Origin of the sequence: Pantoea sp. B65 (genome assembly GCF_047308185.1) — a bacterium.
Classification (GTDB): Bacteria; Pseudomonadota; Gammaproteobacteria; order Enterobacterales; family Enterobacteriaceae; genus Erwinia.
Genome location: NZ_JAHXPU010000011.1, coordinates 115344 through 226225, shown reverse-complemented (window position 1 = coordinate 226225; position 110882 = coordinate 115344). Strand labels below are relative to the sequence as shown.

Annotated in this window: 123 protein-coding genes, 1 tRNA gene and 1 other RNA gene (2 of these 125 cut by a window edge); 89 read left to right on the top strand and 36 right to left on the bottom strand. The window is 53.8% G+C overall.

What is annotated here, in order from left to right:
* A protein-coding gene (miaE, locus tag JWF83_RS01960; RefSeq protein WP_413648255.1) for a tRNA isopentenyl-2-thiomethyl-A-37 hydroxylase MiaE crosses the window boundary here: on the top strand, nucleotides 1-691 show its 3' portion. Its footprint begins 89 nt before the window's first position; the window shows 691 of its 780 coding nt (coding positions 90-780); the start codon falls outside the window, past its left edge; the stop codon is at nucleotides 689-691.
* Nucleotides 692-710: 19 nt separating this feature from the next.
* On the opposite strand, the gene yjgA is transcribed toward miaE, so the two are convergent.
* The gene (gene yjgA / locus JWF83_RS01955) at nucleotides 711-1253 is read right to left on the bottom strand and encodes a ribosome biogenesis factor YjgA (protein ID WP_413648254.1); all 543 of its coding nucleotides are present in this window, start codon (nucleotides 1251-1253) and stop codon (nucleotides 711-713) included.
* Nucleotides 1254-1364: 111 nt separating this feature from the next.
* Between yjgA and pmbA the strand changes: the two genes are divergently transcribed.
* The 11 genes from pmbA to JWF83_RS01900 all read left to right on the top strand — a co-directional run bounded on the left by pmbA (nucleotide 1365) and on the right by JWF83_RS01900 (nucleotide 11048).
* The gene (gene pmbA, locus JWF83_RS01950) at nucleotides 1365-2705 is read left to right on the top strand and encodes a metalloprotease PmbA (protein WP_413648252.1); all 1341 of its coding nucleotides are present in this window, start codon (nucleotides 1365-1367) and stop codon (nucleotides 2703-2705) included.
* A gap of 92 nt (nucleotides 2706-2797) precedes the next feature.
* Nucleotides 2798-3184 carry a cytochrome b562 gene (cybC, locus tag JWF83_RS01945; protein WP_413648250.1) on the top strand — a complete coding sequence of 129 codons (387 nt, stop codon included), beginning with the start codon at nucleotides 2798-2800 and terminating at the stop codon, nucleotides 3182-3184.
* 319 nt (nucleotides 3185-3503) lie between these two features.
* A complete protein-coding gene (locus tag JWF83_RS01940; RefSeq protein ID WP_413648248.1) occupies nucleotides 3504-3842 on the top strand; it encodes a glycine dehydrogenase in 339 nt (112 codons plus the stop codon).
* A 67-nt stretch (nucleotides 3843-3909) separates the two neighbouring features.
* Nucleotides 3910-4272 carry an SFCGS family glycine-rich protein gene (locus tag JWF83_RS01935; RefSeq protein ID WP_413648246.1) on the top strand — a complete coding sequence of 121 codons (363 nt, stop codon included), beginning with the start codon at nucleotides 3910-3912 and terminating at the stop codon, nucleotides 4270-4272.
* A 2-nt stretch (nucleotides 4273-4274) separates the two neighbouring features.
* Nucleotides 4275-4571: a DUF4312 family protein gene (locus tag JWF83_RS01930; protein ID WP_413648244.1), complete on the top strand. Its 297-nt coding sequence runs from the start codon at nucleotides 4275-4277 to the stop codon at nucleotides 4569-4571.
* 33 nt (nucleotides 4572-4604) lie between these two features.
* Nucleotides 4605-5381 carry a DUF4311 domain-containing protein gene (locus JWF83_RS01925; protein WP_413648242.1) on the top strand — a complete coding sequence of 259 codons (777 nt, stop codon included), beginning with the start codon at nucleotides 4605-4607 and terminating at the stop codon, nucleotides 5379-5381.
* 14 nt (nucleotides 5382-5395) lie between these two features.
* Entirely contained in the window at nucleotides 5396-6043 is a 648-nt protein-coding gene (locus JWF83_RS01920) for a DUF4310 family protein (protein WP_413648241.1), read from the top strand.
* Between the two features lie 49 nt (nucleotides 6044-6092).
* Nucleotides 6093-7226, top strand: a complete 1134-nt coding sequence (locus JWF83_RS01915; RefSeq protein WP_413648240.1) for an amidohydrolase/deacetylase family metallohydrolase — start codon at nucleotides 6093-6095, stop codon at nucleotides 7224-7226.
* On the top strand, nucleotides 7210-8331 hold the full coding sequence (locus JWF83_RS01910) for a DgaE family pyridoxal phosphate-dependent ammonia lyase (RefSeq protein WP_413648238.1): 1122 nt from the start codon (nucleotides 7210-7212) through the stop codon (nucleotides 8329-8331). The genes JWF83_RS01915 and JWF83_RS01910 overlap by 17 nt, the downstream gene beginning before the upstream one ends.
* Nucleotides 8328-9068, top strand: coding sequence for a 2-dehydro-3-deoxy-phosphogluconate aldolase (gene dagF, locus JWF83_RS01905; protein ID WP_413648236.1), 741 nt, complete (start codon nucleotides 8328-8330; stop codon nucleotides 9066-9068). The genes JWF83_RS01910 and dagF overlap by 4 nt, the downstream gene beginning before the upstream one ends.
* A 69-nt stretch (nucleotides 9069-9137) precedes the next feature.
* Nucleotides 9138-11048 (top strand): BglG family transcription antiterminator, encoded by a 1911-nt coding sequence (locus tag JWF83_RS01900; RefSeq protein WP_413648235.1) that lies wholly within the window; start codon nucleotides 9138-9140, stop codon nucleotides 11046-11048.
* A 107-nt stretch (nucleotides 11049-11155) separates the two neighbouring features.
* Here JWF83_RS01900 and rnpB read toward each other — a convergent pair.
* Both rnpB and rsmI read right to left on the bottom strand, forming a co-directional pair.
* Nucleotides 11156-11534: RNase P RNA component class A (gene rnpB, locus JWF83_RS01895), an RNA gene on the bottom strand.
* Between the two features lie 32 nt (nucleotides 11535-11566).
* Entirely contained in the window at nucleotides 11567-12433 is an 867-nt protein-coding gene (rsmI, locus tag JWF83_RS01890) for a 16S rRNA (cytidine(1402)-2'-O)-methyltransferase (protein WP_413648234.1), read from the bottom strand.
* A 62-nt stretch (nucleotides 12434-12495) separates the two neighbouring features.
* Here rsmI and JWF83_RS01885 point away from each other — a divergent pair, with 62 nt between their 5' ends.
* From JWF83_RS01885 to dolP, 4 genes are read left to right on the top strand one after another with little or no spacing between them, the layout of a single operon-like run.
* Nucleotides 12496-14514, top strand: coding sequence for a penicillin-binding protein activator (locus tag JWF83_RS01885; protein ID WP_413648232.1), 2019 nt, complete (start codon nucleotides 12496-12498; stop codon nucleotides 14512-14514).
* A complete protein-coding gene (locus JWF83_RS01880; protein ID WP_413648231.1) occupies nucleotides 14472-14867 on the top strand; it encodes a YraN family protein in 396 nt (131 codons plus the stop codon). The genes JWF83_RS01885 and JWF83_RS01880 overlap by 43 nt, the downstream gene beginning before the upstream one ends.
* Before the next feature lie 14 nt (nucleotides 14868-14881).
* Nucleotides 14882-15472 (top strand): DnaA initiator-associating protein DiaA, encoded by a 591-nt coding sequence (gene diaA / locus JWF83_RS01875; RefSeq protein WP_413648229.1) that lies wholly within the window; start codon nucleotides 14882-14884, stop codon nucleotides 15470-15472.
* Nucleotides 15473-15482: 10 nt separating this feature from the next.
* A complete protein-coding gene (gene dolP / locus JWF83_RS01870; RefSeq protein ID WP_413648228.1) occupies nucleotides 15483-16055 on the top strand; it encodes a division/outer membrane stress-associated lipid-binding lipoprotein in 573 nt (190 codons plus the stop codon).
* Between the two features lie 50 nt (nucleotides 16056-16105).
* Here dolP and JWF83_RS01865 read toward each other — a convergent pair whose 3' ends face one another.
* Nucleotides 16106-16810, bottom strand: a complete 705-nt coding sequence (locus JWF83_RS01865) for a pirin family protein (protein ID WP_413648226.1) — start codon at nucleotides 16808-16810, stop codon at nucleotides 16106-16108.
* Nucleotides 16811-16946: 136 nt separating this feature from the next.
* Between JWF83_RS01865 and JWF83_RS01860 the strand changes: the two genes are divergently transcribed.
* The 12 genes from JWF83_RS01860 (at nucleotide 16947) to JWF83_RS01805 (ending at nucleotide 31852) form a co-directional block, all read left to right on the top strand.
* Nucleotides 16947-17843: a LysR family transcriptional regulator gene (locus JWF83_RS01860; protein WP_413648225.1), complete on the top strand. Its 897-nt coding sequence runs from the start codon at nucleotides 16947-16949 to the stop codon at nucleotides 17841-17843.
* Nucleotides 17844-18249: 406 nt separating this feature from the next.
* Complete coding sequence (locus JWF83_RS01855) at nucleotides 18250-20610, top strand: autotransporter domain-containing protein (protein ID WP_413648224.1); 2361 nt, start codon at nucleotides 18250-18252, stop codon at nucleotides 20608-20610.
* Complete coding sequence (locus JWF83_RS01850; RefSeq protein WP_413648223.1) at nucleotides 20610-21476, top strand: alpha/beta hydrolase; 867 nt, start codon at nucleotides 20610-20612, stop codon at nucleotides 21474-21476. The genes JWF83_RS01855 and JWF83_RS01850 overlap by 1 nt, the downstream gene beginning before the upstream one ends.
* A gap of 259 nt (nucleotides 21477-21735) precedes the next feature.
* Nucleotides 21736-22806, top strand: coding sequence for an ABC transporter ATP-binding protein (locus JWF83_RS01845; RefSeq protein ID WP_413648222.1), 1071 nt, complete (start codon nucleotides 21736-21738; stop codon nucleotides 22804-22806).
* Between the two features lie 25 nt (nucleotides 22807-22831).
* On the top strand, nucleotides 22832-23821 hold the full coding sequence (locus tag JWF83_RS01840; RefSeq protein ID WP_413648220.1) for an ABC transporter substrate-binding protein: 990 nt from the start codon (nucleotides 22832-22834) through the stop codon (nucleotides 23819-23821).
* A 5-nt stretch (nucleotides 23822-23826) separates the two neighbouring features.
* Nucleotides 23827-25566 (top strand): ABC transporter permease, encoded by a 1740-nt coding sequence (locus tag JWF83_RS01835; RefSeq protein ID WP_413648219.1) that lies wholly within the window; start codon nucleotides 23827-23829, stop codon nucleotides 25564-25566.
* Nucleotides 25554-26624 (top strand): MBL fold metallo-hydrolase, encoded by a 1071-nt coding sequence (locus JWF83_RS01830; protein ID WP_413648218.1) that lies wholly within the window; start codon nucleotides 25554-25556, stop codon nucleotides 26622-26624. Before JWF83_RS01835 ends, JWF83_RS01830 begins: the two co-directional genes overlap by 13 nt.
* Before the next feature lie 139 nt (nucleotides 26625-26763).
* Nucleotides 26764-27870: an ABC transporter ATP-binding protein gene (locus tag JWF83_RS01825; RefSeq protein ID WP_413648216.1), complete on the top strand. Its 1107-nt coding sequence runs from the start codon at nucleotides 26764-26766 to the stop codon at nucleotides 27868-27870.
* Between the two features lie 32 nt (nucleotides 27871-27902).
* Nucleotides 27903-29174 carry an ABC transporter substrate-binding protein gene (locus tag JWF83_RS01820; RefSeq protein ID WP_413648214.1) on the top strand — a complete coding sequence of 424 codons (1272 nt, stop codon included), beginning with the start codon at nucleotides 27903-27905 and terminating at the stop codon, nucleotides 29172-29174.
* Nucleotides 29175-29188: 14 nt separating this feature from the next.
* Nucleotides 29189-30085 carry a carbohydrate ABC transporter permease gene (locus JWF83_RS01815; RefSeq protein ID WP_413648213.1) on the top strand — a complete coding sequence of 299 codons (897 nt, stop codon included), beginning with the start codon at nucleotides 29189-29191 and terminating at the stop codon, nucleotides 30083-30085.
* 68 nt (nucleotides 30086-30153) lie between these two features.
* Nucleotides 30154-30927: a carbohydrate ABC transporter permease gene (locus JWF83_RS01810; RefSeq protein WP_413648435.1), complete on the top strand. Its 774-nt coding sequence runs from the start codon at nucleotides 30154-30156 to the stop codon at nucleotides 30925-30927.
* A gap of 19 nt (nucleotides 30928-30946) precedes the next feature.
* Nucleotides 30947-31852, top strand: coding sequence for a metallophosphoesterase (locus JWF83_RS01805; RefSeq protein ID WP_413648212.1), 906 nt, complete (start codon nucleotides 30947-30949; stop codon nucleotides 31850-31852).
* 43 nt (nucleotides 31853-31895) lie between these two features.
* Here JWF83_RS01805 and JWF83_RS01800 read toward each other — a convergent pair whose 3' ends face one another.
* The 10 genes from JWF83_RS01800 to JWF83_RS01755 all read right to left on the bottom strand — a co-directional run bounded on the left by JWF83_RS01800 (nucleotide 31896) and on the right by JWF83_RS01755 (nucleotide 38875).
* Nucleotides 31896-32876 carry a glutathione S-transferase family protein gene (locus JWF83_RS01800; protein WP_413648210.1) on the bottom strand — a complete coding sequence of 327 codons (981 nt, stop codon included), beginning with the start codon at nucleotides 32874-32876 and terminating at the stop codon, nucleotides 31896-31898.
* A gap of 79 nt (nucleotides 32877-32955) precedes the next feature.
* Nucleotides 32956-33348, bottom strand: coding sequence for a DoxX family protein (locus JWF83_RS01795; RefSeq protein ID WP_413648209.1), 393 nt, complete (start codon nucleotides 33346-33348; stop codon nucleotides 32956-32958).
* Nucleotides 33349-33682: 334 nt separating this feature from the next.
* A complete protein-coding gene (locus JWF83_RS01790; protein WP_413648208.1) occupies nucleotides 33683-33973 on the bottom strand; it encodes a YqjK-like family protein in 291 nt (96 codons plus the stop codon).
* Nucleotides 33970-34365, bottom strand: a complete 396-nt coding sequence (locus JWF83_RS01785) for a phage holin family protein (protein ID WP_413648207.1) — start codon at nucleotides 34363-34365, stop codon at nucleotides 33970-33972. Before JWF83_RS01785 ends, JWF83_RS01790 begins: the two co-directional genes overlap by 4 nt.
* 1 nt (nucleotide 34366) lies before the next feature.
* Nucleotides 34367-34672: a DUF883 family protein gene (locus JWF83_RS01780; protein WP_413648206.1), complete on the bottom strand. Its 306-nt coding sequence runs from the start codon at nucleotides 34670-34672 to the stop codon at nucleotides 34367-34369.
* A 34-nt stretch (nucleotides 34673-34706) separates the two neighbouring features.
* Nucleotides 34707-35078 (bottom strand): DUF1090 domain-containing protein, encoded by a 372-nt coding sequence (locus JWF83_RS01775; RefSeq protein WP_413648204.1) that lies wholly within the window; start codon nucleotides 35076-35078, stop codon nucleotides 34707-34709.
* 192 nt (nucleotides 35079-35270) lie between these two features.
* Complete coding sequence (mzrA, locus tag JWF83_RS01770) at nucleotides 35271-35660, bottom strand: EnvZ/OmpR regulon moderator MzrA (protein WP_413648203.1); 390 nt, start codon at nucleotides 35658-35660, stop codon at nucleotides 35271-35273.
* Complete coding sequence (locus JWF83_RS01765) at nucleotides 35660-36337, bottom strand: DedA family protein (protein ID WP_413648201.1); 678 nt, start codon at nucleotides 36335-36337, stop codon at nucleotides 35660-35662. The genes mzrA and JWF83_RS01765 overlap by 1 nt, the downstream gene beginning before the upstream one ends.
* Before the next feature lie 333 nt (nucleotides 36338-36670).
* Nucleotides 36671-37444, bottom strand: coding sequence for a transcriptional regulator ExuR (exuR, locus tag JWF83_RS01760; protein WP_413648199.1), 774 nt, complete (start codon nucleotides 37442-37444; stop codon nucleotides 36671-36673).
* Between the two features lie 120 nt (nucleotides 37445-37564).
* Nucleotides 37565-38875, bottom strand: coding sequence for an MFS transporter (locus JWF83_RS01755; RefSeq protein WP_413648197.1), 1311 nt, complete (start codon nucleotides 38873-38875; stop codon nucleotides 37565-37567).
* Nucleotides 38876-39312: 437 nt separating this feature from the next.
* Between JWF83_RS01755 and uxaC the strand changes: the two genes are divergently transcribed.
* From uxaC to JWF83_RS01740, 3 genes are read left to right on the top strand one after another with little or no spacing between them, the layout of a single operon-like run.
* On the top strand, nucleotides 39313-40722 hold the full coding sequence (gene uxaC / locus JWF83_RS01750; protein WP_413648195.1) for a glucuronate isomerase: 1410 nt from the start codon (nucleotides 39313-39315) through the stop codon (nucleotides 40720-40722).
* A gap of 13 nt (nucleotides 40723-40735) precedes the next feature.
* Entirely contained in the window at nucleotides 40736-42187 is a 1452-nt protein-coding gene (locus JWF83_RS01745) for a tagaturonate reductase (RefSeq protein ID WP_413648193.1), read from the top strand.
* 7 nt (nucleotides 42188-42194) lie between these two features.
* Complete coding sequence (locus tag JWF83_RS01740) at nucleotides 42195-43685, top strand: UxaA family hydrolase (protein WP_413648191.1); 1491 nt, start codon at nucleotides 42195-42197, stop codon at nucleotides 43683-43685.
* Between the two features lie 94 nt (nucleotides 43686-43779).
* On the opposite strand, the gene sstT is transcribed toward JWF83_RS01740, so the two are convergent.
* From sstT to JWF83_RS01725, 3 genes are all read right to left on the bottom strand, one after another.
* Nucleotides 43780-45012 carry a serine/threonine transporter SstT gene (gene sstT, locus JWF83_RS01735; protein ID WP_413648189.1) on the bottom strand — a complete coding sequence of 411 codons (1233 nt, stop codon included), beginning with the start codon at nucleotides 45010-45012 and terminating at the stop codon, nucleotides 43780-43782.
* Between the two features lie 246 nt (nucleotides 45013-45258).
* Nucleotides 45259-46230, bottom strand: a complete 972-nt coding sequence (locus JWF83_RS01730; RefSeq protein WP_413648187.1) for a TerC family protein — start codon at nucleotides 46228-46230, stop codon at nucleotides 45259-45261.
* Nucleotides 46231-46513: 283 nt separating this feature from the next.
* Nucleotides 46514-47509, bottom strand: a complete 996-nt coding sequence (locus JWF83_RS01725) for a Gfo/Idh/MocA family protein (protein ID WP_413648185.1) — start codon at nucleotides 47507-47509, stop codon at nucleotides 46514-46516.
* Between the two features lie 162 nt (nucleotides 47510-47671).
* Between JWF83_RS01725 and JWF83_RS01720 the strand changes: the two genes are divergently transcribed.
* Nucleotides 47672-49372 (top strand): chloride channel protein, encoded by a 1701-nt coding sequence (locus JWF83_RS01720; RefSeq protein ID WP_413648183.1) that lies wholly within the window; start codon nucleotides 47672-47674, stop codon nucleotides 49370-49372.
* Here the strand turns inward: JWF83_RS01720 and JWF83_RS01715 are convergent.
* Nucleotides 49369-49872, bottom strand: a complete 504-nt coding sequence (locus JWF83_RS01715) for a M48 family metallopeptidase (protein WP_413648181.1) — start codon at nucleotides 49870-49872, stop codon at nucleotides 49369-49371. The two genes, JWF83_RS01720 and JWF83_RS01715, sit on opposite strands and share 4 nt — an antisense overlap.
* Nucleotides 49873-50078: 206 nt before the next feature.
* Here JWF83_RS01715 and rlmG point away from each other — a divergent pair, with 206 nt between their 5' ends.
* On the top strand, nucleotides 50079-51206 hold the full coding sequence (gene rlmG, locus JWF83_RS01710; RefSeq protein ID WP_413648179.1) for a 23S rRNA (guanine(1835)-N(2))-methyltransferase RlmG: 1128 nt from the start codon (nucleotides 50079-50081) through the stop codon (nucleotides 51204-51206).
* 41 nt (nucleotides 51207-51247) lie between these two features.
* Here the strand turns inward: rlmG and JWF83_RS01705 are convergent, their stop codons facing one another.
* A complete protein-coding gene (locus tag JWF83_RS01705) occupies nucleotides 51248-53269 on the bottom strand; it encodes an FAD-dependent oxidoreductase (protein WP_413648177.1) in 2022 nt (673 codons plus the stop codon).
* Nucleotides 53270-53550: 281 nt separating this feature from the next.
* On the opposite strand from JWF83_RS01705, the gene idnD reads away from it, so the two are divergent.
* The 4 genes from idnD to idnR all read left to right on the top strand — a co-directional run bounded on the left by idnD (nucleotide 53551) and on the right by idnR (nucleotide 57824).
* Nucleotides 53551-54582, top strand: coding sequence for an L-idonate 5-dehydrogenase (gene idnD / locus JWF83_RS01700; RefSeq protein ID WP_413648175.1), 1032 nt, complete (start codon nucleotides 53551-53553; stop codon nucleotides 54580-54582).
* 13 nt (nucleotides 54583-54595) lie between these two features.
* A complete protein-coding gene (idnO, locus tag JWF83_RS01695) occupies nucleotides 54596-55360 on the top strand; it encodes a gluconate 5-dehydrogenase (RefSeq protein WP_413648173.1) in 765 nt (254 codons plus the stop codon).
* Between the two features lie 95 nt (nucleotides 55361-55455).
* Nucleotides 55456-56775, top strand: a complete 1320-nt coding sequence (locus tag JWF83_RS01690; protein ID WP_413648171.1) for a gluconate:H+ symporter — start codon at nucleotides 55456-55458, stop codon at nucleotides 56773-56775.
* A gap of 53 nt (nucleotides 56776-56828) precedes the next feature.
* Nucleotides 56829-57824 carry a DNA-binding transcriptional regulator IdnR gene (gene idnR, locus JWF83_RS01685; RefSeq protein ID WP_413648169.1) on the top strand — a complete coding sequence of 332 codons (996 nt, stop codon included), beginning with the start codon at nucleotides 56829-56831 and terminating at the stop codon, nucleotides 57822-57824.
* Here idnR and JWF83_RS01680 read toward each other — a convergent pair.
* The gene (locus tag JWF83_RS01680) at nucleotides 57817-58557 is read right to left on the bottom strand and encodes a polyphenol oxidase family protein (protein ID WP_413648167.1); all 741 of its coding nucleotides are present in this window, start codon (nucleotides 58555-58557) and stop codon (nucleotides 57817-57819) included. The genes idnR and JWF83_RS01680 overlap by 8 nt on opposite strands.
* 703 nt (nucleotides 58558-59260) lie before the next feature.
* Between JWF83_RS01680 and JWF83_RS01675 the strand changes: the two genes are divergently transcribed.
* From JWF83_RS01675 to JWF83_RS01665, 3 genes are all read left to right on the top strand, one after another.
* The gene (locus JWF83_RS01675) at nucleotides 59261-59890 is read left to right on the top strand and encodes a carbonic anhydrase (RefSeq protein ID WP_413648165.1); all 630 of its coding nucleotides are present in this window, start codon (nucleotides 59261-59263) and stop codon (nucleotides 59888-59890) included.
* On the top strand, nucleotides 59887-61362 hold the full coding sequence (locus tag JWF83_RS01670) for a SulP family inorganic anion transporter (protein WP_413648163.1): 1476 nt from the start codon (nucleotides 59887-59889) through the stop codon (nucleotides 61360-61362). The genes JWF83_RS01675 and JWF83_RS01670 overlap by 4 nt, the downstream gene beginning before the upstream one ends.
* A gap of 272 nt (nucleotides 61363-61634) precedes the next feature.
* Nucleotides 61635-63059, top strand: coding sequence for a diguanylate cyclase (locus JWF83_RS01665; RefSeq protein WP_413648161.1), 1425 nt, complete (start codon nucleotides 61635-61637; stop codon nucleotides 63057-63059).
* Nucleotides 63060-63233: 174 nt separating this feature from the next.
* Here the strand turns inward: JWF83_RS01665 and JWF83_RS01660 are convergent, their stop codons facing one another.
* Nucleotides 63234-64175 (bottom strand): zinc-dependent alcohol dehydrogenase family protein, encoded by a 942-nt coding sequence (locus JWF83_RS01660; RefSeq protein WP_413648159.1) that lies wholly within the window; start codon nucleotides 64173-64175, stop codon nucleotides 63234-63236.
* A gap of 160 nt (nucleotides 64176-64335) precedes the next feature.
* Between JWF83_RS01660 and JWF83_RS01655 the strand changes: the two genes are divergently transcribed.
* From JWF83_RS01655 to JWF83_RS01620, 8 genes are all read left to right on the top strand, one after another.
* Entirely contained in the window at nucleotides 64336-64482 is a 147-nt protein-coding gene (locus JWF83_RS01655) for a Hok/Gef family protein (protein ID WP_413648157.1), read from the top strand.
* Nucleotides 64483-64629: 147 nt separating this feature from the next.
* The gene (locus tag JWF83_RS01650; RefSeq protein WP_413648155.1) at nucleotides 64630-65637 is read left to right on the top strand and encodes a LacI family DNA-binding transcriptional regulator; all 1008 of its coding nucleotides are present in this window, start codon (nucleotides 64630-64632) and stop codon (nucleotides 65635-65637) included.
* A gap of 106 nt (nucleotides 65638-65743) precedes the next feature.
* The gene (locus JWF83_RS01645; protein ID WP_413648153.1) at nucleotides 65744-67870 is read left to right on the top strand and encodes an alpha-galactosidase; all 2127 of its coding nucleotides are present in this window, start codon (nucleotides 65744-65746) and stop codon (nucleotides 67868-67870) included.
* Between the two features lie 57 nt (nucleotides 67871-67927).
* Nucleotides 67928-69196, top strand: a complete 1269-nt coding sequence (locus tag JWF83_RS01640; RefSeq protein ID WP_413648152.1) for an MFS transporter — start codon at nucleotides 67928-67930, stop codon at nucleotides 69194-69196.
* Between the two features lie 396 nt (nucleotides 69197-69592).
* Nucleotides 69593-69823, top strand: a complete 231-nt coding sequence (locus JWF83_RS01635) for a Hok/Gef family protein (protein WP_413648150.1) — start codon at nucleotides 69593-69595, stop codon at nucleotides 69821-69823.
* A gap of 396 nt (nucleotides 69824-70219) precedes the next feature.
* Entirely contained in the window at nucleotides 70220-70435 is a 216-nt protein-coding gene (locus JWF83_RS01630) for a Hok/Gef family protein (protein WP_413648149.1), read from the top strand.
* Nucleotides 70436-70774: 339 nt separating this feature from the next.
* The gene (locus tag JWF83_RS01625; protein ID WP_413648148.1) at nucleotides 70775-71257 is read left to right on the top strand and encodes a DUF2778 domain-containing protein; all 483 of its coding nucleotides are present in this window, start codon (nucleotides 70775-70777) and stop codon (nucleotides 71255-71257) included.
* Complete coding sequence (locus tag JWF83_RS01620) at nucleotides 71254-71511, top strand: hypothetical protein (protein WP_413648146.1); 258 nt, start codon at nucleotides 71254-71256, stop codon at nucleotides 71509-71511. Before JWF83_RS01625 ends, JWF83_RS01620 begins: the two co-directional genes overlap by 4 nt.
* A 169-nt stretch (nucleotides 71512-71680) precedes the next feature.
* Here JWF83_RS01620 and JWF83_RS01615 read toward each other — a convergent pair whose 3' ends face one another.
* The 7 genes from JWF83_RS01615 to JWF83_RS01585 all read right to left on the bottom strand — a co-directional run bounded on the left by JWF83_RS01615 (nucleotide 71681) and on the right by JWF83_RS01585 (nucleotide 77263).
* Nucleotides 71681-71881: a hypothetical protein gene (locus tag JWF83_RS01615; RefSeq protein WP_413648145.1), complete on the bottom strand. Its 201-nt coding sequence runs from the start codon at nucleotides 71879-71881 to the stop codon at nucleotides 71681-71683.
* 85 nt (nucleotides 71882-71966) lie between these two features.
* Nucleotides 71967-73271: a type II toxin-antitoxin system HipA family toxin YjjJ gene (yjjJ, locus tag JWF83_RS01610; protein WP_413648144.1), complete on the bottom strand. Its 1305-nt coding sequence runs from the start codon at nucleotides 73269-73271 to the stop codon at nucleotides 71967-71969.
* A 337-nt stretch (nucleotides 73272-73608) separates the two neighbouring features.
* Nucleotides 73609-74058, bottom strand: coding sequence for a DUF3828 domain-containing protein (locus tag JWF83_RS01605; protein WP_413648142.1), 450 nt, complete (start codon nucleotides 74056-74058; stop codon nucleotides 73609-73611).
* Between the two features lie 9 nt (nucleotides 74059-74067).
* Nucleotides 74068-74433, bottom strand: coding sequence for a hypothetical protein (locus tag JWF83_RS01600; RefSeq protein WP_413648140.1), 366 nt, complete (start codon nucleotides 74431-74433; stop codon nucleotides 74068-74070).
* Between the two features lie 271 nt (nucleotides 74434-74704).
* Nucleotides 74705-75658: a hypothetical protein gene (locus JWF83_RS01595; protein WP_413648139.1), complete on the bottom strand. Its 954-nt coding sequence runs from the start codon at nucleotides 75656-75658 to the stop codon at nucleotides 74705-74707.
* A 19-nt stretch (nucleotides 75659-75677) separates the two neighbouring features.
* Complete coding sequence (locus JWF83_RS01590; RefSeq protein WP_413648138.1) at nucleotides 75678-76676, bottom strand: tyrosine-type recombinase/integrase; 999 nt, start codon at nucleotides 76674-76676, stop codon at nucleotides 75678-75680.
* Complete coding sequence (locus JWF83_RS01585; protein WP_413648136.1) at nucleotides 76676-77263, bottom strand: phage repressor protein CI; 588 nt, start codon at nucleotides 77261-77263, stop codon at nucleotides 76676-76678. The genes JWF83_RS01590 and JWF83_RS01585 overlap by 1 nt, the downstream gene beginning before the upstream one ends.
* A 135-nt stretch (nucleotides 77264-77398) precedes the next feature.
* Here JWF83_RS01585 and JWF83_RS01580 point away from each other — a divergent pair, with 135 nt between their 5' ends.
* The 13 genes from JWF83_RS01580 (at nucleotide 77399) to JWF83_RS01520 (ending at nucleotide 84378) form a co-directional block, all read left to right on the top strand.
* Nucleotides 77399-77662 (top strand): hypothetical protein, encoded by a 264-nt coding sequence (locus JWF83_RS01580; protein ID WP_001630878.1) that lies wholly within the window; start codon nucleotides 77399-77401, stop codon nucleotides 77660-77662.
* Nucleotides 77663-77692: 30 nt separating this feature from the next.
* Nucleotides 77693-78202, top strand: coding sequence for a phage regulatory CII family protein (locus tag JWF83_RS01575; RefSeq protein WP_020316738.1), 510 nt, complete (start codon nucleotides 77693-77695; stop codon nucleotides 78200-78202).
* A gap of 7 nt (nucleotides 78203-78209) precedes the next feature.
* Nucleotides 78210-78410: a phage filamentation protein Fil family protein gene (locus JWF83_RS01570; protein WP_040151250.1), complete on the top strand. Its 201-nt coding sequence runs from the start codon at nucleotides 78210-78212 to the stop codon at nucleotides 78408-78410.
* Entirely contained in the window at nucleotides 78374-78712 is a 339-nt protein-coding gene (locus tag JWF83_RS01565; protein ID WP_000963463.1) for a DUF5347 domain-containing protein, read from the top strand. The genes JWF83_RS01570 and JWF83_RS01565 overlap by 37 nt, the downstream gene beginning before the upstream one ends.
* A gap of 67 nt (nucleotides 78713-78779) precedes the next feature.
* On the top strand, nucleotides 78780-79007 hold the full coding sequence (locus JWF83_RS01560; RefSeq protein WP_023333493.1) for a DUF2732 domain-containing protein: 228 nt from the start codon (nucleotides 78780-78782) through the stop codon (nucleotides 79005-79007).
* The gene (locus JWF83_RS01555) at nucleotides 79007-79225 is read left to right on the top strand and encodes a hypothetical protein (protein ID WP_257247621.1); all 219 of its coding nucleotides are present in this window, start codon (nucleotides 79007-79009) and stop codon (nucleotides 79223-79225) included. The genes JWF83_RS01560 and JWF83_RS01555 overlap by 1 nt, the downstream gene beginning before the upstream one ends.
* Entirely contained in the window at nucleotides 79225-79452 is a 228-nt protein-coding gene (locus JWF83_RS01550) for a TraR/DksA family transcriptional regulator (RefSeq protein ID WP_413648134.1), read from the top strand. Before JWF83_RS01555 ends, JWF83_RS01550 begins: the two co-directional genes overlap by 1 nt.
* Nucleotides 79449-80033 (top strand): 3'-5' exonuclease, encoded by a 585-nt coding sequence (locus tag JWF83_RS01545; RefSeq protein ID WP_413648132.1) that lies wholly within the window; start codon nucleotides 79449-79451, stop codon nucleotides 80031-80033. The genes JWF83_RS01550 and JWF83_RS01545 overlap by 4 nt, the downstream gene beginning before the upstream one ends.
* Nucleotides 80030-80434, top strand: coding sequence for a hypothetical protein (locus JWF83_RS01540; protein WP_413648131.1), 405 nt, complete (start codon nucleotides 80030-80032; stop codon nucleotides 80432-80434). The genes JWF83_RS01545 and JWF83_RS01540 overlap by 4 nt, the downstream gene beginning before the upstream one ends.
* Nucleotides 80431-80712 (top strand): DUF5405 family protein, encoded by a 282-nt coding sequence (locus tag JWF83_RS01535; protein ID WP_413648130.1) that lies wholly within the window; start codon nucleotides 80431-80433, stop codon nucleotides 80710-80712. Before JWF83_RS01540 ends, JWF83_RS01535 begins: the two co-directional genes overlap by 4 nt.
* A complete protein-coding gene (locus tag JWF83_RS01530) occupies nucleotides 80705-82930 on the top strand; it encodes a replication endonuclease (RefSeq protein WP_413648129.1) in 2226 nt (741 codons plus the stop codon). Before JWF83_RS01535 ends, JWF83_RS01530 begins: the two co-directional genes overlap by 8 nt.
* Nucleotides 82931-83048: 118 nt before the next feature.
* Complete coding sequence (locus JWF83_RS01525; RefSeq protein ID WP_413648127.1) at nucleotides 83049-83489, top strand: DinI family protein; 441 nt, start codon at nucleotides 83049-83051, stop codon at nucleotides 83487-83489.
* Nucleotides 83490-83577: 88 nt separating this feature from the next.
* Nucleotides 83578-84378, top strand: a complete 801-nt coding sequence (locus JWF83_RS01520; protein ID WP_413648434.1) for a hypothetical protein — start codon at nucleotides 83578-83580, stop codon at nucleotides 84376-84378.
* Between the two features lie 377 nt (nucleotides 84379-84755).
* Here the strand turns inward: JWF83_RS01520 and JWF83_RS01515 are convergent, their stop codons facing one another.
* The gene (locus tag JWF83_RS01515; protein ID WP_413648126.1) at nucleotides 84756-85802 is read right to left on the bottom strand and encodes a phage portal protein; all 1047 of its coding nucleotides are present in this window, start codon (nucleotides 85800-85802) and stop codon (nucleotides 84756-84758) included.
* 1 nt (nucleotide 85803) lies between these two features.
* Nucleotides 85804-87573 carry a terminase ATPase subunit family protein gene (locus JWF83_RS01510; protein WP_413648125.1) on the bottom strand — a complete coding sequence of 590 codons (1770 nt, stop codon included), beginning with the start codon at nucleotides 87571-87573 and terminating at the stop codon, nucleotides 85804-85806.
* Between the two features lie 165 nt (nucleotides 87574-87738).
* On the opposite strand from JWF83_RS01510, the gene JWF83_RS01505 reads away from it, so the two are divergent.
* The 26 genes from JWF83_RS01505 to JWF83_RS01380 all read left to right on the top strand — a co-directional run bounded on the left by JWF83_RS01505 (nucleotide 87739) and on the right by JWF83_RS01380 (nucleotide 104571).
* Complete coding sequence (locus tag JWF83_RS01505; protein WP_413648124.1) at nucleotides 87739-88593, top strand: GPO family capsid scaffolding protein; 855 nt, start codon at nucleotides 87739-87741, stop codon at nucleotides 88591-88593.
* A gap of 75 nt (nucleotides 88594-88668) precedes the next feature.
* Nucleotides 88669-89736, top strand: a complete 1068-nt coding sequence (locus JWF83_RS01500; RefSeq protein ID WP_234278731.1) for a phage major capsid protein, P2 family — start codon at nucleotides 88669-88671, stop codon at nucleotides 89734-89736.
* A 3-nt stretch (nucleotides 89737-89739) separates the two neighbouring features.
* Entirely contained in the window at nucleotides 89740-90489 is a 750-nt protein-coding gene (locus JWF83_RS01495; RefSeq protein WP_413648122.1) for a terminase endonuclease subunit, read from the top strand.
* Nucleotides 90490-90582: 93 nt separating this feature from the next.
* Nucleotides 90583-91092, top strand: coding sequence for a head completion/stabilization protein (locus JWF83_RS01490; RefSeq protein WP_044068245.1), 510 nt, complete (start codon nucleotides 90583-90585; stop codon nucleotides 91090-91092).
* Nucleotides 91092-91295, top strand: a complete 204-nt coding sequence (locus JWF83_RS01485) for a tail protein X (RefSeq protein WP_042325371.1) — start codon at nucleotides 91092-91094, stop codon at nucleotides 91293-91295. The genes JWF83_RS01490 and JWF83_RS01485 overlap by 1 nt, the downstream gene beginning before the upstream one ends.
* Nucleotides 91286-91507 (top strand): HP1 family phage holin, encoded by a 222-nt coding sequence (locus tag JWF83_RS01480; RefSeq protein WP_001437784.1) that lies wholly within the window; start codon nucleotides 91286-91288, stop codon nucleotides 91505-91507. The genes JWF83_RS01485 and JWF83_RS01480 overlap by 10 nt, the downstream gene beginning before the upstream one ends.
* Nucleotides 91491-92003, top strand: coding sequence for a lysozyme (locus JWF83_RS01475; protein ID WP_413648121.1), 513 nt, complete (start codon nucleotides 91491-91493; stop codon nucleotides 92001-92003). Before JWF83_RS01480 ends, JWF83_RS01475 begins: the two co-directional genes overlap by 17 nt.
* Entirely contained in the window at nucleotides 92000-92431 is a 432-nt protein-coding gene (locus tag JWF83_RS01470; RefSeq protein ID WP_413648120.1) for a DNZ54_00345 family protein, read from the top strand. The genes JWF83_RS01475 and JWF83_RS01470 overlap by 4 nt, the downstream gene beginning before the upstream one ends.
* Entirely contained in the window at nucleotides 92431-92841 is a 411-nt protein-coding gene (lysB, locus tag JWF83_RS01465; protein WP_047721265.1) for an Rz-like lysis system protein LysB, read from the top strand. Before JWF83_RS01470 ends, lysB begins: the two co-directional genes overlap by 1 nt.
* Nucleotides 92741-92986 (top strand): Rz1-like lysis system protein LysC, encoded by a 246-nt coding sequence (gene lysC / locus JWF83_RS01460; RefSeq protein ID WP_229045982.1) that lies wholly within the window; start codon nucleotides 92741-92743, stop codon nucleotides 92984-92986. The genes lysB and lysC overlap by 101 nt, the downstream gene beginning before the upstream one ends.
* The gene (locus JWF83_RS01455; RefSeq protein WP_001437785.1) at nucleotides 92949-93416 is read left to right on the top strand and encodes a phage tail protein; all 468 of its coding nucleotides are present in this window, start codon (nucleotides 92949-92951) and stop codon (nucleotides 93414-93416) included. Before lysC ends, JWF83_RS01455 begins: the two co-directional genes overlap by 38 nt.
* Nucleotides 93409-93858 carry a phage virion morphogenesis protein gene (locus JWF83_RS01450; RefSeq protein ID WP_047721267.1) on the top strand — a complete coding sequence of 150 codons (450 nt, stop codon included), beginning with the start codon at nucleotides 93409-93411 and terminating at the stop codon, nucleotides 93856-93858. The genes JWF83_RS01455 and JWF83_RS01450 overlap by 8 nt, the downstream gene beginning before the upstream one ends.
* A gap of 68 nt (nucleotides 93859-93926) precedes the next feature.
* Nucleotides 93927-94562 carry a phage baseplate assembly protein V gene (locus JWF83_RS01445; protein ID WP_368528649.1) on the top strand — a complete coding sequence of 212 codons (636 nt, stop codon included), beginning with the start codon at nucleotides 93927-93929 and terminating at the stop codon, nucleotides 94560-94562.
* Complete coding sequence (locus tag JWF83_RS01440) at nucleotides 94559-94906, top strand: GPW/gp25 family protein (RefSeq protein ID WP_000127178.1); 348 nt, start codon at nucleotides 94559-94561, stop codon at nucleotides 94904-94906. The genes JWF83_RS01445 and JWF83_RS01440 overlap by 4 nt, the downstream gene beginning before the upstream one ends.
* 6 nt (nucleotides 94907-94912) lie before the next feature.
* Nucleotides 94913-95821: a baseplate assembly protein gene (locus JWF83_RS01435; protein WP_328094839.1), complete on the top strand. Its 909-nt coding sequence runs from the start codon at nucleotides 94913-94915 to the stop codon at nucleotides 95819-95821.
* A complete protein-coding gene (locus JWF83_RS01430) occupies nucleotides 95814-96422 on the top strand; it encodes a phage tail protein I (protein WP_072662402.1) in 609 nt (202 codons plus the stop codon). Before JWF83_RS01435 ends, JWF83_RS01430 begins: the two co-directional genes overlap by 8 nt.
* Nucleotides 96419-97390, top strand: coding sequence for a phage tail protein (locus JWF83_RS01425; RefSeq protein ID WP_413648117.1), 972 nt, complete (start codon nucleotides 96419-96421; stop codon nucleotides 97388-97390). The genes JWF83_RS01430 and JWF83_RS01425 overlap by 4 nt, the downstream gene beginning before the upstream one ends.
* A gap of 3 nt (nucleotides 97391-97393) precedes the next feature.
* Entirely contained in the window at nucleotides 97394-97795 is a 402-nt protein-coding gene (locus JWF83_RS01420) for a tail fiber assembly protein (protein ID WP_413648115.1), read from the top strand.
* Nucleotides 97796-97925: 130 nt separating this feature from the next.
* The gene (locus JWF83_RS01415; protein WP_413648114.1) at nucleotides 97926-99104 is read left to right on the top strand and encodes a phage tail sheath protein; all 1179 of its coding nucleotides are present in this window, start codon (nucleotides 97926-97928) and stop codon (nucleotides 99102-99104) included.
* Nucleotides 99105-99119: 15 nt separating this feature from the next.
* Nucleotides 99120-99638, top strand: coding sequence for a phage major tail tube protein (locus tag JWF83_RS01410; protein WP_001207674.1), 519 nt, complete (start codon nucleotides 99120-99122; stop codon nucleotides 99636-99638).
* Between the two features lie 62 nt (nucleotides 99639-99700).
* On the top strand, nucleotides 99701-100036 hold the full coding sequence (locus JWF83_RS01405) for a phage tail assembly protein (protein WP_041037492.1): 336 nt from the start codon (nucleotides 99701-99703) through the stop codon (nucleotides 100034-100036).
* Between the two features lie 14 nt (nucleotides 100037-100050).
* Nucleotides 100051-100188: a GpE family phage tail protein gene (locus tag JWF83_RS01400; RefSeq protein WP_308303393.1), complete on the top strand. Its 138-nt coding sequence runs from the start codon at nucleotides 100051-100053 to the stop codon at nucleotides 100186-100188.
* Nucleotides 100181-102622 carry a phage tail tape measure protein gene (locus JWF83_RS01395; protein ID WP_413648112.1) on the top strand — a complete coding sequence of 814 codons (2442 nt, stop codon included), beginning with the start codon at nucleotides 100181-100183 and terminating at the stop codon, nucleotides 102620-102622. The genes JWF83_RS01400 and JWF83_RS01395 overlap by 8 nt, the downstream gene beginning before the upstream one ends.
* 12 nt (nucleotides 102623-102634) lie before the next feature.
* The gene (locus tag JWF83_RS01390) at nucleotides 102635-103120 is read left to right on the top strand and encodes a phage tail protein (protein WP_413648110.1); all 486 of its coding nucleotides are present in this window, start codon (nucleotides 102635-102637) and stop codon (nucleotides 103118-103120) included.
* Nucleotides 103117-104286, top strand: coding sequence for a phage late control D family protein (locus tag JWF83_RS01385; protein WP_413648109.1), 1170 nt, complete (start codon nucleotides 103117-103119; stop codon nucleotides 104284-104286). Before JWF83_RS01390 ends, JWF83_RS01385 begins: the two co-directional genes overlap by 4 nt.
* 66 nt (nucleotides 104287-104352) lie before the next feature.
* A complete protein-coding gene (locus JWF83_RS01380) occupies nucleotides 104353-104571 on the top strand; it encodes a DNA-binding transcriptional regulator (protein WP_413648432.1) in 219 nt (72 codons plus the stop codon).
* An 81-nt stretch (nucleotides 104572-104652) separates the two neighbouring features.
* Here the strand turns inward: JWF83_RS01380 and JWF83_RS01375 are convergent, their stop codons facing one another.
* From JWF83_RS01375 to JWF83_RS01360, 4 genes are all read right to left on the bottom strand, one after another.
* Nucleotides 104653-105102: a hypothetical protein gene (locus JWF83_RS01375; RefSeq protein WP_413648108.1), complete on the bottom strand. Its 450-nt coding sequence runs from the start codon at nucleotides 105100-105102 to the stop codon at nucleotides 104653-104655.
* 5 nt (nucleotides 105103-105107) lie between these two features.
* Nucleotides 105108-105404: a hypothetical protein gene (locus tag JWF83_RS01370; RefSeq protein ID WP_413648107.1), complete on the bottom strand. Its 297-nt coding sequence runs from the start codon at nucleotides 105402-105404 to the stop codon at nucleotides 105108-105110.
* Nucleotides 105405-105603: 199 nt separating this feature from the next.
* Nucleotides 105604-105679, bottom strand: a tRNA-Ile gene (locus JWF83_RS01365).
* A 217-nt stretch (nucleotides 105680-105896) separates the two neighbouring features.
* Nucleotides 105897-106697 carry an SDR family NAD(P)-dependent oxidoreductase gene (locus JWF83_RS01360; protein ID WP_413648106.1) on the bottom strand — a complete coding sequence of 267 codons (801 nt, stop codon included), beginning with the start codon at nucleotides 106695-106697 and terminating at the stop codon, nucleotides 105897-105899.
* Between the two features lie 161 nt (nucleotides 106698-106858).
* On the opposite strand from JWF83_RS01360, the gene JWF83_RS01355 reads away from it, so the two are divergent.
* Together JWF83_RS01355 and mug are read left to right on the top strand one after the other, a co-directional pair.
* Complete coding sequence (locus JWF83_RS01355) at nucleotides 106859-107443, top strand: TetR/AcrR family transcriptional regulator (RefSeq protein WP_413648105.1); 585 nt, start codon at nucleotides 106859-106861, stop codon at nucleotides 107441-107443.
* 23 nt (nucleotides 107444-107466) lie between these two features.
* Nucleotides 107467-107994 carry a G/U mismatch-specific DNA glycosylase gene (mug, locus tag JWF83_RS01350; RefSeq protein ID WP_413648103.1) on the top strand — a complete coding sequence of 176 codons (528 nt, stop codon included), beginning with the start codon at nucleotides 107467-107469 and terminating at the stop codon, nucleotides 107992-107994.
* A 64-nt stretch (nucleotides 107995-108058) separates the two neighbouring features.
* Here the strand turns inward: mug and rpoD are convergent, their stop codons facing one another.
* Together rpoD and dnaG are read right to left on the bottom strand one after the other, a co-directional pair.
* Nucleotides 108059-109897 (bottom strand): RNA polymerase sigma factor RpoD, encoded by a 1839-nt coding sequence (gene rpoD, locus JWF83_RS01345; RefSeq protein WP_413648101.1) that lies wholly within the window; start codon nucleotides 109895-109897, stop codon nucleotides 108059-108061.
* A gap of 196 nt (nucleotides 109898-110093) precedes the next feature.
* On the bottom strand, nucleotides 110094-110882 hold the 3' end of the coding sequence (gene dnaG, locus JWF83_RS01340) for a DNA primase (RefSeq protein ID WP_413648099.1). The gene runs 957 nt beyond the window's last position; 789 of the gene's 1746 nt are visible here — the last part of the coding sequence; the start codon falls outside the window, past its right edge — the gene reads right to left on this strand; the stop codon is at nucleotides 110094-110096.

The window sequence follows — 110882 nt, the reverse complement described above, 5'->3', positions numbered from 1 at the left end:
AAATCTGGCGCTGCTGCTTACCGACCATCTGGTGTGCGAACTCAAAGCGGCGCAGACGGCTATCTGGCTGATCCGCAAATATGTGGCCGATAAACAGAGCGGCGAGGCGCTGCTGGCCTGGCTGAAGCCTTATGAAAACTTTGTCCACAGCGAAAACCACGACCTGCAATTTCTTGATGCCCATAAGAGCCTGTCGAAAAGCGTGATCGCCCGTGGCGATCTGCCTTACGCCGATGAGCTGGTGGAAAAAATGGTGCTGCTGATTAAAGAAGAGCTGCACCATTTCTACCAGGTGCTGGAAATTATGCAGGCGCGCAATATTCCCTATATCAAAATCACCGCCAGCCGCTATGCCAAAGGGCTGCTGCGCGAAGTGACCACTCATGAGCCGGATACGCTGGTGGATAAACTGATTTGCGGCGCCTATATCGAAGCGCGTTCCTGCGAGCGTTTTGCCAGTCTGGCGCCTTACCTTGATGCGGAGCTGGAGAAGTTTTACCTGTCGCTGCTGCGCTCGGAAGCGCGTCACTATCAGGATTATCTGGCGCTGGCCGCGCAAATTTCACCTCGCGGCATCGCTGCGCGCGTCAGAAAGATTGGCGAAACGGAGGCAAAATTAATTCAGCAACCGGACGCCGAACTGCGTTTTCACAGTGGTGTACCGGCAGCATTACTGCAGGGGCGACAGTGATGTCGCCCTTGTCGCTGACTCAGGCTTCGGCAAGTTCGCGCAGATACTGAAAAATCTGGCGGGAGGATTTTGGCGGTTTATTCGCGGCCTTCTCTTTTTGCGCATTGCGGATCATCGACCGCAGTTGCTGACGATCGGCATGCGGATAGAGATTCAGCACGTCCGGTACCGCTTCATCACCTTCTTCAACCAGACGGTCGCGCAGCATTTCCAGTTTATGGAACAGCGCAACCTGCTGGTTGTGGCGATTTTTCAGTTTATCCAGCGCCAGGCGAATCGGCTCTTCGTCGCGGGAACGCAGCATTTTGCCAATCAGCTGCAGCTGGCGGCGGCGGCCCTCTTTCTTAATTTTCTGCGCCAGATCAATGGCGGCACGCAGATCGTCATCCAGCGGGATTTTATCCAGCGAATTTTTACCGAGTTCAACCATCTCCGCGCCGAGGCGTTTTAACTCTTCCGCGTCGCGTTTAATTTCACTTTTACTGACCCAGATAATCTCATCATCTTCTTCTTCCTGATTATCGGGTTTATCATCGAGCCAGTCTTCGGGCTGCTTGGTCATGGTTAGGCTCCTAAAAAAGAGGCTAATGCTATCAGGTTATGTGCCTGGTGCGAAATTGTTGTCTGAGTCTGTTAGACTCAAATGATAACCCATTAATGATATGGCAGGCCGATGAAAGTAATCTCCCAGGTTGCAGAACAGCGTAAAACGCTTGAGCAGGCAGTCGCGCAAGCGCTTGAACTGGCGAAAGCCAGCACGGATGGAGCAGAAGTCGCCGTGAGCAAAACCACCGGTATCAGCGTCAGCACGCGTTACGGTGAGGTGGAAAATGTTGAATTTAACAGTGATGGCGCACTTGGCATCACCGTTTATCACCAAAACCGTAAGGGCAGCGCCTCCTCAACCGATCTCAGCCCCGATGCGATTAAGCGTACGGTGCAGGCAGCGATCGATATTGCGCGTTATACCTCGGCGGATCCGTATGCCGGCGTAGCCGATCGCGATCTGCTGGCGTTTACCGCGCCGGATCTCGATCTGTTCCATCCGTCCGATCTGGATGCCGAGCAGGCGATCGAGCTGGCCGCCCGTGCTGAGCAGGCGTCGCTGAAAGCCGATAAGCGCATCACCAACACCGAAGGCGGCAGTTTTAACAGCCATGTCGGCATCAAAGTATTCGGCAACAGTCACGGTATGCTGCAGGGCTACTGCTCCAGCCGTCATTCGCTTTCCAGCTGTGTGATCGCCGAACATAATGGCGATATGGAACGTGATTACGCTTACTCGATTGGCCGCGCCATGAGTGATTTGAAATCGCCGGAGTGGGTAGGGGAAGAGTGCGCCCGCCGCACTCTGTCGCGCCTGTCACCGCGGAAATTAGCGACGATGAAAGCGCCGGTGATTTTTGCCGCCGAAGTGGCGACCGGCCTGTTTGGCCACCTGGTGGGCGCAATCAGCGGCAGCAGCGTCTATCGTAAATCGACATTTTTACTCGATTCTTTAGGTAAACAGATCCTGCCGGAGTGGCTGACCATTGAAGAGCATCCGCATCTGCTAAAAGGGCTGGCATCCACGCCTTTTGACAGCGAAGGGGTACGTACACAGCAGCGCGACATCATTAAAGATGGCGTATTGCAAAACTGGCTGCTGACCAGCTATTCAGCGCGCAAACTGGGCCTGCAGAGTACCGGCCATGCCGGAGGCATCCATAACTGGCGCATCGCCGGTCAGGGAGCCAGCTTTGACGATCTGCTGAAACAGCTGGGCACCGGTCTGGTGGTGACTGAACTGATGGGGCAGGGCGTCAGCGGTATTACCGGCGACTATTCGCGCGGCGCCGCCGGTTTCTGGGTGGAAAATGGCGAAATTCAGTATCCGGTCAGTGAAATCACCATTGCCGGTAATCTGAAAGATATGTGGCGCAATATTGTCACCGTCGGCAGTGATATTGAGACCCGTAGCAATATTCAGTGTGGTTCAGTGCTGTTACCGGAAATGAAAATCGCCGGACAGTAAATAAAAACCTTAATCTTTGTATATTATTATCAGGTGGCCCCGTTCGGGCCGCCTTTTTTGTCTTCTCTTTTATAACAATAAGGAATGTCGTAATGCGTAAGCATGTGATTGCAATGTTGGCTGTATCCCTGTTGTGCGCCAGTAGTCCCGTGCTGGCGAAAGATCTGGCTGGTGATATGGATGTGCTGAAAGGCGCCTATCGCACAGTAATGAAGACCAGTGACGCTACTGAGTTAAAAAAAGCCTTAACGGATATGCGTGCTGCGGCAGTCGATTCAAAGAGCAAGACCCCGGACTCGCTGGATGGTAAAGCGCCAGACAGCCCGGAAGTGAAGGATTATCAGGCGGGCCTGGATACTCTGATTGGCCAGATTGATGCCAGTATGAAGCTGGCTCAGGCTGGTGATATCGCCGGAGCGAAAGCTGAAGCGAAAAAATTCGCCGACACCCGCGACGCCAATCACAAAAAATTCCGTTAATTATTCGGGGCGGCCTGGCCGCCCCGCTAACAGGTCATCACTATTTCTTATAGTTGCATTACTCCCCACTGTTATTTCCCCTTTTCGTCACCCGGTTGTGCAAATTCCTCCGGCCATAATGGCTATATCGTGATTTGTCTCTCATTTATTGCTGGTTAATTGCATGAAATAACGTTTTTTGTGCGTGAACAACTCAGCGCGGCTGCGATTTCCGTTTCGAAACGGAAAAAGTGCGTCTCCACACAACCGCCGCTGCGGGGTAATTTATTTTTAACGCGAAATATCGGGATGACGCCGTACTGGCAAAAGGGGTGTAAAGGTGAAAAACGCAGCGGTGGCGGTAAATTCTGCAGCGAGCACGGAAGCGATCCAGGCGCTGGCCGACAAGGTGATGGCGCAAATCGGCGCGCTGTTTAGCGCACAAACCATCCATCCCAATGCGGTACAGCAGCAGATGCTGGTGTCACATGTGCGCGCGATGGCGCTGCGCTCGCTGACCGGCGAAGCGCTGCCGGAAGTGGAGGAGGATCTGTTTGAAGATATCTCCCCACAGTCGATGCAACTGGCGCGGCAGGTGGTGGATCTGTTTGGCAATCTGCCGCAAGAAGAGGCGTGGTTGTTATCGGTGCACTTTGAGGTTGCCAAAGAAAATCACTAAACACCGGGGCGGTAATGATGCCGCCGGTGGCGAAAGAATTCTGAAACCACAGATTAAGGAACACAACATGTCACAAATCACCGTAGTTATTGGCGATCGTTTAGGTAAAGGTCAGAAAGTCGCTCTCGGCGTGGAAAAGGCCGGTGGTCGTGCCGTGGTGGTTCCCGGCGTCGCGGCAGATATGAAACTGGGGGATGTGATGCAGGCGGAAAACGCCAGTTTTGGCATCTCCTTCTGCGGCAGCGGTGGCGCCGGCGCGATTACCGCGCAGAACAAATATGGCTACAAAGCGAAGCACGGGATGCGCTCAATTGATGAAGGCGTAACCGCTATCAACGAAGGCTGCACGGTGTTGGGTTTTGGCTTTATGGACAAAGAAGAGTTGGGTGAACGTCTGGTGCAGGCCTGGAATAAAAAACACGGCGGCTGAGTATGAAGGAACAATTTACCACCACGGTAACGGTCAGCGGCAAAGGCGATAGCAAAGCAAAAGCGTTCGCCGACGCCCTGAGCCACGTGCAGAGCAGCGTATTGCGTTCCACCCATAAGATTCTACTGCGCATCGAGCCACAGGACGTGCGGGTTATTCGCGCGCAGGAGAGCGTCAGAAAAGAGACGTTCCTGTTCTTCTTTCTGGCGCGGGAACGACGGAACTACAGCGTGGAGCTGGAGATTACCGTCAACGTGACGGTGATAGATACCGATAAGGTTGAATTCACTGCTAACTAAAAACGTTGGGCAATAAAACCAAAGGAAAGACTAATGTTTTTAATTATTTTATTTAAATCGCTAATTATCGGCGGGCTGGTTGGTGTGGGGGTGGGCGCCGGTGCAGCGCGTATGTTCCACGCACCTGTTACGCAGGGGATGGGCGCATTTCGTACGCTGGGTGAACTGAATTCCTGTGAAGGTGATCCTGCCTCTCACTTCTCTTTCGGTCTGGGTTTTTTCTTTAACGCCTGGGCTTCTTCGGTTGCGGCGGGTTCTTTTACCCAGGACGTTGACCATCGCATTATCCCCAACTGGGGCGCCGCCGCGTTGATGGTCAAAAACCGTAACCTTGCGGAAACCCTGCACGATCCGAAACGAATGGCCATTGCCTGCGGCGTCATCGGCATGATCGTGGTCGCTTTTCTCAATACTACCGCCTCGGCGGTGCCTGCTGCGCTACAGGTTACCGCGGTAAAAGTGTTGGTACCGGCAGCTAACCTGCTGGTGAACACCGTGATGCCGGTGATCTTCTGGCTGGCGGCGATTGATGCCGGTAAGAAATCCGGCTTCTGGGCCACTATTTTCGGCGGCCTTGCGCAGCTGATTATGGGCAACGCGGTACCGGGCCTGGTGCTGGGTATTCTGATTGGTAAAGGCGTAGAGGAGAGCGGCTGGAACAAAGTCACTAAGGTGATGATGTTTGCCATCGTACTGCTGTTTGTTCTGAGCGGCTTCTTCCGTGGCTTCGATATGAAATTGTTGCAGTCGTTCCAGCTGGGTATCCCCGGCTGGCTCGACATGATCCACAACACCCTGAGCGGTAAGTAACGAGGAAGATGGCAATGAGTGATACGAAAAGCGGCTTCTGGTATGCCGACTGGTCCTTCCCGATTTTTGTCGGTCTGCTCTCCGCCGGGGTATTTGCCGGTACCCATATGTACTACCTGTACGGCATCGGTGCATTTAACGAAGTGGCCTTTGTCTCAATGCTGCGTGCCGGCATGGATACCGGTGTTTATGGCGCGGTTGCGGCCTTTGGCGCCAGCTTTCTGTTTGCACGCATTATTGAAGGTTCGCTGGTCGGGATCCTTGATATTGGCGGCGCCATTCAGACCGGTGTCGGACTGGGTGTCCCGGCGCTGCTGCTCGGCGCCGGGATTGTGTTTCCGGTGGCCAATTTTGCCGCCTCACTGGCAACCGGTCTGGTGATTGGCGTGATGATTGGCTATCTGATTATTCTGGCGCGTAAGTTCACCATCAACCAGAGCGACTCGACCTATGGTGCGGATGTGATGATGGGCGCCGGTAACTCCTCCGGTCGTTTCCTCGGACCATTGATTATCCTGTCGGCGATGGCGGCATCGATTCCGATTGGTCTTGGTGCGCTGGCGGGATCGCTACTGTTCTATCTGTGGGGGAAACCGATCACCGGCGGTGCCATTCTGGGCGCCATGATCCTGGGCGCCATATTCCCGATAGCCATCAGTTAAGACGTTGCCGGGGAGGCGTTCCCGCCCTCCCGGCTAAGGATTGGTATTTATGTTCGATCTGATTATTCGCCGGGCGCGGCTCAGCGATGAAAGCCTGATCGATATTGCGCTACGCGACGGCAAAATCGCTGCCGTCGGCGCGGTAGCAGGTGAGGCGAAACAACAACGCGATCTGGCCGGACGCTACTATCTCAGCGCCGGATGGATCGATTCACATGTGCACTGCTACCCGAAATCACCGATTTATCATGATGAAGCGGACGCGATTGGGGTCTCCAGCGGCGTCACCACGGTAGTTGATGCCGGTAGTACCGGCGCGGATGATATTGATGATTTTTACCAGCTGACGCGCGGCGCCACCACGCAGGTGTATGCATTGCTGAATATCGCCCGCACCGGCATCGTCACGCAGAACGAACTGGCGGATATGAACCAGATCGACAAGGTCGGAGTGCGCGCTGCGCTGCAGCGTTTGCCTGGCTTTATTGTCGGGATTAAAGCGCGCATCAGTAGCAGCGTGGTGGGGGAAAACGGCATCAAACCGCTGGTGCGGGCGAAAGAGATTCAGCAGGAGAATGGCGGCCTGCCGCTGATGGTGCATATTGGTAATAACCCGCCGAATCTCGATGAAATCGCCGACCTGCTGACCTCTGGCGACATTATCACCCACTGCTATAACGGTAAACCGAATCGCATTCTGACCCCGGCCGGACAGCTACGTGCAGCCATCAGCCGGGCGATCCAGCGTGGCGTGCGGCTGGATGTCGGTCACGGTAGCGCCAGCTTCAGTTTTGCCGTGGCGCGGGCGGCGATCGCCCGGGGCATTCTGCCGGACAGCATCAGCTCGGATATTTACTGCCGTAACCGCATCAGCGGCCCGGTGCATAACCTGGCGCATGTGATGTCGAAATTCTTTAGCGTCGGCATGACGCTGCCGCAGGTGATCGATTGTGTCACCGGTAAAGCGGCGCAGGGGCTGCGCCTGACAGGTAAAGGCCGTCTCGAACCCGGTTTCGATGCCGACCTGACCATTTTTACCGTCAAACAGGAAAACCGCCCGTTTGTCGACTCCGAAGGAGAAGGCGTTCAGGGCGAGAAACATCTGGTGCCATTAGCGGCAGTGGTCGCGGGCCAGTGGGTTGTGACCGATGAAGGGAAGGGCAATCATGACTTCGATTTATGAAAAATACGGTTTAAAGCAAGTGATTAACGCCTCCGGGCGCATGACCATTCTGGGAGTCTCTACCCCCAGCGCCACGGTGGTCGATACCGTCAACTATGGGCTGAATCACTACTTTGAAATCAAAGATCTGGTGAATAAAACCGGCGCTTATATCGCAAAACTGCTGAATGCCGAAGATGCGCTGGTGGTCTCCTGTGCGTCGGCCGGGCTGGCGCAGTCGGTGGCGGCGGTGATTGTGAAAGACGATGACTGGCTACTGGAAAACCTGCACGCCGCGCCGCTGAGCGTGCCGCACGATATCGTGTTGCCGAAAGGACATAACGTTAACTTTGGCGCACCGGTTGGCACCATGGTGATGATGGGCGGCGGCCGGCTGGTAGAAGCGGGCTACGCTAACGAATGCTCTGCTGAGCAGCTTTCCGCCGCGATTACGCCACAAACCGCAGCGATTCTGTATATCAAATCTCACCACTGCGTGCAGAAAAGTCATCTCAGCGTTGAGCAGGCGGCGGTGGTTGCGCGTAAACATGGCGTGCCGCTTATTGTCGATGCGGCGGCGGAAGAGGATCTGCAAGGTTATTACCAGTGTGGCGCCGATCTGGTGATCTACAGTGGAGCAAAAGCGATTGAGGGGCCGACCAGCGGTCTGGTGATCGGTAAGCAGCAATATGTCGGCTGGGTAAAGCGTCAGTCGGCGGGCATTGGCCGGGCAATGAAAGTGGGCAAAGAGGGGATTCTCGGCCTGACCCAGGCGATTGAAAACTACCTGACGCAGGAAAAAGTCACCGGCGAGCAGATGGTGGCGAAAATGACGCCATTTATCGACAGTCTTAACCGGTTGAACGGCATTCGTGCGCGCGTCGTCTGGGATAGCGCCGGACGCGATATCGCCCGCAGCGAAATTCACTGTGATGAAGCCGTGATCGGTCGCACTACCGGGGAGCTGGTACAGGCGCTGAAAACCGGTGACATCGCCATCTATTTTCGTGGTTATAAGGCCAATGAAGGCATCATTGAAGTCGATGTGCGCAGTGTCTCGCCAGAGCAGCTGAATACCATTTTTATCAGTATTAAGGCTTTGTTAGCAGGAGAGAAAATCGCATGACGCTGACGCCAAAATTTTACCGCGATCGCGTTTGTCTGAACGTGCTGGCGGGTTCAAAACAGAATGCGCAGGCGATCTGGCAGGCGGCGGAAGGCCACGTGCTGGTGGGCGTGTTGTCGAAAAATTATCATAGCGTCGACAGCGCCGTGGCGGATATGCGTGATTATGCGGCGCTGATCGATAATGCGCTCTCCGTCGGCCTCGGCGCGGGCGATCCCCATCAGTCGGCGATGGTTAGCGAGATCTCGCGTCAGGTTCAGCCGCAGCACGTTAACCAGGTATTTACCGGCGTGGCGACCAGCCGCGCGCTGCTGGGGCAGAGTCAGACGGTGGTGAATGGTCTGATTTCGCCCACCGGTACGCCAGGCATGGTAAAAATTTCCACCGGGCCACTGAGTTCGCAGGCGGCTGACGGCATTGTGCCGATCGAAACCGCTATCGCACTGCTGAAAGATATGGGCGGTAGCTCCGTGAAGTATTTCCCGATGGGCGGGCTGAAATCGGTCGGGGAGTTTACCGCGGTGGCAGCTGCCTGCGCGCAGTACGATTTCTGGCTGGAACCGACCGGCGGCATCGATCTGGAAAACTATCCGGCGATTCTGCAGATTGCGCTGAATGCCGGCGTCAGCAAAATTATTCCGCATATCTACAGTTCGATTATTGATGCCGACAGCGGCAATACGCGGCCGGCAGATGTCGCTACACTGTTGGCTATGACGAAAGAGTTACTGGCATAACCCGGCCGGGGCCGTTAATGGCCCCGGTATTCAGTGTTTGCACCTGCTTCCCTGTGATGGATAGGTAATGTGAGATTCCCCAATCAACGACTGGCCCAGCTGTTTGATGCGCTGCAAAACGAAACCCTGCCGCAGGATGAGCTGGCGCGACGTTTTGCCATCTCGACGCGCACCGTACGCACTGATATCACCGCGTTAAACCAGCTGCTGGCCGGGCACGGCGCCCATTTTGTGCTGACTCGCGGCGAAGGGTATCAGCTTAAAATTGATGATGCCGCGCGCTACAGCCGTTTGTTGCATGAGTCTCCGTCACATCTGCGCGTGCCACGCACTTCAACCGAACGGGTGCATTACCTGTTAACCCGCTTTCTCACGTCAGCTTTTTCCCTGAAGCTGGAAGATCTGGCGGAAGAGTGGTTCGTCAGCCGCGCCACGCTGCAAAGCGATATGGCTGAAGTGAGAGAGTGGCTGAACCGCTATAACCTGACGATTGAAACCCGGCCGCGCTATGGCATGAAATTGTTCGGCAGCGAAGTGTCGATTCGCGCCTGTCTGACCGATCTGTTGTATCAGATTTCGCGCCAGGCTAATGAAAGCCCGTTACTCAGTCTGGAAGCGCTTAACAGCGGTATGCTGGCGACCCTGCAGCCGCTGCTGCATCAGTGCTTCGCGCGTTTTCATGTGCGCATGAGCGATGACAGCGAGTACTATCTGCGCCTCTACTGTGCGGTGGCGGTGCGGCGTATCAGTGAAGGCTACCCGCTATCCGACTTTAGCGCTGAAGATGTCGATGACGATGTGCGCGACGCGGCGCGTCATATTATCAACCTGATGCGGCCGATTACCGGGAAAGCGATTTCCCCGGCGGAAGAGACCTGGTTACGGGTCAATATCGCCGCGCGCCGGGTACAGGAGATTGCGCCCAGCGCCATCAGTCCGGACGACGGCGATGCGCTGGTGGATTACATCCTTAGCTATATCAATAACCACTACAATTTTAATCTGCAAGCTGATGCCCAGCTGCATGCCGATCTGCTGACGCATATTAAGACCATGATCACCCGGGTGCGTTACCAGATTAATATCCCCAATCCACTACTGGCCAATATCAAACAGCACTATCCGCTGGCCTATGATGTCACCCTGGCGGCGGTATCCAGTTGGGGCAAATATACGCCTTATGTGATCAGCGAGAACGAAGTGGGTTTCCTGGTGCTGCATATCGGCGTCGGACTGGAGCGCCATTACAACGTTGGCTATCAGCGCCATCCCCAGGTAATGCTGGTGTGTGATACCGGCAACTCGACGGTACGCATGATTCAGGCGATGTTAATGCGTAAGTATCCGCAAATTGTGGTGAAAAACGTTATCTCGCTGCGCGAGTATGAAGCGCTGGCGGTAGTTGATGAGGATTTTATTATCTCCACTGCGCGCCTCAGTGAGAAAGATAAGCCGGTAGTGATCATGTCGCCGTTCCCGACCGACTATCAGCTGGAGCAGATTGGTAAACTGGTGCTGGTGGATCGCACCCGCCCTTATATGCTGGAAAAATTCTTTGATGCCAGCCACTTTCGCATTATCGACCAGCCGATGGAGCAATCGCAGCTGTTCCGGTTATTGTGCGATCAGCTACAGCAGGAAGGCTATGTCGACGACGCCTTTTACCCGTCGGTGGAAGAGCGCGAAGCGATTGTCAGTACCATGCTCGGGGAAGGGATAGCGTTACCGCACTCGTTAGGTCTGCTGGCAAGGAAAACCGTGGTCTATACCGTGCTGGCGCCGCAGGGAATTAAGTGGGGAGATGAAACCGCCCATGTGATTTTCCTGCTGGCCATCAGCAAAACGGAATATGAAGAGGCGATGGCAATCTACGATCTGTTTGTCACTTTTATGCGTGAAAGGGCAATGACCCGGCTGCGTGACAGCGCGGATTTCGCCAGTTTTAAGGCAATAGCGATGGATTGTTTAAGCCGGCTTTAGCCTGGGTACCTGACGTTGCCGCGCCGGTTATTTTGGCTAATGTGTTTTATGGGGCCGGCAAGAAATGATAAAACCCCCGGCAATACATATTGCCGGGGGTTTCTGATAGGTGAAACTGACCGATAAGCCGGGTTCTGTCGTGGACAGTCATTCATCTAGGCCAGCAATCGCTCACTGGCTCAAGCAGCCTACCCGGGTTCAGTACGGGCCGTACCAAGTGAACCCCTATTTGGCCTTGCTCCGGGTGGAGTTTACCGTGCCACGAACTGTTGCCAGCCGCGCGGTGCGCTCTTACCGCACCCTTTCACCCTTACCTGATCCCATAAATGGGCCATCGGCGGTTTGCTCTCTGTTGCACTGGTCGTAGGCTCTCGCCCCCCAGGCGTTACCTGGCACCCTGCCCTATGGAGCCCGGACTTTCCTCCCCTCTGTCTGTCTCCCCCCGAAAGAGGACGGCAACAAAGCGGCGACTGTCTGGTCAGCTTCGGCGCGGATAATAGGGTATTCCGCGCGCTTTGTCACCCCTCTTGCTGCTCCAGCGCATACTTATACAGCGCATTTTTCTTCAGGCCGTGGATCTCCGCAGTAATCGCCGCCGCCTTTTTCAGCGGTAATTCAGCCTGCAGTAGCGCCAGGGTGCGCAGCGCTTCAGCGGGTAGGGCATCGTCGGCCTGCTGCTTATAGCCTTCGATAATCAGCACCATCTCGCCTTTACGCCGGTTTTCATCCTCTTTCACCCATGCCAGCAGCTCGCCAATTGGCGCCCCCTGAATCGACTCCCAGGTTTTGGTGATTTCGCGCGCGAGCACAACATAGCGATCTGCGCCGAGAACTGTGGCAATATCCTGCATACTGTCGAGCAGACGGTGGGTAGATTCGTAGAAGATCAGCGTGCGCGGTTCCTGTTGCAAGGCCCGCAGCGTGTCGCAACGGCCTTTGCTTTTGGCCGGCAGAAATCCTTCGTAACAGAAACGATCGGACGGTAACCCCGCTGCGCTTAATGCTGTAATGGCCGCGCAGGCGCCAGGTAGTGGCACGACGCGGATCCCCGCTTCGCGACACCGCCGAACAAGGTGGTAGCCCGGGTCGTTAATCAATGGTGTGCCTGCATCGGAAACTAAGGCTATGCTTTGGCCTTCCTGCAGCTTCGCCAGCAACTGTTCTGTTTTCTGCTGTTCATTATGATCATGGAGTGCGAACAGGCGCGCATTGATGGCGAAATGTTGTAGCAACAGTCCGGTATGACGTGTATCTTCCGCAGCGATCAGATCGACGCTCGTAAGCACCGTCAGGGCACGCTGGGTGATATCCCCCAGATTACCAATCGGCGTAGGGACGATGTAGAGCGTGCTGGCAGAAATATCTGCCCGATCGAGTTGTTTCATTGTTTCATCCGAATTGCCGATTTAATATTGAGCATCTTGAAAAAAACATCACTGGATACAGTATGCTTCCTTCAAAAGTCGTTCGTAATAAAGCAGGACGCTTCGTGCCTGTCCTTCTGGCCGGGCTTATTTTAGCAGCATGTTCCGGTCAGGCACCGCAAACTCCCGGGGCAAATGTCCAGGAACCCGCAACAAAAACTTCCGACTATTATTTGCAGCAGATACAGCAAAGCTCAGATGATAACAAGGCTGACTGGCAATTACTTGCCATACGTGCGCTGTTGAATGAAGGGAAGTACCCGCAAGCCAGCCAGCAGCTCAGTCAACTGTCCGGCAAGCTGAGCAATAGCCAGCAGCAGGAACTGCAGTTGCTGAAGGCGCAGAGCGCGCTTGGCAGCCAGGATATCGCCGGTGGTCAGGCTATTCTCGATAAACTGGATCCGTCCGGTTTGTCGACCGATCAGCAGGCGCGTTACTGGCAGTTGCAGATTGCCGCTAACCAGAACCGCCCGTCGCTGACGCTGCTGCGCGCGCTGGTGGCGCAGGAACCGCTGTTGCAAGGTGATAGTCATCAGAAGAATATTGATGCCACCTGGCAGACGCTGGTGCAGATGACGCCGGATCAGATGAACAGTCTGGTGATTAACGCCAATGAAAATGTCCTGCAAGGCTGGCTGGATCTGCTGGGAGTGTATAACGCCAACCGCAACGATCCGGATATGCTGAAGGCCGGTATTAGCGACTGGCAGACGCGCTATCCGAACAATCCGGCGGCGAAAACCCTGCCGACGGCATTAAGCCAGGTGCAGAACTACCAGCAGGCTTCAACCGGTAAAATCGCGCTGTTGCTGCCGATGAGCGGTCAGGCGCAGATTTTTGCCAGTGCCATTCAGAAAGGCTTTAACGATGCGAAAAACGGTGTGTTAAGCGCGGCGCCACAGCCAGCTGCCGCGCCGGCTGCTGATGGCGCGTCGCCAGCGGGCAGCGCGCAACCGACGCCAACGGATGGCGCCGGCACGGCAGTCACCCCGTCAGCTGGCGCGGCGACCGATGCCAGCGCCACGCCGCCAGCGAACGCCACCCCACCCGTGGCTGCTGCTGCCAGCAATGCGGAAGTAAAAGTCTACGATACCAGTACTCAGCCGCTGGCTCAGGTATTGGCCCAGGCGCAACAGGATGGCGCTACTCTGGTGGTCGGTCCGCTGCTGAAAAACAATGTCGAGGAGCTGGCTGGCAGTCAGACGGCGCTCAATGTGCTGGCGCTGAATGAACCGGAGCAGATCCAGAACCGTCCGAACCTTTGTTATTTTGCCCTTTCTCCTGAAGATGAAGCGCGCGATGCGGCGCATCATATCTGGGATCAGGGCAAACGGGCGCCGCTGTTGCTGGTTCCGCGTGGTTCGCTGGGCGATCGCATCAGTGTCGCCTTTACCGCTGAATGGCAGAAACTGGGCGGCGGCACGGTACTGAAACAGCAGTTTGGCTCTACCAGTGAACTGAAGCAGGGGATTAACAGCGGCGCGGGTATCAGTCTGAGCGGAACGCCAGTCAGCGCACCGCAGCAGGCGCCGCAAAGCGTGGCCGTTGCCGGTCTGACTATCCCGGCGCCGACGGTGACGGCACCGCCAGTGGCCTCTGCCGGCAGTGTGGATGCGACTTATATCGTGTCAACGCAAAGCGAGCTGCAACTGATTAAGCCAATGATTGCGATGCGCGTCAGCAGTCGCGACAACGTGGCGCTGTATGCCAGCTCACGCAGCTCTCAGGCCGGAGCCGGTCCGGATTACCGTCTGGAGATGGAAGGGTTGCAGTTTAGCGATATTCCGCTGCTGACCGGGGCTAATCCGGCGCTGATGCAGCAGGCGGCGAAGTCATTTAATAATGACTATTCGCTGGTGCGTCTGTATGCCATGGGCATTGATGCCTGGACGCTGGCGAACCACTTTAGCGAAGTCCGCCAGCTACCGGGTTTCCAGCTTGAGGGCAACACCGGTAAGCTGAGCGCCACCCAGGATTGCGTGATCAACAGGAAGTTGTCATGGAGCCAGTATCGTCAGGGACAAATCGTTCCGGCCACCTGAGTCGCCAGCAACAGGGGGCGGACTATGAGTTAATCGCCCGCCGCTATCTGGAACAGGCCGGATTACAGTTCGCCGCCGCCAACGTCCGTTTTCGTGGCGGCGAGCTGGATCTCATTATGCGAGACCAGCAGCAATGGGTGTTTGTTGAGGTACGCTACCGGCGTGATGCCCGCTTCGGCGGCGCAGCCGCCAGCGTAACACGGCACAAACAGCGGAAGTTATTACGGGCGGCGGCAATTTGGCTGGCGATGCGCAACGCCAGTTTTGCTACACTCGACTGTCGTTTTGATGTCGTCGCTATCACCGGGGATCAGCTTGAGTGGTTGCCCGATGCGTTTAATGCAGAAGATTAAAATCGGGTGAAAACGTGCTGGAAAGAATTAAAGGTTGTTTTACAGAGAGTATTCAAACACAGATCGCAGCAGCCGAAGCGCTGCCTGATGCCATCTCGCGCGCCGCATTAACCATGGTTCAGTCTCTGCTTAATGGCAATAAAATTCTGAGCTGTGGTAACGGTACCTCCAGCGCCAATGCTCAGCATTTTGCCGCCAGTATGATCAACCGCTTTGAGACCGAGCGCCCGAGTTTACCGGCGATTGCTCTCAGTGCCGACAATGTGCTGCTGACCGCCATTGGTAACGATCGTCTGCATGACGAGATCTATGCCAAACAGGTGCGTGCGCTGGGCCATGCGGGGGATATATTGCTGGCGATTTCAACTCGTGGTAATAGCCGTGATATTGTAAAAGCCGTTGAGGCGGCGGTAACGCGTGATATGAATATCATTGCGCTTACCGGTTATGACGGCGGTGAGCTCGCCGGTTTGCTGGGACCACAGGATGTGGAGATTCGCATCCCCTCACACAGAAGCGCAAGGATACAGGAAATGCACATGTTAACCGTGAATTGCCTGTGCGATTTGATAGATAACACCTTATTTCCCCACCAGGATGTTTGAAGGAGCTTAAATGAAGGCATTATCTGCAGTGGCAGTTATTCTTACCGCCCTGATGCTACAGGGCTGCGCAGCAGTGGTTGTAGGTAGCGCAGCCGTGGCCACCAAATCGGCAACTGACCCGCGTACCGTCGGCACTCAGGTGGATGATGGCACCTTAGAGCTACGCGTCAACAATGCGCTGGCGAAAGATCAACAGATTAAAACGGAAGCACGCATTGTGCCAACCGCTTATCAGGGTAAAGTATTGTTAACCGGTCAGGCACCGAGCAGCGATATTGCCACTCGCGCCAAACAGATTACCGTCGGTGTTGATGGCGCCACCGAAGTGTATAACGAGATCCGTCAGGGCAGTAAAGTGAGCCTGGCCACGTCCTCATCTGACACCTGGATCACCACTAAAGTCCGTTCGCAGCTGCTGGGCAGCGATCTGGTGAAATCCTCTAACGTGAAGGTGACCACCGAGAATGGCGAAGTGTTCTTACTGGGCCTGGTGACGGCACAAGAAGCGAAAGCCGCCGCGGATATCGCCAGCCGGGTGAGTGGCGTCAGGCATGTCACCACCGCATTTACTATTCTGAAATAGCCTCTACAAGGGCGGCGTTGTCGCCGCCCGTCTTCCGGACTGTCCCCTAATCACACCGGTAAATCAATCACCAGCGCGCGCAGCGGCGACTCGGCGGTGAGCGTGACGCTCGCTTCTTCCTGCAAAAAGGCGCCATCACCACAGGTCAGCACCTGTTGCTGGCGTGAGTGGGTCTCCGCCTGCAATGCACCATGAATCGACTGCAGATAGGCGCGTGGTCCGTGCAGATTTACCGTCCAGCTTTCGCCCGCCGGCAGATCAATATGGTGGATCCACACCTGCTGACGCAATTGCAGACTATCCTGCGCGCCATCCGGCGAAGCCAGCAGGGTGGCAACCTGGCGTGGGTTAATGTTCACCCGCTGCATCAGGGCGTTCTCACGTTCCGGACAGGCATCAAGCCACAGTTGCATACGCGTCAACGGCGTCTCTTTACTGAGGTTATGCTCACTCCAGGTGACACCTGCCTGCGCGGAGAGCAGCAGGGCTTCACCGGCGCGGGCGCTGGTATGGTTGCCTTCACTGTCGCGATATTCCGCTTCACCCTGCAGGATCAGATTCAGAATATCGACCTTCGGATAGCTGCGTGGCTGAAAAGAAGCCCCGGGCGCCAGCACTTCCTGATTAAGCACGCGCAAAGAGGCGTAGCCGAGTAGTTGCGGGTCAAAATAGTGTCCAAAGGAGAAGGTATAGCGCGCTTGCAACCAGCCGTAATCGGCCTGGCCACACTCTTTCGCTGCACGTGATGTAATCATAATTGTTTTAACCTCCAGCGTCGTCCTGCCCCGGAGTGGCGGACGCTCTTCATGATTCCATGGTAAGTTTCTGGACGCCGGATTGTTAGCCAGTTAATCTGCTGGGTATATTCAAATTTCCTGACAGAGAATCCTGATGGCTAAAGATCGGGCCTTAACGTTAGAAGCTTTACGGGTAATGGACGCCATTGATCGACGCGGAAGCTTTGCCGCGGCGGCTGATGAATTGGGGCGGGTGCCGTCGGCGCTCAGTTACACCATGCAAAAGCTGGAAGAAGAGCTGGATGTGGTGCTGTTTGACCGCTCCGGCCATCGTACCAAGTTCACCAATGTTGGCCGTATGTTGCTGGAGCGTGGGCGGGTGCTGCTGGAAGCCGCCGACAAACTCACTACCGATGCCGAAGCGCTGGCGCGTGGCTGGGAAACCCATCTGACGATTGTCACTGAGGCGCTGGTGCCGACCGAACTGCTGTTTCCGCTGGTGGAGAAGCTGGCGGATAAAGCCAATACCCAGATCTCACTGATCACCGAAGTTCTGGCTGGCGCCTGGGAGCGGCTGGAACAGGGCCGGGCGGATATCGTGATTGCACCGGATATGCATTTCCGCGCGTCGTCGGAGATCAACACCCGCAAGTTATACAGTATGGTCAGCGTCTATGTTGCCAGCCCGGATCACCCGATTCATAACGAGCCTGAGCCACTGTCCGAAGTGACGCGCGTGAAGTATCGCGGTATTGCCGTGGCCGACACGGCACGAGAGCGACCGGTTCTCACTGTTCAGCTACTGGATAAACAACAGCGTTTAACCGTTAGTTCGATTGAGGATAAACGTAATGCGCTGCTGGCGGGTCTTGGTGTCGCCACCATGCCGTATCCGCTGGTAGAAAAAGATATCGCGGCTGGCCGTTTGCGGGTGGTCAGCCCGGAATACTCGCGTGAAATCGATATTATTATGGCCTGGCGGCGCGACAGCATGGGTGAAGCCAAAGCATGGTGCCTGCGCGAAATTCCCCGTCTGCTGGCGAAACGTTAACCCCGCCGGGCGGCGGTAGAGTGATGCCGCCCGCTGCCATCCGCAACAACGTGCCATCATCGCGTAAGGCCGCTTTTCACCAGCAGATTATCTGCTCTGGTTCAACGCGGCGAAAACTTTAGCCTGCCCCATCGGTCGATAAGTCATACAAAGCTGCTGCTTATTGCGCCATCTTAGTGCCCCTTCATTTTGTAAGATTCTGTATACAACATCTGGTTCTCTCTCGTCAGTGATTCATCAGTCGCGCTTGAGCTATTTCTCAGTTTTTCTTTAACCACAGATGTCTGTCTCAGAAAGTAGGGCAAACCATTGCTCACTTAGCGTACTGGTCGTTTGGTTTACGCCATTGCTGTCAGCGGAACGATATGACCACCACTATCAATTACTCTCATGTATGGAAGGCTTTATGACATCTGTGCCGTTTAAGGTGAAACCCTTAGTTTTAGCGATAAGTTCGCTGATTGCGCTGCTCCCTCAGGCTGAGGCAGTACCTTCGACGACGATCGTGATTTCTGAAAATACCACCAGCACCCTGGCGGTTACCACGCCAATGGACTCTGTTTCCGTTACCGATAGCGGTTCGATTGTGGCAACGTCTGGTAACGGCATCAGCAACTCCTCGACCATTGGCACGCTGAGTAATGCCGGCACCATCTCTGGTCGTGAAGGGATTTTCAGCACCGGGTCGATCGACAGCATTATCAACTCCGGTACCATTACTTCTACTGATGGTGTCATCTGGGCCAGTGGCGGCACCGTGGGTTCCATAACCAATAGCGGAAATATCACTGGTCCTTATGCGGTCGTTATTCAAAGCGGCGCCACGCTTAACTCTTTCGATAACACTGGCACCATCAGCGGCCACTACGGGTTCGGCAATTTCTACGGTGGCGGCTCGATCGGCAGTATCACTAACTCCGGGCTGATCACCGGCGACAGTTTTGCGATTTACAATAGTACCGGCAGCATTGGTTCTATCACCAACAGTGGGTCAATTGAGGGAAATATCTCTTCCGCCAACGGTCTGATCTTTAACGGCGGCAGCGGCTCTACCTTTGGTACGCTCACCGGTTATCAGGCCAGCGGCCAGGGAACTATTACCATTACCAGTGGTGACCTGGTGTTCGCTTCCGGCAATATGCTGTTAAACGACAATATCACCCTGGGCAGTGGCCAGGTATCGAACCAGGCTGCCGCATTGCAGGTCAACAACATTGTCGCGATCAACGGCAACTACAGTCAGGACCACGATGCCAGCCTGTTGATCGGCGTGGCGGATAACGCCATTACCACCGGTGCCATCAGCACTGATAGCGGCTACGGACGTCTGGTGGTGTCGGGCAGCGCCAATATAGCCAGCGGATCCAGCGTTTCACTGGTTAAGCTGGGTAGCTATGCTTTTGCTCAGGGTCAACGCTATGTAGTGGTGCAGGCCGCCAGCGATGGCACCGAATACCACGCCAGCAGCCTGAATTATAGTGCCAGCGGCTATACCGGTACACTGACGGGCGCTGCGGTGACCGACAGCGCCGACAGCAGTAAGACGGATCTGGTGTTAACACTGGTTGCGTTACCTGATAATTCAGGTGGTAATGGCGGATCGGGTGGTTCAGGCAGTTCCGAACCGAAAAGCTTCGCCACCACGTCCACCGCGAAATCAGCCTTTTCTGGCCTGTTTAACTATCCCGGCACCGATGCCTCGCTGCTGAATGTGTTTAACGCCAGTGCTGCGCTGGGGAACTCTGCGGAAGCCAACCGTGCCGGCGCCCAGCTGAGTCCGGCGGCGATGGCGTCAGCCTCCGCCAGAGCCTCTTCTGCGCCGACCAATGCGGTACTGAATGTGATCTCGCAGCGGGCTGATGTGATGCGTCAGTCACCTGCCAGCGGCAGTGGTATCGCCACCGGTGAAAATGACGGTGATATTGCGGTCTGGGGCCGTGGTTTCGGCGGTGTGGCCAGTCAGGATCAGCTTGATGACACGGCAGGTTATGACGCACGCTTTGGCGGTCTGCTAATCGGTGGAGATTCCGCCGTCGGCGAGCATCTGCGTCTGGGCGCACTGACCAGCTATGCTGGTACTGCCGTCGACAACACCGGTGATAACGCCGGCAGTTCGGTCAATATCAGATCCTGGGGGGTATTCGGTTACGGCAGCTACGACGCCCAGCCGTGGTTCTTCGATCTGTCGACAGGTGCGGTACATCATCAGTACGACACTAAGCGTCAGATCGACTTTACCGGTTTTAACGGCGATGCCAGCGGATCGTTCGCGGGGATGCAGTATATTGTCGCCGGTCAGACCGGTTATCCGTTCCAGCTGGGTTCCGGTAGCACCACGCTGACGCCGATTGCCGGGCTGACTTACAGCATTCTGCGCCAGAATGGCTATAGCGAATCAGGTGGTAACGGTGCCGGACTGTCGGTTTCTGATGCGACAAGCACCTCGCTGAAAAGCGATCTGGCGGTGAAGCTCGGGCATAGTTTCAACATTTCGGCTGGTGACCTGATTCCGTTTACCCAGCTGGGATGGCGTCATGAGTTCCATGACCATGCGCCGCAATCGGCGGCTAATTTCTCCGCGGACAGCACCGGCTCTACCTCTTTTATCAGCAGCGGATCGCGTCCGATTGCCAACACGGCGGTATTGTCAGTGGGGACCACGCTGGTGCATAACAATAATCTGAGCCTGTCGGTTATCTATACCGGGGAACTGGCCAACAGCTATGACAGCCATAGCGGTAACCTGCAATTGCGCTGGCAGTTCTGATGACACTGATGCGGACGGGCGGCGGCCCGTCTGCACAACTAAGATGCAAAACGGCGCTGGTGGTTATATTGCTGTTTCTGCTGACTGGTTGTGCGGGCGATCCGTTACTGCATGCTGACCAGATGGCGCGATCGGCGGGCTTACAGCGGGAAACCGTGCAGGCGACGCCTTTTGCGCTGGCGGCATGGGTGCGCATCACGCGTGCTGACCAGCCGTTGCATATTTATATCGAAGGGGATGGCCGGGCCTGGCGTAATCGCTACCAGCCATCCGACGACCCGACGCCACGTAAGGCCATCGGTTTATCTCTCGCGGTAGCTGATAGCGCGCCGAATGTGCTTTATCTGGCCAGACCCTGCCAGTTTGTCCCGATGACGCAAAATCCGCGCTGCCAGACCGACTACTGGACCGGAAAACGCTTTGCGCCGGAAGTGATTGCGGCGATGGACCAGGCGATGACCCACTATCTCAGTCGTACTCCCGGACAACCGATCATCCTTACCGGTTACTCAGGTGGCGCAGCAGTCGCCGCGCTGCTGGCGGCACGGCGCAGCGATGTCACGTTGTTGCGTACCGTTGCCGGTAATCTTGACCATCGGGCGATTAACCGCTTCCATAAGGTGTCGCCAATGCCTGACTCCCTGAATCCTGCGGATGAGGTCGCACGGATCGCCACGATCCCACAACGGCATTTCAGCGGCGCGGAAGATAATATCGTACCGCCATTTATTGGCCGCGATTTTGCCGCCGCAGTAGGTAAATGTGCCAGCTGGCAACTGATCCCGAATATCGGCCATGAAGGCGACTGGTCGCAGATATGGCCACAATTATTGCGACAGAAGATACAGTGCGGTGATAAAAAGTAGCCTGTAACCTGCTCCGTGCCCTCTCACATTTTTGGTATTTGCTGACTCCAGGGTAGCGGCAAACTGTTTAAAATAAATGGTTTGTTAAACATGCTGTTTTCAAATTAATTATTTCAGTGTTATTTATTTTCTCGCTATGGCGCTGTGCCCGCAGATTGAGATTTTGCTAACCCGTTAACGAGATGCGCGGCGTCACTTTACTGCAACAATTCCGCGGTATGTTCAGGCAATTAACAGTCTGGTGAGTCACTCTGGCGTTATGTCTGAAATCATCATCAAACAGCTATCCAAATCTTTTGCTTCGCAGGCGGTGTTGCAGGATGTCACTCTGCATATTCAGCACGGCGAGTTTGTTGCCGTGCTGGGCCCTTCCGGTTGTGGTAAAACCACGCTGCTACGTACGCTGGCCGGTTTTGAAACCATCGACAGCGGTTCCATCAGCGTCGGTGACCGTCTTTATTCCTCGGCAAACACTCACTTACCACCGGAAAAACGCCAGCTGGGGATTGTCTTCCAGAGCTATGCGTTATGGCCACATATGAGCGTGGCGGAAAACATCGCCTACAGCCTGAAAGTCAGCGGCGTCGCGACGAATGAACGCCGCCAGCGCACGCAAAGCGCACTGGAACTGGTGGGGCTGGAAGGTTTTGCTGAACGCAATCCTGCCGATCTCTCCGGCGGCCAGCGCCAGCGTGTGGCGCTGGCGCGCTGTCTGGTGGCACGCCCGCAAGTGGTGCTGCTGGATGAACCGTTAGCCAATCTTGATGTGCATCTGCGCGCCGCGATGGAGGAGGAGTTTGCCCGTTTCCACCACCATTCCGGCGCCACGCTGCTGTATATCACTCATGACCAGCAGGAAGCGATGGCGATTGCCGATCGTGTGGTGGTGATGGATGCCGGGCGCGTCATGCAGTTTGCCAGCCCCCGGACCCTCTATCGCGAGCCGGCCTGTGAAATGGTGGCGCGCTTTATCGATGATGGCCGGGTGATCGACGTAACGGATATCGAACCGGATCATAACGGCTATGCCTGGGTCACACTGCTTGGCGTGCGGCTGCGGCTGCGGGCCAGAGCTGAACAGCCGGTGGCGCCGCGCGGCAAGGTATGCCTGCACGCTGCCGATCTGCGGCTGGCGCATGAAGATGAAGCGGGGTTTGCGGTGCGCATTCAGCGCCTGATTTATCGCGGCGGCTACAGCCAGCTGGACGTAGAGCCAGAAGATGACAGCTGCCGTTTAACGCTTCACCTGACCGATGCGCAACAGTTGCGCTGCGGCGATCGGCTGATGCTGACCGCGGATGATGGTTGGGTGATCCCCACCGCCAGTTAATTTGACGATTAAGGATACCTGCTACATGTACACATTGCGCACCCACCTGAAAGCTCTGATAATTTTAACCGGATCGCTGCTTTCGGGGATGTCGATTGCCGCTGATGGCAAGCTGGTGGTCTATACCTCGCAGGCCCCGGAAATTGCCCAGCAGACCATTGATGCGTTTAAAGCGGCAAACCCCGGCATTGAAGTAGAGTGGACGCGTAACGGTACCACGCAGTTAATGAACGTGCTGCGTACCGAGAAGATGAGCGGGCAGGTGAAAGCAGACGTGCTGCTGGTGGCGGATGCCATCAACCTTGGCGCGCTGAAAAAAGAGGGCCAGCTGATGCCTTATGCCGCGGCGCCGGTAAGCAATATCAGCGCTGAGTTTTACGACAAGGATAAAACCTGGTTTGGCACTAAAATCATTGCCACCGTCATTGGTTATAACACCAAAAATGCGCAGCCGGTGGATAGCTGGATGGCACTGACCGATGTCAGCAATAAAGGTCAGGTGGTGGTGCCAAGTCCGCTCTATTCCGGCGCGGCGCTCTATCATCTGCATACTGCCATTAATACTCCGGATATTGGCTGGGCGTTCTATCAGAAGCTGGCGGCAAACGGCGTTACCCCGGAAGGCGGCAATGGTCCGGCGTTGAAAGCGGTAGCCAGCGGTATGGCAAAATATGGTGTGATCACCGATGCCGATATTATTCGTGCCAAAAAGCAGGGATCGCCGATTGACCTGGTGTATCCGAAAGAGGGCGCTTCTTTTGTTACTGAACCGGTAGCGATTCTCTCCGGTGCGCATAACGTCGCCGCAGCGAAAGCTTTTGTTGATTTCCTGCTGTCGGAAAAAGGCCAGCAGCTGGTAGCAGAGCAAGGCAATCGTCCGATCGATAAGCGCGTTGCCGCACCGGAGGGGTTTGCCGCGATTGACAGCATCAGATTGCTGACGCTGGACGCGGATAAAGCCGTGGCCGACGATAAGCAGGTGCGGGCGAAATTTAGCGATATCTTTGGTGGATAAAACCGATGAGCATCGCGCAGGAGTATACGCATCGTTCTCCGGCCCGCCAGTTCCGCTGGCTGCGTACCGAGACCAGCGTGCTATGGCTGCTGGCACTGCTAATCGGGCTGTTATCAATCGCGCCCTTAACCCGTCTGATTTGGGCGGCCATCGCTCCCGGCGGCATCCCGGATTTGACCCGCGTCTGGCAGTTACTGAGCAGCGCGAAAGTGATGCGTGCTGCGGGTAATACGCTGACTATCGCCATAGCGGCCACGGCGATTGCCGTGGTGCTGGGTATCCTGGCGGCCTGGTTAGTGGCTCTGACCAATATGCGCGCCAAACGGGCATGGGTATTTGCCTTTATTCTGCCATTGATGATCCCGCCGCAGGTGACGGCGCTGGCCTGGGTGCAGGCGCTTTCGCCCTCCAGCTGGATTATTACTCTGTTAAACAACATCGGTTTGCCGCTGACCAGCGCTGGTCAGCAGCCGCTTTATTCAGCATCGGGGATTATCCTGCTGCTCGGTCTGCATAATGCGCCGCTGGTGTTTCTTGCGGTACGTGCCGGTTTACGGCGCCTGCCTGCGGATCTGGTTGAAGCGGCGCGGATAACTGGCGCTTCGCCGTGGCGGGTGATGAAGACGGTGATCCTGCCGCTGGCACGCCCGGCGATTTTTGCCGGTGCGGCGCTGTCATTTGTGGCAGCGGCCGGAAATTTTGGTATTCAGGCGATGCTCGGCATTCCGGGACGGGTACCGACCCTGATCACCTTAATCTACCAGCAACTCAACAACAGCGGTGCCGATGCGCTGCCGGATCTGGCGCTGTTATCACTGCTGATTGCGCTGATTACCGTCGGCGGGCTGGTGCTGAGCCGGATGCTGGGAGGCCGTCGCGATGTGCGCGTTACCGGTACGCCACGTCAGCTACAGCAGCCGCTGGGCCGCTGGCGTTTCCCGGTGGAACTGCTGGTGTGGGGCACGATCATCCTGACGCTGGCACTGCCGCTTTCGGCGTTGATTACCACCTCGCTGACCAGCGGTTTCGGCCAGGCGCTGAACTGGCAGACCCTCACCTGGGTGAATTATCGCAATGCGCTGGTTGATTTTCCGGCCATTCGCCACGCTTTTTTCACCAGTCTGGGCTTAACCCTGCTGGCAGTGGTGATCCTGACGACAATGGCGCTGTTTATGGCCTTCTTTCTCAGCTGGCAGCGCACGCGGCTGGTGCGGATACTGGAGTTGTCCAGCGAGCTGGCTTACGCCTTGCCGGGAATCGTGATTGGTATTGCCGCGATACTGTTTTTTCTGAAACCTCTGCCGCTGCTTGATATGAGTCTGTATGGCACGGTATGGATTATTCTTGCCGCTTACCTATCTAACTTTCTGGCGCTGGTGCTGCGTCCGACGCTGGCCGGGTTTGCCCAGATTGAGCGTTCGCTGGATGAGGCGGCACAGCTGGCTGGAGCCGGTTTTTTGCGCCGTATGCGCGACATTTTGTTGCCGCTGGCGGCGCCTTCCGCCATCGCTGGTGCGATTCTGGTATTTCTTACCGCGCTGAATGAAATTCAGGTATCGATTTTACTGGTCACCGCCAACAGCCAGACGCTGGGACCAATGATTATCGCGCTGGACGAAGGCGGATCTTCGACCCTGGCGGCGGCGGTGGGCTGCCTGATGATTATGGTGGTGCTGCTATTTATGTTACTGGCGTCACGACTTGCCAGACGTTTGCCGGAAGGAGTATTACCATGGCAAATCTGACGGTGGTCAGCGGGGTGGGCGATAAGCTGCCCGCGGCATTTCTGGTAGAGCTGCATGGTTTTCGCCTGCTGTTTGATTTGGGGGAAGGGCCGCAGGCGGGTATCCGGCCAGATATCCGTAGACTGGGCAAAGTGGATGCCATCTGCTTATCTCACTCCCATCAGGATCATAGCGGCGCGCTGGATTACCGCCCCCGGCTGGGGAATCCACCGGTGTTTGCCACCGCGCAGACCTGGCAACAGCTGCCTGACGGTTGCGTCGACGCCAGCGACCGCTATCTGCTGCCGCTAAAAGGTCATGTTGCGATTGGGCCAGTCGCGCTGCTGTGCGGGCGCAGTGGTCATGCGCCGGGGTCGGTGTGGTTTCATTTGCCGGAGAACGGCGGCCTGACCTATATGGGCGACTGGAGTCGTGAATCACGTCTGTTACCTTTTGATCTGCCACCGCCGGCGGACCTGCTGATCACCGATGCTTCCTATGGTGACCGGGCCGAACCGCTGAGCGGGCAAATCAGCCGCATTGCTGACGCAGCGCGCAGTGGTGCGGTATTACCGGTTCCGGCCAATGGTCGCGGGCCGGAGATGGCGCTACAGCTGATGGATCAGGGGATAAAAGTATTACTCTGTCCGGAGGTGCGTAAAGAGGTGGCGCAGTTGCTGCACGAACCGACGGCGATCTGCTCGCGTTTGCAATTACGTTTGCTGGAGTTATTACATTATCAACCTGAGCAGCCAGACTATACGCAGGGGCAGGTGATTATTGCTACCGATGCGATTGCCGACGGCGGTCTGGCGGCACAACTCAGCCAGCGCCCGGGCTTTGGTTTTATCTTTAGCAGTCATATCGCCGCCGGTACCCGCGCCAGAAAGATGCTGGATGCGGAGCAGGCTATCTGGCTGCCGTGGAATGTCCATCCGGTGCTGGATGACCAGCTGATGCTGATCCGCGCCACGCGCGCGCGGCAGGTGGTGGCGGCGTTTGTGCCTGAAACGCAGACCCGGCAGCTATCGTTGCTGTCGTCTGCCCGGCTCAACTGGCAGAGCAGTATTGAATTTTAATCGCTTTAGTCAGCTTTACCCGTCAGGACTCGCGGTCACGACCGTCGCTAATCGTGCGGAAAACTTCGTAAAAAATTCATTTTACTGTAACTGAGAGTCTCTATTTTGTTCTGACTGACAAAGGCCAGGACAGAAAAACATGACTTACCTCGCATTAAAAGACATAAGAAAAACATGGGGTTATAAAGTGGCGCTGGATGGCGTCAGCTTTGATGTCGACGAAGGTGAGTTTGTGGCATTACTTGGTCCCTCCGGCTGCGGTAAATCGACACTGCTACGTACGATTGCCGGCCTCGAGTCGGCCGATCAGGGAACCATCCATATCCGGCAACAGGATGTGACTCTGTGTACGCCTGCGCAGCGCAAACTGTCGATGGTGTTTCAATCTTATGCGCTGTTTCCCCACCTTAACGTACGCGAGAATCTGCTGTTTGGTCTGCGCGCCCGCGGCGAGGATAAACAGCATTTTGCCCGTCGTCTCGCTGATGTCAGTCGGCTGATGGAGCTGGAGCCGTTACTGGATCGCTTACCTGCTCAGCTCTCCGGCGGACAGCAACAGCGCGTGGCGCTGGGACGAGCGGTGATCGCCCAGAACAGGCTGTGTCTGATGGATGAACCATTATCTAACCTCGATGCCAAACTGCGCCAGGGCATGCGCCGGGAAATCCGCGCCCTGCAGAAGAAGCTGGGACTGACGATGGTCTATGTCACTCACGATCAGACCGAAGCCATGAGTATGGCCGACCGCATTATCCTGCTGAACGATGGCCGCATAGAACAGCATGATACGCCGGACATGCTTTACAACAGCCCTGCCAGCATCTTCACCGCCCAGTTTATTGGCGCGCCACCGATGAATATTATCCCGCTGGTTCGCCACGGCAGTCGCCATCAGATTGGCAATACGCCGGTGATGGTGGTCGACAATCGCCACGAACCGGCACTCAGCCTTGGTATCCGCGCCGAAGAGATTTCACTTACCGCCCCTGCCAACGGTATTACCACCGCGCGCATCGTCAGCTACGAATATATGGGCGCCGATACCCTCGTCGCCTGCCACCTGACCGGTGATAACACCTTTCTGACGGTGAAGGTTCCCGGCATGCAGAAATTTACCGAAGGCGGCCTGACCGGTATTTACTGGCCCGTCACAGCCCAGTATCTGTTCGCAACCGATAGCGGAGAGCGGCGGATTAACGCCGAACAGGATTTCTTTCCGCCAGCACAGCAATACGCCATCCAATAATCAAATATAACTTATTCATCTTAAGGGAAAATATGTCGATTTCATTTCGCCTGACCGCCGCTGCTCTGTTGCTGACCGCTGCCCCGGCTTTTGCTGCTGATGCAGTCAAACTGCAAATGTATTACCCGATTGCCGTGGGGGGTAAAGTCAGTAAAACCGTTGAAAGCCTGGTGGCTGATTTTGAGCAGCAGCATCCGGATATCAGTATCCAGCCGGTGTATACCGGTGACTATGCCACTACCGTGACTAAGGCGCTGACCGCCTTTCGTGGTGGCAACGCGCCGCAGATCGCGGTGATTGGTGATATTGAAGCTTATTCGCTGATTGATGCCGGAGCGATTTTGCCGATCAGCGATCTGGCTGACGATCAGGCCGGTAAAGCGTGGATCGACGGATTTTATCCGGCATTTTTACGCAAAATTCAGGGCAAAGTCTGGGGTATCCCGTTCCAGCGCTCAACCGTGGTGATGTACTGGAACAAACAGGCATTTGAGAAAGCCGGACTGAACGGCGATACCCCGCCAGCCAGCTGGCAGCAGGTAGTGGACTTTGGTCAGAAGCTGGTGGTGCGCGATGGTAATCAGGTAAAACAGTGGGGGATTGAAATTCCTTCTACGCCAAATGGTTACTGGACATTCCAGGGGATTGCAGCCACCAATGGCGGCCGGCTGGATAACGGTAAAGGCACCGCGGTGAATTTTAATACGCCATCTAATATTGAAGCGCTGCAATGGATGACCGATCTCGGCCAGAAATATGGCGTATCGCCGAAGGGCGCGATTACCTGGAGTACTACGCCGCAGGACTTTATCGATGGTAAAACCGCAATGATGGTTACCACTACCGGCAACCTGACGACGGTACGTGAAAATGCCAAATTCCCGTTTGGCGTCGCCATGCTGCCGGAGAAAACCGGACGCGGCAGCCCAACCGGTGGCGGTAACCTGTATCTGTTTAAAAACACCACCGCGGAACAGCAAAAAGCGGCGGTGACCTTTATTCAGTGGCTGTCAGCGCCAGAGCAGGCGGCGCGCTGGAGTATTGCGACCGGTTATGTCGCCAGTTCCCCTGCCGCCTGGGAAACCGCAACGATGAAAGAGTATGTGCAAAAGGTACCGCAGTCGCTGGTGGCGCGTGAACAGCTGAAGTACTCACAACCTGAACTCTCGACCTACAATAGTGTGCAAATCCAGGAATTGCTGAACCATGCGGTAGAGGCTGCGGTTACCGCCGGCAAAACGCCGGAACAGGCGCTGGAAGGCGCACAGAAACAGGCCGATCGTCTGCTGAAAAGTTACCAGTAGCAGGAGCGACAGTCATGTCCCTGACCGCAACGCGCGGGAATCACTTCCGGCTGCAGCTGTATGGCTATCTGTTGCTGCTGCCGGCGGTAGCGATGCTGATGGCTTTTACCCACTACCCGGCGCTGGCCACGGTGTGGGAGAGCCTGTTCAGCGCGGCGCATAACGCCAAACCAGCCCAGTTTGTTGGGCTGGAAAACTATCGCGCATTGCTGGAGGATGACACCTTTATGCTGGCGCTGCGCAATAACCTGCTGTACGCGGCGGTCACCATTCCGCTGGCGGTCGGTCTTGCGCTGTTAATGGCGCTGGCGGTTAATCGCGGGATGAGAGGGACGGCGCTGGCGCGCGCCGCCTTTTTTATCCCTTCGCTGTTGCCGATGGTGGCGATTGCCAACCTGTGGCTGTTCTTCTATACCCCACAGATTGGTTTGCTCAACCAATTGCTGGCGCTGTTTTCACTGCCGGCAGTGAACTGGCTGGGAGATCCACAATTCGCTATCTACAGCCTGATGGCGGTATCGGTCTGGCGTGAAGCCGGATTCTTTATGATCTTTTACCTGGCGGCGCTACAGCAGATTGATCCGAAACTGGCGGAAGCCGCCGGGATTGAAGGCGCATCCCGTGGCTATTTCTTCCGCCGTATTCAGTGGCCGCTATTAATGCCGACCACGCTGTTTATTCTGATAAACGCCTCGATGAACGCTTTCCGCGTGGTCGACCAGGTGATTGCCATGACTAACGGTGGCCCGGATAACAGTACCAGCCTGCTGCTGTTCTATATTTACCGCACCGCATTCAGCTACTGGGATCTGCCGTATGCGGCAGCGATGACCGTGGTATTACTGGTGATCCTGGCAGTCATTGCGCTGATAAAATTCAACCTGCTGGATAAGCGAGCCCATTACCAATGAGCCAGTTGCTAACCACCGTTGCGCCGCAGCGCACGCTGTCGCTGCGGGATCTGTGCCTGAATAGTCTGATGGTGCTGGGGGCCGTAGTGTGGATGCTGCCGGTGCTGGTTGCCGCATGGGTGGCGATTCATCCGGTATCCGCGCAGGGGGGCTTTTCATGGTTTGCGCCGCTGACTTTGCAGAATTTTATTAACGCCTGGCAGGCCGCGCCTTTTGGGCGTTACTTTATTAATACCATACTGCTGGTGCTGCTGATTGTGGTGTTCCAGCTGGTACTGGCAACCATGGCGGCCTATGCGCTGGTACGTTTCCGTCTGAAAGGTGGCGGGATCATCTTCTCGCTGGTGTTGCTGCAACTGATGATCAGCCCCGACGTGTTAATTCTCAATAATTACCAGACCATTGGCGCGCTGGGGTTACGCGATACTTTACTGGGGATCGCACTGCCTTACTTCGCCTCGGCGTTTGCGATTTTCCTGCTGCGTCAGACGTTTAAAAGTATCCCACTGGTACTGGAAGAAGCGGCGATTGTGGAAGGCGCCAGTCGTTTCTATATCCTGCGTAAAATCTATATCCCACTGGCAAAACCGGTGTATGTGGCGTTTGCGCTGGTCTCTGTCAGCTTCCACTGGAATGATTTCCTCTGGCCGCTGGTGATCGCCGACTCGGTAAACGTCCGGCCGTTAACGGTTGGATTACAGCTATTTTCCGCCCCGGAGCAGGGAGTCCAGTGGGCGCTGATCGGGGCTGCCACACTGATGACTTCATTACCGCTGCTGGTGCTATTCCTCGTATTCCAGCGCCAGTTTGTGCAGTCTTTTATGCGCGCCGGTATTCGCTAGCCAGATGGACACCCCGAAGATGACACTGCTAACCGCTGAACATGTCCGCGCGCTGGGAAACGTCAGTGCGCTCTATCAGATCCCGCAGCTGGACGCGGTCTCCGCAGGCGTACTGCGCTTTGGCCTGATTGCCGATCCGCAGTATGCCGATGTCGACTCGCAGCCTGAATATAACCGCTATTACCGCCACAGCCTCGGCAAACTGTCACAGGCGATCGGGCTACTGAATCAGCAGCCACTGGCGTTTGTCGCCACGCTGGGGGATTTGGTAGACCGTGACTGGCACAGTTATGCCACGCTATTGCCCTGCTATGCGCAGTTGCGGCATCCGCATATGGCGATCACCGGCAACCATGATGCTGAGGTGATCTCACGCCAGCTTGGCGCGCGGCAGCCTGCACTGCCGTTGCCGAAGCACTATTACCAGTTCTCTCTGCCGGGTTACCGCTTTCTGGTGATCGACGGCAACGATCTGAGCCTTTATTGCAATGCCGCCAACGGCGACAGTCAGGCGCAGGCCCGGCAGTTACTGACGGCGCTGCAGGCGCAGCAGGTATTGCAGGCACAGAGCTGGAATGGCGCGCTGGGCGAGCAACAGCTGGTCTGGCTGGAGCAGAATCTGCAGCAGGCGCAGTTACAGGGAGAGACGGTGCTGGTTTTTGGCCACTATCCGCTGACGCCGGACAATAAGCACAACCTGTGGAACTGTGAACGAGTGGTGGCGTTGCTATGTCGCTATCAGGTACGCGCCTATTTTGCCGGGCATAATCATGCCGGTGGCTATAACCGTATCGGCAATACCGACTTTATCACCCTGAAAGGGATGCTGGATGGCAGTGAAGAGACACCGTTTGCCGTGGTGGAAATCCGTGGTAATCAGCTGACAATACAGGGTTACGGCTCTGAAATCAGCCGGGAGTTATAGTCTCCCTGGCGCACGGGCGGTGGTTTGCCGCCCGTAGCGGAAATTACAGATGATCGCGACCGTGTGGTTCATCCCAGTTAAACGCCGGGCCGACGGAAATCACGCCGTGCGGATTGATGGTTGTATGGCTGCGATAGTAGTGATGGCGGATATGCGCCAGATCGACAGTTTCGGCGATGCCCGGCATCTGGTAAATTTCACGCAGAAAGCCATTAAGATTCAGGTAGTCGCCAATCCGATGCTTGTCGCATTTGAAGTGCGTGACATATACCGGATCGAAACGTACCAGCGTGGTCCACAACCGTAGATCGGCTTCGGTCAGACGGTCACCGGTCAGATAACGATGCTGCCCCAGCATCTGTTCAAGGCGGTCCAGCGAGCTAAACAGCGTGGTGACTGCTTCATCATAGGCCTCCTGCGAGGTTGCGAAGCCGCTTTTATACACGCCATTATTTACGCTGTCATACACCCAGCGGTTAATTTCATCGATACTGCTGCGCAACTCTGCCGGATAGTAATCACCGGCGCGCGCGCCAGCGCCATCAAAAGCAGAATTAAACATGCGGATAATATCGGCAGACTCGTTGCTGACGATGGTGTTCTGCTGCCGATCCCACAGCACTGGCACTGTGACCCGCCCGCTGTACTCTTTGTCGGCATGCAGATAGAGCTGATACAGGTACTCATTCTGATACAGGCTATCACCGGTCGCCGCCGGGAAGTTATCATCAAAGGTCCAGCCATTTTCCAGCATCAGCGGATGCACAACGGAAACCGGGATCAGTTCTTCCAGGCCCTTCAGCTTGCGCATTAACAGGGTGCGATGGGCCCACGGGCAGGCGAGGGAAACATACAGATGGTAGCGGTCGCGTTCAGCGCGGAAGCCGCCATGACCTGTCGGGCCGGCTGCGCCATCGGCGGTGATCCAGTGACGAAAAGCGGACTCTGAGCGCTTAAAGCGTCCACCGGTGGATTTGGTGTCATACCAGTTGTCGTGCCAGACACCGTCAATTAGCTGTCCCATAAATCCTCCAGTAAAAACGAGGCGAGGATGTGGTCATCCTCGCCCTGGAATTCGTTATTTATTCAGTATAGACCCGGGTTTACCATTTCTTATTAAGAATACGGTCGATGCTGAATGCGCCCGGACCGCTGATACCCAGTGCCAGGAAACCGCCAGCGATGCTCAGGTTTTTCATAAACATCAACTGATTTACGCCTTCCGCAAAGTTGGTGTGGAAAATCAGCGCGGTCAGTACGGTGAAACCAGCAGTGAACAGCGCAGTGGTACGGGTCAGGAAACCAAACAGAATCGCCAGACCGCCGCCAAACTCAAGCAGGATGGTCAGTGGCAGAAAGAAGCCCGGCACACCCATCGCTTCCATATATTGCTGTGTTGCCGCATAACCGCCAATTTTACCCCAGCCGGCAGTAATGAACAGGATTGGCATCAGGATGCGTGCGATCAGCAGGCCAGTATCTTCTAATTTTTTCATTATCATCTCCAACGTGTTTTTATTATGGGCGGAACAAGTCAGCCACCTAAGTAACAAGGCTCACAAGCTGTTTGCGCTGGAGTCCTCTGGTTGGTGAAGATAATAGGCGTGAAACGGAAAGGTTGTAAGCGAGATATACTGTTGAAGTGATTCAATAATTCTGAACATTCGCCGGATGGTTAATATCGCAGCGATATCAGCGACGATCACTAACCCGAATCGCTGATTTCAGTCAGCTCATCGGGGTTCGTTTGCTTGCTGCAACTTCAATGACGTTGGCGATAAATTATCAGGGCAGGAATGAGGCGAGGTTGCAAACCACCGCCGGGATCGTTTAACGATTCCCGCGCGGCAGGTTATTACGAATTAAACGCCAGGTACTCCACAGGCCAAACCCGCGGCGCAGCCAGCGCATCAGAAAGCTCGGATTGCGCGCTGACCAGATAGCCATTGCGCTACTACCGAGCAGCAGATAACGTCGCAAACTGACCAGCGTCAGCCAGCCATGGTCATAGCGCGCGGTAGCCGCCAGCCAGTCACGACGGGCGGCGCTGAGATCGAGACGCTGCTGCTGTACAATACCCAGCAGCTGAGCCTTGCGCCGCTGGCGATCGCGATGGCTCATACCTCATCCTCAAGCAGTTTGCGGTCGGTCTCCAGCTCTTTACGCGTGGCGCTTAGCAGTGTCGATTTACGCGACCGGTTAAGCGTCCACAGGCCAAAGAACAGAGCAAGAGCAAAGAGTACGCCGGTGGTGATGGCAATGGCTATCAGGCGATACTGCGCATCCACTGCCCAGATAATCAATACCATCAGGCTCATCAGACCAAAAGCGGTAAACAGCATGGTCAGTCCAACCATCATCAGTAACTGAATCAGGTTGGCTTTCTCTTCCTCAAGCTCGACCACTGCCAGCCGCACCCGGGTTTCAGCCATACCGACCAGCGTGGTGAGTACACGCTGTCCAATGTCTATGACCCCTTTGCCCGGGCCGTGGCTATACTGTGAGTCAGCCATCTTAACGACGCGTCAGCAGTACGCCCAGTACCACACCCACTGCGGCACCAATACCCACGCCATGCCATGGGTTTTCGCGTACATACTCATCAGCACGGCCCGCGGCTTCACGCGTGGTTTGGGCAATACGCTCGCCTGATTCGCCCAGACGCTGACGTGACTCTTCCAGCGCAGCGCGTGCTTTACTGCGCAGTTTATCCAGCTCGCTTTTTGATTTGTCTGTTGAGGTGCTAAGCACTTCTTCCAGGGTATCCGCCAGGTTTTTTAATTCCGCGCGCAGATGTTCTGAGGTGGTATCTTTTGACATGAAACACTCCTTTAAAATTGTGTAATTGGTTCAGTTAGTAGGGTGTGGCTTGTAAGGTTTTTAACTCTTCCCGTGCTTCTGTCAGTTTTTTCTCACGTATGGCGATTTTCTCGCGGTCACCCTTAGCCCGTGCTTCACTCAGATCGCGTTCACGCTCTGCAACTTCTTTTTTATGCTGCTTAATCTTCTCCTGATGCGCGGCTTTCAGTTTTGTATCGCTACAGCCGGCGCGTGCTTCGGTCAGTGCGCGTTCCAGCCCGGTGATGCGACGCTGATTATCATGTTTACGCGCCATATCGATTTCATGCTGGATCGCCTGTTCTTTCTGCTGACAGAGTGTTTCTGCTGCCTGAGCGAAGCCGGAGAGAGAGAAAAGAGCTGAACAGAGAATGTAGCGAAGTTTCATCTAACTTTACCTTCCTTTGTTGTATGCCGATCACCAGGCTGATCGTCGACACCGGGGATCCTGAGTCTGCGGTGAGACAGAAGTGAGACGGATAACACTCTGTAAGGATAGTCAGAAATCGGCCAAAGCTCAAAGCAGGAGGGAATAAGCAGGAATGTTCCTGGCCGACAATCGGCGGTGCGGAAGAAAACCTCAGCCTACCGACTGAGGATTAAAGCTGATACGGCTGAACCAGCTCTTTGTTGAAGAGGAGTCTATCTCGGCGATCTCAAAACCATAAGGCAGCAGTTCCCTTAACGCTTTTTGCGCGGCGGTGCTCTGCTCCTGAGAATCAAATTTAATCACCAGCGCATCGTGCTCGGGGGTGATGCTTTTAATCTGGATACCCTGCGCGTTAAGGCGCTGCCAGACATAAAAGCCATCGGGTAGCGAAGTTCCCTGACGCGATGCGCGGATCTGCAAGGCAGTTTCATGGCGATAGAGCGCAGGCATTAGCGCCATCGCCAGCAGTGCCAGCGCGCCAAGCATCAACCATGGCAACAGGCGCCGACGTGCGGCCAGCGATTTAGATTGTTCGCGCATTAAGAGTTACCCTTCTCATTGCCCGCGCCGCGCTTCTTCCGCCATAGCACATACAGCGAGCCAAACAACCCAAACACCAGCAATACCAGCGGTAGCAGCATCAGGCAGAACATCATCTGATCTTCATAGCGGCGGAAAATGGGTGTTTTCCCCAGCGCAAAGCCGAGAACGGTCAGAATCACCACCCACAGTAGCGCGCTCATCCAGTTAAAGAACTGGAAACGGGTATTGCTGAGACCGGACAGGCCGGCAATGGTTGGCAACAGGGTGCGAACAAAGGCGATAAAGCGACCGATTAACAGCGCGGAAAGGCCATGACGATGAAACAGGCTATGCGCACGTTGATGGTACTGTGCGGGCAGGTGCGATAGCCATTTCTGCACTGTGGCGGTATTCCCCAGCCACTTTCCCTGTATATAACTGACCCAGCAGCCGAGACTGGCCGCCGTGGTCAGAATAAAAATGGTGAGCGGAAAATTCATGGTTCCTTTGGCAATCAGTACGCCAACCAGAATCAGTAAACTGTCGCCGGGCAGAAAGGCGGCAGGTAGCAAACCGTTTTCCAGAAACAAAATCATAAATAGTATGCCGTAAATGGCCCAGACCAGCGTGGGATCGGCAAGGGTTTCAAAATCTTGTTGCCACAACGCATGCAACAACGCTTTCATAATATCCATTAAATCTTCCTGAACATCATTGTTAAACACGCTCGTTTCATTACAAGCTAAGGCATGCTGGCGCTGATTTTGCTCGTTATGGTAGGCACAGCTCGCAGCCAGATAGGGGAAAAGCATCTATCGCGCTGATAAAAGCGGCACGAAATTTTCACCCCGTCGCAAAGGGTAAGAAAAGGTAGTTAACTGTAACAAAATTCACCTGTCTGAGACAGGAGAAACTTGCGACAGCATGGGTGTTTTACCGTTCAATGGCGTTAGCAGAAAGGAGTTTTACACAGGCTGACACTATTGCAGATTTGCTTAAAATGTCAGCCATATTGGCAACAGGCGGGTTTATTCCATTTTTTCCGGTTTTTCGAGGGTGATGACCGGGTTTTCGGCGAACATATACCGATCGACATTAAATTCAAAATCATCGCTGGTGGCGCGGAATAACATCTGCCGGGTATTTTCCAGATGTTGCCACATTGCCAGTTTACTGGCTGCCGGATCTTTACGCATCAGCGCTTTCAGGATGCGGTCATGATCGTCACACCAGCTTTCGATGGATTTATCATCAATATGCTCATGCAACTTCAGCCAGTAGGGGTTATACAAACGGTGTAACCACATCTTTTCCACGATAGCGGCTAATGCGCTGTTCTGCGTGGCTTGCGCGATCTGCACATGAAATTTCATATCCCATTCGGAATCGCGGAAGCGATCCTCATTGCGCGCCTGCTCCTGGATTTCCATCAGTTGCATAATATCCTGACGGGTCACCTGGGTGGCGGCGAATTCGGCGACATTACTTTCAATCAGCTGACGTGCCTGTAACAACTCAAACGGACCAAAATTGGCAAACTCGAGCTGGCTGTGGGGCATGGCGCTTTTTTTCTGCTGATGACTCATTACATGGATGCCGGAGCCTTTCCGCACTTCAACATAGCCTTCAACTTCCAGCATAATGATCGCTTCGCGCACCACGGTACGGCTGACGCCCATCTCTTCGGCGATAAAACGCTCCGCAGGCAATTTATCACCCACCGGGTAATCGCCTGCTTCAAGACGACGTTTAAGTTCAGCAGCGAGTTGCTGATAAAGACGGCGCGATTCGCTCAGTTCCATGATCGAGTCTCCGGATATAGACATAAGAAGGATTGAGTTGTTATACCAGTATCTTGCCAGATTTTACAGCAAAGGGCGGGCAAATCCGTTTGGCCCGTCGCTTTTTTTAGCTTTAAATCTTTATGCTTTTGGCACGGCGGCCATGGCAGGTAATGACTCTTTTTCCGCATTTAATTCAGATATTGGCTGATTCTTCAGCAATACCCAGATTGCCACTGCACCCAGCAGGTCAAATACCGCCAGCGCAGCAAATAACGGGCTGAAGCCAAGGGTATCCGCCAGCGCACCGACCACCAGAGCAAACATGGTACTGGCGGTCCAGGCTGCCATACCGGTCAGGCCGTTTGCGGTTGCCACTTCGTTGCGGCCAAACACATCTGAAGAGAGGGTGATCAGTGAACCGGACAGCGCCTGGTGAGCGAAACCGCCGACGCACAGCAGACCAATTGCCACATACGGACTGGTAAACAGGCCGATGGTACCGGGTGCGATCATCAATACCGCCCCCATAGTCACAACCAGCTTACGTGAGACAATCAGGTTGACGCCAAAGATGCGCTGGAACAGCGGCGGCAGGTAACCACCCACGATGCAGCCGAGATCGGCAAACAGCATTGGCATCCAGGCGAACATGGCAATTTCTTTCAGATTGAAGCCATACACTTTAAACATAAACAGCGGGATCCAGGCGTTAAACGTCCCCCAGGCCGGTTCAGCTAAAAAGCGTGGCAATGCGATACCCCAGAACTGGCGGTTGCGTACGATCTGCCAGGCCGACATTTTTTGGGCATTATCGGTCTGATGCTGCGCTTCCTGACCGGACAGAATATAGTCACGCTCTTCGTTGCTTAATTTTTTCTGATCTTTTGGATGTTTATAGAAAACTAACCAGCAGATTGCCCAGATCATACTCAGTACACCGGTAACGATAAACGCCATTTCCCAGCTATGAGCGACAATCGCCCATACCACTAATGGCGGAGCAAGCATCGCGCCAATCGAGGAGCCGACGTTAAAGTAACCGACGGCGATGGAACGCTCTTTCGCCGGGAACCATTCACTACTGGCTTTTAAGCCAGCCGGGATCATCGCGGCTTCTGCGGCACCGACGGCGCCACGGGCGAGCGCCAGTCCACCCCAGCTGCCGGCCAGTGCCGTAGCGGCGCAGAACAAAGCCCACATAATGGCAAACATCGCGTAACCAATTTTGGTTCCGAGGATGTCCAGTATATAACCGGCCACCGGTTGCATAATGGTATAACAGGCTGAGTAGGCCGCTACGATATAGGAGTACTGCTGGGTGGTGATATGCAGTTCAGTTCCCAGCGTTGGTGCCGCCACCGCAATGGCATTGCGTGTTAAATAACCTAATATCGTCCCGATGGTAACCAGTCCGATCATGTACCAACGTAACCCTTTAATTTTACGCATTTAATACCCCTTTCCACTCTCTGTTCTTCATGCGCTTATGGCATGTTTGTTATCTGGAGCGGGACCACTTATCGCTGAACTATTGTCAGCTATACCCGCGAACGCGCAGCTCAGCTCCGCGCCTCAATTTGCTTATTCCTCACCAACCCATAAGGGCAAACTTGCCGTCTTCCGGCAGTGGCGCAACAATAACTTGTCATACAGATTTAAAAGTTGAGAGCCATCACAAAAACCATTTTTATTGTATGGGATAATCATTTTGTCGTTTTAGTCAGGCTTTTAGCCGTGAAGAGGCCGATTGGCATACAAAGTCAGAGGACAAATATGCCGTGAATGTGATCGGCATCTCAAAATTAGCGCTGTGTGGTCGATAATTGGTATGATAACTTTTTAGCGTCAAGGCCATGCAGCCCAACATCGAGAAAGAGGAAGCAGGTATGTCCCGTTTTATGAGCGAAGATTTTTTATTGGAAAGCGAGTTTGCCCGTCGGCTATTTCATGATTACGCCGCCGACCAGCCGATTTTCGATTACCACTGCCATCTGCCACCGCAACAGATTGCCGAGAACACACGCTTCAGCAATCTCTATGACATCTGGCTGAAGGGCGATCACTATAAATGGCGGGCAATGCGCTCTAACGGCGTACCGGAAGCTTTCTGCACCGGTGATGCCAGCGACCGTGAGAAGTTTGATGCCTGGGCGCGCACCGTGCCGCATACCATTGGCAATCCACTCTATCACTGGACGCACCTTGAACTACGCCGTCCATTTGGCATTACCAATATTCTGTTGTCAGAAAAAACCGCTGACCAGATCTGGCGGCAGTGTAATGAACTGCTGGCGCAGGATGAGTTCAGCGCCCGCGGCATCATGACGCAGATGAATGTCAAAATGGTGGGGACTACCGATGACCCGATTGACGATCTGCGCCATCACGCGTTGCTGGCGCGCGATACCACTTTTGCCACCAAAGTATTGCCGTCATGGCGGCCGGATAAGGCTTTCAACATTGAAGCTGAAGGTTTTGTCGATTATCTGCAGAAGTTGTCAGCCAGCGCGGATGTCGCCATCTCACGCTTTGACCATCTGCGTCAGGCATTAGCCAAACGACTGGACCATTTTGCCGCTCACGGCTGTAAAGTTTCCGACCATGCGCTGGATGTGGTGCTGTTTGCCGAAGCGGATGATGCCACGCTGGATGCGATTCTGGCGCGTCGTCTGCAGGGTGAAACCCCGGACGAAACTGATATTGCCCGCTTTAAAACCGCGGTGCTGGTCTGGCTCGGCGCCGAATACGCACGTCGTGGCTGGGTGCAGCAATATCATATTGGCGCACTGCGTAATAACAATCGCCGCCAGCTGGCATTGCTGGGGCCGGATGTGGGTTTTGACTCCATTAACGATCGCCCGCTGGCGGAACCGTTGTCACGTCTGCTGGATGCGCAAAACCGTAATAACGCGCTGCCAAAAACCATCCTTTATTGCCTGAACCCACGTGATAACGAAGTGCTGGCCACCATGATTGGTAACTTCCAGGGGGAAGGTGAGCCTGGCAAGATGCAGTTTGGTTCGGCCTGGTGGTTTAACGATCAACTGGATGGCATGCAACGTCAGATGCAGCAGCTGGCACAGATGGGGCTGCTAAGCCGCTTTGTTGGCATGCTGACCGACAGCCGCAGCTTCCTGTCTTATACCCGTCATGAATATTTCCGCCGCCTGCTGTGCCAGATGATTGGACGCTGGGTAGAAAACGGCGAAGCGCCGGGAGATATCGAACTGCTGGGCAGCATGGTGAAAAACATCTGCTTTAACAACGCCCGCGACTACTTCGCCATTGAACTTTAATCAGAGATTGAATATGCAAACGCTGAACCGTAAACAGTTTCCCGGCAGACAACATCCCGATCGCATTATTCAGTTTGGCGAAGGTAATTTCCTGCGCGCTTTTGTTGACTGGCAGATCGACTTGCTCAATGAGCATACCGATCTTGATGCCGGTATTGTGATCGTGCGTCCCATTAACACGCCGATGCAGAACAGCTTAAACAGCCAGGACGGCCTGTATACCGCACTGATCCGCGGTCTGAACGACAAGGGCGAAGTGGTTAGCGAACCACGCCTGATTCGTTCAGTGAACCGTGAAATCCATGTATATGACCAGTTTGACGAATTTCTGGCGCTGGCGCGCGATGCCAATATTCGCCTGATGTTCTCCAATACCACGGAAGCCGGCATCAGTTACGATGCCGATGATCGTCTGCAAGATACACCGCCGAATAGTTTCCCGGCCAAGCTGACTCGCCTGCTGTTCGAACGTTTCAACCATTTTAACGCGGCGCCAGATAAAGGCTGGATCCTTCTGCCTTGCGAACTGATTGATCATAATGGCGAGACGCTGAAGTCGCTGGTGTTGCGTTATGCGCAGCAGTGGGAACTGCCTGCCGCCTTCAGTCAGTGGCTGAACGATCACAACACCTTCTGCTCGACGCTGGTGGACCGTATCGTCACCGGCTACCCACGTGATGACGCAGAACAGATTTACCAGCAGCTGGGTTACCGTGACGACTACCTCGACACGGCTGAAGTCTATTACCAGTTTGTTATTCAGGGGCCGGACTCACTGCGCCAGGAACTGCGGCTGGATCGCTACCCGCTTAATATCCGTCTGGTCGGGGACATCAAGCCATGGAAAGAGCAGAAAGTCGCGATCCTGAATGGCGCCCACACCGCGCTGGTGCCGGTGGCGTATCTTGCCGGACTGGATACCGTCGGTGAGGCCATGAACGACGCGAAAATAGCGGCGTTTGTCAACGGCATGCTGCGTGAAGAAGTTATCCCGACCCTGGATCTGCCCGCGGCAGAACTGCATGCCTTTGCTGATGCGGTACTCGGTCGTTTCCGCAATCCGTTTATTCGTCATCAGCTGCTGTCCATCGCGCTTAACAGCATGACCAAATACCGCACCCGTCTTCTGCCGCAGTTGCTGGCTAATCACCGCCAGCAGGGCCACTGGCCGCGTCGGCTGACTTTCGCCCTGGCGGCACTGTTGGTGTTTTATCGCGGTAAACGTAATGGCGAATCATTCCCGCTGCAGGACGATGCGCACTGGCTTGAGCGTTTTGCCAGCCTGTGGCCACAGCTTGATCGCGGTGAGATCACACCACAGAAACTGGTCGAAACGGTGCTGGCGGATCAAGCGCACTGGGAAAGCGACCTGACGCAGTTACCTGGACTGGTGGCTGCGGTAACCGAACACCTGCAAATTATTGTCGAGCGCGGTATACGCGCCGCATTAGAACAACTGGAGTAATATCGCTATGCAACGCACGATTAAGATAGACCCGCGCGATAATGTCGCGGTGGCGCTGAGCGATCTGGCTGAAGGGGAAACCCTGCAGTTTGACGGCCGGCAGGTCACGCTGCTTCAGCCAGTGGCTCGCGGACATAAATTTGCGCTCCAGGCGATTGAGCCGAAAGCGCTAATCATTAAATATGGCCTGCCGATTGGTCATGCTACTCAGCCGGTGGCGCAGGGAGAGGTGATTCACTCGCAAAACGCGCGCACTAATCTGAGCGATCTCGATGAGTATCAGTATCAGCCTGATTTCCTTACCCTGCCAGCGCAGGCCGGAGATCGCGAAGTGCAGGTCTATCGTCGTGCGAATGGCGAAGTCGGTATCCGTAATGAGCTGTGGATCCTGCCAACGGTTGGTTGCGTTAATGGTATTGCACGGCAAATTCAGGCGCGCTTTCTGCGTGAGACGGAGAATGCGGCGGATATCGATGGCGTACATCTGTTCAGTCACCCGTTTGGCTGCTCGCAATTGGGTGAAGATCATATCAACACCCGCACCATGTTGCAGAATATGGTGCACCATCCGAATGCCGGTGCGGTGCTGGTGATCGGTCTGGGTTGCGAGAACAACCAGGTGGATGTGTTCCGTGAGACCCTCGGCGAATTCGACCGCGACCGCGTGATCTTTATGATCTGCCAGCAACAGGACGATGAAGTCGAGGCCGGCGTTGAGCGCCTGCATCAGCTGTATAAGGTGATGCGCGGCGATAAACGCCAGACAGGTAAGCTGAGTGAACTGAAATTCGGTCTGGAATGCGGTGGTTCTGATGGTTTATCCGGTATTACCGCTAACCCACTGCTGGGGCGTTTCTCCGATCAGATGATTGCTAATGGCGGTACCACGGTGCTGACTGAAGTACCGGAGATGTTTGGCGCCGAGCGCATTTTGATGAGCCGCTGCCGTGACGAAGCGACATTTGATAAAACCGTCAGCATGATTAACGATTTCAAACAGTACTTTATTGCCCACCAGCAGCCGATTTACGAGAACCCGTCTCCGGGTAATAAGGCGGGTGGTATCACCACGCTGGAAGAGAAATCGCTGGGATGCACCCAGAAAGCGGGACAGAGCCAGGTCGTCGATGTCCTGAAATATGGTGAGCGCCTGAAGGTGCATGGTCTGAATCTGCTTAGCGCGCCGGGCAATGATGCGGTGGCAACCAGTGCGCTGGCCGGGGCAGGTTGCCATATGGTGCTGTTCAGCACCGGACGCGGCACGCCTTACGGTGGTTTTGTGCCAACGGTAAAAATCGCCACCAACAGCGAGCTGGCAACGAAAAAGCCGCACTGGATCGATTTTGATGCCGGCAAGCTGATTCATGGCACCAGTATGGATGCGCTGTTAAGCGAGTTTGTCGAGCGGATTGTTGAGATTGCCAACGGCAAGCTAACCAACAACGAGCGAAATGATTTCCGTGAGCTGGCGTTGTTTAAAAGCGGTGTCACCCTGTAGCCGCCAACCATCGCCACGGGAGCCATCAGTGAGGCTCCCGTGGCGTGTTTCAGGGATGGGTCCGTAAAGGCGGCATTTATGCCGCCTTTTGCGATCAGGTTTGTTGTGAAAGGCGATTTTCTTCTGCCTGACAGACGGCTGCGGTAAACAGAATATCGGCTGAGGAGTTGAGGGCGGTTTCCGCGGAGTCCTGCAACACGCCAATAATAAAGCCGACGGCGACGACCTGCATTGCCACCTCATTTGGAATACCAAACATATTACAGGCCACCGGGATCAGCAGCAGCGATCCACCGGCAACGCCGGATGCGCCACAGGCGCAGAGCGAGGCCACCAGGCTTAACAAAATCGCTGTCGGCACATCAACCGCGATCCCCAGCGTATGCACTGCCGCCAGCGTCAGGGTGGTAATGGTAATCGCTGCGCCCGCCATATTGATGGTAGCGCCCAGCGGAATCGATACTGAATAAGTATCTTCATCCAGATTCAGGCGTTTTGCCAGCGCCATATTAACCGGAATATTAGCAGCGGAGCTGCGGGTAAAGAAGGCGGTAACGCCGCTTTCACGCAGACAGGTAAACACCAGCGGATAAGGGTTGCGACGGATCTTCCAGAATACCAGTATCGGGTTAAATACCAGCGCCACCAGCAGCATACAGCCAATGAGTAGCGTCAGCAGATGAGCGTAACCCCACAGAGCGCTAAAGCCACTGGAAGCCAGCGTCGATGCTACCAGACCAAAAATACCAATCGGTGCGCAGCCGATGACCAGCCGTACCAGCCAGGTAACGGCTTTAGAGGCATCGCTGAGCAGGATTTTGGTAGTGTCACTGCTGTGACGCATCGCAATGCCTAAGCCAATTCCCCAAACCAGGATACCAATATAGTTAGCATTCATCAGAGCAGCGATGGGGTTAGCAACCATGCTCATCAGCAAACCACGGAGTACTTCAATAATACCAGAAGGTGGGGTGATGGTATTATTGGCGCTACTGAGTGCCAGCGTTTGTGGAAAAAGATGGCTAAAAATTACAGCTACCACCGCGGCAAAAAAGGTACTTAGCAGATAGATCGTTACAATCGGTCGAATATTACTTTTCTGCCCCTGTTTATGGCTGGCAATTGCCGAGATTACCAGCATCAGAACCAGCAGTGGCGCGACGGCTTTCAACGCGCTGACAAACAGCGTGCCGAGTAAACCAACTGCCAGTGCGGCATCTTTTGAGAACCAGGCCAGTGCAATACCGGCGAGCAGACCAAACATAATTTGTTTCACCAGGCTGGCACCGAGAAGGTATGCGATCGGCCCGGAAGGTTTATTTTTCATTATCATATTCAAAACCGTTAATTGTTATAAAAGGCATTTACCCGCCATCACAGGGTGGTATTGCGGATAAGGTGTTTGCCGGGAGAAGTATAAGGAAATGTGATGGCAGGAAAAGAGAAAGTTCGGATAATTGAACCGCGATCGCTGGTTATAAGCTGTGGTCGCGCGCAATAAGAGACGGATAACCGGGTGATAACAGCCGGTGAGTCAGCATAAAAACGGGGCGCCTGGCGCCCCGCTAACGGATTATGATGACAGCTTCTTCTGGTCGTTTCTGTGGTTCACCCAGGCATTTATCAGCAGAGTCAGCCCCAGGATACCCCCCACCACGCCGAGCGAAACCGCGACCGGGATATGCCAGAAGTCGACAATCAGCATCTTAAAGCCGATAAATACCAGCACAATCGCCAGACCGTACTTCAGCATCGAGAAGCGTTCCGCCACGTTAGCCAGCAGGAAGTACATGGCGCGCAGGCCGAGGATGGCGAACAGATTCGAGGTCAGCACGATAAACGGGTCAGTGGTGACGGCGAAAATCGCCGGAATGCTGTCGACGGCAAAAATCACGTCACTCAGTTCCACCATAATCAGCACCAGCAGCAGCGGCGTGGCAAACAGCACACCATTCTTACGGGTAAAGAACTTCTCGCCTTCCAGAGCGTCAGTCATCCGCAGATGGCTGCGCAGCCAGCGTACCACCGGTTTTTCACCCACCGCACTGTCATTTTCCTCTTTCGCCAGCGCCATTTTGATACCGGTAAACAACAGGAAGGCGCCGAAAATATACAGGATCCAGCTAAACTGGGTGACCAGCCAGCTGCCGGCAAAAATCATTATGGTACGCAACACAATCGCGCCCAGCACGCCGTAGATTAGGACACGTCGCTGCAGTGCCGCCGGCACGGCAAAATAGCTGAACAGCATCAGCCAGACAAACACGTTATCGACTGCGAGCGCTTTTTCCAGAATATAACCGGTGAGGAAGGCGAGGGTCTGGGTATCAGCCACTTCGCGGCCAAGGGTACCATTGAGATACCACCAGAAGGCGGCGCTAAACAGTAGCGATACGGAGATCCACACCAACGACCAGATGGCGGCTTGTTTGAGTGACATGGTGTGGGCGCCACGACGTCCCTGCAGCAGCAGATCGATCGCCAGCATGATAAGAACCACGACAGCGAAGCTGCCCCAGAGTAAAGGCGTGCCGACAGTATGCATAATATATCCTGTAAAAAAACAAAAACGGCTGACATCGGAAGACGTCAGCCGCTCTGTTGACGTGCAAGCAAAACCTCGCCTTCCGGCAAGGTCTCACTTACAACGCAGGATAAGGTGCTATCCGGGTTGCCCAGTAACCGGGCTAAAATCACTGCTCAGACGCAATGATTTATCGTGGCCGTAATGACGATTAACTGGCGAAGAAGTTACTCCCCTTTGCTGAAGCGTAAGATACGTGCAGCCAGCGCATTGGTCAACGGATCGATGTAATATTTAGAAATATTTACACAGCCGCGGCATTGCGCGCATCCGCCGGGAAAACTACGCCGGTCTGACGGCGAATTTCCGTTAACAATTTGGCGGTAATCAGTGATGACGCCAGTCCGGCATGATTTACGTCATGGCTGGCCACCAGCGCGGCGAAATGCTCCGCCTCATACAGCATGGTATTAATGTGCTGTGGCTGACTCAGTTCGCGGGTTTTGCCACCCCGCGCGGTCAGAGTAACGCGCTGGCAGTGCGAGAGTTGCTCAATAACCAGCGACCCGGCTTCGCCCTGGATTTCACTCGGGAGCAGTGAATCACTGACTTTCGAATGCAAAATGGTAACGTCAAAATCACCATAATTCATCAACACCGCACCGTGCGCATCAACGCCGCTTGCCAGCAGGGTGGCCTGTGCTTTCACGCTCAGCGGTTCTCCCCATAAGGCGACCGCGCTGGCGAGGCTGTAGTAGCCAATATCCATAATTGAGCCATTGGACCAGGCCGGATTGAAAGTGTTGGGGTTTTCGCCGTCAAGATAGCGCTGGTAGCGGGAAGAGTACTGGCAGTAGTTGAACAGCGCTTTACGCAGCTTGCCTACTTCCGGCAGAGCCTGACGCAGGGTGATAAAATTTGGCAGACTGGCGGTTTTAAAGGCTTCGAACAGGATCACCTGATTCGCGCGCGCGCAGGCAACCAACTGTTCGACTTCGGCTAAGTTGGATGCCAGCGGTTTTTCGCAAATCACATGTTTTTTATGACGCATAAACAGCTGCGCCTGCTCAGCGTGCAGGGCGTTGGGACTGGCGATATAGACCGCATCAATATCATCCGATTGCGCCATCTGCTCCAGCGAAACAAACAGATGTTTGACCGGATACTCATGGCTAAAAGCCTGCGCCTGTTCCAGGGTCCGGGAGTAGACGGCGGTAAGTTTTATTTTACCGCTTTCATGTGCGGCATCGACGAACTGGCGGGTAATCCAGTTGGTGCCAACAACAGCGAGGCGAATCATGCTTTTAAGCTCCACTATCCTGTGAGTGAAACAGCAGATTAGCACAGCTAAAAGTGAGAGCAATGACGAAGCGTGCGCCGAATTTGATACTGAGATCATCCTTCCAATATGATAGTTTTCAGGCTTTCCCGTTACAGGCGCGGGGTAATAAAAGGATCAGCAGTGAGTAGCACAGTAGCCGGAAATAAACATGCGTTGAACTGGACCAGCATTCTGGTGGCGATCCCGGTCGGTTTTGCCGCGACCCTGATGACCCTCGGCTTTCGTCTGATCATTGAGTTGATCAATAAACTGCTGTTCGGCAGTCAGCAGGATATCACTCAGGCGATGACGGTCTGGCCATGGTTTTTCTGGCCGCTGATTGTCGGGATCGGCGGGGTGATCGCCGGCTTCTTTCTGCAATATGCCACCTCGATTGAGCAGCAACAGACGGTGAAAACCGACTATCTGGAGGTGATTAATGCGCGTCTTGACGCGGTGCCTGCCCGCACCTCGCTGTTTCGTGCGCTCTCTTCCATCGCCAGTATTGGCAGCGGTGCCTCAATTGGTAAAGAGGGGCCAATGGTTCAGCTGTCAGCGCTAAGCGGCAGCATTCTGGGGCGTTACTGCTTTAAATCACTGGCGCTGAAAAACAGCGATGTGGTGGCGATGGCCGCCGCCGCCGGGCTGGCCTCGGTTTACCATGCGCCGCTGGCGTCGGCGATCTTTGTAGCGGAAATCGCCTTTGGCATCTCAGCGCTGCAATGGCTGATCCCGCTGATTATCTCGTCGGCAGTGGCAGTAGTGACCATGTGGACGCTTGGCTTCCATTCGGCAATCTACCCTTTTGCCGACGTACAGTTTCAGCTCACGCCCGCGACCCTGGCCCTGACGGTAGTGATTGGCCTTGCGGCAGGGCTGGCAGGCTGGCTGATGATCTACCTGATTGCCAAAAGCAAGGGGCTGTTTGCCCGACTGAAAAACCTGCCGCTGCGGCTGGGCGTCGGCGGTTTTGCCGTTGGCACGCTGGCGATCGCCTCCAGCGATATTCTCGGCAATGGTTACGAAGTGATTGTTGAGGTGATGGCGGGTAGCCTGGCGCTACAGGCGCTGGTCATACTGCTGGTGCTGAAGATGGTTGCCACCGCGCTGTCGGTGGGCTCCGGCGCGGTCGGGGGGTTGTTTACCCCATCGCTACTGATTGGCGCCCTGCTGGGGGTTGCCCTTGCCAGCGTCGCCACACTACTGGGGGTGCCGGCTGGCAATGCACTGCTGTATGCCGCTATTGGTATGGCGGCGGTGCTGGCATCGGTCAGTCAGGCGCCGCTAATGGCGATATTAATGGTGCTGGAGATGACATTAAACAGCAGCCTGCTGTTTCCGGTGATGATTGCCGCGGTACTGGCCTCCATGGTGGTTTACCGCCTGCAGTCAGCCAGTACTTATCCGGTGATCAGCCACCACTTTAGTCGTTCTGACGCCAAGTTTGATTTCGATAACGGCATTATCTCGCAGTTTATCGTCCCCGGCGCGGCGCTGCTGCCGGAACGGTCGGTAGGTGAAGCGCTGGCGGTTAGCTCGCTGAAACGTGAACGTTTTGTCTATATTGTCAACGATCATGGGCAGTTTCTCGGCGTGGTATCGATTCACGATATTTCACACAAAATCCTTGCTGGTGAAATCACCCTCGATTCCCCGGTCAGCCTGGTGATGGACAGCGATTTCCCGTTTATCTGCGCTAATCAGACCATTCGCGAAGGCTGGGAAGCTTTTGCCCAGGTAACGCTGGAACGTCTGCCGGTGCTGAATAATCCGCTGGAAAGAAAGTTTCTCGGCGCACTGACGAAAACCAGTCTGATTCAGAAAGCGAAAGATTTTATTTAAGCGGCATTACCCCGTAGCGCCTGCTCGGTGAGCCATAAGCGGGTATCGAACTCATACTGATGATAGTCTGGCTCCATATGACAGCAGAGCTGATAGAAGGCTTTGTTGTGATCTTTCTCTTTGATATGCGCCAGCTCGTGCACCACGATCATGCGCAGAAAAGCCTCCGGTGCGTTTTTAAAGATGGTGGCGACGCGGATCTCTGCTTTGGCTTTTAGCTTGCCGCCCTGCACGCGCGAAACCGCAGTATGTAAACCCAGCGCATGTTTCATCACTTTGATTTTGCTGTCATAAGCCACTTTAGTCAGCGGCGCGGCATTACGCAGAAAACTGTTTTTCAGATCCAGCGCATACGCATACAGGGCTTTATCGCTGTTGATGTTATGCCCCTCAGGGTAGCGTTTCTGCAATACTTCAGCTAAGCGTTGCTGCTCAATCAGCGTCCGTACCTGGCTGAGCAGTGATTCAGGGTATCCCTGCAAATAGATTAACGATGACATTAGGGCTCCCGGCCGAAAAGAATTTATACCCGGCGTTTTGCAGTAGCAGCGGTGTCAGTGGTGTTCATTCACCCGATCTCCTAACCGGAGCCAGTTCATCGGGATTGATTCCCTTGCTGCCGTGCTGCAACTCCAGTGACTTTGGGTATATACTGCGCCCCCATTTAGGGCACAGAACGCGCAAATATTATCATGCTGGAGATCCAATGAGCCAACTCGAACTGAGCAATCGCACGCTGACGCTGCATCGCTTCCCGCAAATGGATGACGAGAGCCCGTTGCAGGCCTGGGATGCCGCAGATGAATATTTGCTGCAACAGCCACTGCCGGCAGACCACAATGGTCCGGTACTGATCTTTAACGACAGCTTTGGCGCGCTGGCCTGCGCACTGAGCGAACATCAGGTGTACAGCATTGGTGACTCGCTGATGAGCCAGCTGGCGACACGGAATAATTTAAAGCTCAATGATCTGGATGAAGACAGTGTGACCTTTATCGACAGTATGGCGGCACTGCCGGCTGCGCCTTCCTGTGTCTTGATCAAAATCCCGAAAACTCTCGCGTTGCTTGAGCACCAGCTCCGCGCCCTGCGTCTGGTGTTAACGCCGGATACGCTGATCATTGCCGGTGCTAAAGCGAAAGATATTCATAGCTCGACGCTGCAACTGTTTGAACGGGTACTGGGCAACAGCAAAACCTCACTGGCGTGGAAAAAAGCGCGCCTGGTTTACAGCACCTTCACCAACCCGGCACTGAAAGAGGCGGCGATTACCTCTGTCTGGCCACTGGATGAGACGGCTTATCAGATCCACAACCATGCCAACGTGTTTTCGCGCACCGGCCTCGATATTGGTGCGCGTTTCTTTATGCAGTATCTGCCGGATAACATTGAAGGCGAGATTGTCGATCTGGGCTGTGGCAACGGGGTGATTGGCCTGCTGGCGCTGCAGATGAATCCGCTGGCGGAAGTGCATTTTGTTGATGAGTCCTGGATGGCAGTGGCGTCAAGCCAGCTGAATGTGGAGACTAACCGGCCAGAGGATCTCAGCCGCAGTCACTTTGCGGTCAACAACTCGTTAAGCGGTTTTCCGTCGGATCGCCTGCATGCGGTGCTGTGTAATCCACCGTTCCATCAGCAGAGTGCCATGCACGATCAGATCGCCTGGCAGATGTTGAGTGATGCGCGCCGTTGCCTGCAATATGGCGGTGAGTTACGCATTGTCGGCAACCGTCATCTTGGCTATTACCAAAAAATGAAGAAGCTGTTTGGCAACTGTACTACCGTGGCCAGTAATCAGAAATTTGTGATTTTACGTTCGGTAAAATTGCGTTAATTGTCTGAGCGGGCGGCATTTATGGCGCCCGCATAACCCGCTCAAATCTCCAGCGCTAAGCGGGTACCCTGCGCAATGGCGCGGCGCGCATCCAGCTCCAGCGCGACATCCGCACCGCCGATAATATGTACCTTTATCCCCAGCGCAGTAAGCGGCGCCAGTAACTCGCGTCTCGGTTCCTGCCCGGCGCAAATCACCACATTATCTACCGCCAGAATCAGCGGCCGATCGTCGCGCACAATATGTAATCCCCGATCGTCAATACGCTGATATTGCACGCCGCCCCACATGTTTACCCCGTGGGCCTGCAGGCTGGCGCGATGGATCCAGCCGGTGGTTTTTCCCAGGGTGGCGCCCGGCTTGCCGGGCTTGCGCTGCAGCAGCCAGATTTCGCGTGGGCTGTCGGGCCGTTGCGGCCCTTCGGGCGCCAGTCCGCCGGCATGCCGCAGGGAACGGTCAATGCCCCATGCACGGCAGAAAGCCGTCACATCAGGGCTGCCGGCCGGTTCTGAATGACAGAGATATTCGGCGGTATCAAAACCGATGCCGCCTGCGCCGATAATTGCCACACGTTTCCCAACCGGTTTTTTCTGCGCAATAACGTCGGAATAGCTGAGTACGCTGGGATGATCGATCCCGGCAATCTCCGGCATGCGCGGTGAGATACCGCTGGCGAGGATCACTTCGTCAAATTCCCGCAGCGCTGCTGCGTCGGCCCACTGATTCAGCCGCAGCGAGACGCCATTTAGCGTCAGCTGCCGGCGGTAATAGCGCAGAGTCTCATTAAACTCCTCTTTGCCCGGGATCTGGCGCGCAATATTAAATTGTCCGCCAATCTCACTGGCGGCATCAAACAGCGTGACCTGATGGCCGCGCGCGGCGGCGTTAACCGCAAAGGCCAGTCCCGCCGGACCGGCGCCAACCACCGCCAGCTTTTTTAGCTGGCTGGCGGCAACGACGGGCATCAGGGTTTCATGGCAGGCGCGCGGGTTAACCAGGCAGGAGGTAATGTTACCGGCAAAGATTTGATCGAGGCAGGCCTGGTTACAGCCGATACAGGTATTGATCTCATCGGCGCGGTTCTGTTGCGCCTTCAGCACAAACTCAGCATCGGCGAGAAACGGCCGCGCCATCGAAATCATATCGGCGCAGCCCTCATCCAGCAGCGACTGCGCGACATCCGGATGATTGATGCGATTGGTGGTAATGAGCGGCAAGCTGACGTATTGCTTCAGGGTTTGCGTCACCCAGCCAAAAGCGGCGCGTGGTACCGAAGTGGCAATGGTGGGCACCCGTGCCTCATGCCAGCCAATACCGGTATTAATCATGGTGGCGCCGGCCTGTTCAACCGCCTGCGCCAGCTGGATGGTCTGCTCCAGCGTATTGCCGTCTTCCACCAGATCGAGCATCGACAGACGGTAGATAATAATAAAGCGCTCGCCGGCGGCGGCACGTACCGCACGTACGATCTCAACCGCAAAGCGCATCCGCTGGCTGAAGTCGCCGCCCCACTGGTCATCACGCTGATTGGTGCGGGCCGTCAGGAACTGATTTATCAGATAACCCTCGGAACCCATAATCTCCACGCCGTCGTAGCCAGCCTGCTGCGCCAGCCAGGCACAACGGGCAAAATCCGCTATCAGCTGCACAATTTGCTGATGCGTTAGCATCTGTGGTTTAAACGGGTTAATCGGCGCCTGCAGCGCGGAAGGGGCGACCAGTCCGGGCTGATAACTGTAACGCCCGGCATGCAGTATCTGCAGCACAATTTTACCGCCCGCCGCGTGCACTGCCTGGGTCACCGGACGGTGATGCGCCAGCTGCTGCTGATCATTCAGCACCGATCCTCCGGCCACCACCACGCCCTCGGGTGATGGCGCGATACCGCCGGTAACAATCAGCGCCACACCCGCCCGGGCCCGCTCAGCATAAAACGCCGCCAGTCGTCCGGCGCCGTCAGGATGTTCTTCCAGTCCGGTGTGCATCGAACCCATCAGCACACGATTTTTTAGCTGCGTAAAACCGAGATCCAGTGGGGAAAAAAGTGAAGGTGCTGCCTGCATACGGGTGTCCACCAGAATGTTGCAATAATGTTATGTGGTCGGATGAGTTGACTGTAGCGTCTGGCAGAGAAAAAGAGAAAACCGGCGCGATAAAGCTGTGAGGCCGGTCAAAAAATCATTCACGGCATGGATGCGCTGCAACTGCTGCCGTTAAAGCACTACCTGGTTCACGTTATGCGTAACATCAGTTTCGTAACACAAATTTTAGTGATCAACTTCACAGTTTTGTACTGCCGAAAACTATTTGATGTGCACCAGGCAGTCAAGGCAACGAGGCAACGATGAATATGAAAACCCAGTCCTGCATGATTAACGGCAAAGAAAATGTCGAAGTGATCACCCAGGACGTGAATTATCAGGGTGAGGGCACGCTGGTGCGCATCACCCGTGGTGGTATTTGCGGTTCCGACCTGCACTACTATCAGGAAGGGAAAGTGGGCAGTTTTGCCGTCAAAATGCCGATGATCCTCGGTCATGAAGTGGTCGGTTATGTGGTGAAAAGTGATAATCCGGCGCTGAAAGAGCAGCAAAAAGTGGCGATTAACCCGTCAAAACCGTGCGGCAGTTGTAAATATTGCCGCAGCGAGGAAGAGAATCAGTGCGTCAGCATGCGCTTCTTCGGCAGTGCGATGTACTACCCCCACGTTGATGGCGGTTTTACCCAATATAAAGTGGTGGATAGCGCGCAGTGCATTCCCTTTGCCAGTGACGCAGATGAAACCGTGATGGTGTTCGCCGAACCGCTGGCGGTATGTATCCATGCCGCCAATCAGGCGGGTGAGCTTCAGGGTAAGAAAGTGTTTGTTTCCGGCGTTGGCCCGATTGGCTGTCTGATAGTGGCGGCGGCAAAAGCCAAAGGCGCGGCGGAAATCGTCTGTGCTGACGTCAGTGAGCGTTCACTGGCGCTGGCGGAAAAGATGGGCGCAACCCGTCTTATCCATGCTGCCAGCGGTGATTTTACCCCTTATCAGGCGGACAAAGGGTACTTCGACGTGTCGTTCGAAGCCTCCGGCCATCCCTCTTCGCTACAGCGCTGCCTGGAAGTGACGCGCGCCAGAGGCACTCTGGTGCAGGTGGGCATGGGCGGCGCGGTGCCGAATTTCCCGATTATGCTGCTGATTGCCAAAGAGATAAAACTGGTGGGTTCGTTCCGCTTTACCCACGAATTTAACACCGCCGTGGAATGGCTGGGCAATGGCACCGTCAACCCGCTGCCGCTGTTTAGCGGTGAGTATCGCTGGGAAGAGATTGACGCCGCGCTGGTGTTTGCCGGTGATAAACAAAAAGCCGCTAAAGTTCAGCTGACATTCTGATTTGGGGAACACCATGAGTGATCTTTTTTCTTTAAATAACCAACGTGTGCTGATTACCGGTTCGGGTCGCGGCATCGGTTTCTTACTGGCAAAAGGACTGGCCGAAGCCGGAGCGGAAGTGATTATTAATGCCACTACCCAGGCGGGAGCGGAGAAGGCGGCGGCACAGCTGGTCGCCGCAGGGCATAAAGCCCATGCGGTGGCATTTGATGTTACCCAGTCGGCTGCGGTTAATGCGGCGGTTGAGCAGATTGAAAGCCAGATTGGCGCGATAGAGGTGCTGGTAAACAACGCCGGCATTCAGCGTCGTCGTCCATTTCTTGAGTTCCCGGAGCAGGACTGGAACGATGTGATCGCGGTAAATCAGACCGCAGTATTCCTCGTTTCACAGGCGGTGGCACGTAAGATGGTCACGCGTCAGCGCGGCAAAATTATCAATATTGGCTCCATGCAGAGTGAACTTGGCCGCGACACCATCACCCCCTATGCCGCCTCAAAAGGCGCGGTCACCATGCTGACCCGTGGCATGTGCGTCGAGCTGGCGCGCCACAATATTCAGGTCAACGGTATCGCTCCGGGCTATTTCAAAACCGAAATGACTCAGGCGCTGGCGGATGATGAAGCCTTCACCGCCTGGCTGACCAAACGTACACCGGCAGCGCGCTGGGGCAACCCGGAAGAGTTAATCGGCGCCGCGGTGTTTTTAGCCACCAAAGCATCTGATTTTGTGAACGGCCACCTGCTTTTCGTCGATGGCGGCATGCGCGTGGCGGTGTAAGCAACTATACCCAAAGAACCTGGCGTTGCAGCGCCAGGCTGGCAGGGTTAAACCTGTAATTTACTGTTTCACCTGTATCCTCAAAGGAAATTTCTATGCCAATTACAATAATAGCGATAGGCGTGATTTTACTGCTGGTGTTAATGATTGTCTTTAAAGTCAACGGCTTTATCGCACTGGTGTTCGTCGCGGCCGTGGTCGGGATTGCTGAAGGGATGACGCCACTGCAGGCGGTAGCATCGATCCAGAAAGGGGTCGGCGGTACCCTCGGCAGTCTGGCAATGATCCTCGGCTTTGGCGCCATGCTGGGCAGGCTGGTATCCGATACCGGCGCCGCTCAGCGCGTCGCCACCACGCTGATTAAGGCTTTCGGTAAAGATAAGCTGCAATGGGCGCTGGTGATTACCGGCCTGATCGTCGGCCTGGCGATGTTCTATGAAGTGGGATTTGTTCTGCTGTTGCCACTGGTGTTTACCGTGGTCGCCGCAGCGCAGATGCCACTGCTGTATGTCGGCGTGCCGATGGTGGCCGCGTTGTCGGTCACCCACTGCTTCCTGCCGCCGCATCCGGGACCAACGGCTATCGCCACGATTTTTGGCGCTAATCTCGGTACCACCCTGTTGTACGGTCTGATTATCACCATCCCAACGGTGATTGTCGCCGGGCCGATTTTCTCTAAATTCCTGAAGAACTTTGAGAAAGAACCCCCGGAAGGGCTGTTTAACCCGAAGATCTTTGCCGAACATGAAATGCCGGGCTTCTGGACCAGCATCTTTGCGGCGGTGATCCCGGTGATCCTGATGGCCGTGGCGGCGGTATTTGAGCTGACAATGCCGAAAGAGAACCCGGTACGCCAGTTCTTCGAGTTTATCGGCAACCCTGCGGTCGCGCTGTTTATCTCGGTGGTGATTGCGGTGTTTACCCTTGGCCTGCGCAACGGCCGTAAAGTCGAAGATGTGATGGATATGTGCGGTGATTCCATCGCCGCGATCGCCATGATTGTATTTATTATCGCCGGCGGCGGCGCCTTTAAACAGGTGCTGGTGGACAGCGGCGTGGGTAACTATATCGCTGATATGATGAAGGGCTCATCATTGTCGCCATTACTGATGTGCTGGACGGTAGCGGCGATGCTGCGTGTTGCTCTCGGTTCGGCGACGGTGGCAGCTATCACTACCGCGGGTATTGTTACGCCAATTATTGCCGTCACCCATGCCGATCCGGCACTGATGGTACTGGCCGTTGGCTCCGGCAGTGTGATCGCTTCACACGTTAACGACCCGGGGTTCTGGTTGTTTAAAGGCTACTTTAATCTCAGTGTGGTTGAGACGCTAAAAACCTGGACGGTGATGGAAACGCTGATCTCGTTCCTCGGTTTAGCTGGTGTACTGATTTTAAACATGATACTTCATTGATCTGGTGGGCGGGTTTATCCCGCCCTTTCTCTGGTTGTAACGGATATCCCGCTGTGCGCTCCCATCGTATTTCCCTGCAAGATATTGCCACCCTCGCCGGTGTCACCAAAATGACGGTCAGCCGCTATCTGCGCACGCCGCATTTAGTGGCGGCCAAAACCGGTGAAAAGATCGCACAAATTATCGAAGAGATTAACTATATTCCCAATCGTGCGCCGGAGATGCTGCTGAGCGCGAAGAGTTATACGATTGGGGTATTGATCCCGTCGTTTAAGAATCAGATCTTTGCCGATCTGCTGGCGGGTATTGAGGCGGCGACCAAAGAGGGCCGCTATCAGACGCTGATCGCCAACTATAACTACAATCCGCTGGCGGAAGAGGAACAGATTATCAATCTGCTGTCGTGGAATATCGACGGTATTATCCTCAGTGAAAAGGCCCATACGCTGCGGGCGGTAAAATATCTGCGCGCCGCCAAAATTCCGGTGGTGGAAGTAATGGATACCGAAGGCGGTTGCCTGGATATGGAAGTGGGTTTTAATAACTTTAATGCGGGTTACGATATGACCAAAACCCTGCTGGAGCAGGGGCGGCGGCAGATTATTTACTTCGGTTCGCAGGATGACCGCCGCGATGAGCACCGCTTTCGCGGTTACAGCAAGGCGATGGCCGAACGTGATTTTCCCGCGCATCGCGTCAATCCGAAATCGATCTCTTCGCAGCAGCTGGGCGCCAGAATGCTGGAAAGCGCCCTGCAAACCTTTCCGGCGCTGGATGCCATCTTCTGTACCAATGACGATCTGTCACTCGGCGCACTGCTGTGGTGCCAGCGACATGGCATCCGCGTACCGCAACAGATCGCCATTGCCGGTTTTCACGGGCTGGATATCAGCCGCGAAATGTATCCGAGCGTCGCCAGTGTGATCACCCCGCGTTACGCCATCGGCTATACCGCTGCGGAACTGCTGCTGAAAAAGATCGGCGATGCAGATTTCGTCGCCGATTCCGTCGATCTGAGCTATCAGATATTTATGGGCGAGACTATTTAGTCACCACTGAGTCACGACGCTGGATCCACGAGTAGCGCGCGGCATAGCCGTCAGAAAAATGCGTGTTGCGGCGATAGCTGGATCCTGGTTCAGCCATACAGTAAGTACATACTGGCAGAACCTCGATCTGCGCCGCCGGGATCCCCATCTGCCGCAGCATCTGCACGGCAAGACCCGGCAGATCGAACCAGATCCCCGCGGTGGTGGCGGTCGCCTGGGGGCGAATGGCTTGCGGATTGCGCGGCTGCTGCTGATGCCATGGCGGCGGCAGGGCCAGCAGGGAGTTGCTCTGGATGGTTGCCAGTATATTGTGCCCGAGCTCATAGCAGCAGGGGCCGATAGATGGACCGATGGCAATATGCAGGCTCTCTGCGCTGGCGCCCAACGCAATCAGGCGCTGCACCGCACTAAACAGTACCCCGGCCAGCGCACCTTTCAATCCCGCATGCACCGCAGCAACATGATGCATACGATCGTCGGCAATCAATACCGGTAAGCAATCTGCCGTGTAAACCGCCACCGGGCACTGGTCGGTGGCAATCACGCCATCCGCGTCACCGCTTTTTGCCGGGGTGGTTTCTTCGGCCAGCACTACTTGCGCGCTATGCCGCTGATACGCCCAGGTACTCTCTGCGGGGGGTGTGGCGCCGGCAGGCAGAAAAGCATGCTCTACCCAGCCAAGCCCGGCGAGCAGTGAAGAGGAGCGTGATTGAGGGAGGTGAATGCTTTGCATAACGTGGTCCTTGTTATTACTCACTTCAGTAAGTTTATCCAATATAAACTACGCCTCAATGATGACATGTTTAAATCTTTTCTCCGCGGGCGCATCATCGGCAACCGGTTACATTGCCCTGTCTGGGTGCAGGCCGCAGGTATCCGGTCTCGTTTTTGCTGCGACGGTAGTCTGCGGCAGGCGGGTACAAAAACCAATTAATTGCATAACTACGCTGCGTTTTTATTATCCGGGGGAGCCGCTGAAGATATAATATTTGTGCTGGTGCCAAAACGGTGCCATTGCACCGAAATCATGCATTATCTGCCGCTGAACATTACTATTACATTGAGACAGTAGTCTTTTATTTTCTCTATGCGTATTGATAATCTTGCTATATATCATTAGCAGTATATTGAATGCATATTAAATATTAATTAACTGTAATGTAAGGTTTTTATTTTCCACTTTGGTTTTTGGCTAATTACAAGTTATATCCTGATAATTTACTTAAAAAATACATTAATTTTAACTAAACTTACATTGGTTAATTTATTTGTCTTTATGGGATTTTTCCTAATCATGTATTAATCTGTTAAGTGATAGAACTTATTCCCCCGGCAGTGACCATACTGTTAAGAGTGATGTTATTCCCGGTAAAAAAGATTACGCGATTTATCTGTCGCCCGGTCAGAAACCTGTTTTCCAGAGAGAGACGCTTATTTTGACGACACTTAAACCTTTGTTAGCAAAAAACCGCAGTTGGGCATTACAACGGCGCCAGCGTAATCCGCACTATTTCGATAATAATCTGCATCAGCAGAAGCCGCACTCGTTATGGATCGGCTGTTCTGACAGTCGTGTGCCAGCGGAAGTGCTGACCGGCTGCCATCCCGGCGAACTGTTTGTGCATCGTAATATCGCCAATATGGTGATCGACAACGATGACAATGTTATGAGCGTGCTGCAGTACGCGCTGGAGTATCTGAAAGTCTCACGCATTGTGCTGTGCGGTCACTATGGTTGTGGCGGTGTACAGGCGGCGGTGGCGCTGCCTGGCAGCCCACTGAACAACGCTGACTCGGCGCTGGCGCGGCGGATTGGCCAGCTGCGCGCGGCCATATCGCCAGCTTTAACCGCCTTTCATGGCGGGGATGATGATGAAAGTAACCGACAGAATCACCTGGTTGAAGCCAATGTTATCGCTCAGTTTTCCCGGCTGGTTGCCAGCGAACCGGTAACCGCCGCCTGGCGGCAGGGCGCTGCACTGGATGTCTTCGGCTGTGTTTATGATCTGCAGTCGGGGCATCTGAAAGAGTTAATCCAGCAATCGACAGAGGAACCTTCACCATGAATCTGAGAACGCTTCGTCAGGATCTGCCTGCCGGTCTCGTCGTGTTTCTGGTGGCCTTGCCGTTATGTCTGGGCATTGCCCAGGCCAGTGGCTTACCGCCGTTTGTCGGTCTGCTTAGCGGGGTGATTGGCGGATTGATCGTTACCTCGCTCAGTCCGTCGCGCTTTGCCGTGAGCGGCCCGGCTGCCGGGCTGGTAACCATCGTGGTGGCGGCCATTGAAACACTCGGCTCTTTCTCCGCTTTTCTGCTGGCGCTGGTGCTGGCTGGCGTACTGCAGTTTATGCTTGGAGTGATCCGCGCCGGGCGCTTTATTACCCTGGTGCCGGGAAGCGTCATTAAAGGCATGCTGGCGGCGATTGGTATTTTGCTGATTATGCAGCAGGTCCCGGTAGCGCTGGGGGCCTCAGGAGATACTGAACTCGCTGCGCTGTTTAACGGTGAATTCAGTTTCTCTTTATCGGCGATGATGGTGGCTGCCGTCGGGCTGGCGATTCTCTGGCTGTGGACCACGCCGGTGGTAAAACGGGTAAAAGCGCTTAACTGGATCCCAGGTCCGCTGATTGCGGTGCTGTTTGGCTGTGTTGTAACCTTATCTGGCAATGGCATTCATCCGGAGCTGGTCAGTAATCTGCCGCGTATTTCGTTGCCTGAATTGGGTGGTATCGGGGAGCTGACCAGTGCACTGGAAGGTCCGGACTGGCAGGCGTGGCGTAACCCTTCCGTCTATGTGGTGGCGGTAACGCTGGCGCTGGTGGCCAGCCTGGAGACCTTGCTGAGCCAGGAAGCATTGAAGAAATTACGCCCGCAAAATCCGCCGCCATCACCGGATAAAGAGATGCGCGCGCAAGGGGTGGGCAACCTGATTGCTGGTTTTCTTGGCGGTTTGCCGATTACCTCGGTGATTGTCCGTAGTTCGGTCAACGTCAGTGCCGGCGCCCAAAGTAAAACCTCAATATTACTGCATGGCGTTTTACTGCTGGTCTGCGGCCTGTACTTCAGCCAGTTACTGAATGCGATTCCACTGGCAAGCCTGGCGGCAGTATTGCTGTACACCGGTTATAAGCTGGCGACACCACGCCTGTTTATCGATCAAATTCGGCTGGGCGCGCAGCAGTTTGTGCCATTTATTGTCACTATTGGCGGTATTATCATCTGCGGTATGCTGGCGGGGATAGGATTGGGTATTGCCACCCAAATTCTGTACAGCATCTATAAAAGCCATCGCAATGCGCTGCAGCTTACCCGCTATGACGACCACTATGTGCTGCGTTTTCAGCAAAATTTGACCTTTATGCACAATCCACGATTACAGGGGCTGCTGGCTGAAATCCCGGAGAATAGCGTGGTGATCGTGGATCATGATAACGCGGAATATATTGATCCTGATGTAAAAGCTGTGCTGAAAGACTTTAGTGATAATGCTAACGATCGCGGCATCAGACTCAGTCAATGGCCTGCCGCGGCAAAATAATTTAGTCCCCACCGATTAAAGCGAGCGACATGATTTAACGGTCACTCGCTTTCTTATAAGCGTTGCCTATTTTCCTGTGATAAAATTACCCACGCTGTAGTCAGGATTAATGTTATAAACCAACAGGCTACAGAACAATAGTGCGATTATTTTTGTTTGGGCAGCTAAAAATAAAGCTCAGACTCTGCCTCATTCACTTGCAGACGTCGCATCGGACATCGGCGGATACAGGCTGGTGTCGCTTCAGTGGAAATATCATGGGTAGCGGGCGTATGCGATTAAAATTGTTCGATGAAAATAATAATAAAGCCAACGGCATAACGGTCTTCGTTTTTACCGTGGTATTTTGTTTTATCGGCGCTCATTTGCGCATGCCGCAGGCATTGTCATTATTCTGGCCGGTAAATGCGCTGATCGCAGCAATAATTGTTCGTTTCCCTTATCTGCATAACGCGCGTATTTACCTGATTAGCTATCTGGCAATGATATTCTACGACATGGTGTTTTCCGGCTGGGCGGCAATGTCGGTTACTATAAACTTTGCCAATATTATCTTTATCTTTGTTGTCGCTAACATACTGATTAAAAGAAACAAATCTGATTATGGTTTCAGCCGCCCGGCGAAAGCTTTACAGATTTTTCCCGCCTGCCTGCTGGCGGCGCTGGCCAGCGCCAGTTGGGGGAGCCTGGCGCAGGAAGCCGGGGAGGGGGGAAATTTCCTCACCGTCTGGAGTGACTGGGTCAGTGAACAGTTTTCCACCGGCGTGCTGCTGCTGCCTTTTTTGCTGACCCTGCCAGCCAGCATTAAGCTGAAGCTGAAACCCTATCGGTTAAAAAATCTGTTACCCGCCGCCGCCTTAGTGGGATCGGTGGCGGTAGCGGCGATTATTGGCGGCGGCGGAAGTCTCTCATTTCCGTTACCGGCATTAATCTGGTGTGCGATTGCTTACCCGATTCATATCACCAGCCTGATTACTCTGATCACTGGCGTCACCGAAATTATTCTGGTGGTCAGCGGGGTAATGAATATTCAGGGCAGTGATGAATTTTTGCCACTGAGCCATCTGGTTTCCGCCCGGCTGGGGATTGCCACGCTGGCGATCAGCCCGCTGATTGTTGCCGTTAGTATGGATGCGATTTTGCAACTGAATAAACAGCTGTCACTGCGCGCTAATTACGATTTTCTTACCCGCCTGCTGTCGCGTTCAGGTCTGTATGAACAGCTGCGTCTGCGGGATGATCAACCGCAGAGCCGGCCGCAGAGCGCGGGAGTGATGTTGATTGATATCGATTATTTTAAAGCGATTAATGACAGCTTTGGCCATGATTCCGGTGATGCGGTGCTGGAAGAGATGGCGCAGCGGATGCGTAATGTGGTCGACGATCGCGGGCTGGTATGCCGTTTTGGCGGCGAAGAGTTTGTCGTGGTATTTTTTGATCGCGACCGTATTGCTCTGTTTCAGCTGGCCGAACAGGTGCGTCAGGCGATCGTGATGCGCAAATTTGATCTGCAAGGTAATTCGGTGGGCGTCACCGTGAGTATTGGCATCGCCAGCCAGCCAATACTGGAGCATAGCTGTGTGGAAACGGTTAACGCGCTCATTTCAGAAGCGGATAAGCGCCTGTATCATTCGAAGCGCAATGGCCGCAACCAGACCTCTCCGCGCGTCGAGCGTGAGCTGGAAGACGTGATATAGCGCGGAACTGGCGGGCGCTATTCGGCCCGCCTGCCATTCAACCCGCTCAGCATGTTGATCGGGATAAGTATGATCGGCGAATGCCGCTTTTAGCTGCTGACGATCGTCATGATTTCCAGCTATGACCAAGTAGCGGATCTCCAGTACCACGATACGGGATAGTCGCGCCGGATTTTAGATGCGGATCAGCACTTTGCCCTCAGGGCGCGGTTGCTGATAAAAGTGCAGCGCGTCTGCGATCCCGGCGAGCGGAAAAACGGCGGCAATCCGCGTCGCGGCCACGCCATCGCGAATCAGCGCAAAGACATCCTGTAGTTTTTCGCTAATCTGCAACTGGCTGGCATGATGGATCCACTGGCGTAAATGGAAGTAACTGAAGTCGATATCCGGACGTGTTAACCAGAAGGCTTTCGGTATCGTCTCACCGGACAGCAGGCCATAAGAAATAAACTTACCCCCTGGTTTCAGCGCGCTGGCGAGAGTGATTGCGTTGTTGCCGCCGATGCAATCCAGCACCGCATCTACTCCTCCGGCGGTCTGCAATGCCTGCACTGCGCGCCGATCATCAGCATTCGTCATGATCAGTACCGATGAACTCTCCACCGACTCAGCTGCCTGCGTACTGCGTACCATCGCTACCGCATCTAACTGCAGACGATTGGTCATCTTTAACAACATCCGGCCGATGGCGGAATTTGCCGCGTTAATAATCAGTTTGGCCCCGGCTGGCAGCTTTACTGCTTCGGTCAGCAGCAGCCATGCGGTCATCGGATTGACATAGCTGGTGGCCGCCTGCTCGTCGGATAACCACTCCGGCACCGGGAAGCACCATGCGGGATCGCTGTGTTTGATTTGCTGCCAGGCGCCGGCACTGCCAAGTGGCAGTACGCGTGTGCTGCCGTTGATGCAGCCAACACCTTCAAAACCGGGAATAAAAGGTAATGAGGTGCGCGTTGGATAAGCGCCAGAGATGGTGATCAAATCGGAAGGATTGATCGCTGCCAGCCGCATGCGCACCGCGATATTTCCATCTGTCGGAGAGACGGCAGAATATTGCTCAAGCCCGACGCAGTGCGCCGCGACACCAAACTGACGAACAACTGCACGTAAATACATGGCCGGAGACATAGGTTGTGGGCGTAAGTAAAGGAAAAAGGCAGATTAGCAGAATCTGACCGCCAGAAGTCAGTCGGATAGCTAAAGCGAGGACAAAAACGACTTATCAACCAGTGACCGGTGTTATTAACGACAGGAATTATTTTTACTTATTGCCTGATTGCGTGGCGATAATATATTACACCTTCATATAGGCGTAACACTTTTATTATTTACGTGGATAATGCCGGGCTCACTCTCTGAGATATCTGTCAGACAGGGAGGGACAGAGTGGGTTGCCAGCCAGGCCAGCGGATCCAGAAGGTAAGGCAACTCAACGGCGGGGCCGCCCGCGCCTGTTGGCATGGCATAGCCGTTTTAATCGCGGCGGATAGGGTTCAGAAAGTTTATGGACGTGACCAGCAGGTTGCGGGACACTAGACCCTACTTTTGCTGCTACCAGACACGGAGTTTTATGTCGCTCAAAGCTATCGCCAAACAACTCAGTCTCTCAGTTACCACCGTCAGCCGTGCCCTTAATGGTTATGATGATGTGGCGCAGGAGACGCGGGAGCGTGTGGAAGCGGAAGCACAGCGGCGCGGCTACCGCCCCAACACTTTTGCCCGCCGCCTGAAAATGGGCAAAATCGATGCGGTAGGGCTGGTGTTCCCGGTGCATCCGGTCCCGCTTAGTAACAGCGTTTTTATGGATATGGTCGGCGAAATTAGTCGCGAACTGGCACAGCATGAGGTTGATTTGCTGCTGATTGCCGACGATGACCTTGCCGATAAGCACAGCTATATGCGGATGGTGCAAAGCCGTCGCGTGGATGCGCTGATCGTAGCCCATACGCTGGAAAACGACCCGCGCCTGCGCCAGTTGCAGCTGGCTGGTTTCCCATTTCTTGCTCTTGGCCGCAGTCAGTTAGACCAGCCCTACGCCTGGTTTGATTTTGATAACTATGCCGGTACATGGCACGCCACACGGCAGCTGATCTCTCTGGGTCACCAGCGTATTGCCTTGCTGGGTGAAAACAGCTCGCAGGCGTTTATTGCTCAGCGTCGCAACGGCTATCTGGATGCGCTGGCGCAGCAGCATTTGAGCACTGAATATCGCCGCGAGATGCCGCCTTCCCGCCGTGCCGGTTATCAGACGACGCTTGAGCTGATGGCGTTGCCTCAGCCACCAACGGCGATTATCACCGACTGTAACTCCCAGGGCGATGGGGCGGCAATGGCCCTGCAGCAACTGGGGAAACTGTCGGGGGAACTGGCGGTATCGCTGGTAGTATATGATGGATTACCCATTGATAGTATTGTAGAAACTGATGTCGCAGCGGTAATTCAGTCCAGTCGTCAGGGCGTGGGTAAACAAATTGCCGATATGATACTGCGTCTGATTGGTGGCGAAGCCGTCGACACGCTGCAGGTACTCTGGCAGCCTGATTTTACCACCGGTGTCACCGTTAACCCTCCTGCTTAAATCCCACTGAATTTCTAAGCCAGATCACAGATCCGAAACGTTTCGATTGTTTACCGAAACGTTTCGGATCAACAGTAAGGCATTCCTTTCCCCGGAGATGTCTGACATGGAACCCACTTTTCACCGCCTGACCAGCCAGCATGGCGATCTGGTACTTCGCACCGAATCGTTTGCAGAAATTGTTTACTTTGGCCCTCACCTTCAGCACTTTACTGCCCAGGACTGCCTCAGTCTGGGACGCCCGGTCGCCAACGGTCGGCTGGATATTGATACGCCGATAACCCTGGCGGCCGAGCTGGGCGGTGGTCTGTTCAGTTCTCCGGGCATTGAAGGACACCGCAACGGGCTGGATGCCTCACCGATATTTACTACCTGTCAGGTTGAGCAGCACGGTCAAACGCTGGTGGTTACCAGTGAGGATAGGGAAGCCGGGCTGCGTTTAACCAGTGAAATCCAGCTTGCCGATAGTGGCGTAGTGCAAATCCGTCATGGTCTGAGCAATCTGCGGGCGGTTGCCTGGCAGGTGGATCGTCTGGCGGTAACGCTGCCCGTTGCAGAGCGTGCACGTGATGTAATGGCGTTTCATGGTCGCTGGACGCGGGAGTTCCAGCCGCATCGTATCGCGCTGGAACACGATAGCTTTGTGATTGAAAACCGTCGCGGGCGCACCTCGCATGAACATTTCCCGGCGTTGATTACCGGCACCAGCGGCTTTAGCGAGCAGCAGGGTGAAGTGTGGGGCGTGCATCTGGGCTGGAGCGGCAACCATCGCCTGCGCTGCGAAGTTAAGAGTGATGGACGTCGTTATCTGCAGGCTGAGGCTCTCTATTTGTCAGGGGAAATGGCGCTGGCAGAAGGGGAAACGCTGTGGACGCCATGGCTGTATGCCAGTTATTCCGCAACCGGTCTGAACGGTATGAGTCAGCAGTTTCACCGTTTCCTGCGTGATGAGGTTATCCGTTTTCCGGATAACAAAGCGCGTCCGGTACATCTGAATACCTGGGAAGGTATCTATTTTAACCATAATCCGCATTACATCATGCAGATGGCAAGCCGTGCGGCGGAGCTGGGCGTGGAGCGGTTTATTATTGATGACGGTTGGTTCAGGGGACGCGATCACGACCGCGCCGCGCTCGGCGACTGGTATCTCGATGAGACGAAATACCCGGATGGACTGGCACCGGTAATCAGCCATGTAAAATCACTCGGCATGGAATTCGGTATCTGGGTTGAGCCGGAGATGATCAATCCCGACTCTGATTTGTACCGCGCTCATCCGGACTGGGTGTTAAAACTACCGGGTTATCAGCAGGCAACCGGGCGTTACCAGTGGGTACTCGATTTAAGCAATCCGCAGGTTTACGCCTTTCTGCTGGATCGCATGACGTGGCTGCTGGGTGAACATGCTATCGATTACGTGAAATGGGATATGAACCGTGAACTGGTGCAGGCTGGTCACAACGGTAAAGCGGCCGCCGATGCCCAGACACGCCACTACTATCGCCTGCTGGATGAGTTAAATCAGCGCTATCCGCATATTGAATTTGAATCCTGCGCTTCGGGCGGCGGCCGTATTGATTACGAGGTGCTGAAGCGCTGCCACCGTTTCTGGGCATCCGACAACAATGATGCACTGGAACGCAATACCATCCAGCGTGGTATGAGCTATTTCTTCCCGCCTGAAGTGATGGGCGCACATATTGGCAACCGCTACTGCCATGCCACTTTCCGTCAGCACAGCATCGAATTTCGTGGCCTGACTGCGTTATTCGGCCATCTGGGTATCGAGCTGGATCCCATTAAAGCTGATGCCGATGAAAGCGCTGGTTATCAGCGCTATGTTCAGCTTTACAAACAATGGCGGCCATTACTGCATACCGGCAATCTGTGGCGGGTAGATATGCCGGATGCCGCCACTCAGGTGCAGGGAGTGGTGAGTTGCGATAAAGCGACCGGCCTGTTTCTGGTCAGTCAGCTGGCGATGCCGGATTACACTCTGGCGGGCAATTTACGCTTCCCGGGTCTCGATCCTGCAGCGCGTTATCAAGTGAGCCTGATAGATCACCCGAATATTCGGGTGGTCAGCGAGGGAGGGCACACCATGCGCCAGCTGCCGGCATGGATGAGCAGCGCGATGACCCTGAGTGGTGAGTGGCTGGCGCAGGCGGGCCTGGCCCTGCCGGTTCTCGACCCGGAAAGTGCAATTTTATTAAGTGTTAAACGGATTTGCTGACTGGCGGCGGGGCCGTCGACACGGCCCCACAGAATAGTATCTTTGAGGATAACGATAATGAGCACGCCTTCCTGTGGCCATAAAAACAACCCTAATTTCTGGATATTTGGCTTATTCTTCTTTTTCTACTTTTTTATTATGGCCACCTGTTTTCCCTTTCTGCCTATCTGGCTGTCGGACATTATTGGTTTAACTAAAACCGCTACCGGTATTGTATTTTCCTGTATTTCCCTGTGTGCTATTTTGTTTCAGCCGGTGCTGGGGGTTATTTCTGATAAACTAGGTCTGAAGAAAAACCTGCTGTGGGTTATTTCGGTTTTGCTATTTTTATTCGCACCGTTTTTCCTCTATGTCTTTGCGCCATTATTAAAAAGCAGCATCTGGGTGGGTGCGCTAAGTGGCGGGATCTATATTGGCTTTGTTTTCTCCGCCGGGTCGGCTGCGATCGAAGCCTATATTGAACGTGTCAGCCGCAATACGGCTTTTGAATATGGTAAAGCGCGTATGTTTGGCTGCCTGGGCTGGGGATTATGTGCTTCAACCGCCGGGATGCTGTTTAACGTTAACCCGGCATTTGTTTTCTGGATGGGATCTGGTGCGGCACTGATTATGATGGTATTGCTGCTGGTGGCGCGTCCGCAGAGCAACCAGACGGCACAAGTGCTGGATGCTCTGGGCGCCAATCAAAAGCAGATTTCAGCGAAAATGGCCTTAGCGTTATTTAAGATGCCAAAGATGTGGGCGTTTATACTGTATGTGATTGGTGTGGCCTGTGTGTATGACGTATTCGATCAGCAATTCGCCACTTTCTTTAAGTCCTTCTTCGCCACGCCGCAGCAGGGTACGGAAGCGTTTGGTTTCGCCACTACCGCCGGGGAACTCTGCAATGCGATTATTATGTTTTGCTCGCCATGGATAATTAACCGTATTGGCGCAAAAAACACGCTATTAATCGCTGGTGCAATTATGACCACGCGTATTGTCGGTTCCGCATTTGCCACTACGGTATACGAAGTGGTGGCGCTGAAAATGCTACACGCTCTTGAGGTGCCGTTCCTGCTGGTGGGGGCGTTTAAGTATATTACCGCGGTATTTGATATCCGTTTCTCCGCGACTATTTACCTGATTGGTTTCCAGTTTGCCAAACAGACTGGCGCTATTTTCCTCTCCGTGTTTGCCGGCAATATGTATGACAAAGTCGGCTTCCAGGATACTTATATTATTCTCGGCGGTATCGTATTAATTGTAACGCTGGTGTCGGCGTTTACGTTGTCGCAGCGTAAATCAGGGATCGCACAGAGCGGGATGGCACAGACGGCAAGGTAGCTGGTATCAGGGATGCGGTGCCGGAATCGGTAAAAAATATAAACAGACAGACCCCAGCTGATTAATCAGCATGGGGTCAAATTTTATGCCAGACAGCATCAAACAATGAGCATGGAGAAAAAGCAGCAACGGATAAATTTTTATTTATAATTGTCGTATTAATGATTTCATAAAAAATAAATACCAAGTTAATAATATGAAATTAGAATGCTATCTTTGGATAATAATACTTCTTATGGTGATTACATTAATATCAGAGCAACTGCGTATTTCAGAAACTTGCCATCTCATAATAACCCCCGCTGGGGTACACTGCGCAGCGGGTGCTCTGGATCTTTTTGTCCCGGGCATGTTTAAGGGACAGGAAGAGAAAGGCCCCACCAGAAATAAATACTGATGAGGCCAACCCTTATGCAAGACAACATAAAGGTAGCCTTTTACCCGCTGAAATGCAATGGAAGAAGGAAGCCAAAGATGGCAATAAAACTGTTTTTCCTGAGTCTGATAGTTATATGCGTAACTTTTCTGGTTTTTACGTGGATAACTGAAGAGTCACTCTGTGAGCTGATTATTCGTCAGGGGGGAATAGAGCTGGTTGCCAGCCTGGCTTACGAATCCAGACGGTAAGGCGACCCAACGGCGGGGCCGGTCCCCGCCCGTTGGATGTTGTGGCATGATCCATGAGCGCCCTTCTGAGGTTATTTTATATGAAAGATAATATTATCAATAAATATAATAAACATGCTTATATTTTAGCCGACAGTTCACCGACGGTTTATCTGGGGTAAGTATTGCTGTAACAGGATACTCTGTTGTCATTATTATAAAATTGTACTGGCGCGATTTCATTCTTATTACATTATTATCTGACCGTCTTCATATCTAAGAAAGTTACGCTATCAGGAAAATATTTTTCAGGGTACGCTGCATAGCGGGTGCTCTGGATCTTTTTGTCCCGGGCATGTTTAAGGGACAGAAAGAGAAAGGCCCCACCTGCAATTAACACAAGTGAGGCCAACCCTTATGCCCAACAACATAATGGTAGCCTTTAGCCCGCTGGAAAGCAATGGAGGAAGGAAACCAGTGATGGTAGCAAAACTACTTTTACAGAGCCTGTTAATTATATGCGTGACTTTTTTATTGTTTACGTGGATAACAAAAGGCTCACTCTGTGAACTGGTTATTAAACAGGGAGGGAGAGTGGTGGTTGCCAGCCTGGCTTACGAATCCAGACGGTAAGGCAACCCAACGGCGGGGCCGGTCCCCGCCCGTTGGATGTTGTGGCATGATCCATGAGCGCCCTTCTTTTGAAACTGCTGCTGTTGATGGTGGTTGAGAAAATTGAGAAAATAGTGGCACTTTATTTGAATCTTTCAGCAAGCATTCCGGCATTACTACCCGGTATATAGCCACCTCTGGTGGTTTCTGAGCGGAGGTTGCGATATTTTGTATTGGTATTCCTTTATAAACGATATTTTAAAATGGGTTAATTTAGCTATTGTCGTTTTTGCGAATATGCAATATATGTAATATTTCATCAGATGGAATCAGACTTTTTAATTCACATGGAGTGTTTCTATGGCAGCAAAATGTTACTTCAAACTGAATGGGCGCCATATGTCAGAAATGGTATGTAATGGGTTCGGCACAGTGTTTGCCTTCTCAGGGAACCGGGAGGATCGTAATCAACCCACCTCCACGGCGATACCTTTTGATGGACCCTTACCACAAGGGGAATATTTTATTGTTGATCGTGAAAGCGGTGGCAGACTGAGCAGAATACGGGATTTTATGCAGGATACCCTGGCCGGAACCTATCGCGCCGGATGGTTTGCACTTTATCGTAATGACAGTGTGATTGATGACTATACGTTTATTAATGGCGTCAGGCGTGGACATTTTCGGCTGCATCCGGTCGGCCGCTTTGGTGTGAGTGAAGGCTGCATTACGCTGCCAAATGTTATGCAATATTACCACCTGTGGCAGTATCTGAAATCGCAGCAAATGGAGAGAGTTCCCGGATCGTCGTTATACCATTACGGGCGAGTGCAGGTCAGATGATAAAGAAAATTATTGCCGCGCTGATACTGACATTTCCGGTTTATGCTTTTGTAGGTGGTAGTGAACTGGTGACTTACTGGTTCACTTTCGGCAATGGCTGGCAGTTGTTATCACCATTGTTGAATCTGCTGCAAAAGCTGGGGTTCAGTGGTCAGGGGTGGATGATATATGTAGTGATGCTGGTCATCAGTTTTATGCTGTCCCTGGTCGCTGTTTTTTCCCTGTCTGCTTATCTCTCCAGGCGACGTTCATAGGCTGAGAGGGCATACGGGGAGGTTGATATCCCTTACCAGAAGAGTGCTGTCAGGGCTAAAAGCGTTACCCATGTGGCCGGTTTAAAAACCGACGGGAGCCATTAATGACCCCCGTGCTAAAACCAAACACCGCTACTGCCACCCTATTAGGGGGCCTTAATCAACCGGATTAGGGATAAGGTAATACGTCATCGACTTTGATAATTTTCCAGCCGTCATGCTCCAGCTTTAGAAAAAGGACAATATCTGTTTTATCTTGTTTCCCGAAGCTAGCCGTCACCAGGGTAATACCATTACTCAGGGCAAGAGCTGGGTGGATTACCATCAGCTTAGATGTGCGATCCTCCTGATGACGAAGTTTACGTATCACCTGTAGCTACCCTGTGTATATATCCGCACGCTTTGGACTATATTGAGCTGGAAAATGGGTGGATCAGTAAAGTTGAGCCAGCTTTTTATCCCAGACGGGCGATACGCGATCTGGCCTCGTCAAGATGATGGCGTAATGCCTCAAGGCATGGGACGAAATTGGCGGAGAAACGCTCGCAACTGCTAGCTATAACAAAGAAGCTCTCAGCCAAGCCCAGCGCTTCCTGCCAGATATTCCTGCTAATTACTTCCGGTAGTGATGCCGGTCGAAGCTCGTTCACGATTGCGCCACCCGTTCTGGGAGCGAACCCCATCGGCAGAATGTCGTAGGCCGGTGCAAGGTGATACGGGCGACCGTGGCTGCTGATGAACGACAAGTTCCCGTGGTGCATGTCGGTATTGCCAATTAGCATCCCAAATGCCCAAAGCCGGGCGGTAGCAGCTGCGGCATCAGGATGGACATGCCCTTCCTTAACAAGGCTGTTAACCAGAACAGGCCAGGGGGCACTGGCATTGCCGACAAACTCTGCATCAAGTGCCCGCAGTGAGAAGACGCCAATACGACCCAGCAGGCCAACGCGGTCGAATCGGGGGATCTCGAGGAAGCGCTGACTACCAAAATCATATACCTCAGTTTCCACACCAAGCACCCTCAGTGCCAAGTGCTCGGCCAGCAGAAGGTCGCGCCAGCGTTCGCTAACCGGATTATCGTCTGGGGCCGAGAATTTCACTAAGACGTGACCGCGTTCTGTATAGGTGCAAAATTTCGGCTGCTCACCCCCAGCAGATGACCCTGGTGCTTCACCGGCTCCGGCCGCTAACGCCAACGCGGGGTACGCTGCGGCGGGTTCAACTGGGGTGGGTTCCGGCATCTCAAGGAAGCGCTCTCGTGCTTGTTCCCCTATCAGCAGGTTACCGATAGCATCATGACCATGTGCAAGCAACGCCCTAACGACATCCGGGTCAGCCCATTGCTCTGGATTCGCCGGCAGGCCGAGATCAGCCGCATACGTTGATGCGTAGGCTCGTCCGAGATACCCTTGTGGTCGCATGTCAAACAGCCACCACGGCAGCCCGTCGCTATGGAGACTTACGTTGTTGCTCTGCACCATGACAAATCCCTCAGGATGAACCGGAATGAGCTTGCCAAGGGAAGTTACGCGTCCTTCATCAGTGATGCGGTAAATGGGTGCAGAGCTGAATCCGCGATAAACATCGCGTAGAGCGTATTGAATAGATGGACCAGCCCCGATTCGAACAATGTCATCGCCAATATCTCTCAATGCACGGGACAGCGTTGGCTGGCTAATGCTCATTATATCAATGAGTTGCCGCGCTTGCATCGGGCCCTGGCTGAGCAGCCGGCGTATCGTGTCAGAGCGAGTAGGCATAATGTTGAATCGCTTTTTGAATTGATTTGTGAATAGATATATGAATACATATCTTATCACTTAATTTACAACCAGTCACCCCGGAGGGAATAGCCCCAACACCTTGGTCGAAGTCTATCGTGATGTGATTAGTGCAAACCGGGTAATTAAATTGAGCCTGACCTGCTCCCCGTTGATTAACACCCAAATGTTAGTAATGTCTTCATAAGCAACCTAAGGCTAATACAAAGCGTTACCCATGTGGCAGGTTTAAAAACCGACGGGAGCCATTAATGACTCCCGTGCTAAAACCAAACACCGCTACTGCCACCCTATTAGGGGGCCTTAATCAACCTGATTAGGGATAAGGTAATACGTCATCGACTTTGATAATTTTCCAGCCGCCATGCTCCAGCTTTAGAAAAAGGACAATATCTGTTTTATCTTGTTTCCCGAAGCTAGCCGTAACCAGAGTAATACCATTACTCAGGGCAAGAGCTGGGTGGATGATGGTGGTCGTTTTCCACTCGTCAGGATCGTAATCCTGTACTTTGGTGAAATAAGCCACGTCACCTGGCAGACTTCCTCGTTTTATATCGGCCCGAACCCGGTCAGTGGTTGATTTTGCGACATATTTATAGATTTCATCACTCATCTCTGCCGGATTATTGCCTTTATCCGCCGTGATATACCAGTCATAAAACTGTCGCACAAAATCTTCAGGTTTTTGCAGGGCTGCGTTGGCCCGAGCAGGGAGGGATAAGGCAACAAGGATGAGAAATCCCGGCAACAGAAACTTAAAGCGCATCTTTTTACCTCACGGGTAGCGGTAAAATATATAGGGTGGCTTTTGGCTACGCCAGGACTGGCCTGGATAGAATCCGTGATACTGACGGAAGTCGGAGATCCATATCCCGCCGTCATACATTGCCATATGTCCGTGGGGATGTCCGGGTATTGGCTGGATTACAGCAACGTCACCAGGTTGCAAAAAACTTGAGTCCGCAATTTCCGTGAAACCCGCGGTTTTAAGTTGAGCGCCATAGTCTTTTGCACTGTGAGTATGGTGTACCGTAATACCACCGGCTTCGATTGCTTCTCGCACATATTTTGCACACTGACCAGTACTGCCGGTATGTGCATGATTCCGAAGGTGTTCAACAGCCTTATTCTTATCCCACATTAGATATCCTTATCTACGTTTTATAACAAGAAATAGTTAAGTCGTTGTTTATACTTTAAATACTTTTGGCAAAATCCGGAAAATAGCGGGGCTTGTATCTTTTTTGAATGGTGGCCCCTGCTGGACTTGAACCAGCGACCAAGCGATTATGAGTTCCTACCGGAACAACCGAAAATCAATAGTTTGCGTTATTTATCATTGACATAGATTGCCATTGTTTGCCAATGATTACCCATTATTCGCCATTTCTACCGCCAATTTATCGCCACTGCTACTCATTATTTTCAATCTTAGTTAGCTTGCTTATATGCAAGATTTCTCCCAGCAGGAGATAGCAGTTTAGGAAAAGTGACTTTGCTTCTTCGACTGAAACATCAGCATGTACTCCTGTTGAAACTCTGCCATAAAGATTGGCAAGATTTTGGCGAATTTTATCCCTTCTGGATTTACTTTCAACTCTCTGATGTACAAACGCATTCAGGCGGTTGAGGTGCTTTGAAGCATCGAGGGATAAATTGTTTCCTCCAATCTCATAAGTTTCATCTGAGGGAGGAAAGATTGTATCAGCGAAACTATCTATGATTCGTCTTACTGTTGTAAGTGCTTGGCTTACTGACTCATCTTCTTCTTCAGCTAATCTGTTAACAACGGAAGGTATTTGTTGTAGAACATCACCACAAATTCCTGAAATTAAATTATCAACATCTTTTTTGTAATTTTCAAAAATTGACTCTGCCAGATAATCGAGTTCTTTTTCATAATAAATTTCGGACGTGAACGTATGCAAAATCCCTAAAACCCGACTTCTAATCCCGGTAAGTTTTGATATCATTCCGGAGATTGTTGCTCTAGTATTTAAATGATTGGTAAGCACCGTATTGGCAAACTCGATACCGCTAACATTTGGTGTCGTCATAGATTCCAATTCGGTGGTTTTGGCCATAATCAACGAGTCAATTTGAGCAATTGGGCTCCAATAACCTTCTTCTTTCTCTCTATTGGTCCATCTTCCTGTAAGTCCCATGTATCTAAGGGACAAATCAACATCTGAATAGTAGCCTCTCATTTCGTAGCCAAGCCAATTTTGAAACTCCTCACTTCCACATAGTCTCGCTAAACGAGATGCTTTTAATATTAATTGTTCAACTTTTAAGCGTGACAGTTCAATATCATCTAATAATTCTTTCGCTAATTCGAGCTCATGCTCAGAACGTACTAAAGGCATTTTTTATTCCTCCTGAATTCTATATATATGCGAGCGGATTTAATTTTACTGCATCTTCTAAATGGTCAGGGGCAAAGTGCGCATATCGCATTGTCATTTTTATGTCGGTATGGCCGAGTACGCGCTGCAATACCAAAATATTACCACCATTCATCATAAAGTGGCTGGCGAAGGTGTGGCGCAAAACGTGGGTAAGCTGCCCTGCCGGTAGTTCGATGCCTGTTCTTTCCAGAGCTGACCGGAACGCGCCATAGCAATCACTAAACAACCGGCCTTTTTTATCATTAGGCAGAGACTCATAGAGCTCTTTGCTGATTGGGACGGTGCGGTTTTTTCTGCCTTTCGTGTTGGTGTATGTGATTTTGTATTTCGCGAGCTGGCTTTTTCTCAGGCTCTCGGCCTCAGACCACCGTGCGCCAGTGGCGAGACAGATTCTTACCACGGTTTCTAAATCAGGGTGGTCATGCCGATTACACTCTCCGAGCAGTTGCGAAATTTGGTCGTGAGTTAGCCAGGCCATTTCCATTTCTTCTGTGCGGAATGGGCGCATATTTTTCAGTGGGTTTTCACCCTTCCATTCTCCGAGGCGGTTTAGCTCATTGAACACTGCCCGGAAGTAGGCAAGCTCAAGATTAAGCGTGCGAGGTGATACCTCTTTCACTCTGTTTGAACGGGCATGCTCACCTTTTAACCGTTTTTCTCGGTAGCGGGAAAACATCTGCGCATCGAAATCGCGTGCGAGTGGTTCGCCCATACACTCAAAAGCATGGTGCATGGCTAACTGGCGTTTCAAGCCGTCTTTCAGTGTAATGCCATGAGCGCTATACCATGAATCAACCAGCTCTTTTAACGTGCGCCTGTCTTCCTTTTCTTCCTGCCACGGGTTTTGAACGGTGTACTGTTCAAACGCCAGAGCCTCGCCCTTAGTAGCGAATTTCTTTCTGATGCGTTTGCCTTTTGCACCGTTTGGGTAAAGCTCACAAATCCAACCGCCAGCCGGATTTTTACGGACAGTCATCAATTAACCTCGCTGTAAACACCCACTACACGGCCAATCGTTTTTATCTCATCAATCCCACACTCAAACGGTACTTTGCCGCCTGCCACATGTAACTTTTTGCCAGGCAAAACAGTTAACTCGCGGATACTTTTTGCCCCCTCAATATCTACAAGCCATGAGCCATCGGAGAGCGAAGCATCAAGCTCAAGAAAGTGAATTACGTTGTCTGACCGTAGGCATTGTGGGCTAAGGGGAGCTCGGCTAAAAAGTGACTTTGAAATTCTTATTTCTGACTCATCAACCAGTTTTCCTTCACTTAATGTGAATGATTTGATGGTCAGTTCCTCAGATGTGCAAGAGGGCGATGCTTTGTCGTTTGCGAATTTATCCCCTTTTCCGGTAAGCAACCATTCAATATTGGCACCAGTTTCAAGAGCGCAATGGACGATAAAGTCATAAGAGATACTGCCCCGCGTGTAGCGGTTCTGCAGGGAGCTGGCAGCGATATTGAAGTGCCGAGCGAGCTGTATTTTTTGGGCGTAACCGTAAACATCACAAATCCTGTCTAAGACATGTTCGTTACTGATTCCTGAATCGATTTGCATAAAATTCGCATCCACGTATTGACTGTTGCGGCTTTTGCGCATTAGTATGCGGCTAAACCTAAGGTGATTAATGGCAAACGTTGGCAAACTGATGACCATTAATTGTAAGTATTGGCAAATAGGGAATCATGCAATATGGCTTCTGAAATCGCAATCATCAAAGTGCCTGCACCTATCGTTACTCTGCAACAATTCGCAGAGCTTGAGGGTGTTTCTGAACGCACCGCTTACCGCTGGACAACCGGCGACAACCCTTGTGTACCAATCGAACCCCGCACCATCCGTAAAGGCTGTAAGAAAGCAGGTGGCCCGATTCGTATTTATTACGCACGCTGGAAAGAAGAACAGTTGCGTAAGGCGTTGGGTCATTCCCGTTTTCAACTCGTCATCGGCGCTTGATTCACTTTATGTGAATTGTAAGGATGCAACATGTTTGATTTTCAGGTTTCCAAACATCCCCACTATGACGAAGCATGCCGCGCTTTTGCGCAGCGTCACAACATGGCGAAGCTGGCCGAGCGTGCGGGTATGAATGTTCAGACGTTACGTAACAAGCTCAACCCGGAACAGCCTCACCAGTTCACGCCGCCTGAATTGTGGCTACTAACTGACCTTACCGAAGACTCAACCCTCGTTGATGGTTTTCTGGCGCAGATTCATTGCCTGCCATGTGTACCGGTTAATGAGCTGGCTAAAGACAAATTGCAGTCTTATGTCATGCGCGCAATGCGTGAACTCGGCGAGCTGGCGAGCGGTGCGGTATCTGATGAACGCCTGACCTCTGCCCGTAAGCACAACATGATTGAAAGCGTTAATGCTGGCATTCGCATGTTGTCGTTGTCGGCGCTGGCGTTGCATGCGCGTCTGCAGACTAATCCCGCTATGTCGAGCGTGGTCGATACCATGAGCGGTATTGGCGCATCCTTCGGGCTGATTTGAGGTGCGTATGCTGAAAAGTGAACCGTCATTCGCGTCTCTGCTCGTTAAACAAAGCCCCGGCATGCACTACGGCCACGGCTGGATCGCAGGTAAGGACGGCAAGCGTTGGCACCCGAGCCGCTCACAGGCTGATTTACTTGCTGGCCTCTCTACTCAAAAGCAGGGGGAATCATGGCTATCGAAGCTGTTTCCGCAACTGTTCCGCTAAAAGCGGGTGAACGTCTGGCCGGTCTCAATCATGTGGCTGAACTGCGCGCGAGATATTGGGGCGATAGCTGGAAAGAGGTTGAGCGATTTGTCGATGATATGCGCGATAAACGTGACCCACAATTTGAAGAAAATAATCGGGCGCTGGCCGCTATTTTCTTTCTGGCAAAAATCCCGGCGGCTCGTCATGAGCTCGAATTAAGTGAGCTGACTACTGACGAGAAAAAGGCGCTTATTACAGCGATGAATCATTTTCGTGCAGTGGTGAGTTTATTTCCCAAACGGCTAACCATGCCGAATTAATCCAAACAGAAATTTAATGGCGTAAACCCGCCGGGCTTCTTATTGCCCGAAATCAGGAGAATCAATTATGCGTAATACCGTAACCCGTAGTTTTAACACTGATAGCGATGCGCTGGCCGTATTGCTGACCGATGCCAAAAAAGAAGAACGTAAAGACCGCGCACTCGCTGTTTCAATCCGTCTTGAGGCACTGGCGATTCATATCACCAAAGAGGGGATGAGCGGCACCGAAGCCGCTGAACTGCTGCGCCGTGAAGCCACCCGATTTGAGAACGAATCACAGGAGCTGCACTAATGAAAACCAGCCACTTAAAGCCTAACCAGCGGGTAATCATTACTCGCAAAGACGGCTCTCGGCCACCTCGCCTTGGTACCTTTTTACGCCGCGATGGGCGTATGGCTGTCTTTTATATCGATGATTTCGTCGGCATGCGCGGAGAAGACGACAAGGGAATAACCACCATTTCAATTAACAGCAAAGACTTTGAAGTAACTGCGGAGGAGAAGCGCTAATGGCCGACGCAATGGATTTAGCACAACAGCGTGAGCAGGAAGACCGCGAGCGCCATATCAACACCGCACGCAGCCGCATCGCTGCTCCCTCTCGTTTCCTCTGTGAAGAATGCGACGCACCAATCCCGGAAGCTCGCCGTATTGCGATACCGGGCGTGCAGTGCTGCGTAACTTGCCAGGAAATTTTAGAGCTTAAAGGTAAACACTATAACGGAGGTGCTGTATGAGCATTATCAATACGAAAATTAGTCAACGTGCCAAACGTTGGCTTGATGATGGGCGCTTATTTATTGATACCGAAACGACTGGATTGGGTGATGATGCGGAAATCGTTGAAATCTGCATTATAGATAAAAATGGTTTCATTATGCTGAATACGCTAATTAAACCGACTAAACCTATTCCCGATGAGGCTATAGCAATTCATGGCATTACAAATGAAATGGTTGCTCATGCACCAACTTGGAAAGATGTACACGGTGCAGTAGCTGACCTTTTCTTTAATTACGGGTTCGTTATTTATAATGCTGATTATGATATTCGCCTGATACGTCAAACAGCGGAATTAAATGGATTAGGGACGGACGGACTATCTTCGTTTATGGATGAGTATTCCCTGTGCGCCATGAAATTATATGCAGAGTATCGTGGCGAGCCGGGAAAATATCACGGTTATAAGTGGCATAAATTAGTTGATGCCGCTGCGCATGAAGGGGTTGTGGTCGAAGGGCAGGCACACCGTGCTTTAGCAGATTGTAAAATGACAGTTGGTGTCATCAAAGCTTTAGCACAAGGCGGTGCAGTATGACTATGAACCGCATAACCGATGAAAGTTTAAACCAGCTTATCGCGATTGAAAGTCTGGCTAATGATAATGCTCACGACGAGCGACGTATTGTCGACCAGATATATCACGCAGGTATAGTGGCCGCGCTGGAAGAACTTCGGGAGCGCAGAGAGGCATCTGTTAAAGCTGGCTCGGTTATTAATAATAAAATGTTTGCACCAGCAAAAGGCCCCAAAATTCCACCAATGGCAAATAAGGTCTTTACGGTAGCCGTTGATTTGGCTATTTCTGAATTTATCCCAACCGAAATGACCGGAAAGATTGCTTTAACTCAACACGGTATTAAACCGGCCAATTATAAGCAATGGGTCAAAGGCTGGAATGCTTGTCGCTCCGCTATTAAAAAAGGCGGTAAAGCATGAGCATTCGTATCGAAATAGGTGACAAATGGGTTATTACCAGCGACCAATATCAATTCATTCTGAATGAAAAGAAAGTCGTTAAGTCCGGTAAAAAAGCTGGTGAGGAATGGCTCGACACTATCGGCTATTATCCGAAGATTAACCAGCTTATTTCCGGCCTGATACACCATCATATTCATGGGTCGGATATTACCGCCATTGACGCTATGGCGGCAGAAATTGAGCGGGTAGGGCAACTATGCATTGCATCCATTGAAGGGGCTAGCGCTGATGCATAGCTCTACGGTTGCTTATGCTTATCCGTGGAATACTCCACGGTCGGCAATAGCCAGCCCATACCTTACCTATGACCAACAGTATCGCCGCGACCGTATGTTCGCGGCTTTGCTGCATGCGAGAAAGGTGCTTTCTCTCCAGCCTGAGTGCGTGCGTTTTGATGTTTATCGTACCGCTGCGGTGCTGGAGCAAAATCAGGGCAGTCAACGAGCTAATGCCTTTTTAATCAGCTTCTGTAAAAAGGCATTGCCGCGTCTTGAACTGGTCGCAAAAAAATACGAGTGCGCGGGTATCAACAGCAATGTATCAGCCGCTGTTTTTGGTGGTCATTTTGATACCCAGCTTATGCAATATCTGGCGTCACGTATGGTCAATATGGTCGCCAGATTTAACCGCCTCCCTGATATGTCGCGCGCCGATATCGACCTTTTGGCCGCTGATATCGCTAATTTCATTCGTGCTGAACTGGCCGACATTGATGACACCGGATTTAGCGAGCTTAAAACGCTGTACACGTGGTACATGCGCGCCGGTATTATTGCCCTGCAATTCAACGTTAACCCGCCGCATTGGGAGCGTGTGACAAAGAAATATGTCGGTGAGGATGAAATCGCCCCTGCTATCACCCGCATGTTTAATGAGGTTTGGTGGCGTGGCCGCTTGCGACGCATTGCGGCTGCATGGCGCGAACACCTGCAAATCGCAGTCGGCAATGTCAGCAAAAAACGACACGCATACGCGAGTAAAAACTGCGTGAACGACTGGCGCGAGCAGAAGCGCCGCACGCGTGAATTTCTCAAGGGGCTGGATCTCGAAGACGAAGACGGCAACCGCATCAGCCTGATTGAAAAATATGATGGCTCGGTCGCCAATCCTGCGATACGTCGCTGCGAGCTGATGACCCGCATCCGTGGGTTTGAAAATATCTGCAATGACCTCGGATACGTCGGGGAGTTTTACACCCTGACAGCACCGTCTAAATATCACGCCACGACCAAAGCGGGATATCGTAACAGCAAATGGAACGGAGCCAGCCCGTCGGATACGCAAGGTTATCTCACCGGCCTTTGGGCGCGTATTCGCGCCAAGCTACACCGGGAAGAAATCCGCATTTTTGGCATACGTGTTGCCGAGCCTCATCACGACGGAACGCCGCATTGGCACATGCTTATGTTCATGTTACCGGAAGACGTCGAGCGCGTGCGCCTCATCATTCGCGATTATGCGTGGGAGGAAGACCGTCACGAACTGAGAAGCGATAAAGCCAAAAAGGCGCGCTTTCATGCCGAGGCCATTGACCCGGAAAAGGGCAGCGCTACCGGCTATGTCGCTAAATACATTTCCAAAAACATCGACGGCTATGCTCTTGATGGTGAAACCGATGACGAAAGCGGTGAGCTGCTGAAAGAGACAGCCCCCGCCGTTTCTGCATGGGCGGCACGCTGGCACATCCGTCAGTTTCAGTTTATCGGCGGTGCGCCAGTGACGGTCTACCGTGAGTTGCGCCGTCTCGCTGACACCGAGACCGCACATGGTCTGAGCGTTGAGTTTGCCGCCGTCCATGATGCCGCCGACGCTGGTGACTGGGCTGGTTACGTTAATGCGCAGGGTGGGCCGTTTGTCCGTCGCGATGATTTGCAGGTGCGCACACTGTATGAACCGCGCGCCGAGTTTAATCAGTATGGCGAGGAAACCGTCTGCATCCGTGGCGTCTACGACTCTGTTGTCGGCGCTGGCACCCCGATTTTAACCCGGTTAACGCAGTGGAAAATTGTGCCGAAGCGTGCCGTTGATTTGGCCGTTGATGTTAAGGGCGCTTCTGCGCCCTCTCGGAGTTCTGTCAATAACTGTACGGGAAGCGAAAGCGATCCACCGATACTCGATTTATCAAAAAAACTAAGTCGGCGTGAAAGGAGAGAGTTGACGAAGCGACTCAGGAAGCAAAAGCCAGCTACACGGAGAAGATTTAACCACGGAACGGTTGAGCAAAATACCACGATAGAGAAAGCTATCGACGAGATACATCTGACGACCGGCATAATCATCAGCCGGGGCGAAGCCCTGCACCTGATGGCGGGTGGTAAAAGTTGCATTAATGGTAAATGGCTGCGAGGAACCTCTCGCGGTGAAATATTTGCGGCTGCACCATCACATCAGGCAAAAGCTAGGAAAGTCCTCAATCGTGCTGCGACTTTAGCAGAAATGGCAAAGAATAAGTAACCGTTAATACTCATCCATATCATGTACATACAGTGAATTTCTTCATGATTATTTTCTTCACACCTTTTGTTATTACGTGATACTGTATGTTTATACAGTATCTCATGGTGGAGGTTATGTGGATAGAGAGTTAAGCGAGCACGTTATGATTGAGCGGGTCGAAATGATTGCGCGTCTGACGGCGGAAGGTACTTGCCAGGAAAGAGATCGTGAAATTGCGTTGAATTTGATTGCGGAGATAGCAAGAGGCAATCTAATGAAAAATAACAATTTTTCTGTTGTTTTTTCCGCAGCGCCTGTTGATGAACCTTTTGCAACAGAGGGCAAAGTGAAAGTAAACATCACGTTAGATAAAGACCAAAAAATAGGCCAGCCAGTTATTGATGCCTTTCAATGCGAATTGACCCGACGGATACAGTCTGTTTTCCCGTCAACGCGCGTTACCGTTAAAAAGGGCTCCATGACTGGCGTCGAATTGATGGGGTTCGATAAAGATTCAGACCGCGAAGCGCTGGATAGTATTCTTCAAGAAGTTTGGGAAGATGAGAGTTGGCGTTAGCTTCTGAAAAATGAGCAAATCTTGACTCCATGTTTGATAGCATGGGGTTGTTTTTTTATGGGATTACACACAAAGGAAAATCATGGATATGCTGCATATTAATAATGTTGATGTTAGAAAGCATCTTGAGATTTTTGAGCAAAAGCGAACGCCGGACAACGGCAGAATTAGTTTAATGTATGAGAATGCCATACATTATGATATGTATTCCGTTTATATCAAAGATGATGATGGTAAAGAATATCTATTTGATAGATATATTGACGGAGTGATAAAAGCAAAAGAATGGGATGTTCAACGTAATATCTTTAATATTGATGTTGATCTTAAGCCAGAGCAGCTTAATGCTAATTCTTTTTCTGGTATTTTTTATTATCATGCACATGAATTTAAATTTAATTCACTAGATGAATTGGGCTGTTTTAAAGTATGGAAACTCAAAAGATTTGCTAATAGTGAAAACAAAAAACTTAGCCGTGAGAAATTTTTATATCGTCAACGCAAGCAAGAGATTACTGATGCGATGACTGTCTTAACTTCAGTTGTCAGGATTTATAGAGAACAGCAAGGCGAAAGACCATTCAGCGAGATTCTTATAATGAATGATGTTGCGGGTAGGTTATGGATCTATCATGATGATCCGTCAAGGCTACAAAAAGAGCTTCGTTTATGCCTTGATTCACTTGTAGAAAATGGTGACCTTTTAAAGTTTCAGCAGGGGTATAAACCTAGCGGAAAATCGGTCAATACCTTAGCTAATTTCAACAAAACCGAACAACGTTATAAAGAGAATATAAGCAGCCAGCGAAGTATGTTTTGGGCTACTTTATTTGCTGCTGTCGGTGGTTTGGGAAGTATGGTTGCCGCTTTTATAGGAGTAATGAAGTAACGAGTGTATTCGTCGTTAGATTATCCGTCTGAGTGCCGAATTTCTGTTTTTATAGCTGTGCATGCATCAGGTGCATTGTTTTGCATGCGTCATGCTTGTACGCTCAAACCGTGCGCCGCCAGTGCTGGCGCGGATCCAGCGTGGTCATGCAACCGCATTCAAACCGACCCATAAAGCGGGCAGGCGTGGCGGGGAAAGCATTGCGCGCCAGCGGTGGTGCGTAATAATAAAAATTATCGTCTGAGCGCGTCGTGATGGCGCTGTCGTGATTGTTGTCGGCTCATTGGTGGTCTGGTGTGGTCGTGCGCGCGTGGCGCGTATGAGGCGTGATGATGGCGGGGTATGAGAAAGCCGCCTTGCTGGCGGCTTGAGGTGGATTATTCCGGGTTGTCGAGGGTGTACTCTTTGAACCTGATGACCTCCATGCCGAGCCAGTCGTTTACCTCTCTGAACCTGTCCTGCAGGGGCGATAGCTCGTTTCGCACGAACACCTTTGCCACCTTCTCAACGTCACCGAGTGAGCCGATATTCTCGGGCTTACCGCCCATAAGCTGGAACGGTACGCGGTGCGCGTCCATCAGGTCGGCGGCGCTGGCTTTCTTGATGTTGAAAAAGTCATCCTTTGTGGCGACCTCGCTCAGTGGCACGATTTTAATGCCGTCCGGTTTTCCGCCGGGGGCGTAGAAAAACAGGTTCTTAAAGTTGCCGAGCCCTTTCGAGTTGCGCATCGCCTCGCGCAGCGATTCGACGTCGGTCGCGCTCTGCGCCGGGTCGGTCACATACATGATGTAACCCGCGTGCGCGCCGTTCTGATAATACTTGCGGCGGAATAGCGTCGCGGATTCATTCAGCCAGGCGGAATTAAGCGCGCTGAGATATTCGGGCAGGCCGTAAATCTCCTGGTTAATGTCGGGCTCCAGCAGGTGAAACACGCTATCAGGTGCGAACTCATGCGGTAGAGTGAAGTTTTCTACAAACCAGAAAATCGAATCGTCGACCCCGCGCCGGGTGTATTTGGCCGGTGAGGCCAGCAGCTTGATTAACTGGCCGGTGACGCTGTGGCGCTGCTCAAGAAAGGCGTTACCGAATACCAGATAGTCGAGCGCAAAGCGGCTGAAATCCTGACGGGACAACAGCGGGTGCGGAATGTAGGTGCTCGCGAGCACGTTGCGCTTAACGTAAATCGGTGAGCTGTGATGTACAGCAGAGCGCAGGCTCTTTGCCAGCCCGGAAAAGCTGACCGGCGGCTCGTACCATTTGCCGTTACTGATGCACTCGACGTAATCCAGAATATCGCGCTTATCGAGTACCGGCACCGGCTCGCCGAAGGTGAAAGCTGTTGTTTTTGGCGGTGCGCTGGCGGTCAGGTGTTGTGGCTTGCTGGCCTTCTGCGCAGCGGCTTTGCGGGATTTTTGTTTACCCATTTTAGTTGAACTCCAGAATAGATTTAGGCTGCATGCCGCTACCGGCGGAAAGCGGTTCGTTTAACAGGGCGTGCATGGTCGCCCATGCGATATCGGCGTGACTGGCTTCCTCGGTGCGGCTGGCCTCGTAGGTGGTGCTGCGCCCGCTGCTGGTCATGGTTTTGCGGATGGACATAAACGACTGCGTGACGTCGGTCGCCCCGGCGTCATACTCCAGACAGCCACGGCGAATGGTGTCTTTTGCCTTGAGTACCATCGCGGTTTTCATCTCAGGCGTGTAACGGATGCCGCGTGCCGCCGGGTAGAATGAGCGCACCAACTGGAATACGCCGAGGCCGAGGCCGGTTGCGTCAATGCCGATGTATTCGACGTTGTATTTCTCGGTAAGCCCACGGATGCCCTCTGCCTGAGCGGCAAAGTCCATGCCTTTCCACTGGTGGCGCTCCAGCATGCGGAACTTGCCACCCGAGACCACCGGCGGCGCGAGCACAACACACCCGGCGCTGTCGCCGGTGTGTGACGGGTCGTAGCCAATCCAGACAGGGCGCGAGCCGAACGGATGGTCGGCGAACGGGGCAAAGTCCTCCCATTCTTCCATCACGTCGACCATGCAGCGCTGCAGCTCCTCGAACGGGAATACCGACGCTTTATCGTCGACAAACTCGCACATAAACAGATTCTTAAAGTCCTCATCGCTGTTTTCGCGTTTGAGCTGGTCGAGGTCGAACAGGGTACAGCCACCGGCAAGGGCGTCCTCAATGGTGACAATCTGCCGCCACTGGCCATCGTCGCAGAGCTGGCCACTGGCGAGGGCGTTATGACTGATGTCGATTTCGATGCGGTCGGCAATCCGGCTGCGCCCCTTGTTGAACAGCTCGCCAGACCAGAAGGGGTAAGCGCCGTGCGCCAGCGTGGAAGGTGTTGAAAAGTAGGTTGAGCGCAGGTGCTTCTGCGAGGCCATGCCCGACGCGACTTTGCGCAGCTTCTGAAAATTCGGGATCCAGAATATTTCATCGACATACAGGTCGCCGTTATGGCTCTGCGCCGTGTTGGAATTGGTACCGAGAAAAATCAGCTTTGCGCCGTTGTTGCCGATGACAATCGGGTCGCCGGTCAGGTCGACGTCGACCAGTCGCGCAAACTGGATGATGTATTCGCGGAACACGTAAGCCTGCGTTTTACTGGCCGACAGAAAAATTTGGTTGTGGCCGGTCTTGAGCGCGCGCAGCAGCGCCTCGCGGGAGAAATAGAACGTCGCGCCAATCTGGCGGGATTTGAGAATGTCGCGAATACGGTGCGCCAGTCCTGCGCGGTACCACTGCAACTGGTACTCGAAAGACTGGTCGAAAAATAATTCCTCCAGTTTTTCGATAGCCTCGTCGCTGAAAAAGTTCTTTTTCGGCTTCTTACGCTCGCCCTTGTTGCGGTTGGCGACATTGGGGTTAAGGTCGACCTCGTTGCCGGTCTGGCTGTAGCGGTTAACGCGCGCCAGTCGCTCAATCTGCCGCCCGAGCAGGTCAATCTCTTTGAAGTCGCCGCCTGACTTTTGCGGCTTGGCGATGAGCTGAATCAGCCTGGCCTCAAGGCTGCTTTCGACGCGGGAAATCGGTGCGATGCCGTCCCAGCCGTCGCGCTGCTTCCAGCTCTGCACGGTCGGGCGCTTGACCTGCAGCATTTCGGCAATCTGTGGCACGGAAAAACCCTGCCAGTAAAGCAGCGATGCCTGCCGTCGCGGGTCATGCAACAAGGTTGTATCTATGGAAATGGTCATTGATGCCTCGCCGTAGTGGATTCAGGGCAAGGCTACTTAATGGCCGTCAGTGATTCGCTAAGGTGCTGTTGTGTGGGCGGTTGTCCAGTCGTCATTGGTGGTCTGGCGTGTCCTGAGTCTGGAAACTGGCGTTGACCAGTAACCCCAACCTCAGGACTCCTGACAATGGCAAAAAAAGTCTCAAAATTCTTTCGCATCGGCGTCGAGGGTGACACCTGCGACGGCCGCATTATCAGCGGTAACGATATTCAGGAAATGGCCGAATCGTTTGACCCTCGCGTCTACGGTTGCCGTATTAACCTTGAGCACATTCGCGGTCTCTTTCCTGATGGCGACTTCAAGCGCTTAGGCGATGTGGTTGAGCTGAAAGCCGAGAAAATCGACGACGACTCTGCGCTTAACGGCAAATGGGCGTTGTTCGCTAAAATCACCCCGACCGATGACCTTATCGCGATGAATAAAGCCGCGCAAAAGGTCTACACCTCAATGGAAATTCAGCCGAATTTTGCCAATACCGGCAAATGCTACCTCGTTGGCCTTGCGGTCACTGATGACCCGGCGAGCCTCGGCACTGAATACCTCGAATTCTGCCGCAACGCGAAGCACAACCCTCTGCAGCGCTTTAAGGCCAACCCTGAAAACGTCTTTTCCGCCGCCACGCTGGCCGAGCTGGAATTTGAAGACGTTCCCGACACGGTGTTCAACAGCCTGGCCGATAAGGTGAAAGCCATTTTCAGCCGTAAGCAGGTCAGCGACGATGCGCGCCTGAATGATGTGCATGAGGCGGTGACCACCGTCAGCGAACATGTGCAGACCAACCTGACCAGACAGGAGGAGCGCATTTCCGGTATGGAAGCCGCGTTTGCCTCTTTCAAACAGGAAGTGACCGGCAAGGTTGAAGAAACCAGCCAGGCATTTTCCGCCCTGAAAACCACCCTCGACAAAACCGAAAGTTTCAGCCAGCCGCGACGCACGAAAGCCAGCGGCGGCGGTGGCGACGAGCTGCTGACCGACTGCTGATAAACCGCAGACCGAAACCGGGCGGCAACCCCGCCCGATGCTGTGACTAACCGATTAATTCAAACAGGAAATACTATGCGTCAGGAAACCCGTTTTAAGTTCAATGCCTATCTGACCCAGCTCGCCAAACTGAACGGCATCAGCGTTGATGACGTCAGCAAAAAATTCACCGTCGAGCCGTCCGTCACGCAAACGCTGATGAACACCGTGCAGGCGTCATCCGCGTTTCTGCAGACGATTAACATTCTGCCGGTCGCAGAAATGAAGGGCGAGAAAATCGGCGTCGGTGTGACCGGCACCATCGCCAGCACGACCGACACCTCGGGCGACAAAGAGCGCCAGACCGCAGATTTCACCGCGCTTGAGTCCAACAAGTACGAGTGCAATCAGATTAACTTTGACTTCCACCTGACCTATAAACGCCTCGACCTGTGGGCGCGTTTCCAGGACTTCCAGCGCCGTATTCGCGACGCTATTGTCCAGCGTCAGGCACTCGATTTCATCATGGCCGGGTTCAATGGTACCACCCGCGCTGATACCTCAGACCGCAGCAAAAACCCGATGCTGCAGGATGTGGCCGTCGGCTGGCTGCAGAAGTACCGCAACGAAGCCCCGGCGCGCGTGATGAGCAACATCACCGACGCTGACGGCAAGGTCGTTTCGGCGGTGATTCGTGTCGGTAAGAACGGCGACTATGAGAACCTCGACGCGCTGGTGATGGACGGTACCAACACCCTGATTGACGAGATTTATCAGGATGACCCGAAACTCGTTGCCATCGTTGGCCGTAAGCTGCTGGCCGACAAATATTTCCCGCTGGTCAACAAACAGCAGGAAAACACCGAGTCGCTAGCGGCGGATATCATCATCAGCCAGAAGCGCATCGGCAACCTGCCAGCCGTTCGCGTGCCGTACTTCCCGGCGAATGCGGTATTCGTGACCACGCTGGAAAACCTCTCTATCTACTTCATGGATGAGAGTCACCGCCGCAGCATTGATGAGAACCCGAAAAAAGACCGTGTGGAAAACTACGAGTCGATGAACATCGACTATGTGGTCGAGGCGTATGCCGCCGGGTGCCTGCTGGAAAACATCACCCTGGGCGATTTCACCGCACCTGCAGCACCGGAAAGCGGAGCCTAAATCATGACGAGCCCCGCACAGCGTCACATGATGCGGGTCTCGGCCTCTCAAGCCGCGCAGCGGGAACAAGCCCCGCTGCGCCATGCAACCGCCTACGAGCAGATGCTTGTAAAGCTGGCCGAAGACCGCCGCACGTTAAAAAACATCCGTTCAAATGAGCGTAAAGCCGAGAAAAAGCGCGAGCTGCTGCCGTTCTATGCGCCGTGGGTGGCCGGTGTGCTGGCTGATGGCCGAGGTGCGCAGGATGACATTGTCATGACCGTCATGCTGTGGCGTCTCGATGCCGGTGATATTGCTGGCGCGCTGGAAATTGCGCCCTACGCGCTGAAATACGGCCTCACCTCAGACCATCGTCGCACCACGCCTTACATGCTGGTTGAGGAGGTGGCGCTTGCCGCGCTGCGCCTGCGCGATGCCGGGGAGCCTGTCGACCTCGCATTACTGCTGACCACCCTCAGCCTGACCGACGGTGCTGACGTTCCCGATATGGTGCGCGCCCGTCTGCATAAGGTGACCGGCCTGACCCTGCGCGATACCGGTCAGAGCGCCGAAGCGCTGGCGCAGTTTCAGCGCGCGATGCAGCTCGACCGCAATGCCGGTGTGCGCAAAGAAATTGAGCGACTGGAGCGGGCATTGAAACCAAAGCCCGAGGCCGCGCCCCGTAAAACGACTAAACCGCGCACGCGCAAACCTGCCACCAAACCGGCGGCAAAGCGCGGGCGTCCACCAAAGACGGTAAAAACCGCCGGTTAACTGAACGCTCCCCGAGCCGGGCGGCACGCTGGTCAAAGCGGGTTTTGACCCTGACGGCGACCGGCGTCCACCGCCCAACCTAATGAGGTTGTCATGACGACAGTAATACTGAATCAGCCCGACGAACCGCAGGACGTACCGGGCGTGGTGATTCCCGCACCGGAGACGGGCGACGCAGTGATTAAAAATACGTTCTTTTTCCCTGATGTGGATCCGAAGCGGGTGCGCGAGCTGATGCGCCTTGAGCAGACGGTTTCCGATGCGCGCCTGCGCAACGCCATCAAGACCGGCATGGCGGAAACCAATGCGGAGCTTTACGACTACCGGCTGCGCCAGATTGCTGCCGGGTTTAAGCAACTGGCCGACGTGCCTGACGCCGAGGAAATCGATGGCGAGAATGTGCGCGTTTTCCACTACCTCAGCGCCGTGACGGCGATGGCGACCGCCACCCTGTATGAGCGTTATCGCGGCGTTGAGGCCACCGGCAAGGGTGACAAAAAAGCCGACAGCGTCGAAACCACCATTGATGACCTGTGGCGGGATATGCGCTGGTCGGTCTCGCGCCTGCAGGATAAGCCGCGCTGCATCGTGGGTCAGCTCTGATGAAAGTCTACGCGATGCAGGGCGACACCCTCGACGCTCTTTGCGCCCGGTATTACGGGCGCACTGAGGGCGTGGTCGAGACGGTGCTGCAGGCTAATCCCGGCCTGTCTGAGCTGGGCGTCATTCTGCCGCATGGCACGGCGATTGACCTGCCCGACGTTGAAACCTCGCCCACGGCGGAGACCCTGAACCTATGGGACTGAGTATGGAAAAAATTACCACGTTTATCGCCTACTGGCTGGCCGTGGGTCTGGCGTATTTCGGGGCAATGTCGCCCGAAAAGCTGGCGCTGTATGTGGGTAGTCTGTGCGCCATTTTTACGGCGGCGGTGAATTTCTGGTACCGGCGCAAAACCTTTCGTTACCTGACCGAAATGGGAATCGACAAAGGGGTGACCCGTGAGCTCAATCGTTAAACGTTGCAGTGTGGCCGCAGTGCTGGCGCTGGCGGCACTGATGCCTGATTTTCGTCTGCTGAATACCTCGGCTGATGGTCTGGCGCTGATTGCCGACCTCGAAGGGTGTCGCCTGACACCTTACCAGTGCAGCGCGGGCGTGTGGACGTCAGGCATCGGCCACACTGCCGGGGTGGTACCGAAACGCGATATCACCGAGCGCGAAGCGGCGGCAAATCTGGTCGCCGACGTGCTGAACACCGAGCGGCGTCTCGCGGTCTGCGTGCCGGTCACCATGCCGCAGCCGGTTTACGACGCGCTGGTCAGTTTCTCTTTTAACGTCGGAACCGGCGCGGCCTGTCGTTCGACGCTGGTTTCTTACATCAAGCGTCATCAGTGGTGGCAGGCATGCGACCAGCTTACCCGCTGGGTGTACGTCAATGGCACTAAAAACAAAGGGCTGGAAAACCGCCGCGCGCGGGAACTGGCGTATTGCATGAAAGGAGTAACCCAATGAAAAAATATTTACGTTCCCTGATGTTCGATGCCCTGCTGGCACTGGTGCTGCTTTGGGGGCTGGTATCGCCGCAAAGTGCCGCAATGAATTTTGTTGCCGCGTGGGCGATATTTGTCTGTTTTGTCTGCATTACGGCAAGCATTGCCGGTGTGGTCGCTTACGACCACTGGCTGCTCAATACGGGCAAAGGTATTCCCGTCAATCCTGAGCTGATGAAGGTATTCCGCGCCGTCTTTTGCCGCAAACCCTCGAAAGCCGGTCGCACATGGTCTCTCATTCTTTTCTCTGTTACCGCCGGTTGCCTGCTTGGTGCGGGCTGGATCTTTACCGCACTGGTTTACCTGCTTTGTGTTCTGACCTTTAAGGCCGTTCGCGAGACCTACCGCCAGCGCATTGAGGGGGCTGGTCTGTGTCCAGAGTCATTGTGATGTTTCTGGCTTCTGCGCTGGTGCTGGCTGTGCTTGGGCTGCTGTGGTTGCGCCATGAGAACGGCAATTTATCCCGCTCCTTTGAGACAGCAAACCGCGTCGCGAGCGAACAAAAGACGACGATTGGCATGCTGAAAAATCAGCTCAGTGTTGCCGGTACGCTCGCCCGACGTAATGAATCCGCGCAGGTGGTTCTGCGCGAACAGCTCGCAAAGGCCAGCGCAGAGGCCAGCCGCCGCGAGCAGACGATAACGAGGTTGCTTAATGAAAATGAAGCCTTTCGCCGCTGGTATAACGCTGCTTTGCCTGATGTTGTGCGTCGGCTGCACACCCGCACCGCCTGCGCCAGCGCCGGTGATTGTGGTCAGCGGATGCCCGAGGGTGAGCCTTTGCCCGATGCCGGGAAGTGACCCGAAAACCAATGGTGACCTGAGCGCAGATATCCGCCGTCTTGAGGGCGCGCTGACCGCCTGCGCGCTGCAGGTTAAAACCGTCAAACACTGTCAGGATGAACTCGATGCAGAAGCACAAAAGCCTGCGCAAAGCGCTGATTAACGCCGTGCCGCAGCTCCGAAATAACCCCGATATGCTGCGCCTTTTTGCCGACAACGGCCATACCGATTCCCGACTGGCGAGCTCGCTGTCGTTTGAAAAGGTGTACGTGCTTAACGTGGTGGTGACCGACTTCACCGGTGACCTTGATTTGATATTCGTGCCGGTGCAGGCGTGGCTGCGTGAACATCAGCCGGACATTATGACCACCGACGACGGGCGGGAAAAAGGATTCACCTGGATTATTGATATCAATAACGACGATTCGCTTGATATCAGTATCAGCCTGAGGCTCACCGAGCGCACGCTCGTCAAAGAGGTCGACGGCGCGCTGCACGTCAGCTATGCCCCTGAGCCGCCACTGCCTGAGCCGGTGACGCGCCCGGTCGAGCTGTACGTTAACGGCGAACTGGTGAGTAAGTGGGATGAGTGAGTTAACCGCGCTGCAGGAACGCCTTGCCGGTCTGATTGCCAGCCTGTCACCGGCGGCGCGTCGGCAAATGGCGGCTGAGATTGCGAAAAAGCTGCGTACCAGTCAGCAACAGCGAATCAAGCGCCAGCAGGCACCCGACGGCACCCCGTATGCGGCGCGTAAGCGCCAGCCGGTGCGGAGCAAGAAAGGACGCATTAAGCGCGAAATGTTCGCCAAACTGCGCACCAGTCGCTTTATGAAAGCCAAAGGCAGCGACAGTGCGGCGGTGGTGGAGTTTACCGGCAAGGTGCAGCGCATGGCGCGGGTTCATCAGTACGGCCTCAAAGACCGGCCAAACCGCAACAGCCGGGATGTGCAGTACGAGGCGCGCCCTTTGCTCGGTTTCACCCGCGACGATGAGCAGATGATTGAAGACGTCATTATCAGGCACATCGGCAAATAAATATTGTGTGAATCACCACCGGAGCCGCGCGAATTGGCGCGACTCCAGACCAGAGGCATCCTTGCACTATGAATACGTTATCCACGATACAGGAGCTCGCGCGTGCGATTCGCAACCTCATCCGCTCAGGTGTGGTGACTGAGGTTGATACCGTGCAGGGGCTGTGCCGCGTACAAAGCGGCGGGATCCAGACTACATGGCTGAACTGGCTGACCACCCGCGCCGGTCGTTCGCGGACGTGGTGGGCTCCCTCGGTCGGTGAGCAGGTTCTGCTGCTGGCAATCGGTGGCGAGCTTGATACCGCTTTCGTGCTGCCGGGTATTTTCTCCGACGATAACCCCGCCCCGTCTGCCTCGGCGGATGCGTGGCATGTGGCTTTTCCTGATGGTGCGGTCATTGAGTACGAGCCCGAGACCGGCGCGCTGACGGTCAGCGGCATCAAAACGGCTGACGTGACGGCATCGGAGTCCATCACCGCAACCGTGCCGCTGGTACTGGTGAAAGCCTCGACCAGTATCACCCTCGACACCCCGGAGGTGATTTGCACCAATAAGCTGACGACGGCGACGCTTGAGGTGCAGAACGGCGGCAAGATGAGCGGCAATATCGAACATTCCGGCGGGTCACTGTCGTCTAATGGCAAGGTGCTCCACACCCATAAACACCCGGGCGACAGCGGCGGGCAAACGGGGGCTCCGTTATGACGGCGCGCTATCAGGGGATGAACCGAAATACCGGCCTTGGCATCAGCGACACTGAGCACATCAGCCAGAGCATGCGCGACATACTGCTGACGCCGGTCGGTTCGCGGGTGATGCGTCGTGAATATGGCTCACTCCTGTCGGCGCTGATTGATATGCCGCAAAACCCGGCGCTCAGGCTGCAAATTATGGTGGCGTGCTATTCGGCTATCCAGAAGTGGGAGCCGCGCATCCGGCTTACCGCCATCAGCTTTGAGACCGGCGACGCTGGCGAAATGTATGTCGATATTACCGGGATGCGTACCGATACCGGTGCGTCAGTTTCAACCACTGTTTCACTGAGTTAAATCACTATGGCAACCGTTGACCTGAGTCAGTTACCCGTTCCCGACGTGGTTGAGGAACTGGACTATGAAACTATCCTTGCGGAACGCATTGCGACGCTGATTTCGCTCTATCCCGAAGACCAGCAGGAGGCCATTGCCCGGACACTGGCGCTTGAGTCAGAGCCGATTGTTAAGCTGCTGCAGGAAAACGCCTACCGTGAAGTTATCTGGCGTCAGCGGGTGAACGAAGCCGCGCAGGCGGTGACGCTGGCCTATTCCGCCGGTAACGACCTCGACGTCGTGGCAGGGAACAACAATACCGAACGTCTGACCATCACCCCGGCGGATGACACCACCATTCCGCCGACACCTGCCGTTATGGAATCCGATACCGACCTGCGCCTGCGCACGCAACAGGCGTTTGAGGGCTTGAGCGTGGCGGGGCCGGTCGGCGCATATGAGTATCACGGTCGCAGCGCCGACGGGCGGGTCGCTGACGTTTCGGTCGCAAGCCCATCGCCAGCCTGCGTGACGATTACCGTGCTATCTCGCGAGGATGACGGCACCGCCAGCCCTGAGTTACTGGCAATCGTTGAAAAGGCGCTTAATGCCGAGGATGTGCGCCCGGTGGCCGACCGGGTTACTGTCCAGTCAGCCGAGATTGTGCCGTACCAGATTGACGCGACGCTCTACGTTTACCCCGGCCCCGAATCTGAGCCCATCAGGCAGGCATCAGAGCAGAAGCTGCAGAGCTACATCAGCGCGCAGCACCGCCTCGGGCGTGATATCCGCCTGTCGGCCATTTACGCGGCGCTGCATGTTGAGGGGGTTCAGCGTGTCGAGCTGGCATCACCGCAGGCCGACATTGTGCTGAGTAAGTCGCAGGCGTCGAACTGCACCGAGTACCAGATAACTATCGGGGGCTCGGATGAGTGACCGGCTGTTACCCGTTGGCTCGTCGCCGCTGGAAGTTGCTGCCGCTGCCGCGCTCTCTGAGATTCAGCGCGTGCCGGTACCGCTGCGCACTTTGTGGAACTGGCGCACCTGCCCGGTAAACCTGCTGCCGTATCTGGCGTGGGCGCTGTCGGTTGACAGGTGGGATGAGAAGTGGCCGGAGGCGACAAAGCGCAGCGTCTGCGCATCCTCCTTTTTCGTCCATCAGCACAAAGGCACCATCAGCGCATTGCGTCGGGTGGTTGAGCCGCTCGGCTTTCTGATTGAGGTGCGCGAGTGGTGGCAGCTCGACGAGGAGCCCGGCACATTTCGCCTCGTTGTCGGCGTGCTCGACAGTGGCATCACTGACGAAATGTATCAGGAGCTTGAGCGCCTGATTGAAGACGCCAAACCGGCAAGTCGCCACCTGACGGGGCTGGCTATCAGCCTGAGTGCAACCGGCGAGCTGTATGTCGGCGCGGGATGCTACGACGGCGACGCGCTGACCGTTTACCCCTACACCCCCGAGGAAATTGTCGTCGGCGGTGAATATTACCCGGCCTCGGCCATCCATTTGATTGATAACCTGAGAGTGAACGCATGACCGCAAAATATTTTGCCATTCTGACCAATCAGGGCGCGGCGCGGCTGGCGAACGCGGCGGCACTCGGTACCAAACTCAACCTGACGCAGATGGCCGTCGGTGATGCGAATGGTACGCTGCCGACCCCTGACCCGGCGCAGACGAAGCTCATTAACCAGAAGCGCATCGCGCCGCTGAATCTGCTGACCGTTGACCCGGCCAATACCAGCCAGATTATCGCGGAACAGATTATTCCCGAGAATGAGGGCGGATTCTGGATCCGCGAGATTGGTCTCTATGATGATGCCGGTGTACTTATTGCCGTGGCGAACTGCCCGGAAACCTACAAGCCGCAACTGCAGGAGGGAAGCGGCCGCACGCAGACCATTCGCATGATTCTGATTGTGTCGAGCACATCGGCCATCACCCTGAAAATCGACCCGTCAGTCGTGCTGGCAACGCGTCAGTATGTCGACGATAAGGTTATCGAGGTGAAAGCCTATGCTGATGAACTGTTGAAAAAGCATGTCGACGCCGAAAACCCGCATAAACAGTATCTGCTGATTGCGAACGCACTCAAAGAAATGGCGGATGCTGGCCTGATAGAGCAGGTTTTCCAGAATCTTGGATTAGGCACCGCCGCTAAAAAGAATGTTGGTACTGGCTCAAATCAAATTCCAGATATGTCTGCGTGGCAAAAGTCTACAAGTGGCCGGATTAAATGGCGTAAGTTTCCTGACGGCACAATCATTCAGATAGGAATATCAACTGCAGGTTTTTTAGGGGTACCAGTTAATATTACTTTACCAATTTCATTTAGTGACGCCTCATATAGTGTGGTTGCGTCGTATGATAATGCTCGAACTGGCGTGAACGTAATCCACGGTTTTGCTGCGCTGCCTGTCTCTGGCTCTCAGTTCGCTTTGATGTGCTCAACGCCAACTCAGGGAACCGGGCAGTTTGCCTACTGGTTAGCAATAGGAGATTAAGTTATGCATCAATATTATTTCTCAAAAAAAGAAAATGGCTTTTTCATTAATCCAGAAGATGCACCTTCTGATATCGTTGAAATTAGCGAGAGTGAATGGGAGCATTTATTAGAAGGGCAAAGCGAAGGGAAGTTAATAATCAGCAATGAAGATGGATATCCAATATTGATTGACCTTCCCCCTCCTTCACCTGCGCAACAGATAGCTATGGCAGAACAACAAAAATCCGCATTGCTGGCCGAAGCGCAAAGTACTATCGGCCTGTGGCAGACTGAGCTGCAGCTCGGCATCATCAGCGACGATGACAAGGCCAGCCTGATTGCGTGGATGAAATACATTCAGGCGCTGAACGTGGTCGACACCTCAACAGCACCGGATATCGACTGGCCGGTTAAACCGGAATAAAGCAAGGCGGGCTGATGCCCGTCTTTTTTTAACTTGTTTATGTGCCATTCGCCACCCATCGCCGACAAATAGCCCCTCACCAGACCAGCCAGGACAATAACACTCGCCCACTAACCACGGAGTTAACCGGATGAGTGATTTTCACCACGGCACGCAGGTCATCGAAATCAATGACGGTACGCGTGTTATTTCTACGGTCGCGACTGCAATCGTCGGCATGGTCTGCACGGCCAGCGATGCGGATGCCGCGACATTTCCCCTCAATGAGCCGGTACTGATTACCAATGTGCAGAGCGCCATTGCGAAAGCCGGTAAAAAAGGCACGCTGTCTGCTTCCCTGCAGGCCATCGCCGACCAGTCAAAACCCGTCACCGTTGTCGTGCGCGTTGCCGACGGCACGGGGGAAGATGCCGAAGCTCAGACCATTTCTAACATCATCGGCGGCACGGATGAGAACGGTAAATACACCGGTATCAAAGCGCTGTTGACTGCCGAAGCGGTCACCGGCGTTAAGCCGCGCATTCTCGGCGTGCCGGGTCTCGATACGCAGGAAGTCGCAACCGCACTCGCGTCGGTCTGTATCAGCCTGCGCGCCTTTGGCTATGTCAGCGCATGGGGCTGTAAGACCATTTCCGAAGCGATGGCCTATCGCGAGAATTTCAGTCAGCGCGAGCTGATGGTCATCTGGCCTGACTTCCTCGCATGGGACACTACCACGAACGCCACCGCAACAGCCTACGCCACCGCGCGGGCGCTCGGCCTGCGCGCCTACATCGACCAGACTGTCGGCTGGCACAAAACTCTGTCTAACGTCGGCGTGCAGGGTGTCACCGGCATCAGTGCGTCAGTCTTTTGGGATTTGCAGGCATCCGGCACCGATGCTGACCTGCTCAACGAGGCCGGGGTCACGACACTGGTGCGCAAGGATGGTTTCCGCTTTTGGGGTAACCGCACCTGCTCTGATGACCCGCTTTTCCTGTTTGAGAACTACACCCGCACCGCGCAGGTGCTGGCCGACACTATGGCCGAGGCGCACATGTGGGCGGTCGACAAGCCCATCACCGCATCGCTTATCCGTGACATTGTCGACGGCATCAACGCCAAATTCCGCGAGCTGAAATCAAATGGCTACATCGTGGACGGTGAATGCTGGTTCGACGAAGAATCGAACGATAAGGAAACCCTCAAGGCCGGGAAACTGTATATCGACTACGACTATACGCCGGTTCCACCACTGGAAAGCCTGACCCTGCGCCAGCGCATCACCGATAAATATCTGGTGAATCTGGCTGAATCGGTCAACAGCTAAGGAGCCTGAAACAACATGGCACTACCCCGCAAACTCAAATATCTGAACATGTTTAACGACGGCCTTAGCTACATGGGCGTTGTTGAATCCGTGACGCTGCCGAAGCTGACCCGCAAGCTCGAAAACTATCGCGGCGGCGGCATGAATGGTGCAGCGGCGATTGACCTCGGCCTCGACGACGATGCGCTCACCGTCGAATGGTCTGTCGGCGGTCTGCCTGATGTGGCGCTGTGGGCGCAATACGCCGCGCCGGGTGCTGATGCCGTGCCGCTGCGTTTTGCTGGTTCTTACCAGCGTGACGACACCGGCGAAATCATCGCGGTCGAGGTGGTCATGCGTGGCCGACATAAAGAAATCGACGGCGGCGAAAATAAACAGGGTGAAAACACCTCGACCAAACTGTCGACCGTTTGCACCTATTACCGCCTCACGATTGATGGTAGCGACGTCATCGAAATCGACACCGTCAACATGGTCGAGAAGGTGAACGGCGTTGACCGTCTGGAACAGCACCGCCGCGCAATCGGGCTGTAATTCCCTGACCGGTCAGTATGGCTGGCCGGTTATTAATCCCCTTTCAGAGCAGAGAAAAAATCATGGCTAAAGCACCACGTAAAACCGCTGAATTTGTTGATACGGCTGGCAATGAAATTGACACCGTAAACCCGAACGTCGTGACCCTCGACAAGCCGATTAAGCGCGCCGGTCAGACAATTGATAAAGTCACCCTGATTGAGCCGAACGCCGGTACCCTGCGCGGTGTCAGTCTGGCAGCGGTGGCGCAGTCTGAGGTCGATGCGCTGATTAAAGTCCTGCCCCGCATGACCTATCCCGCGCTCACCACGCAGGAACTGACCGCGATGAACCTGCCCGACATGTTATCGCTGGCCGCTAAGGTGATTGGTTTTTTGTCACCGGATTCGGCGGAATAGATTTTCCGCCCGACCTGTCGACCGATGACCTGATGGCGGATATTGCAGTGATATTCCACTGGTCGCCATCAGAGCTCTATTCCCTGAGCCTGACCGAGCTCATCACATGGCGCGAAAAGGCGCTACAGCGTAGCGGAAACCACAATGAGTAATAACCTGAGGATTGAGGTATTGCTGAAAGCGGTCGACCAGGCGACCCGACCGCTTAAATCCATCCAGACCGCGAGTAAATCCCTCTCGGGTGATATTCGCGACACACAAAAAGGGCTGCGTGACCTGAACGGTCAGGCATCGAAAATCGACGGCTTTCGTAAGGCAAGCGCGCAACTGGCCGTAACCAGCCAGTCGCTTGAGAAAGCGAAACGCGAAGCCGGTGAGCTGGCGGTGCAGTTTAAAAACACCACCAGTCCGACCCGTGCGCAGGCGCAGGCACTCGAAGCGGCAAAGCGTGCCGCCTCTGAGCTGCAGACGAAATACAACAGCCTGAGAACGTCGGTGCAGCGCCAGCGCTCCGAGCTGATGCAGGCCGGTATTAATACCCGCACCCTTTCTGCCGATGAGCGCCGGCTCAAAACCTCCATCAGCGAAACGACGGCGCAGCTTAACCGCCAGCGCGAGGCACTGGCGCGTGTCAGTGCGCAGCAGGCGAAATTAAGCCGGGTGAAAGAGCGATATAAATCAGGCAAGGAGCTTGCCGGTAACATGGCCGCTGCAGGTGCCGCCGGGGTCGGTATCGCGACAGCGGGAACGATGGCCGGGGTTAAATTACTGATGCCCGGTTATGACTTTGCGCAGAAAAATTCCGAACTGCAGGCCGTGCTCGGGGTCGATAAGCAATCGCCAGAAATGGAGGCGCTACGCAAACAGGCTCGCCAGCTCGGCGACAATACTGCAGCCTCTGCAGATGACGCAGCGAGCGCGCAAATCATCATTGCGAAAAGTGGTGGTGACGCTGCTGCCATTCAGGCGGCGACGCCAGTCACACTGAATATGGCGCTGTCAAACCGGCGCTCAATGGAAGAAAATGCTGCGCTGCTGACCGGGATGAAATCAGCGTTTCAACTTTCAAACGACAAGATTGCTCACATTGGCGACGTTCTCTCGATGACGATGAACAAAACCGCCGCCGATTTTGACGGACTGAGCGACGCGCTGACCTATGCCGCGCCGGTGGCGAAAAATGCCGGGGTGAGCATCGAGCAAACCGCCGCAATGGTCGGTGCGCTGCACGACGCCAAAATCACCGGGTCAATGGCGGGCACGGGTAGCCGCGCAATTCTCAGTCGCCTGCAGGCTCCCACCGGAAAAGCGTTTGAGGCCATTAAGGAGCTCGGCGTCAAAACGTCCGACAGCAAGGGGAATACGCGCCCGATATTCTCCATCCTGAAAGAAATGCAGCGCAGCTTTGAGAAAAACAACCTCGGGACAAGCCAGCGCGGCGAGTACATGAAAACCATTTTCGGCGAGGAGGCCAGCTCGGCGGCGGCGGTACTGATGGAAGCAGCCTCAAGCGGCAAACTTGACCGGCTCACTGCCGCGTTTAAAGCCTCGGACGGTAAAACCGAGGAACTGGTTAAGGTTATGCAGGATAACCTCGGCGGCGACTTTAAAGAGTTCCAGTCAGCTTATGAGGCAGTCGGTACCGACCTTTTTGACCAGCAAGAGGGCTCGCTGCGTAAACTCACCCAAACCGCCACACAATACGTGTTAAAGCTCGATGGCTGGATCCAGAAAAACAAAGGTCTGGCGACAACTATCGGCATTATTGCCGGTGGCGCACTTGCTCTGATTGGTATCATCGGCGGCATTGGTCTCGTTGCGTGGCCGGTTGTCATGGGGATTAACGCCATTATCGCCGCTGCTGGCGTGTTGGGTACGGTCTTTACTGTTGCTGGTAGTGCCATTGTGACCGCACTCGGTGCGATTACCTGGCCGATTGTGGCCGTCGGTGCGGCGATTGTGGCCGGGGCGCTACTCATCCGCAAATATTGGGAGCCCATCAGCGCATTTTTCTCGGGGGTGATTGAGGGCATCATGAGTGCCTTTGCACCGGTCGGGGAAATGTTCGCTCCATTAGCTCCAATCTTTGACGGACTCGGTGAGAAGCTGCGCGGCGTCTGGCAGTGGTTTAAAGACCTGATTGCACCAGTCAAGGCCACGCAGGAGACGCTCGATAGCTGCAAAAATGTCGGCGTCATATTTGGACAGGCACTGGCCTCTGCCTTGATGGCTCCGCTCAATGTTTTTAACAAGCTGCGCAGCGGTGTCGACTGGCTTCTCGAAAAACTCGGCATCATCAACAAAGAATCGGACAGCCTCGACCAGACTGCCGCCAAAACCAATGCCGCCACGCAGGGTAATTCCTACATCCCGGCAACCAGCACATATGGCGGCTATCAGGCTTATCAGCCAGTTACCGCACCGGCGGGGCGCTCTTACATTGACCAGAGCAAAAGCGAATACAACATCACTCTGCCGGGAGGTGTTGCGCCGGGGCATCAGCTTGACAGACAGCTACGCGACACGCTCGAACAGATTGAGCGCGAAAAGCGTGCGCGTCAGCGTGCCAGTATGAGCCATGACTGAGAGGAATAAACGATGATGCTTGCGCTTGGAATGTTTGTGTTTGAACGCCGCACCCTGCCTTATCAGTCGATGCAACACTCGAAAGATTATCGCTGGGCGTCTAATGACCGGGTCGGGAAACCTCCTGCATATCAGTTTCTTGGCGAGGGAGAGAACTCGATCCAGCTTGCCGGTACGCTTTACCCTGCTATTACCGGCGGTCGCATATCCCTGCTGGCTGTTGAATTGATGGCCGACGAGGGCAGAGCATGGCCGCTTATTGAGGGAACCGGCAATATCTTCGGGATGTATATCGTCGATAAGGTGTCGACCACGCATGCCGAGTTTTTCAGCGACGGCTCGGCCAGAAAGATTGATTTCACCCTTTCGCTGAAACGGGTCGACGAATCACTGACGGCAATGTTTGGCGACCTGAATAAGCAGGCCAGCGAGCTTCTCGGTTCTGCCGGTAATCTCACTGATAAGCTGCAGAGTGCGCTCGGAGGGCTGACAGCATGATTACGGGTATGACTATTGATGCCGGTACCAGCCTTGCACCGGCGTTTATGCTGACACTGAACAGCCAGGACATTACCAGCAATTTTAGTGACCGGCTGATTTCTCTTACCATTACCGACAACCGGGGTTTTGAGGCTGACCAGCTCGACATTGAGCTAGACGACACCGACGGCAAAGTCGAGTTACCCCTGCGCGGGGCGGTGCTGACGCTGTGGCTTGGGTGGCAGGGTTCCGCGCTTCTGAATAAGGGCGATTTCACGGTCGATGAGATTGAGCATAGGGGCGCGCCTGATACCCTGACCATCCGGGCGCGTAGTGCAGACTTTCGCGGAACGCTCAATTCACGGCGTGAAGAATCGTGGCACGACACCACCCTCGGTGAGTTGGTCAGCGCCATTGCAAAACGCAATAAACTGACGGCCAGTGTCGCGGATTCACTGAAAAAAATACCGGTTCCGCATATCGACCAGTCGCAGGAGTCCGACGCCGTATTTCTGACGCGGCTGGCTGACCGCAATGGGGCGGCGGTGTCAGTGAAAGCGGGGAAACTCCTGTTTCTGAAAGCCGGTAGTGCGATGACGGCCAGCGGTAAACCCGTCCCGCAAATGACGCTGACACGCAGCGATGGCGACCGTCACCAGTTTGCCATTGCCGACCGCGGGGCTTATACCGGCGTAACGGCAAAATGGTTGCACACCAAAGACCCGAAGCCCCAAAAGCAGAAAGTAACACTGAAACGTAAGCCAAAAGAGAAGCACCTGCGCGCACTGGAGCACCCGAAATCAAAGCCGGTTAGCAAAAAGACAAAGGCCAAAAAAGAGCCGGAAGCGCGCGAGGGTGAGTATATGGCCGGTGAGGCAGATAACGTTCTGGCGCTAACGACGGTCTTCGCTTCCAAGGCGCAGGCGATGCGCGCCGCTCAGGCTAAGTGGGATAAGCTGCAGCGAGGCGTTGCGGAGTTTTCAATTACGCTGGCGCTTGGCAGAGCTGATTTATTTCCTGAGACACCTGTGCGCGTGTCAGGCTTTAAGCGCGTCATAGACGAGCAATCTTGGTTAATCAGTAAAGTGACCCACAATCTGAATAATAGCGGCTTCACGACGGGCTTAGAACTTGAGGTTAAACTCTCTGATGTGGAGTACAGCGCGGAATCGGATGATGAATAAAATGTATTCACAAAAAGTGAATTGATGATTATCATTGCTTCACGAATTGAGAATAATGGGTGGGTTATGTTTCATTGTCCGAAGTGCCATCATGCCGCACATGCGCGAACAAGCCGCTATCTAACCGAAAATACGAAAGAGCGCTACCACCAGTGCCAGAACATCAACTGTAGTTGCACGTTTATGACAATGGAAACGATAGAGCGCTTTATTGTTACTCCGGGAGCCATCGACCCGGCACCACCGCACCCGATTGTCGGTGGTCAGCGACCATTGTGGCTGTAAAGAAATCGTTCAGAAAGAGGGTGTCTACGTATGTAGACAGCCCTCATTGATTAAGCTGTTAACTCAGTTAAATTATTAAAATCACAAATGTTCAAGTAATAACACGTGGTCATACTTGATTGTAAATAACTCATTAGCCAGACGCAGATCATCAGTTAATATGGTGTAATCATTTACAAGTTGAATCAATGAGTTATCTGTAATGCCATACCTGACGAACAAGCCCTGAGAATCCCTGCTAACTTCGCCGGAAATCTGACTAAATGTATTGAAGAAGGTGCTGGCGATACGCATGGCTTCGTCCAGTATATAGCCATTTAAATCAATGAGGTTTGACACTTCTGTAGCTATATATGGTGTAATGAAAACGTCATCCGCTTTTTCCATCACGTCGAGTATTTTGTCAAAGTCGTCAAGAGAGTACTTTTTCAGACGGCTTGAATTGCCGATATGCCGCCCACCTTCAATCCCGCCTATAACCAGAAGTAGCAAAAGATTTGTATCAATGATGAGTGATTTAATCCTCTTCATGAAGGTTATACCCGGTCGCGTATCATCCTAAATCCCTTGAACACGCCATTCTCACGTCCGACGATGAAAGTGCGATATTCCTTTTTTTCTCGGAGTTGCCTAAGTAGGTGAGTGATCTCCATTCTTTGAGTTGGGTCTGGTATAGAGTGGTCTTCGACAATGTAGCTGAAGGTTAGCTCGTAGTTTTTCCCATCGTCAGAAAGTAATGCTTCTTCCAATGCAAAACCTTTGGCTTTTGGTAGCATTTTCTGAGCATTGTTCAGTGCGATAGTCACGGCTTCATCAAAAGTAAATTCGCTCATTTCTAATCTCTTATAAAGTACTAACGTGTGAATAATATACAACATTAGGCAGATTGAAGCCTAACACCTGATAGCTAATCATTCGTGCTGGTCACTGAGGCTGAACATTTACACCGCCACTTTATCGCCACTTGAAAATCAGATAGCAAAAAGGCCACTCGCGAGAGTGGCCTAACTGTATGTATTTACTGCTAAAATTTGGTGGCCCCTGCTGGACTTGAACCAGCGACCAAGCGATTATGAGTCGCCTGCTCTAACCACTGAGCTAAGGGGCCTGCGGGGCGGGATTATAAAGTAACTCTGGTGCGCAATCCAGCGATAAGCATCTGGTTGTCTTTTTTTTCAGCAACTTCCGCTTTTCGCAAACCATCTGAATCACAAGGTATTAATCCAGCTCACCGCTCTGACCATCTGTACCGGTATCGCAATTTAGCCGTTTTTTGTTACTTCAGCGCGGCCAGGCAGTAAAAACGATAGTTGCTGCCGCGGTAATTACTGCTGATAACGCGAGGCCGGTTGGCTTAGCGACAGTCCGGGGATCATCGTGGCGCGTGCAGCATCATACTGTTGCCACTGCGTAATATCTTCCAGCGCAGGAATGGTCACGCTTTCGCCCAGATCCAATCCTCGCAGACTGGCATCCACCATCGTTTCCACCTCCATCACCATATATGCGGGGATCTCATCGATCGACTTCCCTGAACGGTCAAAGATCTCGGTACGGGTTACGCCCGGCAACACGGCCTGTACGCGCACGCCGTGTTGTTGTAACTCGCGTTCCAGTGCCCGCGTCAGCGTCAGCACAAAGGATTTACTGGCGTTATAGGCGCCATTAAACATCTCATGCACCAGCGATAATACCGACGCGACATTGATAATGGTGCCGTGGCCGCGTGCTTTAAAACTGTTTCCGGCAGCGTGAGCAAGGCGGGTTGGCGCGCTGATATTCAGCGCAATCATGGTTTCAATTTTGCTGATATCGGCAGAGAGGAAATCGCCGTCAACACTCATGCCGGCGTTATTCAGCAGTAATGTGATCTGCTGGTCATCACTCAGGCGTTGAGCAATGCGGTGAAGATCTTCAGCGCGGGTAAGATCGGCCGGTAGTACTTCGATATTCACGCCATGCGCCGCAGTCAGCGTCGCTGCCAGTGCCTCAAGGCGGGCTTTATCACGTGCCACCAGAATTAAGTTGTAACCGCGTTGCGCCAGACGCCGGGCGTAGGTGGCGCCAATACCTGACGAGGCGCCGGTAACTAACGCGGTACCTGAAGATTGCACAGATAGAGACATGGTAAACTCCTGCATATGATGGTCATCATTTAATGTGACTACAAATATGACGATCATCATATTAACAGTCAAGAGGCAACGGAGTTTGAATATGACGGTCGTAATAATTATTATGATTGTCATAATCTATGATAAAAAAGGTCGCTTAGCGGGAGAGGGAGATGGAAAATCTGAATCACAAAGCGCGCACCCGGCAGCGCATTCTGGATGAGGCCGCCAGTGCCATGCGGGTGGTGGGCACCGAGGGGATTGGTGTCGCATCGCTAATGAAGCGGGCGGGGTTAACCCACGGTGGCTTCTATGCCCATTTTGCCTCGCGTGACGATCTGGTTGCTCACACCATCGATCATATTTTTGAGCAGTCACTGGCGGCGCTGGCGGCGACGCTGAATGAACCGGATGCAAAAACCGCACTGCGTGAATTTATCGATATCTATCTTTCCGATAAGGTACGCCTGGCGCCGGAGCAAAGTTGTCCGCTACCGGCACTGTCAGGTGAAGCTGCGCGCCTGCCTGCGGCCGCTCGGGCACGTTTTGACCATGGTGTGCAGTATCTGCAGCAGTTAATCAGTGCGCGGCTACAACAGAGCGGAGAAGCCGATGCGGATGCCATGGCAACCTCGGCACTGGCCGAGTTGATTGGCGCGATGTCACTGGCGCGCGCCTGCCCTGATGAGCAGCGTGCGGCGCAGATGCTGGCCGGTTCGCGTCAAAGCCTGAAGCAGCGTTTACATCTGTTATCTTAACAACCCCTCCAACCCGGGACCCTATGAGCGATAACACTGAACAGCCAATTACCGATATTCTCGCACCAGGTCTGCGCGTGGTGTTTTGCGGCATCAATCCCGGCAAGTCCTCGGCGCATACCGGATTTCATTTTGCTCATCCAGGCAATCGCTTCTGGAAAACCATCTGGCAGGCGGGGTTTACCGACCTGTTGTTAAAGCCGGAACAGGAACGGATGCTACTGGAGACGCGCTGTGGCATTACCATGCTGGTTGAGCGTCCGACGGTACAGGCCAATGAGTTGTCGGCAAGTGAGCTGCGTGATGGTGGCAAGACGCTAATTGAGAAGATCCGGCAACATCAGCCACTGGCGTTAGCGGTATTAGGTAAGGAAGCTTTTAAGCGCGCCTTTCGCCAGAGCAAAGTGGAGTGGGGCAGGCAGGCGATGACCATTGGCGCCACCGAAGTCTGGGTACTGCCTAATCCCAGCGGGCTGAATCGCGCCTCGCAGCAGGAAATGGTGGAGTCTTACAAAGAGCTGGATGTGGCACTGGCGCTGCGGGGCCAGTAATCAGGCGCAAGGCAGGCAATAAAAAACCCCGGCAAGCCGGGGTTTTTGTCACTTCAGCGCACAATTAATCGTCGAGGAAGCTACGCAGCACTTCAGAGCGGCTTGGATGGCGCAGTTTACGCAGCGCCTTCGCTTCAATCTGACGGATACGCTCACGCGTTACATCAAACTGTTTGCCCACTTCTTCCAGCGTGTGGTCGGTGTTCATATCGATACCGAAACGCATACGCAGCACTTTCGCTTCACGCGCGGTCAGGCCAGCCAGAACGTCATGCGTTGCAGAACGCAGGCTTTCTGAGGTGGCGGAGTCCAGCGGCAGCTCCAGCGTGGTATCTTCGATAAAATCACCCAGATGTGAATCTTCATCATCACCAATCGGCGTCTCCATAGAGATTGGCTCTTTGGCAATTTTCAGCACCTTGCGGATCTTATCTTCCGGCATCAGCATACGCTCAGCCAGTTCTTCCGGCGTCGGCTCGCGACCCATCTCCTGCAACATCTGGCGCGAAATACGATTGAGTTTGTTAATAGTCTCAATCATATGCACCGGAATACGGATGGTACGCGCCTGGTCGGCGATCGAGCGGGTGATAGCCTGACGGATCCACCAGGTGGCATAAGTTGAGAACTTATAACCACGGCGATATTCAAACTTATCTACCGCTTTCATCAGACCGATATTGCCTTCCTGAATCAGATCGAGGAACTGCAGACCACGGTTGGTGTATTTCTTGGCGATCGAAATAACCAGACGTAAGTTGGCTTCCACCATCTCTTTCTTCGCACGACGCGCTTTCGCTTCGCCGATTGACATGCGACGGTTGATATCTTTTACCTGATCAATAGTCAGGCCGGTTTCTTCTTCAATCTGCGCCAGCTTCTGCAGGCTGCGATGAACATCATCAGCCACGTCGTTCAGCTTTTCTGACCATGGCTTGTTCATTGCCAGGGCAGCTTTAAACCAGGTTTCGCTGGTTTCATTGCCGGTGAACAGCGTAATAAAGTTCTTTTTCGGCATTTTGCACAGTTCAACGCACAGCTTCATGATGATACGTTCCTGAGTACGAACGCGGTCCATCATGGTACGCATGCTGTTGACAAGGAAATCAAACTGCTTCGGCACCAGACGGAACTGTTTGAACACGTCAGACAGGTTCTGAATCTCAGCGGCGGCTTTCGCATGGCTACGGCCATTTGCTTTGATTACAGTACGTGTAATTTCGTACTGGTTACGTAAATCAGTAAATTTTTCGCGCGCCAGTTCCGGATCGATGCTGTTGTCATCTTCGGCGTCATCGTCTTCTTCGTCTTCTTCGTCATCATTTTCACGCTCTGCTTCAGAGAGTTCAGATCCGACGTGGGTAGCCGTTGGGGCGATATCTTCTTCGGCGTTAGGATCGACAAAGCCGGTGATCAGATCGGACAGACGCGCTTCGCCCGCTTCAACGCGGTCGTACTGCTCAAGCAGATAGGTAATCGCTTCCGGATATTCAGCAACGGAGCACTGTACCTGGTTGATACCGTCTTCGATGCGTTTGGCAATGTCGATTTCGCCTTCGCGCGTCAGCAGCTCTACGGTACCCATTTCACGCATATACATGCGAACCGGGTCGGTGGTGCGTCCAATTTCAGATTCTACGCTGGATAACACTTGAGCAGCCGCTTCAGCAGCGTCTTCGTCAGTATCAGAACTGTTTTCATTCAGCATCAGATCGTCGGCATCAGGTGCTTCTTCTACAACCTGAATGCCCATGTCGTTGATCATCTGGATGATGTCTTCGATCTGATCGGAGTCGACGATATCTTCCGGCAGATGGTCATTGACCTCGGCATAGGTCAGATAGCCTTGCTCCTTACCACGGGTGACAAGTAGCTTAAGCTGTGACTGCGGGTTTTGCTCCATAAGACGGTATCCACACTTCTGTTAATTAGATTGGTGTCGGTCGGCCATGCAGCCAACAATAACAGTTGAAGGCTTTTAGATTATTGCCGCTGCCCTCGTTGCGGCTGTCGGGACCGGCCCGAACGATAATCGGCACTTAAGCCGCTAAATCTTGTACAGGTCAGGGCGGCGTTTTCACCGCCCTGACTAAATTGGGTTACTTCCGTGCCAGCGCCTGGTTGAGTGACCAGAGTTCACGGCGCTCCTCGGCGTTCAGACCTTTGGTCCGCTCACGCGCGATAAGCTCTTCCTGGCGCTGCTCCAGCGCCGAATCGTACATGCTGGCCAGCGAATCCTTGAACATGGTTTCGACTTCTTCATCTACCACCATGTGGTTCCAGGTAGCCAGCGTTTCAAGGTGCTGGCTAAAATTTGTTCCGCGATATAACTCTAGTAGCTGTCCGGTGGTCAGGCCAGGATGAGAAGTGCAAGTAGTCACTAACTCAACAAAAAGTGGCAGACCGGCCATTTTTGACTGCTCCAGACCTTGCAACGATGGCACCATAGCGGCAAGTTGCGGATTCTGTACCAGCAGTCCAATAAGTATACGCATGGTTGTGCGTTTTAGCTGGGGCGCCAGCGTCGGGACGCCATTTTCCGCTTTTTTTGGCAACAACTTTTCCAGTTGGTTGTCGTCCAGAATGCCTAAATTTTTGCCCAGTTCCTGACGCATATAAATGCGCAAGGTTTCCCCGGGGATCTGACTAATCAGCGGCAGCGCCAGGGTACTGAGTCGCGCACGGCCATCACGCGACGATAAATCTACCTGCGGCATCAGCGAGTCGAATAAGAAGGTGGAGAGCGGCATTGCCTGCTCCATCCGCGCTTCAAACGCTGCTTTACCTTCCTTACGCACCAGCGTATCCGGGTCTTCACCGTCCGGCAGGAACATAAAGCGTAGCTGACGACCGTCGGTCATGTAAGGTAATGCTGTCTCTAATGCACG

Excerpts from the sequence above, each read along its gene's own strand:
- yjgA (WP_413648254.1), bottom strand. The coding sequence starts at position 1,253 with ATGACCAAGCAGCCCGAAGACTGGCTCGATGATAAACCCGATAATCAG.
- pmbA (WP_413648252.1), top strand. The coding sequence starts at position 1,365 with ATGAAAGTAATCTCCCAGGTTGCAGAACAGCGTAAAACGCTTGAGCAG.
- cybC (WP_413648250.1), top strand. The coding sequence starts at position 2,798 with ATGCGTAAGCATGTGATTGCAATGTTGGCTGTATCCCTGTTGTGCGCC.
- JWF83_RS01935 (WP_413648246.1), top strand. The coding sequence starts at position 3,910 with ATGTCACAAATCACCGTAGTTATTGGCGATCGTTTAGGTAAAGGTCAG.
- JWF83_RS01930 (WP_413648244.1), top strand. The coding sequence starts at position 4,275 with ATGAAGGAACAATTTACCACCACGGTAACGGTCAGCGGCAAAGGCGAT.
- JWF83_RS01925 (WP_413648242.1), top strand. The coding sequence starts at position 4,605 with ATGTTTTTAATTATTTTATTTAAATCGCTAATTATCGGCGGGCTGGTT.
- JWF83_RS01920 (WP_413648241.1), top strand. The coding sequence starts at position 5,396 with ATGAGTGATACGAAAAGCGGCTTCTGGTATGCCGACTGGTCCTTCCCG.
- JWF83_RS01915 (WP_413648240.1), top strand. The coding sequence starts at position 6,093 with ATGTTCGATCTGATTATTCGCCGGGCGCGGCTCAGCGATGAAAGCCTG.
- JWF83_RS01910 (WP_413648238.1), top strand. The coding sequence starts at position 7,210 with ATGACTTCGATTTATGAAAAATACGGTTTAAAGCAAGTGATTAACGCC.
- dagF (WP_413648236.1), top strand. The coding sequence starts at position 8,328 with ATGACGCTGACGCCAAAATTTTACCGCGATCGCGTTTGTCTGAACGTG.
- rsmI (WP_413648234.1), bottom strand. The coding sequence starts at position 12,433 with ATGAAACAACTCGATCGGGCAGATATTTCTGCCAGCACGCTCTACATC.
- JWF83_RS01885 (WP_413648232.1), top strand. The coding sequence starts at position 12,496 with ATGCTTCCTTCAAAAGTCGTTCGTAATAAAGCAGGACGCTTCGTGCCT.
- JWF83_RS01880 (WP_413648231.1), top strand. The coding sequence starts at position 14,472 with ATGGAGCCAGTATCGTCAGGGACAAATCGTTCCGGCCACCTGAGTCGC.
- dolP (WP_413648228.1), top strand. The coding sequence starts at position 15,483 with ATGAAGGCATTATCTGCAGTGGCAGTTATTCTTACCGCCCTGATGCTA.
- JWF83_RS01865 (WP_413648226.1), bottom strand. The coding sequence starts at position 16,810 with ATGATTACATCACGTGCAGCGAAAGAGTGTGGCCAGGCCGATTACGGC.
- JWF83_RS01860 (WP_413648225.1), top strand. The coding sequence starts at position 16,947 with ATGGCTAAAGATCGGGCCTTAACGTTAGAAGCTTTACGGGTAATGGAC.
- JWF83_RS01855 (WP_413648224.1), top strand. The coding sequence starts at position 18,250 with ATGACATCTGTGCCGTTTAAGGTGAAACCCTTAGTTTTAGCGATAAGT.
- JWF83_RS01850 (WP_413648223.1), top strand. The coding sequence starts at position 20,610 with ATGACACTGATGCGGACGGGCGGCGGCCCGTCTGCACAACTAAGATGC.
- JWF83_RS01845 (WP_413648222.1), top strand. The coding sequence starts at position 21,736 with ATGTCTGAAATCATCATCAAACAGCTATCCAAATCTTTTGCTTCGCAG.
- JWF83_RS01840 (WP_413648220.1), top strand. The coding sequence starts at position 22,832 with ATGTACACATTGCGCACCCACCTGAAAGCTCTGATAATTTTAACCGGA.
- JWF83_RS01835 (WP_413648219.1), top strand. The coding sequence starts at position 23,827 with ATGAGCATCGCGCAGGAGTATACGCATCGTTCTCCGGCCCGCCAGTTC.
- JWF83_RS01830 (WP_413648218.1), top strand. The coding sequence starts at position 25,554 with ATGGCAAATCTGACGGTGGTCAGCGGGGTGGGCGATAAGCTGCCCGCG.
- JWF83_RS01825 (WP_413648216.1), top strand. The coding sequence starts at position 26,764 with ATGACTTACCTCGCATTAAAAGACATAAGAAAAACATGGGGTTATAAA.
- JWF83_RS01820 (WP_413648214.1), top strand. The coding sequence starts at position 27,903 with ATGTCGATTTCATTTCGCCTGACCGCCGCTGCTCTGTTGCTGACCGCT.
- JWF83_RS01815 (WP_413648213.1), top strand. The coding sequence starts at position 29,189 with ATGTCCCTGACCGCAACGCGCGGGAATCACTTCCGGCTGCAGCTGTAT.
- JWF83_RS01810 (WP_413648435.1), top strand. The coding sequence starts at position 30,154 with ATGGTGCTGGGGGCCGTAGTGTGGATGCTGCCGGTGCTGGTTGCCGCA.
- JWF83_RS01805 (WP_413648212.1), top strand. The coding sequence starts at position 30,947 with ATGACACTGCTAACCGCTGAACATGTCCGCGCGCTGGGAAACGTCAGT.
- JWF83_RS01800 (WP_413648210.1), bottom strand. The coding sequence starts at position 32,876 with ATGGGACAGCTAATTGACGGTGTCTGGCACGACAACTGGTATGACACC.
- JWF83_RS01795 (WP_413648209.1), bottom strand. The coding sequence starts at position 33,348 with ATGAAAAAATTAGAAGATACTGGCCTGCTGATCGCACGCATCCTGATG.
- JWF83_RS01790 (WP_413648208.1), bottom strand. The coding sequence starts at position 33,973 with ATGAGCCATCGCGATCGCCAGCGGCGCAAGGCTCAGCTGCTGGGTATT.
- JWF83_RS01785 (WP_413648207.1), bottom strand. The coding sequence starts at position 34,365 with ATGGCTGACTCACAGTATAGCCACGGCCCGGGCAAAGGGGTCATAGAC.
- JWF83_RS01780 (WP_413648206.1), bottom strand. The coding sequence starts at position 34,672 with ATGTCAAAAGATACCACCTCAGAACATCTGCGCGCGGAATTAAAAAAC.
- JWF83_RS01775 (WP_413648204.1), bottom strand. The coding sequence starts at position 35,078 with ATGAAACTTCGCTACATTCTCTGTTCAGCTCTTTTCTCTCTCTCCGGC.
- mzrA (WP_413648203.1), bottom strand. The coding sequence starts at position 35,660 with ATGCGCGAACAATCTAAATCGCTGGCCGCACGTCGGCGCCTGTTGCCA.
- JWF83_RS01765 (WP_413648201.1), bottom strand. The coding sequence starts at position 36,337 with ATGGATATTATGAAAGCGTTGTTGCATGCGTTGTGGCAACAAGATTTT.
- exuR (WP_413648199.1), bottom strand. The coding sequence starts at position 37,444 with ATGGAACTGAGCGAATCGCGCCGTCTTTATCAGCAACTCGCTGCTGAA.
- JWF83_RS01755 (WP_413648197.1), bottom strand. The coding sequence starts at position 38,875 with ATGCGTAAAATTAAAGGGTTACGTTGGTACATGATCGGACTGGTTACC.
- uxaC (WP_413648195.1), top strand. The coding sequence starts at position 39,313 with ATGTCCCGTTTTATGAGCGAAGATTTTTTATTGGAAAGCGAGTTTGCC.
- JWF83_RS01745 (WP_413648193.1), top strand. The coding sequence starts at position 40,736 with ATGCAAACGCTGAACCGTAAACAGTTTCCCGGCAGACAACATCCCGAT.
- JWF83_RS01740 (WP_413648191.1), top strand. The coding sequence starts at position 42,195 with ATGCAACGCACGATTAAGATAGACCCGCGCGATAATGTCGCGGTGGCG.
- sstT (WP_413648189.1), bottom strand. The coding sequence starts at position 45,012 with ATGAAAAATAAACCTTCCGGGCCGATCGCATACCTTCTCGGTGCCAGC.
- JWF83_RS01730 (WP_413648187.1), bottom strand. The coding sequence starts at position 46,230 with ATGCATACTGTCGGCACGCCTTTACTCTGGGGCAGCTTCGCTGTCGTG.
- JWF83_RS01725 (WP_413648185.1), bottom strand. The coding sequence starts at position 47,509 with ATGATTCGCCTCGCTGTTGTTGGCACCAACTGGATTACCCGCCAGTTC.
- JWF83_RS01715 (WP_413648181.1), bottom strand. The coding sequence starts at position 49,872 with ATGTCATCGTTAATCTATTTGCAGGGATACCCTGAATCACTGCTCAGC.
- rlmG (WP_413648179.1), top strand. The coding sequence starts at position 50,079 with ATGAGCCAACTCGAACTGAGCAATCGCACGCTGACGCTGCATCGCTTC.
- JWF83_RS01705 (WP_413648177.1), bottom strand. The coding sequence starts at position 53,269 with ATGCAGGCAGCACCTTCACTTTTTTCCCCACTGGATCTCGGTTTTACG.
- idnD (WP_413648175.1), top strand. The coding sequence starts at position 53,551 with ATGAATATGAAAACCCAGTCCTGCATGATTAACGGCAAAGAAAATGTC.
- idnO (WP_413648173.1), top strand. The coding sequence starts at position 54,596 with ATGAGTGATCTTTTTTCTTTAAATAACCAACGTGTGCTGATTACCGGT.
- JWF83_RS01690 (WP_413648171.1), top strand. The coding sequence starts at position 55,456 with ATGCCAATTACAATAATAGCGATAGGCGTGATTTTACTGCTGGTGTTA.
- JWF83_RS01680 (WP_413648167.1), bottom strand. The coding sequence starts at position 58,557 with ATGCAAAGCATTCACCTCCCTCAATCACGCTCCTCTTCACTGCTCGCC.
- JWF83_RS01670 (WP_413648163.1), top strand. The coding sequence starts at position 59,887 with ATGAATCTGAGAACGCTTCGTCAGGATCTGCCTGCCGGTCTCGTCGTG.
- JWF83_RS01665 (WP_413648161.1), top strand. The coding sequence starts at position 61,635 with ATGCGATTAAAATTGTTCGATGAAAATAATAATAAAGCCAACGGCATA.
- JWF83_RS01660 (WP_413648159.1), bottom strand. The coding sequence starts at position 64,175 with ATGTATTTACGTGCAGTTGTTCGTCAGTTTGGTGTCGCGGCGCACTGC.
- JWF83_RS01650 (WP_413648155.1), top strand. The coding sequence starts at position 64,630 with ATGTCGCTCAAAGCTATCGCCAAACAACTCAGTCTCTCAGTTACCACC.
- JWF83_RS01645 (WP_413648153.1), top strand. The coding sequence starts at position 65,744 with ATGGAACCCACTTTTCACCGCCTGACCAGCCAGCATGGCGATCTGGTA.
- JWF83_RS01640 (WP_413648152.1), top strand. The coding sequence starts at position 67,928 with ATGAGCACGCCTTCCTGTGGCCATAAAAACAACCCTAATTTCTGGATA.
- JWF83_RS01635 (WP_413648150.1), top strand. The coding sequence starts at position 69,593 with ATGAGGCCAACCCTTATGCAAGACAACATAAAGGTAGCCTTTTACCCG.
- JWF83_RS01630 (WP_413648149.1), top strand. The coding sequence starts at position 70,220 with ATGCCCAACAACATAATGGTAGCCTTTAGCCCGCTGGAAAGCAATGGA.
- JWF83_RS01625 (WP_413648148.1), top strand. The coding sequence starts at position 70,775 with ATGGCAGCAAAATGTTACTTCAAACTGAATGGGCGCCATATGTCAGAA.
- JWF83_RS01620 (WP_413648146.1), top strand. The coding sequence starts at position 71,254 with ATGATAAAGAAAATTATTGCCGCGCTGATACTGACATTTCCGGTTTAT.
- yjjJ (WP_413648144.1), bottom strand. The coding sequence starts at position 73,271 with ATGCCTACTCGCTCTGACACGATACGCCGGCTGCTCAGCCAGGGCCCG.
- JWF83_RS01605 (WP_413648142.1), bottom strand. The coding sequence starts at position 74,058 with ATGCGCTTTAAGTTTCTGTTGCCGGGATTTCTCATCCTTGTTGCCTTA.
- JWF83_RS01600 (WP_413648140.1), bottom strand. The coding sequence starts at position 74,433 with ATGTGGGATAAGAATAAGGCTGTTGAACACCTTCGGAATCATGCACAT.
- JWF83_RS01595 (WP_413648139.1), bottom strand. The coding sequence starts at position 75,658 with ATGCCTTTAGTACGTTCTGAGCATGAGCTCGAATTAGCGAAAGAATTA.
- JWF83_RS01590 (WP_413648138.1), bottom strand. The coding sequence starts at position 76,676 with ATGACTGTCCGTAAAAATCCGGCTGGCGGTTGGATTTGTGAGCTTTAC.
- JWF83_RS01585 (WP_413648136.1), bottom strand. The coding sequence starts at position 77,263 with ATGCAAATCGATTCAGGAATCAGTAACGAACATGTCTTAGACAGGATT.
- JWF83_RS01580 (WP_001630878.1), top strand. The coding sequence starts at position 77,399 with ATGGCTTCTGAAATCGCAATCATCAAAGTGCCTGCACCTATCGTTACT.
- JWF83_RS01575 (WP_020316738.1), top strand. The coding sequence starts at position 77,693 with ATGTTTGATTTTCAGGTTTCCAAACATCCCCACTATGACGAAGCATGC.
- JWF83_RS01570 (WP_040151250.1), top strand. The coding sequence starts at position 78,210 with ATGCTGAAAAGTGAACCGTCATTCGCGTCTCTGCTCGTTAAACAAAGC.
- JWF83_RS01565 (WP_000963463.1), top strand. The coding sequence starts at position 78,374 with ATGGCTATCGAAGCTGTTTCCGCAACTGTTCCGCTAAAAGCGGGTGAA.
- JWF83_RS01560 (WP_023333493.1), top strand. The coding sequence starts at position 78,780 with ATGCGTAATACCGTAACCCGTAGTTTTAACACTGATAGCGATGCGCTG.
- JWF83_RS01555 (WP_257247621.1), top strand. The coding sequence starts at position 79,007 with ATGAAAACCAGCCACTTAAAGCCTAACCAGCGGGTAATCATTACTCGC.
- JWF83_RS01550 (WP_413648134.1), top strand. The coding sequence starts at position 79,225 with ATGGCCGACGCAATGGATTTAGCACAACAGCGTGAGCAGGAAGACCGC.
- JWF83_RS01545 (WP_413648132.1), top strand. The coding sequence starts at position 79,449 with ATGAGCATTATCAATACGAAAATTAGTCAACGTGCCAAACGTTGGCTT.
- JWF83_RS01540 (WP_413648131.1), top strand. The coding sequence starts at position 80,030 with ATGACTATGAACCGCATAACCGATGAAAGTTTAAACCAGCTTATCGCG.
- JWF83_RS01535 (WP_413648130.1), top strand. The coding sequence starts at position 80,431 with ATGAGCATTCGTATCGAAATAGGTGACAAATGGGTTATTACCAGCGAC.
- JWF83_RS01530 (WP_413648129.1), top strand. The coding sequence starts at position 80,705 with ATGCATAGCTCTACGGTTGCTTATGCTTATCCGTGGAATACTCCACGG.
- JWF83_RS01520 (WP_413648434.1), top strand. The coding sequence starts at position 83,578 with ATGCTGCATATTAATAATGTTGATGTTAGAAAGCATCTTGAGATTTTT.
- JWF83_RS01515 (WP_413648126.1), bottom strand. The coding sequence starts at position 85,802 with ATGGGTAAACAAAAATCCCGCAAAGCCGCTGCGCAGAAGGCCAGCAAG.
- JWF83_RS01510 (WP_413648125.1), bottom strand. The coding sequence starts at position 87,573 with ATGACCATTTCCATAGATACAACCTTGTTGCATGACCCGCGACGGCAG.
- JWF83_RS01505 (WP_413648124.1), top strand. The coding sequence starts at position 87,739 with ATGGCAAAAAAAGTCTCAAAATTCTTTCGCATCGGCGTCGAGGGTGAC.
- JWF83_RS01500 (WP_234278731.1), top strand. The coding sequence starts at position 88,669 with ATGCGTCAGGAAACCCGTTTTAAGTTCAATGCCTATCTGACCCAGCTC.
- JWF83_RS01495 (WP_413648122.1), top strand. The coding sequence starts at position 89,740 with ATGACGAGCCCCGCACAGCGTCACATGATGCGGGTCTCGGCCTCTCAA.
- JWF83_RS01490 (WP_044068245.1), top strand. The coding sequence starts at position 90,583 with ATGACGACAGTAATACTGAATCAGCCCGACGAACCGCAGGACGTACCG.
- JWF83_RS01485 (WP_042325371.1), top strand. The coding sequence starts at position 91,092 with ATGAAAGTCTACGCGATGCAGGGCGACACCCTCGACGCTCTTTGCGCC.
- JWF83_RS01480 (WP_001437784.1), top strand. The coding sequence starts at position 91,286 with ATGGGACTGAGTATGGAAAAAATTACCACGTTTATCGCCTACTGGCTG.
- JWF83_RS01470 (WP_413648120.1), top strand. The coding sequence starts at position 92,000 with ATGAAAAAATATTTACGTTCCCTGATGTTCGATGCCCTGCTGGCACTG.
- lysB (WP_047721265.1), top strand. The coding sequence starts at position 92,431 with ATGTTTCTGGCTTCTGCGCTGGTGCTGGCTGTGCTTGGGCTGCTGTGG.
- lysC (WP_229045982.1), top strand. The coding sequence starts at position 92,741 with ATGTTGTGCGTCGGCTGCACACCCGCACCGCCTGCGCCAGCGCCGGTG.
- JWF83_RS01455 (WP_001437785.1), top strand. The coding sequence starts at position 92,949 with ATGCAGAAGCACAAAAGCCTGCGCAAAGCGCTGATTAACGCCGTGCCG.
- JWF83_RS01450 (WP_047721267.1), top strand. The coding sequence starts at position 93,409 with ATGAGTGAGTTAACCGCGCTGCAGGAACGCCTTGCCGGTCTGATTGCC.
- JWF83_RS01445 (WP_368528649.1), top strand. The coding sequence starts at position 93,927 with ATGAATACGTTATCCACGATACAGGAGCTCGCGCGTGCGATTCGCAAC.
- JWF83_RS01440 (WP_000127178.1), top strand. The coding sequence starts at position 94,559 with ATGACGGCGCGCTATCAGGGGATGAACCGAAATACCGGCCTTGGCATC.
- JWF83_RS01435 (WP_328094839.1), top strand. The coding sequence starts at position 94,913 with ATGGCAACCGTTGACCTGAGTCAGTTACCCGTTCCCGACGTGGTTGAG.
- JWF83_RS01430 (WP_072662402.1), top strand. The coding sequence starts at position 95,814 with ATGAGTGACCGGCTGTTACCCGTTGGCTCGTCGCCGCTGGAAGTTGCT.
- JWF83_RS01425 (WP_413648117.1), top strand. The coding sequence starts at position 96,419 with ATGACCGCAAAATATTTTGCCATTCTGACCAATCAGGGCGCGGCGCGG.
- JWF83_RS01420 (WP_413648115.1), top strand. The coding sequence starts at position 97,394 with ATGCATCAATATTATTTCTCAAAAAAAGAAAATGGCTTTTTCATTAAT.
- JWF83_RS01415 (WP_413648114.1), top strand. The coding sequence starts at position 97,926 with ATGAGTGATTTTCACCACGGCACGCAGGTCATCGAAATCAATGACGGT.
- JWF83_RS01410 (WP_001207674.1), top strand. The coding sequence starts at position 99,120 with ATGGCACTACCCCGCAAACTCAAATATCTGAACATGTTTAACGACGGC.
- JWF83_RS01405 (WP_041037492.1), top strand. The coding sequence starts at position 99,701 with ATGGCTAAAGCACCACGTAAAACCGCTGAATTTGTTGATACGGCTGGC.
- JWF83_RS01395 (WP_413648112.1), top strand. The coding sequence starts at position 100,181 with ATGAGTAATAACCTGAGGATTGAGGTATTGCTGAAAGCGGTCGACCAG.
- JWF83_RS01390 (WP_413648110.1), top strand. The coding sequence starts at position 102,635 with ATGATGCTTGCGCTTGGAATGTTTGTGTTTGAACGCCGCACCCTGCCT.
- JWF83_RS01385 (WP_413648109.1), top strand. The coding sequence starts at position 103,117 with ATGATTACGGGTATGACTATTGATGCCGGTACCAGCCTTGCACCGGCG.
- JWF83_RS01380 (WP_413648432.1), top strand. The coding sequence starts at position 104,353 with ATGTTTCATTGTCCGAAGTGCCATCATGCCGCACATGCGCGAACAAGC.
- JWF83_RS01375 (WP_413648108.1), bottom strand. The coding sequence starts at position 105,102 with ATGAAGAGGATTAAATCACTCATCATTGATACAAATCTTTTGCTACTT.
- JWF83_RS01370 (WP_413648107.1), bottom strand. The coding sequence starts at position 105,404 with ATGAGCGAATTTACTTTTGATGAAGCCGTGACTATCGCACTGAACAAT.
- JWF83_RS01360 (WP_413648106.1), bottom strand. The coding sequence starts at position 106,697 with ATGTCTCTATCTGTGCAATCTTCAGGTACCGCGTTAGTTACCGGCGCC.
- JWF83_RS01355 (WP_413648105.1), top strand. The coding sequence starts at position 106,859 with ATGGAAAATCTGAATCACAAAGCGCGCACCCGGCAGCGCATTCTGGAT.
- mug (WP_413648103.1), top strand. The coding sequence starts at position 107,467 with ATGAGCGATAACACTGAACAGCCAATTACCGATATTCTCGCACCAGGT.
- rpoD (WP_413648101.1), bottom strand. The coding sequence starts at position 109,897 with ATGGAGCAAAACCCGCAGTCACAGCTTAAGCTACTTGTCACCCGTGGT.